A 115,343-nucleotide genomic window follows, 5' to 3' on the forward strand; every position below is an offset into this window, starting at 1 on the left:
TGGTACCTTAAGCCCATTAATTCGTTTCGCGGATCTAATTGTTTGTATAGTGTTGTTGCAGTTTCGTCTAGTAACTCAATACTTTCTTTGGAGTCATCGAGCTGCATCTCATTCATAAACGATAAAACTTGTGATTTAACGGCGCTATCAATTTTGTCATTTAATGATTCCCCTTGCTCTAACAAAAACTGTTTAAAGTCTGGTTCAACGCCCTCAAGCTTTTGAGCAGTAGTGAACTTCAAGTACTCTTCAGCAATTTCTACTAAATCTAAATTCTGAATAAATCTTGCACCGGGTAGATTCTTCTTTGGCAAGTCTGCAAATCTTCCCTGGCTATATTGATAAGCTAAAAGTACTTCTGGTCTTTTACAAAGCTCCAGAGCAGACTCTAAACCATTTTCACTAATAGCGTTTTCTAAATTTGTTGAATCAATACCTAGATTATTTAGTGCTTCGAGCATGCCGGGCCACTCTGAAAGACGCTCCATATCCACAGTGAAGTTCGATATTAATGGGTTGTTTAATTTTCCTTGGGGTGTCCAACAATCAGACTGAGTGATCGTATTTTGAAAATCTACGATTAAATCGATACCTTGATTCGATTCAATGAACTCCTGGAAGGTATTCGTTTCTACCTTAAACCCCTCTCCACTTTTGACTTTATCTAAAAGTGAACTTAGGTTTCCATTTAAACTAAAGCTCGCAATGAGAGAGTTCTCATAACCATTTTCATGAGTCACATCCCAATCTTGCTGTTTCAAATGGTGAAGGGTGTAATAGGTATTGGCCATGCCTTGAGGCACTAGTTTTAAGGTATCTACCATCTCATTTGCTAATGGATGATCAAGGCTTAACTCTTTCCCTTTAATTGAACCATTAGAAAACTCACCGTGTTCCATTAGGTTGTCTACAATACGCTCTCTATCTCGGGTAATGATATAGCTATAAACCATAATTTTAGACCTTGTTATTTATCCGCAAATGACATATTTACTATATTCCATAATCTTTATAAATTCGATTTATTTCAACTCGCGCGTGTGTTAATGTGGTATTTATACTGTGTAATTATCCTTCAGGTACAGCTCATGAAAATCTCAAATTGGCCATCACTCATTAAATGGATTATCTCTGTTGGACCAAAATCAGCCTCTACAAGTCAGCAATATATTACTTCACTGCAAAGTCGTGACCGAGACGCTTGGCGAAAACGAGTATCAAAGTTTAGCCCCAAATGTACTTTTGCTGGTGTTATTAGTGATGCAATGCACGAAAAAAGAGGCGGACTTGTAATTGGTATCGAGACTAAATGTGAAGGCAAGATAAATTTGTTGATCCCTAAAAACAAATGCAACGAAATGGATTTAGCGAAGTCGATACTATCTAATGCATCTATAGTTTCTATCACTTTCACTCCATACATTCATTTTGAGTACGGTCTAATTGGGCTAGTAGAAAGCATAAGTTCTTTATGCCACAACACAGAGAACCAAATATCAATTAAACCTAAACAATTGCCGAAAAATGCAACCTCGACCAACACTACTATCACTCAAAGTGTTCCTCGTTCCACCAATAGCTGGAACAGTTCGAGTGACGAGCAATTGATGAATTACTTGAGTCAAGATATTGGTTTGAGGCAGATAGCTTTACAGATGAACGTAACACCAAAATTCATTACAAATAGAATGCTGCAACTAAGCATAATTGACATTGACCAGTTCGCTGAAATAAAAAGGCAACTGTTAGATTTAGGGTGCTTTCAATAAATGGCTAATGCCACTTGATACCGAAGAGGATTAAACAAGTGGTAGTTTTGTAGAAATATCTATCGTAGAAGCAGCGATCAACAAGTGCTTTGCTTGGTCAAAAACCTCAGGCAAAAACACTATCAAATGAACCAAACAAAGAGGAGCACCAACTTAGTAAATGGTCTCCGAACGGAGCACGGCTTTGAATGTCATATCACGTTTGACCTTGTTTTGACTCACAGCGTTCCGGCGACGGAACGCGATTCAATTCTTGTATAGCGCCAAATGAAAAATTTATATTAGTATCCCCGATGATGATCGTTCAGGCCTTGATATATAGCACTAGCGATTAAATAACCTGTCAATCCAAATACAGACAGAGCATTAGTATGTAGTGCACCATTGAAGTAAGTAGTGATTAGAGATGAAATAAACACCACTACAAAAATTAAAAGCGCTATCTTGAAGCCCCAGTCAACAAAGAAGTCTATTGCAGGACCAAAGCTCAAAGCTAGGTTGTTATTCTCCATTACATTCTCAAGCCTTTTCACAAGCTTCTCCTAGTTTTCTTTATAGGGTTTTCGAATAGATTTTGGCGCTTTGGGTAGCCCGTTAAGCATATCTATATGAGCTTGTTTCTTACTATGCCCTAGCTCAACTTCCTCTGCAATTTGGTAGACTCTTACCTTGCTAAACCCCCACCGATTGGCTAGGTGTGCTGTAGTCCAACCTTTTCGTTTATAGCACTCAATGTATTCGTCTTTAGTCACGGTAACAAGAAACCTATCTTTGTAAAGTATGCTTAACTATATACGTTAAGCATACTTTACTCAACAACTCAAGATTTTTAGTCTTCGCGTTTCACTAATAACATACTAGAATCTGAGTATTCGTTTAGTTTGCACATAGGCCAGCTCTTAATAATTTCGTAATTTTTTCTGTTGATTTCTAAAGGTACTTCTATCATCACATCAATGAAATGTTTACTGTTATATGGAGTAGACTGCCGATGTAATACAATTTCTAACTTATCTTCGCGTGGGATTGCAGTACTTTTTACATAAACACTCGGAGACACAACAGCCTCTACCGCGGTCCGTTCTCTCAAAAATACTAGCAATTGCTCTTTAATGTCGCTCATTATTTTTTCTCTATTTATTAATAACTTAGGGTATACATTGTGTTTCTGTACACTCAGATATCTGACCATATACAGCGACAAAATCAACCTATAGATTCTGTTCGCACTGTATTTGACTTTTTTCATTAGGATTCTGTGATGAAAGCCTCAAATAAAAATGATAGCCTCAACATATCATTGATACCCATTAATTATCATTGACAGTCATCACCTGTTAATTGACAATGTGACTGTCAATTTTATGGAGAGTCACAATGTCATCAGTCACTGAATCCGTTTTGCAGAATTTGGAAAAAGCAAACGAGAGCGTAAGTCGTACCGAGTCAGAACGTCGAGCAAACATCCTTCAGCAATCGAAGGTTGTACTCGATGAACAGTTTGAAGTCAGCAAGGTCATTCTTAATCACTCAGTTCCACAAACCAAAATGAGCAAAATGTGTGGCTGGGACTCTGTCAACACGTTTAAGAAAAAGGAAGAAGATTGGGTGGAGCAAGGCTATCAACCACCTGAAATGATCCGTGGTAAGTATGCGTATTCGCCAGACTATATTCATGAAATTCTCGATTTAGCTGGTAAGCCAAAATGGTCTGATTTTAATCGTGGTACTCATATTATCAATGTACAGAACCAGAAAGGTGGTACAGGTAAGTCCATGACGACTATTAACCTGGCTCAGGCATTAGGTTTACAGCACCTTGAACGTATCCGCATTCTAATCATTGATTTAGATCCACAGGGTTCACTTAAATTGTTCGCTCAATCTAAGGAATACAAACAAAATGATCTGGACCAACTCACTGCCGTTGACATTATGACAGCGGATCTTGAGGGTAAAGATTCTCTATATCAAAATTTCGTGAATTATGGTTTAAGTCATGAGGATATTATTGATGAAGCAATCCTTAATACCTTCTTACCTAATGTTCGAATCATGCCAGCGTTTCCTGAGGATGAGCGATTTTCGTCTTTACATTGGCTCGGAGAAGAAAACCTAATTCCAAGATTAAAAGAACGAGTTATCGACCCTATTCGTAACCAATACGACTTAATCTTTATTGATACAGGACCTCAAATCAACCCGCTTACTTGGAGTGCACTGTACGCTTGTAATGGTTTGTTGGTACCAGTATCTCCAAAGGCTCTCGACTGGAGCTCCACAACTCAATTCTTGGATAATTTACCTAACCAGGTTCGAGCTTTGCCAGAAGGTTCAGAAGGTATTCGTTGGATTAAAATTGCCCGTACCAACGTCGAAGAAGAGAAAGACCGAGATACTGAGCTATCAAATCGTATCAAAGATGAGTACCGTTCCATGGTATTCAATAACTACATCATTCGCTCAAATGCTTTTGATACCGCAGCCAAAAATTATCGAACAGTACTAGATGTCGCTTCTAGCGAAGGTATTTGTATCCCTCGACAGCTACGTGACTCTAAGGACTCAGTAATTGATTTAGCAAATGAGCTTAAAGATCACTTAAAAGATATCGATTTATAAAGAGGGCACCATGTCAAGTCATAGAAGAAATGTCCAAGCTTATACACCAGGTGGTAATCGTACCTCGAAGTTATCATCAGATAGTGTTGCAATCACAACGAAAGAGGAGCAACTCCTTAACGAGGCAGCTCAAGCAGGAGTATCCGAACTAGAAATTGCGGTTGATGGCCAAGAAGTCTTGTTTCAACTGGTCGAAATTCCTTTTGATAAAATTGAAGCCGAAACATTCGTATCAGAGGATAATGTTCGAGATCAATCAATTATGTCTCGGCTGTCAGTTATAGATATTACCAACAAGATCTCTGATAAGGGTCAACTCTATCCCGGTCTTGCTATAAAACACACTGATTCACAAGGGGGTGTCACTTATGAAGTTATTGATGGCTCTCAACGCAGAAGCGGTTGTTTCTACAGTAAGCGCGGTTTTAAGATCTATGCTACAAGTCAAAATATTACACGCGAAAGTAAGCAGTCTTTATCTGAAGTAAGTAATACACATAGACCCATGTCTCTCTATGAGTTAGGTAAGCAATGGCTGAACCTCAAGAAAGAACAAGGTTTGAACAATATTCAGATTGCCACCGAGAAAGGCTATGACAAAAACTTAGTCTCAGCTGGTATAAAAGCGGCAGAGCTACCAAAATGGCTAATAGATGTCATTCCTAGTGTTCCTGATCTAGGAAGACCTTCAATAATTGAATTAGACAAGAAAATAACTAGCCTTTCTGATAAAGAAAAATCAGGCTTTGAAAATTTTTGCTCATCTTTATTAGAAGAGACAGAAAACCTAAGGCTTACAGCATTAAGCGCTAAACACGCCAACGCTCAAATCGTAAAAAAGATTCTGTCATACAGCTATGCCGAGCATGATGAGGATCAAGGGCAAGATGCATTGACAAAGCCAAAGAAACTTAAGAAGAAACTTGATAACGGCTCTGAAGTTCACGTAAAACATGACTCCTTGAAAGGTGAGTTCAGTTTCACAGTTAAAAATATAAGCGATGAGCAAAAGCAGCAGCTTGATCAGCTTTTAGGAGATTGGGGATTATCCATATAGTGTGGCGTTTATCTATCATGCTGAAAAATTGGGCATTTAACTGTTTATAGTGTCATTTTCTTTGAACTAAGCTGTAAACCTGTATATAATTCGCTTCGGAGTTAAATTGCCCCCAAGCGTTTATCTCTGTCCCCCTCTTACGCTTTTGCGTAGGAGGGGGTTCTTTTTTTCAAACCAGAAAATATACAACTCCCCCTCCCCTTATATCTTTACTTGATCAACTCCAAACTTGCGAAAATAAGCTTGTAGCCACAGAATTCTTTAGGCCAGTGTATCCTTTTACTGATATAAGTTACTCTTTTATCAACCTCAATGGCTTGTACTATTTTAAGAGAGTGATGAGAGCAAACCAATGGACTTGTATACTAATCGAACTTCAAAAAATGATTTCATTAAACATGGCATCACAGATCATATAGAAGATGGAATGGACTTATTCATTGCTTCAGCTTTTTTCACAGAGTTTGATGTTATAGATGAGGTCCTTGGAAAAGGATGTAATTTAAAAATCATTGTGCGACTTGGTTTTCCAACCTCACCATCTGCACTAGATAGATTACTAAACAATAATAAGGTTGAAGCTAGGTTCTTCACGACCAACTCATTCCATCCTAAGCTTTACATTTTTGGTGATAAGTCCATCTTGTTGGGTTCAGCGAATCTAACTCGATCCGCCATATATTCTAATCAAGAAGTTATGATTGGCATCCACCCGGAAGATCATAGATTTATAGAACTGCAAGAGTTATTCAGTGAATACTGGCGTGACGCAAAAGTGCTCAATAGAGATGCAGTCAAATGCTATCGGAGTATCTATAACAAGTACTATCATGCAAATAAACTATTAAATGACATGGAACACGATGTCATCGACACCATGGGGGATGTGAACTTCTCGAACATCAATCGCGGTAAAAAGAAAGCATCACAGAAGTCTATTTTCCAAGATACATACCAGCGTTCATATCAAGAATCAGTTAGTGCTTTTAATCGAATAGTAGAAATCTACAAAACCTTCGATAGAAAAGTTAACGGTGACTTAATACCATTAAGATTAGAAATTGACTCATTCTTCAGCTTTGTTCGCGACTTCTATGCCACTCAAGACACTTGGAAGCACCAACCTCTTGGATGGGATGAACAACAACGGTCTAAAACGGCAAAACTTATTAATGAATGGATGAATACAAAATGGGAACATTTTGAGGATCGCATTGTTCCGCATAATTATCCCCTTATAAAAAAAGTCCTCGGTTCAAAGGAAGCAATCATATCAGCTTCAATGATTGATATAGTTGAGGCACTTTGCATTCTGCACTCTTTCCATGACCGGTTTCGCTTCTACAAAGGTGGCCTCAATACATTAAAGGAGAGCTTTATGGGAAGTAATGAAGAACAGAGGGTAAAAAAGACTCTGATATACCTACTATACGGCACTGGAGACCCTGTAACACGTATGGCAAACTGCATATACGATAGTGAGTATAAGTTGAACCAATTCGGAAAATCTAATGTTCAGGAGCTAATTGGATGGATTAACAAAGAAGATTTGCCAGTCATCAACGGTAGGACAACTAAAGTACTAAGATACTTCGGCAACAAAGTTGTTCAAGTAAGTGAGTAACGAAAGTTATAGTTATTGACGCCTCACTTCTGTTGAAATGAGGCAATATGATATCCTAAAAACTACGCTACTTCTTCTACCTCTGCATCGGTCTCAATAAGTCTAATCATTTGCTCATATAAATTAGTCCGCTCAAAGTTCTCCTTTGTATATTTGCTTCGAAGATACTTCTCTACCCCTTTGACAGTTACATTTCTATCTGATGATAATGGTTGCTTAAACACTTGAGCCAGCAACTGGCAAAAGTCATGCCCATTCGCGGTCTGATATATACAATAACCAGCTTGATTTAACTCTACGTATTTATTGTATATGTCGATACAATGAGTTTGTTCTACTCTCGGACTTCTTCTGATTGCAGCTTCGATTAAGATTTGAATGTTTATTGACACATTAAAATCGTTAACCGTCACAGCTTCGCTAGTAAAGTAGTTCATACCTTTGAATCTCACATTCAAATTCAGCAACCTACAAGCGAGTTTTACAAGACCGATTTCATTACAGACGCTCATCAGATTACTCATTAATCTCTGACCAACTTCATCGATCTGCATCGGACCCAGAATATGATTTTGTGTATGTTCAGTTATAAAATCTGTGATAAATTCATCATGAAGCATCATAATTTCTGTATCATGCACGTCCGTCATAAATGTATCGTTGTAAGTCTTTTCTAGTACGTGGTCGAAGTCTGCATCGACTATACCGTAAACTTGATTAGAAATACGAGTCCTCAGCCTATCAACAGCTTCTATGACATCCGCCTTTCCACTTGCTGGAGTGCAGTAAAAGAACTCTGTATTTCTCAACACCATGTTAAACAGAGTAATATCGGAGTCGCCTTCAACAACAAATATAATCCTATTGCCTACGTGGTCAGTTTGGACCTGTAAAAGCAGAGCGCTAAATTTAGTTTCATCGCTACGTTCTCTGGTAGCATCTCTTAAACTCGACATAACTAGTTACTCTTTGCAATCACATGCTTGTCAAAGAGGTCAATTGAACTTTCCCACTCATCACCAATCACATCCGGTGAATGCGTTGTTACTATAAGCTGTGAGTAGTGATTAAACTTTGATATTTGAGAGAACTCATTAAGGAGGTCTTTCTGCCATGAAATGTGTAGAGATACCTCAGGTTCGTCTATCAAAATGATTGCACCATTTTCTGCTTTGAAAATTAGATCAAAGAAAATAGATACTTGGTTCTTCTCGCCTGAAGACAACTTTTCTAAAGGTATATTAGCACCAACATGATTGAAGAATGCGAAGCCGTATTCCGGGTTAACTGCTATAGTTTTAAATGAAAACTTTTTCTTCTCAATTAGCTTCGAGAACTCGCTCAAACGTCCTACAAAGTCTTCATGCAAAGATTCTTCATAGAATATTTCATCCAATTTATCACTCAAGTTAATGGTGTAGTCTGATACAAGGTTTAAGTCATTCAATTCGAGATACTTACTCGACTTTGGTAGCAATCCGAAACGAGTGTAAGGTGCTAACAGGTCTTGTAGGCCAACTATCCTCTCTTTCTGCATGTACGGTAATGCGTTATTTTGAACTTCGTGTGATTCTATTGAAATGCATGAAAATAAGTCATAAACCAACTGGTCAAGCTTGTGCAATTTACTTAGCGCAAACTTCATTTTATCTTCTAGAAACGCTCTTTGCTTTGTAATGATGCTATATGCTTCAGTTTCGTCATTCAGATGTACAGAATGGATAAGAATAGAAAAAGCTTTTCTGTAATCAAATACCTTTTCTTCAGACAAGTTTTGGGTTGAAGGAATGATGATCTTTTTTGTGTCATTAAGAAATGACTCGATCTGCATACCAGATTCTGAGTTGAAGTAACGGACAAGACCAAGATTGGTTTTCAGTTCGAATGTATCAAAACTTATTTTAGATAATTCTTTGTAGTTATTTGAGATAGCATTATGAATCAATTTGAGAAGCATAGTCTTACCATAGCCATTGGGGCCTGTAATAACCACATGATCGGACTCTGGAAGTTCAATGTCATAGTTTAAAAAACCAAACAGATTCTTAACTGTAATTTTTTCTATTCTTAGGAACATTTTGTAGTATTTTTATTGAAAATTATGTCGCATTGTACCATTAGAGGTAATGTCGTAAAGTGCATATTGATTCTGGGTATTTCTGTTTCTGTGGGTTATTCAGTGATTTATGGGTAATGACCAAAGACCAACGTAGCTTGAATAGTAAAGATTTATTAGTCTGAACTCGTTACTTTATCTAGACGATTTATATCCACATTCTTAACCAAAGCATCTGCATCAAATATCAATTGATTTTTTTCATTAACTTTTGGTCTGAATAAAACTAGTACTTTACCAAACTCCCCTTCTGCCTCAGCTGTTAAGGTCGTATTTCCTGAACTATCAACCAAGTAGTTTGTTGAGTCTGAATCCAACCTTCCAATTCGGCCATTCACGTGAATAATTCCAACGTCATAGTCTCTTGATGACAAACTCTCGGAAAAATACTTTTTTAACTCTTCAGGGTTATCCAATATAGATTCAGGGTCATCAACGTACGCACTTGCAACCTTAAGTTCTATATTCTGTTTATTATGAATTGATGTATAATCCGGCCCATTTGGAGTATTTGAAATGCCAGGGCTAACATATAAGCCCACAATTGCCCAAATTGCTGAACATGATGTAACTATTGCTCCTCCACCTTTTGATGAAACCTTGAGATTGTTCCATTCGATTAGTTGCTCCTCTTCCTTTAACGAGGCGCCTCTTTTGAAAATTTTATAACCAAAGTACGCAACGAAAGAACCAATAGAGAAACACAGAAGCATCCCTATACCGTTAAAGACAATAATACCCAATCCTGTCGGAGGACATTAAAGTTTGAAACTTTTCTATTTCCGAAGTGCGTTACTATCGTGGCTAAAAGAACCCAATACTGACAATAAAGATCGACACTTAGATTCAATCAATGTGGCTATCCAACGAAAGTGTGACAACAAAGTTTGAAACTCGCTTTTGGACAGAAATGAGTTAGAGCCGACCAACGGCTCTGTGCCATTTGCGGACGTTGTTAACGCCTAGGTCACATGCTGCGCAAACTAAGGCACGAAGAGTTTGCTAAACTGCCGAAGGCAGAGCAAACCGAGTGACGTGTTAGCAGTCATGTGCACCGACTTGTTAGATTTCATTTAAAGAGTTAATGCCCTGTTCATGTAGTTTATTTAAACCATCTTTCATTGCTTTAACTTGCTCTATTGAATGACCCTGCCAGCTTGATACTTCACCTACAACTTTAAATGAATGGATTGAACGATATGACATAGTTGGATTCCCTGGGAACTTTCTATCCGTTAGGTCAGGATCATTTTCAATTGGACCTGTTGGCTCAACCAAATAAATTCTTTCGCGACCATTACCTAGGGCAAGCTCTGCTCCCCAAATGGCAGCATCTAGTGTAGCTGTCAAAAATATATACTTAGCCTTATTATTTTGTCCAAAATTTGAATTAAACCCTGTTTCTATAAGATCTCCCAATTTAAGATCTGCTTTGGTTCCATGAAAAAACGTTTGAGAAAAAGGTTTTGCATTTTTTTGGGCATTCTCAGTCATATCTTTTTTCCTAGTTATGGTTTTTATACTAAATATTGCGAAATTATAGCTAACATGAAATCTAACGTTTTAGTATTTATTTACACATGAGTGTAAATAAATCATTTGTTGAACGGACGGCGACTTGTGAATCACTGTATTGGAATCATTTATGCTAATGGAATTTGCTTTTTTAAGCCTGAGGATGATTGATGACGTTATCCGATTTATCTTCATCATTGCATTCCATTGTCACTGTCGTTCAGTCGATTAATGGTCTTAATTTACGTTACTTTTCTGGTTAATTGCAAGTGTATTTTTTACACACGCAAGCGCCAGTCTATCAGGCGGCATTCAGTCTAATATTTGCGTAAATGGTTTGACGTCATCATTGTTTAACTTGAATCCAATCCTCTTATCTGTTGCGTTAAGGGGAGCACGATAGCGACGAATATCAATTGCCCTTGATGGCAGTGCGAGCAAACCCAATGCAGTTTGGTTTCCACGTTATCCATGGCGATTTTATCGGTTAAATCACGGCACTGTGCTCGAATGAGGGGGATGCGCTTGTTACGACAAGCATTGGCTAAAAAGCCATAATGGCGAATACGCATAAAGCCTTTAGGCAGGACATGTTGTAAATAGCGCCGAATGAACTCATCCATACTTAAGGTCATGAATTTGGTTTTATTGTTGTCACGATAATCCTTGTAACGAAAGCGCACACGACTGGCGTTATAGTTCACTAATCGTGATTCAGATAAGGCACCTTTGCGGGTATAACGTGCAAGATAGTGCAAGAGTTGATGTGGGTAGACACAGGCTTTGCTGTACACGCACCAAGTGGCGGGTAATGACGGTAGCGCTATGGATTGTGCCTTGAGTGCCGCTATCATTTTACCTCGAAACACAGTGGATAAAGCCTTAACAGGATAGAGATAACCTTTAGTGATAGGTTGCCACTGCGATTGTCGATTGAGGCTACCTGCGGGGATTAAACAATGCACATGAATATGTTGGCTGAGGTTTTGCCCCCAAGTATGCAACACACAAGTCATGCCGAGTTGACCCTGATGACGATGGGCAGCGAATGTCATGAGTGTTTGCCAAAGGCTCTTAAATAAACAGTGATAAAGCACGTTAGGTGCATAGTGTGCGATTAGGTTAAGTTCATGCGGTAAGGTAAACACTAAGTGAAAGTAAGGGCAAGGTAGCAGTGACATCGCTTGTTTGGCAATCCAAGCTTGCGTGGCTTGTCCTTGGCAGCGAGGACAATGCCGGTCTCTGCAACTACAACTAAATTGCTCCTCATGACCACACTGGTCACAACGCCACTGTTGATAACCGAGTTGTCCTGTTCTACACGCCAAGATATGTGCACACACTTGATATTGTTGACGGGTTAATCGGTGCTGTTGTTGGTAATGCGGTAATCCTTGGCTGAGAATATCCGCCAGATGAAGCGGTGGCATGCGTTACTGCAAGTTGGCTAGTAAATCAACGCCCCCATGCCCAAGCTCTGGCAACCAATGCAGATAGCACTCGGTCGTTTTAATGCTGCGATGCCCAAGCTGGTGCTGTAATTGATGCAACGGCATCCCTGCCTCTAATTGATGCGTGGCATAGGCATGGCGTAACTGATGCGCGTTCACTTTATCCTTAAGCCCAAGCTGTGCGGCGATTTTTTTCAGTGCCTTCGCATAGGTGGAGCTACTGAGAGGTTGGGAGGCTAACCAGCGAGAATAGAACAGCCACTCTTTGGGGTGATAGGCTTGCCAGTACACGTGGAGTTGATGCAATACCGTCTCAGGAATCACCACATAACGAGACTGGTTGCCCTTGCCGTGTTCAATAAAGGCCGTTTTACGTTGCCCATCAATCTGTGCCACTTTGAGGTGGGTTAATTCATTTAAGCGTAATCCACAGCCATAACTGAGCATTATCATGGTTTTTAAACGTAAATCTTGGCAATGGTGAATCAGTAAGTGGATATCTTGTCGGCTTAAATATTGGGGTGGCTTATGCCGTTGCTTGGGTAAAGTGATGGCTAATTGCAACGGCCGGTGGAGTATGTGTTTGAATAAGAAGAGGACACTATTAATTTGCACCAATTGGCTCGCTCGGGTTAATCGGCGCACCTCAGGCTCATTAAAATAGTGATTCAATTCCGCATCCGTGACTTGCGCTAAGGATTTACTGAAATAGTTCTCAATGCGCTGTAAGCAACCACAGTAGGTCTCGCGAGTTCGTTGTGAATAGCCCATGAGTTCAATTTCAGTGGCGACTTGTTCAATGAGAGAGTTCATTGTTACCTCCAGATTAATGGGTTAAATCTCAAGGTAAGTGTGGTCGTTGATTGGGATGTTTGCGACTCCGCGCAGCGGCTTAGTTCAACAATTTAATAGTGTGCAAATCGCGCATATTTCTACCACGTAATAGCTCACTTTTCTGGTTCATACGTTTTTATCAAATTAGCTAACCTTTTGCTAGCTATGAAAATATTTGAAAGTTAATGACGTGGTCTAAGGACAAAAATGCGCAAATTGCTCATTTACCTGAATATGGGGGAAGTTTGTTGATTTTGGATATAAAAACGGTATCAGCTGAACATTTTTCACCGTCCGCTGATCGCTCATTTGCGACGCTCGACTAGACTTGTTTTGGGGCATAAATGTGTTGACTCGTTTTTTTGTAAGAGCCTCTTGCAAAATTGGGCAGTGGGATTTGTCCAGCAGCCTGTTGGTCAATTGCGAAACAATTTGCTTCACAAATGAGCTGTCCTGAATTTAGTCAACAGCCTGTTGACCAAATTATTCTTATGAAGGTTTACTGCGTTCTAAACACGTTTAGGAGCAGAAATGAGCCGTTTAAGTAACCTCAAGCCAAAGCTTAATGTAATGAGAATAAGGAAAACGACTATGAACATAAATATTGGCTTGTAGAAATTAAACGGTTCTTCAGTACGGAAAAAGTACTGATAGATACTATCTCCAGCAGCAATGCCTAATGCGATATAGCACTTATCGGCAACTTCCTTTGTCATATATCCTCCTTCGCATATAACGCATTTTATACGGCTTTTCATAGTCCTATCATGCAGCCTTTTCAATCACAGTTCAATTAATAATCAATAGTTTAATGAGATGTTATCGGTATTAGATTGCAAAATGACGTATGATTTTTAAAAAGCTTACTTCGACACTTCCTCGAATAACTACAAGTAAGGCAAACGTACAATCACAAATTGTGAGTAGACTTTCGCGCAGAGAAGGAATGGGGCAAAATCGTCTCAGAGAAGAAGGCAAACTACGACAAATGGCACCGAAAAGTTTCGTACTTTATTGTCATAGTTCTAATCTTTATTGTTCGAGTTTCAAACTTTGTTGTCCACCGACAAATCCTTCCATGGATCTCCCTTATCTTAATTTTACTATTATTTTGTTAATTCATCTAAACAAGCTTAGATCATTCTTGTATCAACAGAGCTCAAACTTAGATTCTTTTTTCTTAGGCTCACCTTACATTCTGTTTACTTATGAACTATTAGTTATTCCGAAAGTATTTATCTGTATTCATTAATTCGTATCGGCAAGTGAGCTTTTTCTAAGGAGTATTTTGTGGCTACCATTCATTCAAACGCATTTGAATTTAATCTCGATGGCTTAACTAATATCAATTTCATAGAACAATCCCACTGTATCACCCATGGTCAACCTTATGATGGAGTCCGTTGCTACAACGCTTGTCACAAGGAGCCAGCAAAATTGGTTGTACTTGCTGGCAGGAAGGGGTCACATGAAGTTTCTAACTGGCTAGTGTCAAATGTAAATTGGCCCAAAGAAAACGGCCTAGGAGGTGCAATAGCAGATACCTATATGGATGACATTCCACGTAAACTCAATTTTGCCATTCGTGGTTGTATCATACTCACCATCTTCGGTATTGAGTACACAATCGAAGACATTGTCCTCGCACAAGGTAAGTCTGGTGCTTACAACAACTGGTGGCTTGGTTCGAGCTCAATGATAAAGATAAAGGCAGAAAACATGACAGATTCATATGCTCAGGAGCTGTCCGAAATGGCCAACAAGTTGATTATGGCAGGACTATCTAAGAGTTTCGCTAGAGCAATCAATGCTATCGGCATTGGAATATACAAATTAACAAAACCACATAAAGTGGGTCGTTGTCTAATTGGGTGCACGAATGACCAATTCGATAAAAGTAAGTCCGTGGTTTTCATAAGTATGAAAAACAGTTCGGCTGATGCAACTATGATGGGTACTTACGCGCTTGATTCTGAAAAATTGTAGTATTTAAAACACTTTAGATTAAGAATATACATTGTATATTCTAATACTTTTTTTTTGAACAACCATGTTGATTAATAGTTAATCAAGAGTTCTGGAACACTATGCCAGATGGATATCTGAGTAATATACACTGTATACTATTTTAACAAATAGCTCCCTTTAAAATATACAGTGTATATTTACAATGTGACATCAATACTGGTCCCATTAGAATATACACTGTATATCACCCCAAAAATTCACATCACTTAAGCGTATTGATTAACTTAATTAAACTATCTGGGTCAGAGGTGTAGAGCGATACCAGCTCCTTTTTACTTAGGTTAGTTAGTATCTTGGCTATCAAATCCTGGTTAGTATTGGTTACTAGGTTCTGAACCTTAAACTCTGAATACCCCATAACCATCGCAACATACAAGTGCCTGTTTTCCTTAAACCACTTCCAATAGGCAGACTTAGAGAAGCCTTCATCTACAAGTCGATCTGGAGCACTAGGCAATCCTAGTTCGGCGTTAACCTCTTTTATGGTTTCCAATTCCACCAGCCTGTTGACAAATAGCTTTAGTTCATCGTAATCATTACAGTAGTTGAATGCATTATCCAACATGAAAGCCTGTTTCGGCTTTGATTTCTGCCACAGTTTTATTGTGCTTTCACTCTGTTTAAACGCTTCAGCTAAGAGAGATAAATCGTTTTTATAGTCATAAGTAAACATAATTGTTTTATAGATTTAATAGTGATTCGAGTAAGGGTTTTGGCGTTACATTTCTTGTAGAACGTTTAGTTACTTTTGTCGTATGCATATTACTATCGACTCGATCAGGAGAAATTGTAACATTCGTATTTACTGGCATTGTACATAAATCCGTTGATAGAGATAGACGCTGTTCGAGTGAAAACTTTGATATTGTTTCACGAAGAGAAAATCTCTTTATATCTTCAATTTGAGCTTTAAACCACTCGAGGGTGATAAGAGCCTCAGATAGGTTTGACTCATATTCTCCCAACCGAGTTAAGTAGTTTTCTACGCTTGGGTTAAATGAAGCTAGAAAATCTTGTTTGTCTAAGTTAATCACATTTGAGGCTGGTGTTTCGATATTACTTAGTCGCGTGTATAGAGCTGCATTCAGATTTCTCAATTCAGTTTTTAGACAAAGATATTCCTCTGAACTTTTATACTTAAAAACATCGTCAAATTTCAAGTTAGATAGGTCTTTAGATACCTTAGCGATTTTTGAAACTGTTTCACTATCAATACTATTAATGGCATTTGAATACACTCCTTTAAGTGCCCAGTTCATCGCAATAGATTGCTCTAGTACTGAAACAACTGAGTTTAGCTGTTCGATTGTAAAGTGTGTAATTTCCTTCTTAATAGATGGCTTAGCATTCAGTTCTGTTAGTTGGTTAGTAGAGAGAGAACTTTTGTAGAACTCTTCAATCGATTTGAACGAGTCTGAGCTTAATAAAGACCAGCACTTTAATGTTCGATGAATCTGAGGCTGATTATCGGTCAAGAATAGTGTGGGATTGTTTAGCTTGACAGTTGATTCACCAAATCGAGCCAGGTATTTCTTCAATCTATCACAGTGATTCCTTAATCTACTCTCACAGCCTTCCAACGGCCTAGACAGTTGCAGCTTTATTTTGTGTCTTATTGCGTTTCTACGCTCCCGAACATGAAGTAATAGCTTAGCTTTATCGATCCTATGCTTTTGCATAGAAACCATAAAAGGCAATTGTTTTAGTTCTGATGCATTCATGTCTTGGTAGTCGAAACAACCAAGTTCTGACAGTAACTCTGTTCTCTTGGCTATGTCGAGGAATGTCGGGTAGTACTTTAACGATATCCTAACGGCCCCTGTCTCTACCATAGAACGTGCCACAGCTCCTAATTGCGTGGACCGTACTGATTGTTTTCTATTAGAGAGAGACAATCTACGTCTTCTTATGTTCTGAATGAGTGCAAGATCATGTTCAGCTTTAATTCTTTCGTAAGGTTGGGTTAAGTGCCACTGACTGAGAGTTCTTTCATTAACTACAATATTTAACTTGTCGCCTAGAGCGGCATTAGGGTCAATATAATGTGCTGGTGTAAAAACATCTTTAACTTCTTCGCCCAAGAGATCGATGTCAGGGTGAAGCACTCTATGATTATCTGCATGCGCATAGTGAAGTCTTGGATTTGTTTCAAGATTATAGAAAGAGAGTCTTGTTGTTCCCTTAGTAAGTTTACCTGATCTAATTTTTGCTACACGTTTTGTGAAATCTAATGAAGGTTTAACTTTTCGAGCCTTTTCCTGGTATTGGATATCAGTAACATGCGATAGATAGGGTATAGAAAGCTTGGTGTTTATCTTTCCACCGCCAAACATAGAACTAAAGGATGCATAAATCACTTTCGTAGCTTCTTGGATAGAACTAAATTCAATGCTACTAATTTGCTCATCAATTTCGTTATACCAATTTAGTGCTTTTTTGTTTGCATAACCCTTAAGTAGACTAGTTTTAAAGTACTCTGAAAATGCACTAGAAGCTTTACGTCCATTACACTCCAACTTGATTACCTTATCAGAGTTACTTGAAATCAAATCAAAGAGTTCAACTCTCTCAGCATTGACCATCACTGAAATCCTTCCTAAGAGATCACAATGTTTAGATCGAGAAGTGTCCTGGCTGATTGGTTCCAGCTTTAAATTATGAGCAATACTCACTTTTACAGGTAACTGTGTTTTAGGGAGGATCTTCGTGGTGCAGTTAAAATCGCTTTCATTCAAATCGCTCGCATCTATTGGACGCTCCCAGTAGCTAAGAAAGGACTTATGATTATCAATAAACCGCACTGGGTCATTGTCAACATTAAGAGTTTTCATTAATACGGCTTCAGGTAATTTCGATGAGTTAATGCTGATTTTTCCATGAATAGATTCGTACTCTGCATTACTTTTAGGATAAGGAATCCAGCCATTACCTCTCAAAAGTTCATTCCAGATAACCAAAGGTCTATAGGGAAGGGCATTTACTCCATCTAGACTCCATCTAAACGAAAGATAAGCAGCATGCTTTTCAGAAAAAATGTTTATTAAGGGTTTCTGGGCCTCTTGAATGTACATATCAAGAAATGCTCTTCTGGCTTTAGCGTTCAAGCTTCTATCATTTTTGATGTCTATAACGCCTTCATGTTGGTCGACGTACCCACTTTTATATAGTCGTTTGAACTCTTCAGCTTTTTTAGATGACTCAATTGAAATTTGAGCAAAATACCTAACCAACTTTTCTAAATACTTTACTTTTAGAACGTTCGGCTGAAATGCTACTCGTTGATATGCTGCAAAATCGATAGCTTTGGCATGCATCATTCTCGCATCCATATTGCAACTCAGCTGAAACATGAAATCTCTAATGCGCAGAACCTCTTCCTGTAAAAACACTTTCCATCGAGTATGTTTAGCTAGTGAGTTTTGGGTTTTATCGTGTTGAACCATTGTGCATAGTGTGCATCCAAATCGACTAGATCCATTGCAACCATTTGAATTCTTTTGTCCTACTGCAATCTCACAGACATCAGAAGAAGCATTCCCATAAATGGCCAAAAGCAGGGCGAAATCAGAAAGGAAGCCGGGAAGGGGAGGGAGCCCAGCTAAACTACGAGTAAGAGGCTTAGCTCCAGAAAGTTCTAAGGAAGTGAAAACCTCTTGGGTAGACCAGTCACGTATTGGAGCGTATAGAAACAGTGGGTAGCCTGTATTTAAGTCAGACTCTTTCATCTCTTTCAATAAATCACTTATAGACTTATCACTGGTTCCCTGAATAACCATATTACCTTTTCGCTTTGTACTCTCGTTGTTTCTTTGCCCTGTAGCGCAAATCACATCAAAACGGGTGTATTGCTGTAGTTCTTCGTCTGATTTAAAGCGGTCCAATAGGTTTTTTAAATATCTTTCGCTAGGAACAATTTTGAGAATAGAGCTGCAGTCACTATTACGTTGTGCATTTGGTATTAGCTTATTACTAGTCAGGTATTTGTTCGCGTACTCTTCATGAAATGACGGAGTGACAATATCGTAGTAAACGTTAATATCGTTATCTTTTGCATAGTCAATAAACTTAGATTTAACCCACCTGGTGTACATAACCATTGGAAGTGATTCCGAAAGAGTGTCAACCGTTGAAACAATTAAGGGGCGAGTTTTTTCGATCCAACCATTTTGAATACAAACTCGATAAGCTTCAGAAGCAGCATTCAAAACTGTGCTGGAGTCTTTACCCATACTGCAAGGAACAAACACTAGCGAATCACTAGATCGCAAAATCGTTATAAACTCTTCTACAACCGCATTGAACTTGAAGCTAACACTCTCGTGCAAAGCCACCAATTCGTTTTCTATTAGGTTTGTTGTTTCAAAAATATTAACCATTGGCTGAACCATTACTAAAGACCGACAACTATATAATACCATATTTAAACACACTTTATAGACTTAAATATACTTAGTGCACTTTTTTGTGCACATATATTGAAGGAGGTGTATTTATATGGTATTTTACTTCTATTCTTTTAGTCATCGGGTCAAGACATGTACACACCAATTTATTCTGAACAAGACCTTCAATTAGTACTCTTCAGAGCTAACGAGGGTATTTGCACGAATGGCATTTCTGTATTTGAGGGGGTAATAACAGGCAAAGAATTTGCTGAGAACTTCACTGAAGAAGAGAGCTCAGATAGTTTAAATGAGTATCAAAAAAGACAGAGAGACCTTGAGAAAGGTCGTGCACAAGGTTTGATTAAGTATTTCGACAATAGGGAGGATACAGTACTCCCTAGCATTACTGTCTTTGTTTCTTCATTAAAACTCCATGAGGAAATATCTATTGGTAACAAAGAAGTCGTCACAGCCACATTAGAAAGTTCATCTGACCGTCTTGTATGTGATGGTCAGAACCGTTTGAATTTGTTTAAGGACAGAGTTACGAATGCTAGTCCTACTCAGTACCATACGCTGGGAGTTAAATTCATTGTTACAAACACGGACACCTTAGAGCCAGTCACTCAAAAGATTAGACAGGTATTTTCTGACTACCACTTACACCTTCGTAAACCAACATCAGCACAAAACTTATTCTTTGACAGCTCGCAAAGCTTTTCCAGATTAATTAGGGACCAGATACTCGATAATGTATTAGTTGATGGTCATTCACTAAAGCGGTTTATAAGTACCACAGGAAAACCCAAGAAATCCCAGTTAATGGACTTGAAGCAGTTAGGCGATTTCATTTGTACCGCATTAGGTACAACTCCTGTAAAAATGAACAAATTGCTTGAAGGTTCAAGCGATACCGAAGCTGAAATAATTCGCTTAACAACTCCATTCCTCACCAAGTTTTTTTCTCTTATACCTATGAGGTTTCTTTCAGACTCAGGGCCAAATGTTATGTACACGAAAAGTATATTTTGGAAAGGGACTGCGATAGTAATTCGATCTATCTTTGAAGAGCATTTGTCTCGAATGCATAAAGCCCCCATTGATTGGTCAGTACTAGATGGGATAGTTCGATTGCCTGTGAAAGATATTACACATGACTTTTGGCTAGAGAATAATGTAGTACAGAAATCTATTTCAAGAAATGGAAGTATTAAATACAGAATGATCCGCAGCTCAGAGAGAAGCTGTGCTACTGCTATTTGTAAAGAACTAGAACTACCCTCAGTGGGAGAAGAAGTATGAAGTCACCAGAGAGTAATGACTTAGACCTGAAAGCACATCGATGCCCTAATGCGATGACAATGGCGAGAATGGGTCTATCTCGAGCAATTAAGGAAGGTGTTAATGAGTACAACATATACAGCATAGAACCACTGTTAGGAAAGCACATATCTGCTTACTTAAATGATGTCCAATGTAAATTTGAAATTCACATTGAATCGGTAAGGATACGTGACGAACATAAAAAGTTATGGTGTAACGAAAGCACAATCTTTGATGAAGATGATTTCGAGTTTGCAGAGCACTACTGTCGGTACCGTATCGCCTTCACCAACAAATCAAATTATGGTGAAAGTTGAGTACAACCCTTAAAAGAAACCGTGAACCAATTTCCTTAGTTCGAAAACTAAAGTTGATTGTAATTCGCTCAAGGCCTATATTGCTTTTTATCCATAAATGACAATGGTAGATTGCAATGAATAACATTAATCTCATTACAGTGGGGATTGCTTTAGCGGTTTCCGCCCCCTCTGTAATTGCTTCAATCAAAGCACCACACAATGCAGGGAGCTACAATAAAGTTATTAAGGTTCCTTCACACATGAACCAAACAAGTGCAGTTGGCTTGGATGATACTTTAGGCTCCAGAAACATCTCTGACGAAACAATCGTTGAGCTCCCAACCGTCCCAGATGATCCAGTAGGGGACTTTGAGATCCCCAAACCTGGAGAGGATGAAGATGAGGCAGTAGATATTACTATTAACTGTGGATGTGCTTCTGTGAATGTCGCAAGGGGAGCATGTTTTTCTCCAAAAAGAGCTAAAAGCGCAATGGACAGCAAAGCAAGTGGGTACTTTAGCTCATCTTATGGTTCATATTGGCCTAACTCGTCGAACATTGATTTCCTTGTAACATATAACCTGGAAACCAAAGGGATCACAAAAATAGCCATCACTGATCATAGTAAAATATACAATCTCACTGATGAAATCGCTAATGCTGGTTTATTTGAAATTTCCGGGCCAGTGACATCAACTGCTACACCTAGCTGTAGAGTAAGCTTAACTCGTGCTGCGTTTGCTGACATGGGATACTACACAATGGGTGCAGATGATCCATGGAGAGTAAGGTATAGAGGGTGGGCACATTACAACAAACCTTCCGGTTCCAGATACAAAACTGTAAATGGTGGTACCACAAGCACTCGACCTCCATCCGGGAAGACCTACTATTACTAGATAGCTTGAGTTTGTAAAAGCTTTTCTGGGCCTCTCAAACAAACCTTCCTTGGTGTACCAGGTCTTAATATACAAGTGGTACATCAAGGACGTTTTCTTAAAGCGTTAGTTTTCGTCCTAAATGTCACCCCAGACACTATTGGACCATAGTAAATCAATAAGATAGAAGAACACCTCTATCTAAGTGTGACATCTAGGACGAAAGTTTTCTATCTAGTGCCACCGCATATATTTAACTCATTGATATGCTTTTCTACTTTCTTATACTCAAGTAGGCTTTACGTCCTAGATGTCACAGAGAAGAGATTTTTATCTTTATTTTCAATGCTTTAAATATATTCAATGATATCTATAGTAACTAGCTTTTCTTAAATTCCCAACTGGGCTAAACCATTTTACCCCTACGAATGTTTTCGTCCTAGATGTCACCTATCACTCTTTACTGTATATCGAACGTAGAGAAAGTATGACTCCAGTGTGTAGCTTTTTATATCAGCCTAAGGCACAAATAAAATATCTTTTATTTTCAGTCAGTTATAATCATTAAGTTTGAGCTTTATTCTATAGAGTACTGGACACACATTGTTGCTTCTTAAAGTATCATTTTAAAACCGTCCTAAATGTCACCCCTCACGCTCTTGACACAGAAAAACAATTAAAATACATATACTTATAAAAAATCCGATTAAAACATCGCCATAGAACAGTGACACCTAGGACGAAAATAGAGAAAAAAACGCATTGCATATTCATTGATCCCTTACTTTCGTCCTAAGTGTCACCCCTCCAACTAGAAGCAATAGATACTATCCTTATAATTCAATACGTTAGAAGGAGTTCTGAAAAATTAGCTTAACCTTCATTTACAGGGTTTTCATTCAAAGGAAGCAAAAAAGCAGGTTATAAAGAAGGAATTGGGTCTTCATCACCCACAAAACAACTTCAATCACGGATAAAAAACAACAATTAGGGAGTTGGATCACAGTTATTGAGAGGTTTAGCCACCAGCAATATCTGGTAAAGGTGACACTTAGGACGGTATTTTGAGGCAGAACTAGCACACTTGATTGTTGAATGTGCTAGTTGGATGGAAATTTACTTCTTTGGTGTGCTAGTTGAAGCTAATCTTCATCATCTGTGACTATTTCATAGTCGGTTACATCAATGACGTCATCTGATTTCTTCATTGATGTACCTTTAGCATCTTTTGACTCTTCACCAAACTTCTTAATAGCGCTTAGGACAGCAGGGGATATATCTTCACCATTCAGCAATAGTTCTCCAATCTGCTCAGTCAATGCGACCATTTCACTCTGCTTTGGTTGAAGGTTGGCATTGATAGCTTTGATTGCTGACCTTGCAAGGGATAGTTTACTTGGGGCCTTTTTAGAAAGCTCCCAGGTAAACTTAAATGCGACAGTCTTGGTACCTTTTCGAACATCCTCGTAGGAAAGACTTTTGAAAATGTGCAACTTATTAAGTTCTTCAATTGCTGGGTTAAGCCAACGTTTCTTAAGAACCGCAGTTCTGTCATACGAAGAGGGCAGTTGCCACCTAGAGCGCATCCAATCAACATCTAGAATTAGGTTATTTCTTAAATTCTTCCACTGATTGATAGCCTCATAAAGCCTCATGGTATAAACGGAAGATAAGTTTCCTGCTTCACCTATCAGCAGCTGTGTATAGTTTGATGTGGTTTGGTTAATGATACTAATCAACTCAGCATTCAAATACAGCACTACATGTCCTCGTTTAGGACGATAGCTCTGTTTAGTGGTCCAGTGGATAGCATCATAAGCTTTTTCACCATCTTTGCTGTCTTCATCAGGAAGATAGATAACCACACTTTTCTCATGTAAAGATTGTGCTGCGCGTTGTATGTCTCTTGATAGGTTTTTCTTCGACTCATCATCTATCTCGAAGTATTCGATGAACTCTTTGTTAGAAATAGTGATCGGATACTGACCATATTCCATTGTTTTTAAATGTTCGGGAGTAGGGTTTTCCTGATTAATCCGCTTGAGGCACATGTATACAAGCCGCTTCTCATAACGAGTAAGGCTATAAGCTGCCGTTGTTAAAGCGTTCGCTTGTCTAACAGTAAGATCGTTTTTGCTGTTGTTCTCGGTCATGATACTGATACACACAATAAGAAATTGTACCAAATGTAACATTGTAGGCTTAAATGTGCCAGTAAGTAAGCAAACCAACCTTATACATACTTATACAGACTTATCCACAACCGAAAGCGTCCTAGATGGCACGGTAAGTCGTCCTAAGCGATCTTCAAATCTTCCTAAATGTAATAGTGTTTCGTCCTAGATGATCTTAAACGAATTCCTAACTACTTGAATTATAAAAACATAGATAAGTTATCAACACCCTAATAAGATCTTAAAAAAGATCTTAATAAGATCAATAAAAATATTATTATTAAATAGTGTCTAGAAATTAATCAGTTAGAAGGGTAAAGGGACGATCTTGGAGAACAAAGAAGTAGTAATAGTTCTTTTTTTGCATGTTAACTCAAAAAGCCACTCAGTAGAGCTATATGAGCTAATTTGCTCTATTTAGACACATATACCGGGTTGTGTCCAATCATAAGCATAGAGGCGCTCTCAGCTTGCATTTGCCCTAAATTTTCAATGACGATCTTTAGATCATTCATTTAATTAACCATTTGGTTTAAGGATCATACGCACGAACACAATGGGTTTAATCTTCCGAGGCTCTCCAGAACCATCATGTCATATAAACAAAGAAAGTTAAAAAATCATACACAAACAACTGTTATAATATGGTATTTACTGTTATACTAATGGGGAATTAACGGTTCTATCCCGTTGAAATATATGTAATAGCTTGGGGGCTAAAATGAAAAGAAGATCTTTTGTAAGTAGAGAAGAACTAAACTACGCTAAAAATTTACTAGTCTCTTATGGCTGTATGAATAAGGTGATTAACAGCGCAATTCAAATGGTAGATGAACTTGATATTGAGCCTGGCCTAAAGTTCCAGGCTAAGATGGGATCATTTAAGAAGGAATTGGATGTAGCTATATCAGCTATAGGAAAACCAGAATCACGTGCCAAGTTCATTCTAAACATAACGAACTTCTTGGTATCATGGTATGAAAGTGGAAATAAGTGCTTAGACAAGTTCTCGGTTGCCAGGTTTTCAATTTTGCTCTTTCATGCTACTGAACTTAAATTAATATCCGCTCGACAACAATTGGATATCATTTATGGGTGTTTGAAAGTTAGCGAGTTACCAAAATCAGACACACATCTGTTAATCCAACTGCCCATAACCCAGGATATCTTCACTTTAGAGAAAGTGCAGTCTCACCAATCTAAGGCTCATGTTATCAACCAAGACGATCATACCCTCGTTCAACTTGATATATCTGATGTTCCAAAAGAAAACCAAAGTGCGATAATTGGTGCGCTAGACGATTTAAGTCTGGATGAGGTCTCACTTTCAAAAGATGGAAAGTACCTTTCATTACTCGCTCCATTAACCTTGGAATGCGGCTTAGAAGATACACTCAAGAAGGTTGAAGCTCTAAAGGCGTGTTCAATGCTTGATGTATTTTGCCAATTTAAACCAATCTCTTTAGAAGAAATAGCTGTTAAGTATTGGGATGGTAAGCAGTACTTTGATGAGCTGGCGACAATGTATAAAGCAAGCTCTCAGTCAGAATCTACTCGACAAACTATAAGCAGTGCACTTGAACTAGTTAATACCGGTTACATTCTGAGTTCTTTAGATGGTTTATCCACTCTTTGTCATCGTTTAGCTGTAGATACGGACAAGGACTATAAATATAAAGGATCGTCAGCTCTATATGAGCTTCTGGACACTCTAAGGGGGTTTTATAGAGACTTACTATGGAAACTCGAAGATATGGGTTATGAGTTTCAATATACATCTGCATTTTCGAACGTGCTTTAGTTGATTTTCGGGGATTCCGATTAATGCTTCCACTAACTAAACACATTAACTCGGATTCCCTTTGCTCCCTGTCGCACTTACAAGGTCATAGCGCTAGATTTTAGCTGTATGTACTGGATAGAAACTAGGCATGGGTATAGAAGTTAATCAGAAACACTTCGACTTGATTTAACGTTTGACACTAATTAATAAATCAGCACTCAGAGGGAAACATTTTGTCAGATTTAGACTTCACAAAGCACTGGACATCCGAACGTACCCGCAAAAAGCAAACAGCTCTAACAAAGCTATCAAATGGACTTCTAAAAGAAGTAGTCGAAGACCCATTCTCTAGAGACTTGTTTGAACTCGAAGAAATTGAAGCGATGAAAGTCGCAGCAAAGGCTTTGAGTAAAGCAAAAGAAAAGTTTACCAAAATTAAAGAGAAGAAAGCCCGTATCGAAAAACGTAAGGCTCAAGAGTTAGCAAACATCAATAAACAAGCGAAAAAATATGCTATTGAGGTATTAGATTCGCTTAATTCCAATCCGGATACTTTTACACGAGAACAGCTGTGCCTATGGGTGACGGTCGCTCACTTTACTAGTTCTGTTTTAGATCCTGAGAGTTGGGAGATAGACATTAACGATAATATTGCTAATCACTATTTAGAGAGTGATCACGCATTAAGAAGGCGTAATGTTTGGACTATGAGAAGTAAGGCTCTAAACGCTTTCGAAAATTATTTTAAAAGAGCATGGCAATTCTCTTTTGAAACAGACTCTTGGGTAGTACGAGTGCCAATTAAAGAGTCCGTAGCACAACTTAAGGCACTAATAAATCATGATGAGTACATCAAAAATGAAAAGCTATATGCTCATTTACTTGAGCCTTTAGAGGCTTACAATCGTGAGGTTGATGCAATTAAACGACGCAAGAACATGAAGTCTATTTAACCAGGAGAAGATTCACCAATGACATACGAAGAATTGTACGCCGACTGGGAGTATTTGTTTAAAAAAGTTGGCTGTGCTGAAGACATGACGGGTGGTTATGTTGACTCTGAAGATTTAGAGGAACTACTTAAAAAGCCAACTAAATCTACAGCAAAGAACTGCTTGAATAGACAGATCGATTATTGGTTCAGAGCTGGAATTCAGTTCGACTATGACCTCAAAGGTAGGTCGGTTTTCGATCTCATAGAAGAGTATCCGAAGATAGAAGAAATCGCAGACAGACACTTTGTTGATTTAGATGATTGTCCCGACCCTTTCGTTAAGACAAATGATTAAAGGGGAAAGCATGGTAGATTTATCTATTTATAATATTCGACCTGAGCCTAAAGAAGCTGTCTGCATTGGCTGCGGGTGTAGTGATAATAATGCATGTTTTGAGAACTCCCAGGCATGTTATTGGCTAAAAGTGGATAGAGAAAAACAGCAAGGTGTTTGCTCAAACTGTCATGACCTTTTGTCTCAGTAAATTTAGGAAATGGATGAATTTTCTATAATCACAATCGCTTAATGCCTAACTATAGGAAGGAAATAATGAGTCGTCTTGAAACACTTATAGAACAGAGCAATGATGAACTTTGTAGTGTGTCAGTCCCTGTTAAAGAACAGTGTCTGAACCGATGCAATGAATGTCCAGTTGATGATGAGTTAATTGGAACGTTGACAACAGATAGTAAGAGCTCAACAGAAGAGTCACCAAATGAGTGAGAAAGTACTTCTAGGCACATTATTGGTTGCAGGTTTTTTGTTAGCAGTGAGATGGGCATTTAAGAGTGATACATCTTCATTTGATGAAGCACTTAACAGGTTTCTATCAAGTGAACAACGAAAAGAGAAGAAAGGTAACTCAAATCCTAGTAGTGCTTACGAACGACGCAGGAAGGCTATGTTTAGCGGCACAGATTCGATGGGTTGCTATCAAAAGCACAAAAAGGCCAACGAAAGGCTTCATCGTAAAAGGTGAACCTTAGATAAAAAAATAGGCCCCATATCATGCAATATGATGACCTGGTTTATTAATTGGTCTGGGATGTATTGGTGTAGGAGAGGAATAAAGTTTCATGCTGGTTGTCTTGAGCATCCACAGATTGAGCGGTCCCATTCAAATACGTTTCTGGACAATTATCATTTTCGGAAAATCAAACATTAGCAATCCATGAACAACTCTATGTCTGGGAAACTACTCCCGAACTCATTATTAAGGTTGATTTAAAACGCCCAGCCCCAATATTCTTATAATCCACCCACAACGCTACCTTGGCTATGCAAATCAAACGAGACTTTGACTACTACCACAACCTTCACAACGTCATTACCCACGCCCTGCTTCATTTGCTGTGTCAGGTTTCCGCATCTTCCCGTTTTGTTCCAGTAAAATCACGCAATGACATACTGATAAAGTACCTTAAGCCAAAGCTCAACGATAAGTCGTTATCGAATATCAAAAAAGACATCAAACTGATGATCAGCTTAGCAAGAAAAAAAGGTGGGAACCTAGAAATGAAACTGCATCAACTTAATTCACAATCGAAGCATACAAAACTCATCGGTGCTGAAAAGCTTTATAACCTACTCGTACACCTTTATGACGTAGAGGGTATCGAATCAAGACTGTTTGAGGAGGGTAGTGAAGCGGAGCCTGGGATTCTTTATATGCTAGAGGAACAAGTCGAACACGGTTTTGACCAAGAACACAATCAACTCACCCCGTTATCGATGCTTATCCAACTAGAGCGTGCACCTGAATTAATTGAATCGATTAATGCTCACGGCCTATTTCTTGCTGAAATGAAAGAGTGGAACACCGAGAAACATCAAGCCCACATCTTAGTACACCCAGCTTAAAAAAGCTGGCTAGCCATCATTTAAACGCCCGCTCATTCTATCTTCCATGAACTGGCTTCACCAGCTAGTTCTAAGTTGGACATAAACGTTTTAGAAATGGCGGCGTACTCTGATGGCTGCCATTAAGTATAAAACTTTAATACTCAGTATCAAACTTATTGCTTAGTAACGAAACTTTATTCCTCACAAACAAATGGAGTTAATGGGTTTGAAAGCTCTCCACTAACAGGGTTCCCCCTAGTCGCCACCGAGGCCCACCCGCCGGACTTACCCCTGCATTACTAAGTCTCGTTCCTCGCCAAGTATTGCCGCTCATGGCTGTTGTCCACCAGCGCTAGTACGATGCCAACAAAACCCCGTTGTCACCGTCCTAGCAGAATGCTGGTGGCCATATGATTCGCCTTCGGCGAGCTAGAAGCATTTGTATCGCTTTTCTTAACGGCTTCGCCTAAAAAGCTGACCCTCTATCGAGCCCTATTGTGTCGCCTTTGTCCGGCCCAAAGTCCAGATAATAAGTTAATTATATTTCACAAAGGTTAGTGTTTAAATGTGGTATCTATTTGTTGTTTTTTATATAATTATGACATAGTTAAGGCAAGTGAGATCAATTGCTTGGGGGCAGTATGATAAAGGTATTAGAGAAGAAAGTTTCTCTCCATAGAAATAAACTAAGAGTATTCTTCGAAGGGCAGTATTTACTAATGGCGGGTTTTAAAGGAGGGGCTAAGTTTCAGCTTAAGTCTGACCGTACAAAGAAAGAAATTAAAATAGTTATTGATCGTTTCGGCTCTCGACAAGTGACCAACTCAAGACGAAACGGTAAAGAGCGACCTGTCATTGACTTAAAGCACGCTGATTTAGATATTTTCGGAGACCATGTAAAAGCCTACATCAAAGATGGTGAAATCCGAATTGTCGAATTGCATTCAGTCCAAGAGATTCATGACAGAGAGCTGAGGTTTAAGGATATGACGAGAAATCTTAAGCCATTAAACCATGCCGTATTCAGCTTTAATTCTAATTTGGTACTCCTTTCTAACGAGTTGGAATACAACTCGCCAATAGAGCTGTTTGATCTAAAGAAGAGTAGCATCAAGGCTGAAGTGATTAGCTTACAAGGTGCGCCAGAGGCTAATTGTTACTTTTACTTAATGACTGCCTTCATCAAAACACTTCAACCATCTGCAATTTTTATAGATACACAGTGGACAGAACCTCTTGAAGCCGCATTTTCCCATACTATGAAAAATATGGGGTACGTAAAAAGTGATGAATTGAATGGTTACTTATCTAAAAATATCTCAGGGGCTGAGCTTGGTTCTGCTTCTGTTGAACTAACTCCGGCTTCACTTATCAAGAAGTTATGTCTCGATAGAGTGATAAAGACTTGGAGGAATCTAAAACAAAAAGAGCGTGTTCAGAGAGCTATGTCAAAGTACAAAGCGAATATACCTTTATCCACTTCAGATATATTTAATGGTATAGGGGTATTGTGCTCAAGTATTTCCGATGGACTTAAGCGTAGTAACCTTTCTACTTTCGTAAAGGTAATTGTCGAATCGAGTGAAAGGTACTTCAATGCATGTCTGCAAAATAATCCTGTGTGGGCTGGGGAGGCACCGGAAGAGCAATACGGATTAAATATGCGATTGGAGAGTGTTGATTTGTCCAGAGGTGGTGTTAGAACGGAAGTCAATTCAGGATCGCTGCCTTGCGAAGGGAGTTCCATAAGCGGTAGATCTAAGAACGGAAATAAATTTGCAGAAGCACACAAAAATACAGGCGGGTGTTTTATCGATTTCTTGCACTGGCAGTCGATAACGAATCCAATTATTTCTGTTTTTGAGAATGTTACTTCATTTACTAAATCAAACTCATACGCTGTTATCGTAGATACGTTTAGTAAAGTGTTTGGGTACAACTTTATAAATATGACATTAGCAGGTTCTCAGTTTGGTGCACTTGAAGATAGAAAGAGGCTTTGTGGTATTGGATACTGCAGCTCCTTCAAAGAGGGTTTAAAGGACTTTATGCCCCAAAAGGTAAGGACAACTTATAAATATAGCTGCTTAGCTGATGTACTCGATGATATACCTGAAACTCATGAAAGCTATAAGCCCTATACATATTTAGTGGAAAAGGAAAAGAGAGACATTGCTCAAAAGAAAGGCTTTCGACTCCAGTGGCTTAAGCCTACTGCTACAAAGGTAGGGTGCATAACCAAATCATACCAAAAGTGTCGATCTACCGATCCATTTCTAATCCATAGCAATGGTAAATTAGCTAGGTTATTTACAACTGTTGAACATGCCAAGTGCAAGCAAATACCAGAATCGTTCGTTCGCGATCTGACCGTAGGACTAGCCCACGAATGTTTGGGCCAGTCGGTGATTTACTCGGCCTTTTGTTGGGTTGGTGAATGGGTTGGTAAGTGGCTTAACAATGTGTTAAACACACAATACGAGCGAATGGCGGTATAGAATCTAAATAGAATATCGACCTGCAATAGAGCTCTTTTTTATTGCTGGTTATGAATTTCTCTCCACTAACAGGGGTTCCCCCTAGTCGCCACCGAGGCCCACCCGCCGGACTTACCCCTTGCATTACTAAGTCTCGTTCCTCGCCAAGTATTGCCGCTCATGGCTGTTGTCCACCAGCGCTAGTACGATGCCAACAAACCCCCGTTGTCACCGTCCTAGCAGAATGCTGGTGGCCATATGATTCGCCTTCGGCGAGCTAAAAGCATTTGTATCGCTTTTCTTAACGGCTTCGCCTAAAAAGCTTTCCCTCTGTCGAGCCCCATTGTGGTCCCTTTGTCCAGGCCAGAGTCAATCTAAATAGTTAATTATATTTAACATTTATTTGTGTTTTAATATGGTATTTATTGGGGGTTGTTAGTATAATTAACACATCAAATAAATACGTCAAATCATTTGTTAAACATAGATAGCTTGGGGGCTACAGATGCAAAATTTAGTTAATAAAAAAATCGAGGAATACATTGGAGAAGACAAGGACCTGCTTGAATATAAGAGCCAGCTTGATCCTTCATCAATTGAGCGAGCTTTTAATGGCCAATCTCAATTTCCTGAGCGTCACGCCGCTCAAGCAGTAGTTGACTACTGCAACGCATTACGGACATTCAAAATTTCACTTCATGAGCTGATCAAGTCCACTTCGGAAAGCGCACCATCGAAGGCGTTTAATTGTTCAGTGGAAGAAATTGTTGAAATTGAGTTTGAAGAATTTCAAAGAAAGTTAAAACGCTACTTCGATGAGTACATAAGTGCAGAGTCCAAATGTATCTCATGGCATGTAACAGGGCCAGCGAGATTCCCTGTGGCGAAAGCAGAAAAGGCCAATAAGAATAGTAGGGATAAGCTTAATCAATATGCAGATTATCCTCAGAGAGCCTTAAAAGCCATTGCAAAGAAACTGTTCCCCGATGGGGATGGTTCAGTTGTCAAAATGTCATCAGATAACCCGGTTGAGCAATTAAGAATTAAAATTAGTGAAGCGGAAACAATGCATGGCTACATGAAAATAGCTAATCGTTTAGTGCCAGCTGCATATAAAGCGTCTGAAAATGGAGAGCTTACAGATAATAGTGCTGCTGTACTTGAAAACAAGATGCTTGAACGTGGTATACCTCAAAACCTCCTTAAAACGTTTTTGGAGCCAAATCCAATAGTAAACACTTGGGGACGATTTAGCTTAGCAAACTCAAATGCTAATATCCGACGATTAAAACAACGTTTAGTCGAAGCAGAGCGAGTCGAAGAAAGTCGAAATTCAAACTCATTAGAAGGTGAATTAGAAAATGGAATTAAGCACGGGGTTATTGATGGGCGCATTGGTATTTGGTTAGGTGGTAGGCCACCGAAAGAGGTTACCCAAAGACTAAGAAAGTTTAGCTTCAAATTCTCACCAACCCGAAATAATGCATGGGTTCGCGCTCATACTGTGAATGCTGAGGCGGTATTTAAGAGAGACGTAGTACCATTTCTTGAACAGCTAGATCCTCAAACATTTGATTAAACGCTCCCCAAGCGAAAAGCCCTTGCTTACAAAGCAGGGGCTTTTTTTTGTCCGTATAAATTCAATAAAAGAAATAGAGACCTTGCAAGAAAATTTCTCTCCACTAATAGGGGATACCCCTAGTCGCCACCGAGGCCCACCCGCCGGACTTACCCCAGCATCACTAGGGCTCGTCCCTCACCAAGTTCTGCCGCTCAAGGCTGTTGTCCACCAGCGCTAGTACGATGCCAACAAACCCCCGTTGTCACCGTCCTAGCAGAAAGCTGGTGGCCACATGAATCGCCTTCGGCGAGCTAAAAGCATTTGTATCGCTTTTCTTAACGGCTTCGCCTAAAAAGCTGTCCCTCTGTCGAGCCCCATTGTATCGCCTTTGTCCGGGGTAAAGTCAACCAATATAGTTAAATATACTTAACTATATTTTATGTTTTAATGTGGTATTTTAGAGCGTGTTTTAGTATAATTTCCTTAGTTGCTTATGTAACTATCTATTTTAAAACAATTGCTTGGGGGCAATATGAAGATTTCATCATTCGATAAGAAAGTAGTCATTTCATTACTTAATCAGCTAACACCCGAAAAGACTGAAACATCCACGGAGAGAAACGGCGAAATAGACAAAGTAGCCCTAGCTGTTCGATTAGGGAAAATCCGATTCATTAAACAAGAAGACCAGTATGTAGATTTAAAAGCTCTATCTGGTGACCTATTTGATCCTGATGTGAACATCGATATAAGTAAAGAAGAACTTAAGCGAAGTGAAAGTGCTTTTAGAGTGCGTGTTCATCGTGAAGGTGTTTGGATTGTCGAATCGCAATATTGGACCGGGAGAGCTTGGGAAGGTATCGAAGGTATCTCAAACAATGTTATTTGTGGCTTTGTAGGTGATGACTTTGTTGGCTCTGGATACGAACTGGATTTAGGTCGCGAAGCACTTACTGCATACAATAGCCAACCCCTAGACGCGCTTGGCTTTGTAATTGATCCGTTCCGTCAAGAATAGTAATCGGTAAATCTAACGTGTATAGAGGGCTCAATGGCCCTCTTTTTTAAAAAGTTGCTTGGGGGCAGTATGGACAGAATCGTAAAGATCAACGAAGAAAAGAAGGTACAAGTAAAAAAAGCACTTACACTAGCATTCAAGTGCGTAAATGCTATTCAAGGCAAACGTCTTAGAAGCATCCGAACCCAACCTATTCAGAGCAAATATGGAAATTCCGACAAGGTGCAAGCATGCTGGTACAAACAGGTACGTGAATTCGAAACCAAACTTGGGTACTTACTGGATGATTTAAATACGGTGCTCCCTTACCTGGAGTGGGTCAATCAAGTACAAGATTTAGGAATCAAAAAATCTGAATGCAAAGGCCAACTTTTAGAGGTTGATTACATTACATGTAATCTCCTTACTAATCTGATTTACAAGTGTACCGCTTTTACAGAATCCTCAGAACACCAAGTAGGTCGATTTACATTCCACGAAATACTTCATGAGTTCATAAATTTAATGACTGTAAGGCATGCACTTGTTTACGGGCTACCACCTAAAATTGAAACAGTCTTCCTAAAGATGATCCGCAATAAACAAACAAGCTTTTTTAAGAATGGCTTTATCCCAGATCTGTTTGTTGTTGATGCTTGCAGTGAGATCAATAACACACTTAAAGCCATTAAATGTAGTAAAGATCGCGTATCTACCCACTCTGTAGAGCCTGGGTATAAGCTTACAGCTGAAGAAGCTAGCTACTACGATTTATATATACTGTAGAAAAATTTGACTGGTCATTATGGCCAGTCAAGCGCTCTCCACTAACAGGGGTCCCCCCTAGTCGCCACCGAGGCCCACCCGCCGGACTTACCCCTGCATCACTAGGGCTCGTCCCTCACCAAGTTCTGCCGCTCAAGGCTGCTGTCCACCAGCGCCAGGACATTGCCAACAAACCCCCGTTGTCACCGTCCTAGCAGAATGCTGGTGGCCATTAGAATCGCCTTCGGCGAGCAAAAAGCATTTGTATCGCTTTTCTTAACGGCTTCGCCTAAAAAGCTTTCCCTCTGTCGAGCCCCATTGTGGCCCCTTTGTCCGGGCCAAAGTCAACAAATATAGTTAATTATATTTAACAATCACTTGTGTTTTAATATGGTATTTATGTGTGAGGTTAGATATAATTATTAACAGTTAATCAATGATATACATTGCTTGGGGGCAGTATGGAAAATTTAGCATTAAAGTTAGTACCCGTTTCAGAACAATTTGAATCAGAATCCTTTTATCAAACACCTGAAGAGATCAAGAAGGAGTTCGAGGTCTCCTCAAAAACTTCAATCGCACGTAAATCTGTTAGTGCCCCATTAAAACAGTTTCTCTCACAGTTCCCTCATTTAGTGTCAGCCCCAGCTTTGAACTATGCGAAAGGGCGTGAACAAGAAAGTAAGGACACTCAAGCTATATACGATTTATCAGGTATGTGTGCAGAGTACGATTACACATTTTGTCCTGATCTAGACATTCTTAAAGCGCATTACTCATTTGTATATTGTGGATATTGCACCAATGTATTGCCCCCTTTACCCAGAAAACAGGTCTGGAAAAACCTAGCTAAGCTCTGTAGTCAAGAGGGCGGCATAGTCGTTGTTTCAGCTCGCTCTAATACGGACCGAGGAATTAAGGGAGTACCGGAGTTTGATGGGTTTCGTACACTCCGAGGTACGTATCAAAAAGGATATTTTAAAGATGAGTTGTTTTTTGAGGCGAAAGAAGTCTTTTCCCACGTAATAGAGCTCAAAACAAAGGGCGCATTTAGGATGGTCATTTGTTCACACTCGAACATCAATTTAGACCAAGGGGAAGGCTAATGTTTGATATCAACAACCAATATACAACAGTTGAGCTTAGCACTGGCCATATAAAGGAAGGAGATGTAGTTGCCCTTGATGAAATCTCTAAGGAAGAATTTTCATTAGTAGCAAAACGAAATACGGGCTATTTCATTAAATTGCATACACAACACGATTTAAATATCCGTAAAGAATATTCTGACGAGCTAAATTTTATCCTTTCGAAAGCAGCCCAATTGGGTTTTAAGTGTGTCGAGTTAGATTCAGATGCAGGAGAAGAGCGATCATTGCCGATCTTTGAGTGGTCCTAACCTATAGAATTTAGCCATCGTCTCGGTGGCTAAATTGCTCTCCACTAATAGGGGATACCCCTAGTCGCCACCGAGGCCCACCCGCCGGACTTACCCCTGCATTACTAAGTCTCGTTCCTCGCCAAGTATTGCCGCTCAAGGCTGTTGTCCACCAGCGCTAGGACATTGCCAACAAACCCCCGTTGTCACCGTCCTAGCAGAATGCTGGTGGCCATATGAATCGCCTTCGGCGAGCAAAAAGCCTTTTATCGCTTTTCTTAACGGCTTCGCCTAAAAAGCTGACCCTCTATCGAGCCCTATTGTGTCGCCTTTGTCCGGCCAAAAGTCAATCAATATAGTTAAATATATTTAACTGAAATTAGTGTTGTTATGTGGTATTTAGCAGTCTGTTTGGTATAATGGCTATTATGGATTGGGGCAGAAATGCTTTAATCGTTGATTGATATTCAAGGCTTGGGGGCTTTATGAAAATTATCGTAACTGAAGGTGCATTTAAAGGTTGCAAGGGAGCACTACTTGAAGTGCTAGAAGATGGATTCTCTTATGTAAAACTTGAGACTTCAAAGGGTAGTGAAATTAAAGTAGTTTTGCGGGGCAATGAATTTGACCAATATACGGAGTTTTTAACTTCAGTTCGATTTGGCTCTTCAGAGAGCAAAGCTTTCGTTGTCAGTGCTATCAATCCTAAGCATGCAGCCTATATTGCAGCCCAGAACATTAAAGAGTGTTGTAAGAATGAAAATGTTCATGACTTTTTTGTAGATTTGGTAGCTGACCGGGAATTCAACATCAGTCAAGGATTTCAGTTCTCATCCAAAGAGCTAGAGCAAGATTTGTTTACTGGCTTAACAGCTTAATCTCAAGGAGTAAGAGAGGAATATCCATGCTGAAATATATTGAAAATAGCTTAACTTCAATACCATTGTGCGAATCAAGGTTTTCTTCTGGAGAGGAGGTCATTGTCGTTAATGGTTATGGCTTAGTTCTGCAAGGCTACAAAGTGATAGGTTTCTCACAACCGTGTCAAGAGAGGCAAGCCTATATTCACTTAGATTGGGACTGCTATTGGTTCTCATTACCAGATAGCAGGGTATTTAAAACCTATGAGCTGAGCTCTTTTTATCGTATCTACTCACCAACCAAAGGATTTTTAGGTTTGGACGATGATAACAGCCTGATCTGGCTCAGTAACTCGCAACACAGTGAACTTTACAGTCAAACCACAAAAGACAATTTTTCAGCTACTTCAATGTGTGAAAACGGTGTTGCTGATGCTGTTTATGTTAAAGCATTAGACTCAGAACCTACCAGGGATTAACGCTCCCCAAGCGACCAGCCCCGGCAATATTGTCGGGGTTTTTTTTGTCTCTCGTGTTAATGAATTCATAGAACTAAAATAGAAACTTAAAATTGCTCTCCACTAATAGGGGGTTCCCCCTAGTCGCCACCGAGGCCCACCCGCCGGACTTACCCCTGCATTACTAAGTCTCGTTCCTCGCCAAGTATTGCCGCTCATGGCTGTTGTCCACCAGCGCTAGTACGATGCCAACAAAACCCCGTTGTCACCGTCCTAGCAGAATGCTGGTGGCCATATGATTCGCCTTCGGCGAGCTAGAAGCATTTGTATCGCTTTTCTTAACGGCTTCGCCTAAAAAGCTGACCCTCTATCGAGCCCTATTGTGACGCCTTTGTCCGGGGCAAAGTCAATGTAATTAGTTAATTATATTTTACTTTATTTAGTGTTTAAATATGGTATTTGTCTATAGGGTTAGATATAATTATTACCAGTTAATCAACTAGATATATTGCTTGGGGGCATTATGGAAATTACAACAGTTATAGACGAACAAGGTCTGTCATTCATTCTTTCACAATCATTAGGAAATGTTGAGGTGCTTTATGACTGCGGTTCTTCCGTACTTCTAGACACCCCTAGTAGTGCGGAATACAAAAAAAAATTTGGTGCTAGTCGTCCCTCAAGAGCAGTAGTTGTTCACAGTGATATAAAGCCCAATTGCTTAAAGAGTCAGTTCATTATCAACAATATGAAAATGTCGGCACCCTTAGAAGACACTTTCTATTACCAATGGCTGGAGAGAAATGAGTGCGATACTCGCCAGGTAACAGGCAATAAGATCATTGATAAAGCCAATTTTTTGAACGCTCTTGGTTTCCACCCAGACATTCACTTCCTCAGTGAGGATACTTTGACTGTAATCAAGCATGCACATGACCATTTCTTTTTCAACAAACTTAATGAGAAAGAGCAATCTGATGATCACTCCATTGAACATGAACTGTCATTGCTTCTACCAATAGACAACACACTAGTATTACCTCAAAAGCAGCTGAAGCACTACAAAGCGATAAAGAACTTATTACTTAAGGCTGGAGGCAAATACAAAAAAGGTGCATTTCATTTCGAGTATAGAAACGTAGTTGATATACAAAAGAAACTTATCGAAGGAGAAGAGCTCAATGATAAGAAAAAATACCAAATGTTTTTCTCTCCGGACACTCTAGCAGATGAAATGATGATTGACTTAGATCTCAGGCCTGAACATAGATGGATGGAACCTAGTTGCGGCGATGGTAGGTGTGCAAATCGTATGGCTCGAATTAGTGATAATGGTGTTGCTATCGAGCTGAACCCTCAGAACTTCGACATGCTTAAGCATCATAGATACGCAACTCACTGTATGGACTTTATGGAGTACCCTGAGGGTAATAAGTTCGACCGTATTTTGGCTAACCCCCCATTCAATAAGCACCAGGATATTAAGCATATAAGAAAGATGTTCAATCACTTAGACATCGGTGGCCGCTTAGTTACCATAGCAAGTGATGGAGCGGTTAACGGGACCCGTAGAATTCAAAGAGAATTCCAAGAATGGCTGAAGGAGCTGGGCGCATCGGTCACTAGTTGTAAAGAAGGGACTTTCTCCGAATCTGGTACACAAGTGAAGACTGTAAAAATAGTGATTTCAAAAGGTAAATCTAATGAGTGTTAAATGTATAGCAAGACCTAAAGAAGGCGAGAGCTGTTTAATTACTGGACTAGAGGCATCTAATCTATATTGCTATGGGGAAAATTTTATCTTGAAGGAGTTGGTACCAGCTCCAGCTGATGGTTGGACCTACGAAGATTTAGAGGAGTGCTGCTCTAAGTTTGAATACGATTATGCAGATGTCTATCTAGGCGAGCAATGGATAGGCAGCACAGAAATTTAGTGGTTAATTGAGAATGCCATGGCCTTAGATTTTTTAAGGGCCATGTCACCCCAGGAATTCACTAAAGACGAACAGAGTAATAGAAAAAATACCACAACATAGATGTTATAATGTGGTATTTTAATTCGTGTTTTGTTATACTCTTTACATGGCTTGTTAATAAATTCAATTGCTTGGGGGCAATATGAGACACAATAATATTCTCATTTCTTTTGAAGAAATGAAGCAATTTCTCAAGTTTCATTACAGACATTCACGGCTATATGGCCGTAACAAAGATAATGGCTGGGATGATGGATACGGTGACCGCATTGTAGAGGCTTATCATATCGATATCATTAACGGTAAGCGCTGCTATATCTCCCGGCATGAGCACCAGAAAGCTGATGGCTTAAGTTTCTCTTCCCAGGATGTATTCAACTATATTGGATACATTTCATCAAATGACACCCTCGAGGCTGAGCTTGAAGTGTTAAAAGAAATGCTAGGCACTGACAGTCAAACAGAACCTAAGTTAGGTAAGAGCTCACATGTTACTACTAAAGATTTGGCAAAACAGAAATATGCTATTTACACGAGAATTTTAAGCCTTCGACCTCGAGCTAAAGTTTCTTGAGGATTACCAGTATAAAGTTTTATTTCGTTCGGCAACTAGGAGCTAATCTTATGAGTAACAATATTATCGCTTTCTTATTAATAGCAGTACTTTCTCCCTCGGTCAGCGCGGTGGGTCAAATCGATGAGAACGTGAAATATACCTCAATACCAACGGTTCATCATCTGAACCAAAAGTAGTAGAGATACTTCAAAACCCCTCAAAAAAACTCAGTGTTAAGCACTGAGTTTTTTTTGTCCTGTGAACAAGATATTGAGATGAATTTTCTCTCCACTAATAGGGGTTCCCCCTAGTCGCCACCGAGGCCCACCCGCCGGACTTACCCCTGCATCCCTAAGGCTCGTTCCTCACCAAGTGCTGCCGCTCAAGGCTGTTGTCCACCAGCGCTAGGACATTGCCAACCAACCCCCGTTGTCACCGTCCTAGCAGAATGCTGGTGGCCATATGAATCGCCTTCGGCGAGCAAAAAGCATTTGTATCGCTTTTCTTAACGGCTTCGCCTAAAAAGCTGACCCTCTATCGAGCCCTATTGTGACGCCCTTGTTCGGGCCAAAGTCAATAAATAAAGTTAAGTATATTTTACTATTTATAGTGTATTAATATGGTATTTATTGAGGGTGTGAGTTATAATGTTTTTAAGTTAAGAGAACAACTTATTCTTAATCTATTTTTCCGATGCTTGGGGGCAACGATGATTAAACCAATTTCAGTTACTGTATTATTTTCTGAATCAAAAATGCTTGAAGAGAAAGATTACTCTATCGAAGATTTTGAACAACTTGCTCATGAAGTAGCTGCAAAATGCGAACTAGGGTATGAAAAGACAGATGTTAAGGTAACTTTCGATTCTGGCACGATTTTCAATATTGACCTAAGCCTGGGTCGTGGTTGCGACAAAAGTATAAAAGAGCGCCTAGGGAAGTTGAAATCGTATGTAGAAGAATTCAAGGAGCGATTGACACGAGAAGAGCTGCTTGAGTTTGGTTTTCTAACTAAGGTCGATTTAGAAGATATCGACAACAGCAAGAACAAGGCACTTTATTCCTCTATTATTGCCGAAGAAGCTAAGCGCAAGGAAGAGGAAGAAAAGAAAGCATACGAAGAAAGGCAAAAGCGCATAATGGAACATCGGAAAGCGGTAGAGGCTTTCCAGGACAACTTATCTATCCCTGAAGATGCCCAGGCGGTTATCGTTGCCAAATTTACCTCTATGAGTGATAGATCAGACCCTTATACTGATTATTATGAAACACTAACTAATAGAACCATCATCCTGGCATGGTCAAAGCACACCCGTGATCTATTTTCTGAGATGCGTAAAGCAGCGCTAAACCACCAAGACACCGCAGCCCTATCCGACAAAGAGCTTAGTACAGAGCACAGAGAAAAGTATTCTATGGGACGAGGCTTTTATCTGACAAATAAAGATTACATTCGTTGCGGTATAGAAATTAGGAAGATAGTGCTCAACACGAACGATAAAAAATCAAGTGTTCCTTATGGAGAAATAGCTATTCCAGAAAAGAAGGTTACTGGCAAGAAAACAGAAAACAGTAGTAATCAATCCGAAGTAGACCTTAAGAACTCTATTGTTGGGAAGGCCAAGCCAATTGAGGTGATGCATCACACAAAAAAAGGCCATTTAGTTTTCGTGGTGAACTTCGAAGAAAAACAAAGCCCTGATGTTTTTAAGTCGTTGCTTTCAGTGGCTAAGGAGAACAATGGGTATTACTCAAAGTTTAAATCTGATGGCGCTATCCCAGGTTTTCATTTTACTGACCGTTCGGATGTAAATGGCTTCTTCAAATGCATTGGTATGTTGGCTGATTACTCATGCCTTAACGAGCCATCTAGTAATGGTCAGCAAGACAACTCTACCAAGGAGCCTATCAAGCTTAATCAGGCCGAAGTCGTCAGCGTCGAAAGTGGAAAAGTGAAGGAAGGGCAAGGAAGTAGCTACATCAAATCTATGATTGCCAATAAGAAAAAGCAACATGAAGATGTAAAGAAATGGATTGGATTTACTAAGGTTATCACAGTACAGGTGGGTAGCTTTCCACAGGAACAGATAGATAAGCAGTCATTTCTCGATATGTCAGAGTTGTTCTTAATGTCAGAACCAATCGTTAGTAATAACACTGTGGTTTATAGCTATGAAGATACGATTTTCACACTCGAACTTGAAGCAAACATTAGCTTGAATGTACATTAGACCTGGTATTGGTTTTGGGTTGTTTTTTATGTGGAAATTATATTATTACAATTTAGGTGGGTCAGCAGTAGAGAGAAAGCCTGAACCTCTTTCGCATACTTTAGAAGACAGCCTGAACATTCTCGAGCGAAGGTTTAAAAGCCAATGCCTAACAGAAGTGGTGAAGGCTAAACATTTTTCCTTGTACTCTATCTGTGTCCCCCATAAGGGAAAGAGCAATCAAAAGTCAATTAGTGGAAGATTGCTGGTATATAGAGAACCAGCACCAGAATAACCGCTCCCCAAGCGACCAGCCCCGGCAATATTGTCGGGGCTTTTTTGTCTCTGGTGTACATAAAACCAATCAACTACAATCGAAACATAAAAATTACTCTCCACTAATAGGGGTTCCCCCTAGTCGCCACCGAGGCCCACCCGCCGGACTTACCCCTGCATCCCTAAGGCTCGTTCCTCACCAAGTGCTGCCGCTCAAGGCTGTTGTCCACCAGCGCTAGGACATTGCCAACCAACCCCCGTTGTCACCGTCCTAGCAGAATGCTGGTGGCCATATGAATCGCCTTCGGCGAGCAAAAAGCATTTGTATCGCTTTTCTTAACGGCTTCGCCTAAAAAGCTGACCCTCTATCGAGCCCTATTGTGTTGCCTTTGTCCGGTCCAAAGTCAATCAATATAGTTCAGTATATTTTACCATGTAAAATGTATTAATGTGGTATTTTAGGGCGTATTTTAGTATAATTTCCTTAGTTGCTTATGTAACTATCTATTTGAAAACAATTGCTTGGGGGCAATATGAAAACAGAGTTCTGCAATTACGATAATCTTAAAAAAGTCGCTCAAGGCCAAGCAATGCTCTTTGTTTGGCCAAATGAACTAATCAATAAATCACTCACAACAATTTCTTTTACTGATGAATCTAAAGAACTAGGTCTTCAACCACTACTGATAGACGCATTCACTGCTTCCATACTAGTAAAGGTGTTAGATGCGCTAAGAGAATCAACGCAAGATAAGGTTAAAGAGAGAATTCAAACAGACAGAGCGAACTTCTGTCTGTTCTACGAAAGAGCAATGAGTGTCATCTGACAATCAAGATCATTTGTAAATGTTAGGAGGAAAGACATGTTTAAGTACTTACCAATAGCAGCTTTTCAAGCTGAATCGTTGCCAGAGACGAATGCAATTGCTACTACCCCCGATAAAACTGAATATTATCTAGACATAGCCGCTGCCAAGGAGCTTTCAGTATATGACCAACTGGTAGATATTGAACCAGAAATTGCTACATTGGCTGAAAGCGGCACGGAAGTAATAAACCTAAGTGTTTACTAATTAATGGGTATTTGACCCCAGGTAAGCCGCAATGAGTTAACATTGCGGCTTACCTACTCTCCACTAACAGGGGTTCCCCCTAGTCGCCACCGAGGCCCACCCGCCGGACTTACCCTTGCAATGCTAGGTCTCGTGCCTCGCCAAGTATTGCCGCTCAAGGCTGTTGTCCACCAGCGCTAGTACGATGCCAACAAACCCCCGTTGTCACAGTCCTAGCAGAATGCTGGTGGCCATATGAATCGCCTTCGGCGAGCTAAAAGCATTTGTATCGCTTTTCTTAACGGCTTCGCCTAAAAAGCTTTCCCTCTATCGAGCCCTATTGTGTCGTCTTTGTCCGGGCAAAAGTCAATCTCAATAGTTAACTATATTTAACTTAAATTTGTGTTTTAATATGGTATTTAATGGCGTGTTTTAGTATAATTCCTTTAATTGCTAATGTAACAATACATTCTAAAAAACAATTGCTTGGGGGCAATATGACCAAAACAATAAGCAGCTTATCTATAAGCAAGAGAAAGAAGTACATAACTACCTGCGGAAAGACCATATCGTTGTGCCCTGAAATGCACATCTGTAACTATAATTACATGGATCAATATCGTACTCAGATTGCGAGAAGGAAAGAGCTATTCCAGAAGAATGAAAATGCATATCTCTATTTTTCATACAATCTGGAACCAGGCAGTCCAGTGTATTACTTTTCGAATGGTTACAATGGGATTCACATCGATGACGTAGACCGGGAGGACTGTCTATTCTTCGGTATTATCCTCACTACTCAGATCATAGAAACGGACCTACTCATCATTTTTTTAATGTCTAAGATGCTGGTCAAAAAGAAAATCAGAGAAGGGACATATGTCTATGGCATTCATGACAAGACACTACCAGGACAGCTAGCACACCACGAAGTCGTATGGGATAAGCGCAAACAACTTTTCAACGATCATTCTGAAGTAATTAAGAAAATAAATGAGATTCATAGCTACCTTACAAGCAAGGAGATATTAGAGCTCCATAAGGAGGCCGTTCATCATTCAATCACTGCTAGTAAGGAGAATGTATGAGATTAGTAGGATTAAAGGTATTCAATAAAGATAAAGTATTAAAAGGGAAGGTTACCCAGCAATACACATCCAGTACTGATGATAGGGAGGTGCTACTAATCAACGATGATTATGAGATCTGTATAGAGCAGGTTGATTACATACTCTTCACTCTAAAGCCGGATGAGCGTGGTGAGCATCTAAGAATAAAATAACCCTATGATAGCGGCTCAGGTCCGCTATCGAGCCTTAAGCCAGAAGAAAACATAATATCAGTCTCTTTCAATATCAAAGCTCTCAATAGACTACCAAAATTACATGTGTATAAATGTGGTATTTAACTCGGCCACTTGCTATAATATATAATAGTTGTTAGCAATTGCTTGGGGGCAATATGAAATTTAGAGAAATTGATGGAAAGCAACAGGTTTGTTTCGAACTGGAGGACATTCCAAGTTTTGGCAGTGACATATGGTTTCAGGTCGAATGCTTAGATGGTCTGTATTGTCTGCTTCTTAGTTACCTACGAAATTGCGGACCAACAAAGCAAGAAGAGACGATAAATAAAAAACGTAGACTCGCATTGCTACACATAAGAAAAGCATGGTGGATAATAAAAAGACAGAGATTACCTTTAGATGTCGTCAAAGGATTTAGTGTGTCAAACAAGTTTGCAAAACTTAAAGGCTTTACAGTTCTAGGATAGATTAAACTACAAGGTAATTGAGTGATGACTGATACAAGTGATCTAAGACATGTGTATAGGCTAACACTGCTTGGCAGTGGTACATGTAAGTTTGGCGACTGTGAAGTTTGCAACGAGCATTTTGATACCGGTTACTACCTAGTTCAAATGAGAGTGTATCTGAATAGATTTACCGGGAATGAACATTTGTCATATTCAGGGTGTTTTGCACTATTTGGTCATAAAGAGTGCTTGATTACTCAAACATGACTATATCGATGATTTTTATCATACGCTAAAAAGAGGCTCCCAAGGGAGCCTCTTTTTATTAGGTGGGTTTGTGAGATTTTAGCTCTCCACTAACAGGGCCCCCCCTAGTCGCCACCGAGGCCCACCCGCCGGACTTACCCCTGCATCCCTATGGCTCGTCCCTCACCAAGTTCTGCTGCTCAAGGCTGTTGACCTCCAGCGCTAGGTCGGTGCCAACAAAACCCCGTTGTCACCAACCTAGCAGTTTGCTGGTGGCCATAAGTTTCGCCTTTGGCGAGCTAGAAGCATTTGTATTGCTTTTCTTAACGGCTTCGCCTAAAAAGCCGACCCTCTCACGAGCCCTATTGTGTCGACTTTGTCCTTCCCAAAGTCAATAAAATATGGGAACAATAATTTATAAATATTTGGTGTTATAATGTGGTATTTATAGGGGTAAGAGTGTATAATAAATACATGAAAACAAAGACATAGTTTTCATGTTAACTGATTTTTAAATAGCTTGGGGGCTAAAATATGTCAATTGATAAAAACTTCGCATACTCACTTCCTTGTACTGTAGGTAAGCAATTCAAACCATTTCATCTAGTGAATGTTCCAGCTTCAGTATTGGTCTCACTACTAAACATCGATAACAAGGGTAGTGTACTTAAACGTAGCCAGCGAGAGGTAAATATGAAGCGAGCGAAAGATTTCGCGAAATACCTTGTGAACAACTATAAGCGTTTTTACATCATTCCAACTATCATTGGTGTGGTTGTGTCGAAGAAAGATAAAAAGCCTGAATTTGAAGAGGTTATGGAAGGAGCGCGAGTTGGTCTACTTCATATATCTATGGATAGCTCCATTAAGCTATTCGATGGCCAACATCGTTCTGTTGGAATCGACTTCGCTCTAGAAATGTTGTGTGATGAACTCGCCGAGTTAGGTTTTGATCTAGAGAACGTAGATGTTCCTATTATGCTATACACGAACTTGACACTTAAAGAGAGGCAGTTGGGCTTTTGTGACATCAACCAAAACTTGGCCAAACCTCAACAAAGTATTTCAGATGCCTTTAATACACGTGACCCTCTTCCATGTTTAGCTCGTTACATAACTGAGAACTGCGTTGCGTTTAAAGACCTGGTTGATATGGAGCACAATACTATCACCAAGAAGTCTGAAAAGTACTTTCCTTTGAAAGCTATCAAAGATATCAACCAAATCCTGCTGGGGTTGAGTAAGGAAGTAAAAGAAATCTCTGATTCAAAGTACCAGCTAGCAAACGAGTTTTGGACTACTGTTTCTAGAGCCATGGGTTGGGGAGGCTTAGCATTTAGCGATACGTCAGCAGAAGAATTCCGTAATACCTGTATTCTGACTCATGTAGCTACACTAAAGGCTATTGCAGTAGCTGGAAATATCGCAATGAATCACTATGGCTCTCTCGAAGCAGTTCAGTGGGATAAGCTTGAAGAACTTAACTACTCACGCGATCTAGGTACGTCTGACTTTACTGGCCGCATCATAGATGACAAGAGTGGCAATATGTCAGTGAATAAAACTAGCATTGACTTGGCTGCAAATAAACTCCTTACAACCCTGGGTGTACCACTTTCTGAAGCACGGCAAAAGTTAGAGGATCAGTACTTTGGTTCTCAAAGTATGAGCGATGATAGTGGTGACATTGATGGAGCAACAGAACAAGCCGCTTAACCAAGTTTTAATTAGAGAAGCCCTGACTAAGCTCAGGGCTTTTTGTTGCGAGTAAACAATATAACGCATTCACAATTTTCTCTCCACTAACAGGGGTTTCCCCTAGTCGCCACCGAGGCCCACCCGCCGGACTTACCCCTAAGCACTAAGAATCGTTCCTCTTCAAGTGCTTCATTTAATGAAACCCTAGAGCAATCTGATTGCCAAAGAAAAGAATTTGTCATTCAGATTGCTACCCTAGGGTCCAAAAGTTTATCTCGCTCAAGGCTGCTAGACCTCCAGCGCCATAGCAATGCCAACATCAACCCCGTTGTCATTGCTATGGCAGTTTGCTGGTGGTCTAAATGAATCGCCTTCGGCGAGCTAGAAGCTTTTGTATCGCTTTTCTTAACGGCTTCGCCTAAAAAGCTGACCCTCTATCGAGCCCTATTGTGTCGCCTTTGTCGGGGCTAATGTCAATCGAAAGGACAATACTTATTTTTTAATATATCGTGTTATTATATGGTATTTAACTGGGTGGTTTGATATACTAAACACAAGTAAGTTACTGTTTATATTGTTAAATTGCTTGGGGGCATTATGAAGACAGTTATTCAAAACATTGAAAAAGTGACTATTGGTCATATAGTAGGCGGGGTTAAACAGGAGTCAGAAGTACGTCTATTAATCATTGAATCTAAGGACGTTGGCACGTTCGCTACATGTGTAGTAGAGAATGATGAATTTGGTACAAGCTTGTATGAGGTATGTAGCGTCAAAAGTCTAGACAACATTGTTGATGATGTTCAACAAGGCAGAAAGGTCGCGCTTAGTACATGGGAGCCTACCTTAATCCCTAATGTCGAGTATGTAGCGGAGCAGTTTGAGATCGCAGAGCTATTAAGTAACAAACCAAATCACATTAGTTTATTGAAGTAGGGGCACCACTATGAGAACCGAGAAACAGATTGAGCTAATTAGTAAGCACTATAAAGACCAGATCAGTGTATTCAGCGGAGAACCGCATCTAATGGTATGGACAGAAAAAGGAACTGGCTTTGTTTCAGTCAAAGAAATGTCTCAGAATAAATTCGATGAATTCTTTAAGGTTGCCCTTAAGCGTGAAGAAAAAGCTAACAATGAAGTTAAGCTAAAACAGATTTGTGCAGATTTCGGGGTTCTAGAAATACTTCAGTCAACGGCTCAATGGCGGGATTCAATCGAATCATTATTGACCTTGTTTTCATTTGCGTTACTTCCGACACGCCTTGTGGAGCTAGAGAAGGAGCTTGAAAGAGCAGCGTTGTCATTCGACCATCAATAGATAAATATTGCTCAGATTTACTGGGCAATATTTGCTCTCCACTAACAGGGGTTCCCCCTAGTCGCCACCGAGGCCCACCCGCCGGACTTACCCCTACATCACTAAAGCTCGTGCCTCGCTAAGTGCTGTCATTGAAATTTCATTCAAACCTAAATCACTATGGACGCCAACAAAAATCCGTTGTCATCCATAGTGCAGTGGTAAGGTTTGATGAATTTCAATGTATCGCTCAAGGCTGTTAGACCTCCAGCGCCATAGCAATGCCAACATAAACCCCGTTGTCATTGCTATGGCAGGGTGCTGGTGGTCTAAATGAATCGCCTTCGGCGAGCTAGAAGCTTTTGTATCGCTTTTCTTAACGGCTTCGCCTAAAAAGCTGACCCTCTGTCGAGCCCTATTGTGTCGTCTTTGTCCGGTCTAAAGTCAACTAAAATAGTTAAGTATATTTTACTTTATTGTGTGTTCTAATATGGTATTTATAGTTGCGTTTATTTATAATACATACTCTGAACAAATAAATATCATAGGCTTGGGGGCAGTATGAAATTAGAAGTTATCATCAATAATTACACCATTATTTGCAGTCGTTTATTCGGTTATGTTGGGAAAAACAATGTCGGTTTAGTAGAGGGTAAGTTTATTTCGATTACCTATGAAAAGGTGATCAATGATTCAATATACATGGACTCAGACATAGCTTTTATCTTAGGTACTAACTCGGATATCGACACAAGACATAATATCGTAGAAATCCTAAGTTGCTTATCAGAGGAAGGGCATCGTGGTTCTTCTTTATCAAAAGTAATTTCAATAGGTAAGTTTCTGCTAGGGAAGAAGTTTAATGAACCTAGGTTAAAAGTGATGAAACAGTTTAGGGGAAAGACGGTTTCTACTTATGAATGGGATGTGTCAGGACAATCCTTAATAATCGAACAGACCAATGAGCCAGATTCATTATTATCTAGTTTCAAACTTATCTAGCGATATCTGTCATATATCAATTGAACATACTAGCTAATTGAAAAGGAATATATTAAGGGTAGGGGGAACATATTGAATTTAGCAGCATTGTTATTACGCATTTACGCAGTAGCTGACGCTCTAACATTTATTTTTGAGCGTTTGGGTTTCTCAAATGTGGCTGATGCTTTTACAGTATTTGTACTAATTGTTGGGTTTGCAGAGGCTTTCGGTCTAATAGATAAAATTGTAGAAACTATCAAAACGAAAACGAGTACAAAGCAAAGAGTAAAATTGGCGATACTTTTAATTTTAATACTAATAACTATCCAATTGTAACAAGTAAATTTGTTTCAATTGGACGCTCTCCACTAACAGGGGTTCCCCCTAGTCGCCACCGAGGCCCACCCGCCGGACTTACCCCTACATCACTAAAGCTCGTTCCTCGCTAAGTGTTGTCATTGAAATTTCAATCAAACCTAAATCACTATGGACGCCAACAAAAACACGTTGTCATCCATAGTGCAGTAATAAGGTTTGATGCATTTCAATGTATCGCTCAAGGCTGCTAGACCTCCAGCGCCATAGCAATGCCAACATAAACCCCGTTGTCATTGCTATGGCAGGTGCTGGTGGCCTAAATGATCTGCCTTCGGCAGCTAAAAGAAGTTTCAACGCTTTTCTTAACGGCTTCGCCTAAAAAGCTAACCCTCTATCGAGCCCTATTGTGTCGTCTTTGTCTGGATATAAGTCAATTAAAATAGTTAAGTATATTTTACCTATATTTGTGTTTTAATGTGGTATTTTAATCTGGTTTTGGTATAATGGAAACAGTTGGGAATACTACTGGCGGGACAAAAAATGAAAGTAACAGTTCATAACTTCTACATCACTAACGGCAAGATTATTGGTCAAGTTGGTGACAACGATATGGGTTTAACTCAGGGGAGATTCTTTAGCGCGGAATTTCAGAAAAAAACTCCAAACGCTGTCTACTGTGAACTGGGAATAAAATATGAATTCGGCAAAGCCTCAGAAACACCTATCGGAGACCTTGTGAAAGAAAAGTTGTTCGATCTTCAATTCGAGATTACGCAGGGGTCAATAGTTGCTAAGGCACAAGAGTTACTGAGAGAAACGTTTGGTGTGGAAACTACGCCTTCTGTAATTTCAGAAGTCCAGTACAAAACACGTTTAGTACGTAAATTAGAGTGGTCATTCTTTGGTCGCAAGATCACCATGACAGAGTCAATTGATCACTCTGGATATAGCGAATTATCCATTTAAGCACTTAGGGCTAAAGCCCTAAATGCTTAATTTCCCGCTTCTTGGGGGTCACCCCCGACAGCTCGGCCCCAGCCAACCCGTCATCCCCCGATCACAATGCAATATTAAAGAACTTGACATTGATTATTTCGATCTATATTTTGGCGAAGCCCTTTTAATTATTTTAAATTTAAAAGTATTAAAATATTTTAATTCTAAAGAAGGGTCTGCGTTTTGTTTGACAGACTTGTTTTTCTCCCATATTTGTAAATATCAAAAATTACACTGTCCTTTTGGGCTCCTTTCTATGACCTTTAAGTGTCCGATTACTCTCACTGTGACGTAATACTTTACTCACTTATTAAATGTCCATCGGGTATATTAGCTTGATTATTGCCATCCAATTGCCATTACAGTCCCACCAAATAGCCGCTAATCGGTCAGGACAAAAAAGACCCTTTGCCAGGGCATATCTACAACTGTGAGTAATTAAGGCTGTGGTGGATTTATCTTAAGTTATCAACTTAAGAGCATGTTTTAGCTTTAGACAGCTCAATGTGTGATGTTGCCAAAGCGATAGATGCGTCCATTTTTAGGATGTTAAGAGACGTATCTTTTGAAATAATGTGAATATTTTGAGTGAAGGCTAGGGGGATGTTGGGGAGAGCAACTGAGGTCTACTTAGAGCAAGGAGCTCAGAACAATTTACTTTAAAATGAGGTTGGAACCTTAATGATAACCTTCCACCTTTGTATTCAGAAATTGAAAATACTATTTATTATTTGACCTATGTGAATAACGAGGTTGGCAAGCAAATGGCTAGTGTGGCACGTGGGGCCATCGACTGTCATCAACTGACTTAGTGTATAGACAGTCAGAGCCAAGTTGTGTTGTTCCGTTAGAACCTCACAAGCGAATGTTAGCTACAAATCAAAGTATTGAGCTCCCATGATGTTCAGATGATTAGGCAAAGAAAACGTCGGTTGCTTGATTCGGCTCTTGACGTATGTGCTAACGTAGAAGCACCAAACTGGCTTAACTGACTAAATAAGCTTCCAATTGTCGAGGACTTAAATTATATATATTTGCAGCCTAAATCGTCGATTTGACGAAGGCGGTGTTCGCGAACATTTTGCATCACTGTAATACGATTAAAGTCTCGGTCAATCATGGGATTTAGCATCGGTTGAGGTACTCAAAGCTCTGCATGTTCATTAAGTATAAGATGACATATTAAAATTGCTCTTACACTCTTAGTGTATATTATCTATGTTATGTTAAATTCACGACGATTGGAATTTTGTACACGTAGTTGTTACCACCTACCAAATATCAATAAGTTAGATACCTCCTTTAGAAAGTTGACTATGTGAAATCTCTTTCCCCTGTGAATTTGAAATTTGTGAGTATTAAACATAATGGCCATTTACCATAAAATACGTTATCAGAAGATCTATTTAACTAAAGTTAAATAGATCTTCTGATAAAAAATAACTTAGTTTTCGATTACTCTTACTAAGATTCGAAGCAATATTTACTCATTTTATTCTTTGGTAGTTTTACTCTATGTCGTTTTTCAATTAACGTTGATACCTTGCTATTCTGGCAATATTCCCATGTATTTTGTCTAATCACTACATCGACTAGGTCTAAATTTAAACCTAAGTATTTTTGTACATTTGAACTGTCAGAAAATTGTACATATACCATTCGATTCTTTTTCGATATATAGAGAGATGATACTTCTATTTGGTAATTTCTCTCCAAGTTCTCCTTTAACTTCTCTCGCCAGTCTTCAATCAACACCTGCCTCCTAAAGTGAAAATATTTGAGGTTGTCACATACATGCTATATATTGCATTTATCACTAAAAAACAATAGAGATATTTTACTATGTTTAACGACTGTTCAACACTATTTATTGGGTATGATGACGGTAATGCCCAACATAAGATCTCAGCTGAATCTGTTAAAACCTCCTTTCCTACACACATCCAACGTTCGACTGAACGTTTTGCGGTACTAGATGAAACCTTTTCAGTATCAAGTAATGCTCCTGTTCAAACGAAATTTACTTCTGCTGTTACAGGTAACGCTTACACCATTGGTGAGGTAAAACAACCTATTCCCAGGAACGATGACTTCTCCAATAGTGAAGCAGCTCAGGTTTTACTGCAGCATGGCTTAAATCAATTTGGAGATGAGTTACTCAATAAAAAGTACGTTCTTTGTACTGGAATGCCATTAAGACAGTTCTTTAAAACAGATGGGTCCGTCAACGAAAACAATGTTAAGCAAAAGATGCTCTCTATGCAGAGATCTTTTGATCACTTAGGTACTGACCCGGAATCGAAGCTGCGGAAGTCAAATATTGAAGCTCTACTTGTTCAGCCCGAAGCACTAGCAGCCCTTCGTGTATTCCTATTTAAGAGAGATGATTCAGGGATGTTGGTACATAACCCTGAATACATAGGAAAAACGATCGCAATCGCTGATCCTGGTGGTAAAACAACTGATATAGCTGTGTTTGACGATGGAACTATTGATATGGATCGTTCTGTCACCCAGGACATCGGGTTCAATCAGATTGTCAAAAAAGCATCCAACTACCTTTACGATTTAGGTTTCACCACACCCACACATCAGCAGTGCCGTAAGTTAATTGATGAAGGTATTGTTACAGTTCGGGGGGTTGAGAAAGATCATTCTGAATGGGCAGAGAATGCACGGAAGGAGCTAGCTAGTAAGATTTTTGGCGCAATCACTGATACCTTATCTAAAGCTGTAGATATTGATTTAATCATATTCATTGGAGGTACTATTGCCGCATTGCGTGAAGAAATTACACCTTTAATTGAAGAGTATTACGGTAAAGATAACAACTCATTCCTCATACCAGATGAAGCAGACAAGCTAAACGCTTGGGGCCTTGAGTTGTTTGCAGAGCTTTGGTACCAAAACAACAAAAAGAATAAGTAGGCAAAGGTCATGGGGCGCTTTTCATTAAAAGTGGAAATAAGGATACCAAATGATTACTCAACAGAATGCCGAGAGTTAGCGAATTCAAAATCAATAACTCTCAAATCGTTAGTCGAAGAGTTAATTAGAATTGGGTATTTCATCGAAGAGGGTGAGTTCGATAAGCTTATGTATTATTTTGATAACATCCTCCCTCATGAGATCAGAGACTGGGATTGGTGCCGCAACTTAGGGTTACACATTGATAAAGTAAAGAGAAGAGCTAGCATACACATAACGGATTCTTCTGTGTATCACCAAGGTCTCGTTCATACTTATTTGTCTGCACATTCCGAAAACGATCCCAAGCAAGCTCTTAATGATGTCAACCAACATGCTATCAATATGATGAATTCTGCTATTCATTTCCTTCAAAACCAAAGTAATAAAGAAAGGTTTAAGTGTAATGAGTACAAGACACTCGAAAATGTTGAGCAACATTTGGCTAAAATAGCTTCAAGTATTGAAAAGCTTTCAAACCACCCTATTGGCTTTAGAGCTGTTGAGGGGCAAACTGAACAGCCAGATGCTTTTTCTACGAAAGATGATTATCTTGAAAGTAAAGATGGTGTCTCTGATAGCTTAGCTATTGATAATTTCAACATGGAGTCATTGCTGATAGCTTAAGAAAAATGGGGCTTAGCACTGTTTAGTTAAGCCCCACTTTTGAAAGGAGTTGGTACCTATTTTATTCGTCAAAGAGAGCCTCAATTTGTTCATTGTCTAAGTCCCCTTTCCGACTTTTGAACCTATTAAAACCTTGTTTAACTGTTTCTTTAACTCTTGCTTTAACAGCGTTAAAAAAGTCCTTCCAGTCGATCTTGTAATCTGAGTCCAATGTGTATGCAATAATGCTAGGAATTGAAGATCGTGCAACGCTATCCAGAACAGCCATCTCTTGTGGTGTCGGTTCCGCCTCTTCTAAATGCAATTCAAAAACCTTGATCGTTATGTACCACTTCTCACTATCGTAGTGTACTAAGTCACTATCGAATTTCGAAAGGAGAAATTTAATCTCGTTAGAACTTAGTTTATAGGTAGGGAAACCAACGACAATGTTCATGAATTTTGCAGCCATACCATTGTCTATTATTTTTCTTCCTGGAATCTGGCTAGCACTACCCTTTCTGAGCTCGTTTTTGATGTGTGAAAAACTACAACGCTCTGTGAACTTAGCCCTAAGTTCGACTAGGGTGTGTTTTGCTGCTCTATCTGCAATCGTACTTGCTTCAGTTATACTGATTTTTTTGTTCCTATTTTGTTTTAGCAAAATTGCTGTTTTAAGTCTTCTGGCGTATAAGCCAGGGAAACCTTCTAAGTCACTGTAAGGGTAATCGTATGCTGATTCTAAACATTGTTCATACAGTTCCACCCAAGGGCTTTTTAACTCTTCTAGCTCTACAGTCATTGTGAACTCCACTTTCTATTGTTTATAGTCCATTTATAGCATATATCTAATTTTATTAACACAAAGCTGACTTAACATTTGCTATAATATATAATAGAATTCTTAGCAATATGGTTATTACCGCAATATAATAAATACAAAAGTAGTAAACCTTTGATTTAAGGTGATAAGAATGCCAAAAACCAAAAAGTTACTTATCTCTAGGCTGGCAGACATTGTTCAAAAGATTGAACTACTAGAGAATCCCAAACGCAACGCCCGAATTTTAGAGTTGGCACTAGGGCTAAATGGTGAGGGTCCACATACTCAAGCTCAGATTAAAGAATTTCTTGACGTGGAGTACCCAGAAGCAACTGTTAGTACCGAAAGAATCCGTGTCATCAAGAGTGTACTTGTAGATTCGTTTGGCAAGGAACTAGTTAAATCGTGGGATGAGTTTTTCGAAAATCTGTTTGATTACCTGTACTCTCAGGTCCCAATTGAAATTGGGCTACTTGCCCAACGCTTAGCCGATCCCAAATATCAGAGTTTTAACCCCAAGCTTGGACATCAAGAAGCATTTAGTGAAAAACCATTTAATGTTTTGGGGCTGATGAAAATCCTAGAGTTCAGACCAAAAGTCGACACGAGACAACTCAAAATTAAGAGGCTCTATTTTGAGTTCAATGACACACGTATAAAGGGTCGTGAGAGAAATACTAAAGAGTCTACGCTTTTCCTTATTCCAAACAACTTTAACGTTAAGTTAGAAAACCTTCTTAACCACGCAGAACGAGCTGTAAAGTTTAATGGGATGATACAAGAGCAAATCTTACTACCTCTCATGCCTAAAAAGCTGCCTGTACATAAAAGAGAGGAATTAGCTCACTCTTTGCTTATCTGTCATAAGGATTTCATGTGGCTAGATGAGCGATTAGGCTACTTGACCCTAACTAACTCTTTAGATAATAGGATTACAAGATTTGCAGCTAAGATTTTTAAAGTTGTTGATGAGATTTCAATTGCCCTATTTTCATGCCAAATATCAAGAGCAGTACGGGCCCAAGCTCGCGCATTAAGAAGTGACTCAGATTTAGAGTTTCTACAAGAGCGCTCAAATTTATTGAATAATGTCTCTTATGGTTCTGACATACCTTTCAAAGTGCAAGACGCTTTAATGTATTTCGTTAGAGCGGGATTATGCACGATTGATGAGAGCAATACTCTTCGTCCTACTGAGCTGTTACTGGATAACGTTGATGTTTCTCTTCGTCGTTCAGAAGAAATAATGATGGACGTACTAAAGAATGCACCAAACCAAACGTTAAGTAACTCTGAATTCCGCGAGAAAAGCATAAAAGAGATATCTGAGAGGACAGCAAAGCTGTATGACGAACGTTTTGAAGATTTTATTGCTAAGGACATTATTCTTAAGAAAGACCAGCTCGTGCTTTTTAATAGGGATAGCGTTGACTCTTTAAAGAGATGCACTAGAAGCGCTATTGAATCTCAAAGAAGCATTTATAAAGGCGCTCGACAACCTCTTTATCTAAGACTAATTGAACTTGCCAGTTTATATATTGAACGAGCCAAGAAAGCTAACGCTTCAATTGCATCTAATCGTACACAGTTGAGAAAAGCTAAGGCAGATAAGAAGGTGAAGCTTGAGAAAATCGAATCTCTTGAATCAACCTCTTCTGACTTACGTTTGTTAAAAGCAGAGTGCTCTGATTTCTCGTTAAGAGTTGATAAGTTACAAGAGGAATTGCAACGATTAAACAGAAAAGTTTCTCAGTATGAAAAGGCAGGTGAATCTAGGAGATCTTTGTTGAACTCAGAACTTGAAAGGATTCATATTGCTGAAAGACACATGTCATTCTGCGAGCGATTGCTAACTACAAGAGACTCAATTTATGAAAAATCAATTCAAATCGTTGTCGATGAGCTTTGTTCTACTCTGATGTCACTCAAAAGTAGTGAGGTTGATGAAGAAATACTCAAATCCAAGTCAGACGTTGCTATTAACGATGTTCTCGGCTCAATTCTAAACAGAGTTGAAGGCATCGATTCTGAGTTTTCTAATGATCTCGAGAAGCTTAAATTTACTGATATTCTAATCTACCGTGTGATATCAGATTCGATTTCCTTACTCGATAGACTCGACTCTGAGCTACCAGAACCAAATGATAAATTTTCAGATTTGATATTGAATTTGATTTTGGAGTTACCTGAGGATTCCGATGGTAATAGGAGCACTACGTATAGCGAGTTTAAATCAGCTTTAATCGAAAGAGCTATCGCTGACGAAAGAAACCATGCTGTTGGCCACTTCAACCAACATAATAGCTATAGCCCCCTCTTTGTTCGTGTGAGAAAAGCGGAATACTCGTACGTAGGTACTGAAGCTTCTAAGCATGCTGACTTTGAGTATATATAACTAAGAGATCAGGAGTACAAATGCTAAAGATTTTTAACAAATTTATGATGTTACTTGCCCTATTTGCTACCGTAAGTTTGGTGTCATCAGTTGTTGAAGGAAATGCAGTCTTAGTCTTTATGACGTCGGCATTTGTACTTGGTTTGCTATGCATCATTCATAAGTTCAAAGGTGGAGTACTATCTCCTACCCTCTTAAAGGCCGTTGAGGTTGCAGTGGTAATTGTATCTATTGGATGTTTGCTTACAGCTCCTCCCGGCGAGGGATTTTACGTTTTAGCTTGGTTATGGACGACCGTGTTTTTCACGCTGTATAAAAAGGCCGATACTCATGTCTAATTCATTAAGCAAAAAAGTTAACATACGTGGGCCAAATAACTACCAGTTTTTAAAGTGGATTCTGGATGCTAACGATAATTTTTTGGCACTTAACCACTGCAATGACCCGGATGGTTTTCGTACAACATCTAAAGCAATTCAATCTCAGCTTAATAAAATTGATGAAACGGATGTACAGAAGATTCGGTCTACTTTCATGCAATTATTGGTTTTCTTTCCAGAGTCTAGAGTAGATAAGTTCGTCGGTTTGTTTCATGCTGCGAAATCTCGTGATAAAACTTCAACAACCACAATGGCACTGTCTAAGCTTACCAAAAAAAGGTTTGATTCCTTATGTAAGAGAGTAGCTAAGTCTTCAACGAATGATGAGTTTTTAAATCTGCTACTCGATTTAGCGGAGACAGAATATGGGTTGGATGAAAGTAACATGAGGTAGTGGTTTGGTAGGGCCCATATTACTATTCATATTAGAAAATAAAGCAGCTACGATAGCTGCTTTAATTTAAAAATTAATAGTTAAAAAACTGGGATTGTTGACTATGAATGCTATGTAAGAGCTTATCACTATATATGGCCCCAGTGGATACTGCCCTCTCGTTCCTCTTATATATGTTATGACGATGAACACAAACATAAAGAGTATTGTGAGCATTGTTATCTCTACGCCAGCCCAAGCCCCTATACCAGCCCCCAGCCTTAAATCACCATTTGCCATTCCAATATTTTTGTAAAGCACTTTATGCATAGTATTGAAAAGGTAAAGAAGCCCATACCCTAATAAAGCACCGCTAAGCGATTCTTCGGAAGATAGATAGCCATACTCTGTACAAGCCAGAACCAAACCAGACCATAAAATGAAATTTGTTAGTTTTTCTGGTAGAAATTGACTCGCTAGGTCAACCAAAAACGCCATTGCTGTTAGGCAAAAGAAAATGAGCATTAAAAGAAACTGCTCAAATGAAGTTGCTATTTGGTATAGAGTCACCGTTGAAGCGGCTACGGTAATTTCTAATACAAATACCTCTTTATAAGTTTGGTTGTTTCCCTTCAGGCCACCAGCAATGCAGGAGAAAGGTACCCAGTATCCAACACTTTTGCATAAGCTAGTGAAGTCAAACCGTCCTTCACGGTTACTTGGTTCTAAAGAGTATTCAGGATAATAGGTGATGAGATCATTTCTGATCTCATCTTCTTCAATTTGTGGCAGAAATCCAGCTATGACATAAGTGATCTTTGCAATGAGACTACCAGTAATTACCAGGAACAGATAAGAAATCATTGTTATCTTGTAATCTCCATAGTTTCTTGCTCTTTGGAGTTCATATCAGAACGCGAACCATCACCTCTTCGCAATGTTGCTCTCCATGGCTTATCTAAATCAATCTCCGTTTTTAAAGGAGTACTAATTTCAGTTAGATTCTCAAATGCTTTAGCTACGAAGTAGCTGTATGGCTCACGTTGATTCTTCTTCGCTGTTCGAGGCATTTCTTTTGCAGCTTGTATTTCACGTTCTGCTACCAAACCAGCTGCTGCAGATTTTAAACTTGAAATCTTTAAGGACTTTTGTGTCCCATCTAGTGGGTCTTCATACAGTAGATTTTGTCTACTACTAGGGTCATTCTCAATAATACCTTTCTCTTTAAGATCGTTAACTACCTTCCTTACTCCAGTTTCGTGCAGTCTGGTAGCAACTTTGTTGTAGTATTTAGATAGTTCACCTGTATTACCCACAGGGCTATTCCATATGCCGAAAAGAGCTTGCCTAAGCGTATCCTCAGGTATTTGACGTTTTTCAATAGCGTCCTTTAGACAAATTCGACTAAAGTATATAGGGTCATTAGCGCCCTTAATTGGGCTTGAAGGCGTGGTAAGATATTCATGTACCTTTGCGTGTAGCTTTTTATCAAGAGCAGAAAATTTCGTCACGTAGCCTTGCTCATTGCGTGTAGATTCGATCATCATCCCCACTCTAGCTTCAGTCGCCAACCAATTGCCTATTTCACTAGCTTTAGATGCATATTCTTGTTTAGCTAAGTTGTCTTCAGGTTTTTTTATTGATACCAATACTTCAAGTGCTTTTTGAGTTAGCTCTTTGGTATCTGATTCTGGAGATGTCTTTGATGCGTATAGGAAGGCTGCTTTCTTTTGTATAGCTGACTGTCCTTTGTCGCCTACAAGTTCATTAGCAAGTTTCACATAAGCTTTTACATCAGGATTATCATCGAAGTCGAAGTCATTAATATTGACCTTTGTTGTCTCCGAGAATGTTTTGGTTACAACCTGGATAGGCTCCTCTGATTGGTTAGTCACTTCTACTTTATGTGGTGTCTCAATTCTACTTGTAACGTCATGGACGTCTATGGCATTTTTGGCTGCACTCTCAGCTATGTTTGTAAGTAGTCCAGTAAGATGGGCCACACTCTCCTTATCTGAGGATTTGAGTGACTGAAGTACTTTTAAAAGTTCCTTTTCTATCTCACTTTGGTGTTGTCCATTTCTGGATTCATCCTTTATCTCGTTTGCAGGAGCTGTATTTTCTATGTCAGGGCTTGTTGTGTCTTTTGACGGTATCGCATCTGAGGATGTCTGTTCACTATTAGGGTTATAGGAAGAGGAAGTACCATCAAGGTCTGGTGCAACATCTAGGTTCGCATTAAAGTTTTGGTTCTCAGAAAGCGCAATTTCCTCAAACATTTCGACTTGCGCCTGGATTGAGTTTGCGGCTCGTTGTTCATTCCAAGCTTTCTGCTTAGATTTATCGAATATAGACGTTAATTGTTCTGTTGTTGGCACATTAACATCTGGAGCTTCTACGTCTACTAAAGGTAAATCGATTTCACTTCTAACATTCAAAGTAGAGGCTTCTACAGTGGTTGTTGATTTCCAATATTTCGAACTATCGGCCCAGGCACCTACCGTCGTAAAGCTTGAAATTCCAACAAAAGTATCTTTTGGTGTGAACTGGTCACTAAAGTTAATACTTGTAGCATTTAGTTCATCTAACACTAGCTGACTTAATGATTTTGCCCCAGTATTAGTTTTTATTACTTGTTCATCGCTGTTTGGTGGTCTTGTTGTAGAGTTGACAAGCACATCTGTCGTTCTATCAATCTTCTCCATAGATTGCTCAGCCAAGGAACGCTCGCCTACCCCTGTAGTTTTCTGATGCTTAAGATCCAGTCCATCGGACTTGGGGTCAACTTGACCCAATTCAATACTTACGTCATTGATTGTCGTATCTATACTGTGTCTTTCTGCTTGACTTACAGATGATGGCTGTTCGTTAGATACGGATTGGACTTCCACTTCTTGGTCAGCTAACTCAAACAAATCTATTGTGCCCTGGTTTTCAACATGTTCTGAGCCAGCAACACTAATGGTTTGCTCTTCCTCATCTATGCCGAAATCATCAAGACCCCATTCAACGTCTTCCATACCTGAAAAATCAGGCATATCGCTCTCTAATGGGTCGATTGTTGAGGGTTTAAACGATGGGGCGTCAAGTTCAGATAATTCATCCAACCAGTCATCTGCATTATCGAGTAATTCTGGGCTATCCGTTTCTGCCTCAACCTCAATGCTCTCTTCCAGGTTATGATTGCCGTGAGTGAGTTCATCGGACCAAGCGTCAGGGTTAGTCAGTTCTTGCTCGTGGTTTACAGGCTCGTTGTCTGTTTCTAGGTCAATAGCATCAACTATATTTTCTTTGAGCTGTTCTAACTGGGCTCCCTCTATTTCAGGTTCCAGTTCATTCATGTCAAGGTTAGCTAATGTGTCAATATCAAAGTTGAAATCATCGACAATGGGTTCTATTTCATGTGTGGTTTCAATAAGATCATGGTCCAAGCCTGTATATTGTTCTCTGAAATCAATATCGAAGCCACCATCGGCAGCAAGCTCTGCGAAGTTGGTACTATCTAAGGTTAATTCATTATCGTTATCTAAACCTTCTGTATGGGCGTTTTCGATGTTGTATAGCTCAATTAAGCTAAGAGTCTTTGTCGGCTCTCCAGTTGATGCATTAACCCAGCTACCCTCTTGGTTCAACATTATCGGGGTATCATTTGATATTGGGAGTTCGTACGTCCCCCAATCTGTTGAATCAATTTGTACTAAGCAGGTTTCTAGTTCTCGAGAAAGTTGACCAGGTTCCTCTTGCAGTGGTGCTTTTGGCTGCAATAGCGGTAAATCCACAGGGTCGATTGTTGTTGATATAGGCGTTTCACCATGCTTTGAAATATAGTAAACGGTTGTAGGTATGGTGAATTTAGTGCCATTCAATGCGTCAATTTTATTCTCTGCAAGAGCCAATGAATCGAACTCATAGTTACCGTTTACAGCTCCATTAGGTGCAAATGATTTAACTGTGTAAGGTTTTGACTGCCGCTCAGCGGGTTCGATATAGAAGTTTTGATCTGCACTAGAAAAAGCAGATGTATCGATATCAATAATGTTTGGTTGAGAGCTGATTCTGTCAAGCTCATAAGCAACTTCATTACTGTCAATTTCTAATTCAGTTACTGGTTCAAGTTCGTTTGTCGTCGTACAATTTATTTTGATTGTCTGATTTGAGTTTTCGAGCTTTGCTTGTATCGACCTTGGGTCCACTAATGTAGACATTACTTCCGATACGCTGAGGCCGAATTCTTCCTCAAATGTCCTTGAAGTAGTTCTGTCTGGCTTACCATCTGCATCAATATCTCGTAATACAAAGTTTTGATCAGTAAGCCACTGATAATTATTGTTACTAAAATATATTGATTCGACTACAGCGTTGATGTCTTGTGCAAGGTCTGCTCTGCTGTTGTATCTCGGTTGTTTCAGCCCTTTACTACCTCCGATAACAAGCTCACCATCTTCAGAAACTCTTATTGGTCTAGCAAATGTTCCCGTTTCATTCTCAACAAGCAAAACGACATCATGGGCCAATTGAATATCCCTAATATCGTTGTATGTATCTGCGGAAGTAAAAGGTACTTTTGATTCCTCGTCAAAGCATCTGTATGTTGAACCAACATATTCGAGAGCTTTGGTGTAAGCACTATCAAGGTTTTTTTCAGCTTGAGAAAACTTCTCATAAGCTATCTGAACTGCGTGTCCCTTTTCAATTTCTAGGTTTATTAAAATTTCTTTAGCGGTGTCTGCTTTCTCAATAGTTTGCCAATCTCCGTCGATGTGACGTTGTAGCGAATATGACACTATTCGTTCTATATTATGTTCATTAGGAGCTACGTTAGCTTCTTGAACAGGTAGCTCAGAGACTCGGTGATCTATTCGCTCTTGTTCTACGGATACTGCTTTTGGAGTTTCGAATTGCATTCCAACGGGAAAGCTAGTGGTTAGTAGGGTCCCATCGATGCCATATGCATCAAAGATATCAGTGAATTTATCTCTTTCTGCATCCAGAAATTTCCTGGGAGCGACATACTCTTTTGATGGTGTAGTATTGTTGCTTATTACCAGCTCTAACTGGTCTCCCATAACTTCTATAGCTTTATCATATTCAAAAATATCGAATAAATTATTGTAGTCTGTAGCCTTAATTGCAGTGGCTTCTGGAAGTACATCTAACTTTTCCCAATCAACGCTAAAGCTTTTTACCCCAAATTCGTCGTAAGCTTGAAGAGCGACCTTCGCGCCTGTATTCAAATTAAGAGCTCTAATCGAGTGTTCACTCGTAGGGGCTTTTAAAAAACAGTCATTATCTGAGGCGTTTAATAGGGGGTTGTTAGGGTAGTCCTGGCTGTACCGCTTTATTGCGTGAGAGATATTATTAGCAAACATCGCACAAACAACAGCAACATCTAAACCACGTTCCTTAGCGGCGATAAACAAAGACCCTCCATTAGCAAAGCCTTCACTCGTTATGATCGTTGTCTTAGGTGTAATATTGCCGAGTTGAACAAAATTGTTTTTCATGTCGTCATTCATGACTTCAAACATTTTGTTAGTGGGATTTTCTTTGTTCCAGGGAGAGCCATTATGGGCTAAGAACTGTAACCCTCTAGTCTCCTCCACATTAGGGCCCATTTGAATGCTAACCGCTGGTTGGTCGTATAAAGATGTTAGTCTCATCAGACCATGGAGTTCTGGATAGTTTAGTAAGGCCTCCAAATGTTTTTTTTGGATATAAGTGCCTTTTACGGAATCTTTAGTGAGTTCTGGTTTTTCGAAATTGGCATCAATTAAGGTTTTAACCTCGATCTCACGTTTAGCGTTAGCTTCAGCTATCTCTTGCATCTTCTGTTGATGCTTAAGCTCTGCTTCTTTTGCGGAGGCAGCTATTTTATCCGCTAGTTCTTTTTGACGAGTTTCGTGAGCAAGACGAGCTTGCTCAGCTGTTAGGTTTGCCTCGTTACCCAAAGGGGCACAAGGTAGACGTTCGCACCAGCCTTTGAAGTCAGGTTTAAAACTGATAAATGTAGAGTCTCGACCTATAAGCGAAATACCGACGGCAAGTGAGACCGTTGGCGTTATGTCACTCGGATTTTTGTCGTTGTAAAAAACCCTAATCCCAGCAGCAACCGACCATTCTGACTTTTTACCGCCTTTGTGGTGGAATTCCTTAGCGATACCTCCGACTTTTGCACCATTTTCACCAATAGTTGGAGAGTCAGCGTATGAGTTTAGGTCAATGTCAAAATCAACGCGCTTACCACTAGAGCTTGTGTACTTTTGACTATCTGCGTAACTTTGTATCTCACTTAAGTGCTCTTGAAACATATTTTTACCAAGAAGCTGCAGTGATTTAGTGTCTGCTTGATACGTTTCGCTCAACATTAGCTCATAAAGTTCAGCTTTGTGTTGATACATTTGAGCAGGATTAGCTAGTTCATTTTCATGAACCCCGTTATTTAGAGACTTTATGTTTTCTCTAACTAGCTTCTCTAATCTAAAAAGTGAAGAATGATCTATGTACCCAAGTTTAACTGCTTGGCTAGAGAACTCACTTAAAAGTGAATCTTGAGCTTTGTGAGTTTTATCTAAGATTGATGCTGAGTTGTGTTCTGGACTAAACCTACGTTGCCATGCTTCATATGCTTTGTTTTTAGCGGCCACATACTCAGGATTTTTATATACATCGTCTCCGGTAGCCCTGAGCTCACTTGCAATTTTTCCGAGCTTTTTACGCTCTTCAAAGAATTCAGAAATACCATTTTTTGAATAGACTTCAAATCCAGATGTTAGATGGATGGCCAATGCAGCGGCTTTAGCCCAATGAACTTCTGCAAATTCCCTCGAATAAGTTTCATTGAGACTTTTTGACTTTCCATTCACGTAATCGGAAAGCTTTAAACTAGCACCCATTGAGTTCTTGGAGCGTCCGAATGGATGTCCATAATCTCTCAAAATAGTTTTGTTACGGTCTTTTTTAGTGGCATAGACCGTGCCTCGGAGACTTGCTTCTAGTCTTTCTACAATGTTACTAGGTGTATTGTGATTCATAGTTCCCCCCTACTCGCTAGTTTCATGTTCAATTTGGATAGGTCTAACGAGTTGCCCAAGTGCATGAGGTTCGCTTTGTCTATAAATAGATTGTTTATACGTGAATTTTTTTAGTGCGCCTGACTCTGTGGCCGAATAAACCCATCCGAACACCATAAAGCCATTTTGTGCTGCAATCAGTGCAGTATTGGCAATGAATTCGCTAGAGATTTCTCCAATTATTAGGAACTGCATACCTGAAGAAGCGTACTGTGAGAGTAAACTATTGATATCACCTGAAAGGTTTGTGTGAACAAGATCTGTTAAGTAGATAGGAAATGAATCTTCATACGCTAGAAATGTATCTCCATTTTCTTCATTCAAATGCTCTCGTACGCTATTGATCATTCCACCAAGTGGATCTTGTTTAATACTCCCGAAGCTTAACTGAACAATTCCCTCTTGAATTTCAGGAGTGCTTGTCTGATTTGTCTCTATCTCAAACTCAGATGTGTACATCATGTCCAAAATTAGGGTATAGCCGCCAGGGATAGGGATTGAGTTTATTTTAATGCCGCATTCAAAGCTTTCATCAGTATGTTCTGATGTAAGCATTTCTATAACCGTGAAACCTGAATACGGGGTTTCATTTAAAGCTTTGGTAGGTATGCCGGATTCTTGCAAAAATAGCTTTAACCCCTGATACATACCTAGAGAAGTCCAATCAAAAGATTCAGTAACCATTTGATTTAGACAGACGACTCTATTGATAGAGTTATCTATAATATTGAAGTGGATCTTGTGTATCAGGTGCTTTTCCGCAAAAGAAAGAAATTCAATACACCCTTCGGCCTGATGTGGTAATTGGTCTTCATATAGCTTTTCATTAACTTTCGAGAATACACTGGAGTCTATCCTAGAAAGGTTACGAACAATCTCACTTTCAGGTGCTATGGCTATATAGTAGTTATTTGCCATGACTTGTTCTTGTATGGCGATCCCTGTACCGGGAGCCGATGATTCGGTGTCTGTTGTAGGTAATAAGCCAGCGCAATCAAGCCAAAAAACGATTTCGTTAGAGTGGTTTTTGCTACTAATATCGAGCTGTAGTTGATAGTAATCATTTTCGCTAGGCAAAAATATTATGGGTTTATTGTTTAGGTTTAGAACAATTGATTTACCATCAGTGCAATAGTCATAGAGGTCCTTATACTTGTAGGCTTCTTTGTTTATTTCTAGTTGATACAAGCCATTGAAGTAAGGTACTCCTGATTTCAAGATAGATAACTTTTCTTTACTCATATTTAGGTGAGGAAACTGAATGCATAGTTCTTCAAGCGTCATATTGTTAAGCAAACCTAAGTCAACGCTATCTTCAATGTATTGATCTAGTAAACCAATGTGCTTTGCGATTCCGAAGTGCGAAAGCTTGCTGGTCTCTTGATGGAATCCTAGAAGAAATTTAAAGTTTGTTGGTACGTTTTCACTTTCCATTAACTCAATAAAATTGCTCATCGTTAACCTCTTCCTAACCCAAGCATGTTGATGGTTGTGTTAATTGTATTTGTAATGTTTTCAACAGTTTTGTGCATGTTTTCCGCAGCTTTCTGGACAATCTTGCTAGTCTGCATACCTACTTCCTGAACGTTTTCTCCAGAAAGTAATTTAGTTGCAGTTTCAAGTGATTTTTTACATTGGGATAGCTTGTCTTGGCCTACGGCTTTGCCTAGTTGGTCAATCGCATTAGGACCAAGGTTGTCCAATCCCTTTTGAACTTTTGAAACACTTTTATTTAGGTCACTAGCTATCTTCTCGAAGTTTTTCTCAGCTTTTTTAAGTGTTGAAGCTGGTGCTCCTTCTGCAATCAGTCCTTTTAGGTCCAGGTAGGACTGTTGAAGATCTCTTGACCTATCAATGACACTGTTGATTTGTTTCAACCCTGGCTGTTCTCCTTTTAATTTGTTGTAGGAGTTTGTTAAGAAAGAAGGCCCACCTTGAGCTTTGGAGCCGTTATGGTTGAGGTTAAATAGGCCATAAGAGTTCCTATTTGTATTTATGTTTTGGTTGTACTGGTCGACCTTCTTGTTTTCTTTATTTTGTACACTATCCTGCTCCCTTCCGTTTTCCTTACTTGGTGGGGTAGTTTTTTTTCTATTATTTGGTTTCTCTTCATCCTGTTTAGGAACGTTTTCATTCTCAACATTACGTTCAATAGTTGCTGGTTGGTCTGGGGATGCAGTTTTTTGTTCTGGGGGTTCTTCTTTTGTTTTTATATGCTTTTCCTCAGCAGGTTCAGTATGCTTCAATACATGCTCTTCAGTTGAAGGTGATCCTTTTCCTACGGAGTGCTCAATAGCTGAATTTTTTAAGCTCGCAGCTACATTTGTAATACCACCAGCATCGATACCAGTACTTTCAATGTTAACGGTAGGTGAAAATGAATACCGTTTTATTGGTGTGTCAGGTGTTATTTCTGATATTGGAGTGAAGTTGATAGTTTCTGGTAAATTGGGAGCTACAGAAGAAGTGCTTAAGCTCTGTCCTTGGCTTGCGAATTCAAAGTCAGGTGTTTCAAGCCTAATAGACTCTAGCGGGATGCTGTTAATAAGGTCTGTTATTGAGTGTTTGTTATAGTCCATTTTCTGCTAACTCCGCTAAAATTTGAGTCTTAAGAGCAAGGTTGGCTTCTCTTGTAAGTAGTGATTCGTAGTAGGCCAAAAGGTATCTTGCTAATCGTGCTGATTGAATTGCATTCATCCGAGCAACACTTTCGCTGGTCGGCCTAGGAGACAGCCCATTAACTGTCTCTACAGGCATTCCTAAGGATTTCATATCGCTAAGCTCTTCCGTTCTGCCTTGCCATATATCTGACTGAATAGAGTTCATATCGCTCAATTGGGAGCGTTTTATATAACTCGATTTCATAGTGGCAATCGCTAAGTCACTTCGAAGGTATCTATTCAGTTTTCTAGTTAATCTGAGTTCATCGTCAGAACCTTTCATGTCTTTTGGGTGAGGGATCGTAGATTGATTTTGAGTTGTTAACAGACCAACTAACTGATCCATAGCTAAACGGTCTTCGTGCGATAACTCACTCAATACTGCTTGCCCAAAGGTGTCATTTAGAAGGATTGTGTATTCTTCGTGAAGGTTAGGTGCGCCAATAGGAGTTCTATGAGATATGCTGGACTTAAGTTTATCAAAAGTTTCTTCAGCTAGTTTTCCAGGAAGTACCTTCTCCCCCTCAATTACTAGTGAACTAGTTAGGCCATCATCATCAAAGAATAGACAGCCTTGTTCATCAAAATTAGCTACATACGCCCTCTCAACAAATTCACAAAGGCCTGGTGTAACTTCCATCTTTGATTGCATTAGCAAATTGTGTGTTTCAGAGTGACTACCTGATACAGTAGCTGTATGGAAAGCTTTGAGGTTGTCGTCGTTTTGGAATGATTTAATCGCGTTATTGATCTCGTTTGCCATTTCTTGAGACTTAGTCAGCGCTCTTTCAGCTGCTGTCATACCATCAGTGGCTGTTTGACTAGCTTTTTGACCTGTTTTGGCTGGATCTACAATCGTCCAAGCTAAGAATGCATGGCTTGTGTACGGAATGAATGCAACAATAGCCACCCCAATTGTAAAGAATTTCTTCATCTTTCCACCCCAATAGCATTGTCTAACGCTGGGTTAACCACTATTTCGTTATCTGGAATTAGATTGTGCTTGTAGGTTGTCTGGTTGATTATCTGGTTTTCAACACGATTACTTAGCATTGATTGCGTGTTAGGTACGGCCAATCCTGACGAAGGTTCGAAGAGATAGTCTGTTCTATCTAATAACAACGGAATCTGATGGGCATTCGGTGCATTGCTACTACGATGGTGTTCAACGGATCGCTTAATAACACTATGTAGTTCATTCAGCTGTGCAACTCTTAGCCATGTTTTAAAGTTTTCACTAGGTTCACTTTTATCAAGACGAATACCGTGCATCTCTATTATGGATAGAAGGGACTGTTGCTTTGGCTTGCTCCAATCAATTTCATGGGGGAGTTCGAGCGATGTTATATCCCCATCTTCATCAATAGAAACAATAGGAAGCTGGCAGTTAAACGTAGATGTTCCGTTAAGAGCATTAGCAGCCATGTAAGACGAAAGCATCAACTCATTCGTGTTCCAGTTAACTGCAAATTGAAGGTGTTGCTTTTCATTGATAGTTAGACCTAATGACCTACTAATTGAATCAAAAACATGGTCTTGTAGGCTATCTTCGAACCTCATGTTTGCCTCGTTGCGCGGGGGGTAATAGTTGTATAATATAGGACATTCATCAATTAAAAACAATGGTGTAAAATGGGTGACTATGAGGGAAATGCAGCCTGGATTGCTGCAGTTAGTGGGCGAGCAGACATAGAGCTATACTCTATCTTCAGCCTAGAAATTAAAGAAGTGTCGGAAGGTAGAATAGGACTTTCAAGGAGTATGTCTTCTATGATTGCTTATTCTATTGATTCAAAACACAACCACTATTTAGGTTGGCCACTAGGTGAAGTTTGGGATGCTGTAAAGAAAATTGAGTTTACCGGGTTCAAAGTAGAACCAACACCACTCTCTTTATCAAGTAGTCACGAATTGCAATTGCATTATGAAGTCGAAACGGAGGTGATTGTTTCTGAACGATCTCGCAGAGGGGTTCATAACATGACAAAGAGTGAGAATCGTCAACTTCATATGTGCCTACCTGTTACAGCAAGCGTTGATAACAAGTTAGAATCTGCCTCTCTAATTACTCTAGTGCCATATGACGGTAATCATGAATCTGATGATGCGGATGCAATAGTAGTAACTCCCATAGATTAGACTTTTATTATATTGAATAAAAATTTGGCCCAAGATGGGCCAAATAAAGTTTCAGGGTTTGGGATGATATCTAAAGTTATTATCTAGTTACTAACTTTCCTTTCGTTTTAGTAGATCGAAAATTGTTCTATCACTTCTCATAACTCCGCGAATATAACCCCTTTCACTTGCTGGAGTGTCTTCGTCTCCCCAAACTAGGTAGGGAGTTCCACCTGCGAACATTAAATCGCCCAAAATCTTGAATTCCCTCATTTTAGTTTCACAACTCTTCGAAATGTTACTTGGAAAGTCTCTTAAGCTCTTAGTTGAAAAGAGTTCATTGTAAGCGGCTTTATTATCATCAGAGCAGTATCCATTAAGCACTAACTCACCAAAGCTATTAAGGGGCTCTTGGTGAGTACGATATATATACTGATCGACTGTAAAGTTATTCTCGAATGGGTAATCAATAATCCGTTTTCTAGGATAAGGCATGTAACGTACCTTTACACCCTCAGCATTTAAAGAAGGAATTAGAGTATGTAGCTGTTTACATACTGGACAACTAAAATCGGTAGCAACTGTCAAAGTTCCCTTATAAGGGACATCTGCATCATTTTCATAAACAATAAAGCTATCATCATCTATTGCTGGAAGAAGCATCGGAGCGTATGTAGGTCCTAACTTTTGACGCATATGAGGCTCGATGTTCTTTAATTCATCCATGATTGTGTTAGATGTTTTTTCGGAGCTTACGCTTGGAATAGATGACTGGGTTACGGGTTGTTGTTTGCTAGAATCAGAACTTTCTTGATGCTCAAGCTGTTCTTGTTTCGCCTCCATGGCCAACTTTCTTTTGATTAACGCCTGAACTCCTGGAGATTTACGTAAAATCTCGTTAATCTTTTCTTCATGAGAGCTGTTTAAGTTGGTGTTATGTTCAGAAGGTTCAGCTGGAATTGGTTGAGGCTTGGGCTTGGTGTCGCTCAATTTGACTGAAGCTTTATGACTGCTATCGGTGAAAGCAACTATTGCCTTCTCTTTGGTGATTATTGACTGTATCTCATCCTTATGTGCGCCGAATATACGACCAAGGATGTTATCGCCATTGGACAGATCAATCATTTTCCCCTTAATTGCAAAGTTAACATCGCTATCAACAATGAATGTCCCTTTATTTGTGAAGGCGGCATAAAGGTTAGTGTCTTCCATGATTTTAATTATTTTGTATGTGGTTACACTCATTTTTTCTTCAACGAGGTGTTCAATTGGCAAAGTACTCGATCCACTAACATAAACCTCACTTGTCGGATTACTTTTTATAGGTGCTTTATCAGTTTTATACTCAGCAAAAGCGTAGAAACTGGCTAAGGCCATTAATGATAGTGCTAAACCTTTCTTTTTATGGAATTTGATCATGATTACCTACTCATCGTTAAATTATCAAACAAGGTGTTGGCCATGTTGTTAGTGATAGTTAGTTCCGTCCCATCTACTTTATGGTTTACTTGTTGGGTGATTGGATTTTGACGCATCTCTATATGTTCTAAGAGAGAAGGGAAAAGACGCTTAGTGATAGAAAACTGAAACTTTAGAGCTTCTTTGTTCAGTTGTGAGTTAATGTAAAAAGCTGAGCTAAGGGAACTACAAAGAGTTGGGCTGGTAGAAGGCTTATATAGGCCAAGTTCATTTAAGCTTTGTAAGATCTGGATATCTGGGGAGCTGCGTTTTAAACCAGGCTGAACTAGTTCTTCAGTTGACAAAATAGGTCCACCAGCATCAGCTAGATACGTCTTTTTATCGCTCAAGCCCAAAGCACTTTTTGTAAATTCAGTTACCATTTCTACTTCTGAATGTTTGCTGTACACGGAACGATGATCAACGACATAAATAGCTGAGTGGGCTTGGTTTCTTTCTGTTAATGCCGCAAATCTTTCCATGTCTATAGCTACACAAAGCTCGCTTAGGGTATCTTCTACGGAGTTCTCTGCACTTGGATACCAATAATTCTCGGTCACACGCCCGTATGAAAGCTTTCCAGATTGATATAAGTCTTGAAGATTATTTGCGATATCACAGACAGGCGTATCGTAGTGTATTGCTACGTTCTGGTAGATGTTTAAGGTTGATGGCGGTTTCGTTGGAACTTCAACTAATTCAGACTCGGCTGACTTTAGAGAAGTGTTGTAAGTTAGGGCTTTAACGGAACTTTCATCATCTAAGAATGTAGCTACATTAAGAGTAGGTGTATCCATTAAATGGCTTGCAACCATTAACTTATGAATACTCGTTGGTCCAATACCCTGATTGATACCATAATTGGCTACTTTAAGATTTAATAGTCGTTCTGTATGTGCTTGTGCTACAACGTCTAGGTTTATTGGCCTAACCTTACTCAGTGCTGTTTTTATGCCTAAAGGTGATAACTCACTCAGATCGGCTTTCACAAGTGAACGACCATATTGATTTGCTATGGTTTGCAATTGGTAGGCGATGTACTCTCCTTGTTCGTCAGCATCTGTCATAGCGATAACATTGTCTGAGCGTTGAATTTGAGTAGACATATACTGGTATACGTCAGAGTTCCTTGGGGACCACTTTAGAGAAGGGTCTCCGACCTTAAAATCGAAAACTCTCCCCATAGTAAATCCGCAAGTAAACTCTTCTTGAATACCTAGTGCACCTAGAGCCAAGTTAACTTGCTTCGATTTAAGGCTGCTTTCAACAAGTATTAAATTCACATTACCACCCTTTTTTCACATCCCATTTTGGTTTGGTAGATTGGTTGGTATCTCTTGATGAACTAGGAAGGTTTTGTTCAGATTGAGGGTAAACGGCTTGTCTGCTTGTACCGTTTCTACAAGGTATTAAGTTACCTTCAGAGTCAAAGAAACTGTCTAACTCTGAGCATATTGGCAAAGTTGGGTCTTTCTCAGGGTCATAAGGTTCTGGGTCTGGTTCAGTTACCTCTCCTTCATCATCCTTACAGTATGTAATTCCATTTTGTGTATAACATTCTCTGTCTCCATGATCAGGGTCTTCTATGTCTATAATGTCACCGCCACCATTCCCATCAGACGCACATTCGTACGAAACCAGTTTTCCCTTGTCGTCATAGACAGGGCAAAACTTACTTTGCATCTCAATTTGATCATCGAAGATGCCTTCCATCAAATTATCTAGGTCGAGGTCTACACTATCTGGAATCGCATCAAGTACAGGGCCAAGTGCGTCGTCAATGCCTTGCTGCCCAATATCCTGAATGGTATCGCATAGAGCTCCTTGTAAACCATCGAGGCTAAACGAAGGTAGACCTGGCAAACTAAAAGAGAAATCACACCCTTGTGTCGGGTCTATATAAGCAAATGGGTTTCCCATCTTAGGATTGCTAGTATCTACGTCACATATACCAGCTGAAGGTGCTGGCAATGAGACTTTTTGTCGACATACCCTTGCTGCTTCACTCTTAAAGGGAGTGACAGTTGCAATGACTGAAGCTAGAAGTGCAAAACGAATAATTTTATTATTATCCATCCTTAGTATTCTCCTGAATTAATCTTTTGTGAGTTGCCAGTGCCAATCGAGTTGCATCGTCACTCAAATATTGCTTGTCGAATTCGATTAGAAAATTGAAGAGGTTTAATCTTGTGTGAAGAATTTTGGCAAACTTATACCGGTTTCGGTTTTCTATCCTTTGACTCGATAGAGTTTGGTTCGCGTGGATAGAGACGATGTAATTCCATTTGTGATCGTTTTGACTGAAAGCCCCCAGCCAACCAAAAGCAGCTAAAGACGTTTTTAGCGGTAAGCACCCCAAGATTACGAGTAATCGATCGGCTTGCTCTTGCACATCCTGATTCAATGGGAAATTTGCTAATTGAGGTAGGTTTTCAGCAATGCGATTAAGTTCTCTTAATGATGGAGACTGATCCTCAACAACCCAGCTTTCTCTGGCCTCAAAGGATGAAATGCTGCTCATTACTTTTGGCTCAACCTCTTGCCAGTATTCATCTATCCATTTTTTATCGAACGTTAGTCTAATCATAGGTGACTTTTGGGTTTTGCTGATGTTGTTTTTTATTGTAATATGACATTAGTTTCGAGTCTATTAGAGGTTGAAATGAAATTCAATAACTCAATTATCGGCCCATTGGTCGACCCACAAATGCATATCTTAAGAAACCACCCTGCCTCGAATCGCGAGGTTGGACTAAACGATGCAAAGTTTGAACATATGTGTCTGCAAATTGGTGTTTCAGAATACGCATTGAATACGGATAGGGCGTTGAAGACTGGTCATTCTATTGAACATACACAAGTGCCTGAACTCGACTTCTCCGAACTATTCAACGAAGCAACTCCATCTAAACCATCAAATGATGGAAACTCACCGTCTCAACCAACTCAAGACCTATCATTTGATATTGGTGGGTTTGATTTATAGAGAGCACGCTAATGTTTAAGAAAACGTTATTAAGTTTATCCCTCGCGGTCTTATTGCCAGGGAAAGCAAACGCCGTAATCTGTACAGACCCAACAGGCTTAGGTCAGATAATCAGCCAAAGTGCTCAAGATGCGATGTTATGGGCTGAAGAAAAGGGGTTAAAGATTTCTGAAATGACAATGACAGAACTAATGGAGGAATGGAAAGCATCTCAAGATACGATGCGCGAACTCGCATCAACACAGGCCATTTCTAACAGTGTTTCGGAAACTTCTAACCTTGAGCTTCAAGCAAAGATGGAACCCTCACCATTGATGTGTGATGGCATAGCAGCGGTGTCTGCACTTTATGAAGCTACAGATGACTTTTATTGCGAAGCCCAGACAAATAGCCTTGATTTTGCTGTGCAGCTTTCAGATGAAATTGAATGTGAAGGAGATAGATGTGAAACAGGGCTGCAATCATTAGCAGATGAGTCTGTATCACTTTTAGAGGGCGTTACGCATGGAGATACTGTTGAACTCGATTTATTAAATATAAAAGGTGTTTTACCCGGCATGGGTGAAGGTGGCTACTCCAAATCGACTGATGAGAAAGAGCGCACTGACACTATGCTTAAAGTACTTTTTAGCTCCGGTGAAATAAATAAAATGCCCCGCGGTGAGAATAACCAAGTTATCAATGAAAGCTCGGGTGCAGATGCAAAGATGGCTTACAACCGATGGCTTAAACGTCATCTAAGAACAACAGCTGGATTTAATACAGCTCTTAGAGTTAACGGGCTCACCAACCCTCGTGATGAAAATGGGCGCCCTATTCAATCTATTCTTGAGCAAATAAAGGCTGATATTGATTTCTATAACTCTCCTGAGCAAATAAAGCTCTACGGAAATGGTGGTGACAAGTCTTGTTATTCACGTAAAGCCGCAATGGTAAATACCCAGCGTGAAATGGATGATTGGTTAAACACGCCAGCTGGTCAAGCTTGCAAGGCTAATTTTACCACTGTGGAACAAGTCCAAAGAATGAACGCTCAAATTGATGCAAGGGTCCTTGCTCTGCTGGGTCATATACTGGATTCCCAGCTATCAAGCGAATTCAATTTAGGCTTACAAACTCAACTGCTAAATGAAATAGCTGGAAATGCAAGGAAATACTAATTATGGCTGTAGAGGTCACTGACGTTCTAGAGCGGTTTCTGACGCATGAATTTGTCATTTTAGTTGATGGAATAATCTTAGTAGCTCAGGGGCTGGGTTTATATCTATTTGTCCATGGTGTCTTTTTATGGCTTTCCCTCATGAGGATAAGAACGTCGTCCCCCATGGTGAGTCAAATGTATGGAAGCCCTCCCTCACCTAAATTGATAATGGCAGTTTTTATCGCTTCAGCATTTATGTGGAAATTTGGAGAAGGAATAGCTGCTTGGGGGAGTCTATTTTGGCATGGTTCAGGATTAGACTTTAGCACTCCCTATTCAGCGGCAATGTTTGATGACATAAGTCAGCGAGCTACTAACCTAGTCAATGTTTCTACCGTAGGAACGGGGATGCAAACTCGTTCTATTGCTATACGAGCTTGTTTTGCGGTCATGTCTATTTACGGAGTTATATCTTACTTCAGAGGTGTGATGGGAATAACTCTCTTAGCCAATCCACAGATGTCAGGACAAATTAAGTTTAGTCATATTGTTGTTCATATGGGGTTCGGAATTTTCCTTGTGTACATCGATTTCTTCTATCAATCACTGAGCAACACTATCACAGCTGCAACCATGAACTGAGGTCCCCTATGGCAACTTGTGCAGATTTTACTCTTACTTGTATAGAGGCTCATGTTCAGACAGGGTCGACAACAAACTTTTTAGCAATTTTATTCGGTGGTTGGGTACATCACCTTTTTGGTAATCAGAGTGTAGAAGCGACATTGACGCCTTTAATGGTCATGTTGGGGGGGCTCAATTTCTTAGCCCTACTCTATGGATCAATAAATGTCATATATAACTCTGGTCACATCATGATGAATGCTGCTGCTACAGGTCATGTCTTTGGGAAAATGTCACCATACGTTCCATTAAGAATTGCAATAGCGTTGGGGTCATTGGCACCTATGATTCATGCTGCTGGTTCTTTTGTATCGGTAGGACAAGCTTCTGGGATGTATGTAATCGTCCATGGTGCGGGAGCAGCTGATGTATCCTGGAAAGCTGGAGTAAATGATTATGTGAATCATACTGGAGCGCAAATAGCGTCTACGAATGTAGGAGAAGTGTTCTCAGTTGGAGAAACTATGGTTTCTATGCTTTCTTGTGCTGAGTTGTTTGAAAGCTCAAATGATAGAAAATTCACTTTAAAATCGATTAATTCAAATGGGACATCTAGCATATTCCCAACCGACTCATTTCCATCATTTTCACGAATCAGCTCAATGTACCCTAATTCAAGCGGGTCTTCTTCTCTTAATTATGTCGATGAGCCTATAGGAAAGAATGGGGCTGAAAATACTGGCGCTATTTTAGAATTTCGTGGAGGAGCCTGTGGTTCAATCAGGTTTGATTTCGCCCGTAAACCTACTGCTAGCTCATCAGTGGAGCAAAAGCTTGCATATTACTCGAACTACTATGGTACAGAGGCTACGTTCACTTTCATGTCAGAATTACACACGCTTGTATCGAGTATGTTATCGCGGCTGAAGAACGCAGATTTATCAAAATATGTAACGGCAATGCGAAGAAGTGATGACTCTTATTATCGTGAATATTTACTCAATGAATTAGGCTCTAAAGAGTTAGCTGAAAACCTATTCAAAGCGCACGTTGATTTAGCAATGTGTAAGTCTAAAGTTGTAGAGCGCGGTTATATGGGGGAGTTATCTCAGTCTTGGCAGGGTCAATATGAAGCAAGTCGCTGCGGTAGTTCTAAAGCGAATATCAGCATATCAGGCTCATCCTCGCTGGTCGAAGAGTTAACAGAAGGGGGCTGGATGATGGCTCCTCTAGCGTTTAGCCGTATGAATGGAATGATGCAATTAGCTTCATCTGGAGTAGGTTTTTCATTAGACAATGTAATGAGTACAAATATACCTGAAAGAACTAGTTTCTGCCGTTCTGTATTCTCATGGATTCCAAGTATAAACCTTTTCGATTCCTCTCTTGATGATGAAATAGATGAAGCAAACGAATGTAAGACGTATTGGCTGGCAAGCAATTTTCCAAAGTTCACTTGGAACTTAACTGAACAACTTGCAATGAGTGGAGACATAAAATCAGATTGGCCTGAGGCGCAGAAGTTGAATAACTGGTCCGCACTAATGGCCGTTCACTCGACAAATGAAAACGCAAAAGCAGCGGCGACTGGCAACGAGTCTGCAATAGTATCTGTTGCTTCCGGAATATTAAGCTCAGCTCTAAGCCTTGGTAATTATAATGGTAATCTGGCATCTGCAATAGAAACGCCAGGGATGAGCGGCATTGACTATGATGGAGCTCTATTCGACGTTACAGGGTCTACAAATGCTTTGGCGTTATTATCTACGTTAGGTGAAGCGCTTAAGAACATTTGGTACATCGTTGTATTGGCAACTGAAGGCGCAGATGTAATCAAAGGTGCCCTCGAGAGTTCTGCTTTGTCAGCTCCATTCGCTATACCTTTGGCCTTCTTCGTTAAAACAGTAGCCCCATTGGTTGTATCAAGCCTTCTAGGTGCTTTTATATTAGGAAATGTATTGCCCATGGTGCCAATAATTACATTCCTATTTGTTGTTACCGCTTTTTTCATCATTTGTGCCGAAGCTCTGGCAGGCATTGCCCTGGGCAGTGCTTTATTAGCTTCTGCTGCAGGTGAAGGGCTAATGGCTGTTCATGGTCTAAGAATGGCCGCTCTCTACGGAGCAATATTCCTGAGGCCGACTCTTCATGTAATTGGACTAATGCTGGGGTTTGCAATGTGTAACCTCAGCTTAGCTTTCCTTAATAGCGTTTGGTGGAAGTCAATTGGAGTTAATCTACCTTCCTCTTGGGACCTTTTTGATTTAGTTATGCTTACAGGAGGATATCCTATCGTTCTATTTGGTTTACTTACTTATTGTCTGAAAGCTCCGAACTTATTAGCCAACAATTTAATGTCTTGGGTTGCTACGGATGCTATTGGTCAATTTGGTGATTCTGAACAGTACCTATCAGCAACCAATGGTACCTTCAACAAAATGTCTGATGCTTTTAATGGTTCACTTCAGAAACAACAACCTCAACAGGATCAGCAAGGCAATGAAAATAATGGCAGTGGTAATAACGGAAATGGCACCAAAGGAAATGGTGAAAAGTCTGAACGACCACCAAGTGCAAGCAAATAGGACTATGTAATCTATGATACTTTCAACTGTTTTTAAAAGCGCTACAAGCAAAAAACCTAATGATTGGACATGGAATATGTTTAGACTGAGGTTTTGGACTGAGTGGGTTCATATAACCCCTATAGATAGAGCACTGGAGAGTATTCATAATGAATACAGGCTCCCTGGAGGCCTACTTAATGAAATAAAGTCTGCAAGAGATTATCAGCAATCTTTTGACCCTTTAACGTCCCTGCCTTATCTAGACTCATACACCGAAGTCAATAGAGAGTATCTACTGAAACATGGTTATAGCTTGGTTGAATCGAGTGTGCTTTCAGAGGCTAATGGAGGTATTCCTGATTTGCAGAAAGACAGAAATCGTTTGTTGGTTCTAAAACACGAGGAGCGTCCCAGTGATTCCAATGAGCAGCTAGCAAACGATATGCTTGAAATTAACCCTCATCTACCTCAGTTGACTGCCTCTGAATCAGCGAACCGTTTGATTTTAAAAAAAGGGGAAGATGGACGGTATGATTTAACCATTCAGCGTACCGAAGAGAAGCCAACTACGTACATGGAACTTGTTAGAGCTGTCCCGGCCCATATGAAAATGGTTCCGTTCATGGAGACCCCCGTACACTTCAATCTTGTACCTTTTGATGAGGTTGTTAAAGCTGGTTTCGACATGAATGATGAACAGGTTGAAGGCAAAGCCAGAAACCTACAGCTGTCTATTTGGCTAACGCTATTTTTTGTATTGGCTTTTTGCTTCTTTGCTGTAAACAGTGTTGCCAAATTCATTATTGTAACGATAGTAACCTCGGAGGTTCAATTTAGTTACCTAATGACATCCATGTATTTGACCTTGCTAAGTGCATTTACTTCCTTTATCTATTTTCATTACCTGCATTTATATTGGCAATATGACACCAATCGCTTTGGTTCTGTGTATTCATTTTTAGTTGCCATCAAAAAAGATCCTATGCGGTTACTGCCACTTTCCAATAAAGCCGAGGTAAATAATGTTTAAAACCTTTGTGATTTACAAGTTACCTGAAGACTTCAACTTGGAGCCAAATCTGCACTCTGAAATGTTTGAAAGGTTGAAGGCTAAACCTTTGACTGGTGCGATTAAGACTAAATATGGCTGGGCTGAGTTACTGCAATCAAATAAACCTTACATTAAGCTGGAAAACGATTATATTTTTCGTATAGAAAAGCGCTTTAGGTCTGTTGCATCTAGTACATTGGATGAAGCTGTCAGGCAGAAAATGATTCAGCTTGCACAAGATTCCCCCAGGACATGGGGAGTAAATGCCAAGGTTTCTTCACAAGATGTCAAGAATTTACGTGAAATGTGTGAAAACCTTCTTATACCGAAATCGCTTACACGTTTCAAAGATATCATTGTTTGGTTTAATACTGAGCTAAAGTTTCTTTTTATCGGTTCAAGTGGAAAAAAAGAAGTTGAAGCGATTATTGATTTATTCAGGCTTACATTCAAAACATTTCCTGCGAGCCCGCTAACAGTTAATAATGATGTTTCGAGTGTATTTACTAGTTGGCTTAGCAGCCTGGAGTTACCGCCTACGTTGGCAATTAAAAATGGTGATATTGCATTTGAGAATAGAGCGAACGGTGCGAACAAGGTGAGATACAGTAACCAGGATATTGAGTCAGATGAAATCAATGCTAATTTACTAGCGCAAAAGCGCCCACTTCAACTATCTTGCGAATGGAACGCCACTTTAGGGTTTACTGTTAATAACGAATTAAAGTTTTCTAAGATCAAGCAACTAGGGCTGTTAAAAGAGAAAATAAAAACGGCCAATAAGGAAATGGAGATCAATAATCCCGCCCAGGAGATGGAAGCAAAAAGAGTTAAAGATATGACCTCCTACACTTTAACTCGACTGTCAATATTGAACCTTATAAAAGAAATCTTACCTTCATTAAATAGCTCAACTGGATTCGCTGGTGGTGCGCAATCGAATACATCCGAGCTAATAGAGGGATTTGTTGAAAGCATTGATTGATGTATAAGGGCCATGATCTCGTGTTTATCGTGAAGAACGCCACGTAGATGAGCTGAAAACATTAAAGGGAAATGATGAAATTGAAAAGCATATTAACATTAGCTATCGCACTGCCTCTTTTGAGTGCTTGTGACCTTGTAGATGATTATAACGAAATGGTCAGTGAGCAAATGGCTGATATTACTATCTACATCTCACCTGTAGCTGAGCTACAGATTGATGATAGTGAAATTGGTTATGTTCATGGATTCGAAGAGTGCCCCTACGAGTCCGTAAATTGGTTGTTTGGGTACTCTCAATCAGTGGGAGGCAATAATTGCATCAAAATAGGTCCTGAAACAGAAAACATCCAAGTGCGAGTTATAAACGACCAAGTTAACTTAATTGAAACATGGAATGTATCTAGGGTTGGTGATGCCGTTTCACTAACTAGACCAAACGGCTTCAAAGTCCGTGAACCATCTAACCAGTCGTAGGGGGAGAAGGATGCCTAAGCCTCGCGGTAGGTTTATCGGCCACAAGCAGTTTGCAGTCGATCCCAATTGGGTTAAAAGCCAACAAGAGATTCGAGCTCTCAAAGAGCGAAAGCGTTTTGTTGAGTGGTCGAAAAACTGGATTACGGTAACTCGACTAAAAACAGAACGATTGTGGACTGATTCAGCTATCAAGAAGTGGCTTGGCGAGCCAAAAAAACAAGCAAAATACAAAGTATTTGCTGTGGAAGATGTTAGAAAAGCTGAACGGAAAAAAGCGTTTAAAGAGTGGTTAGCACCTCGACTAGATAAAAAGCTGGCAACTAATCCACACTTTAAAATCAAGAAGATTGGAACTGTATAACAACCAAGGGGAAAATATGGTTATGTATAGCACTCAAGCTATAGAGAACATTAGAAATGCTGTTTGCAGACTAAGTTCGCATAAGCTCAATCAGAGTATCAATGGCCTACGCGAAAAATTGCAGGATAAGTCAGCATAGTTTTGCAAGATAAGTTGACAAAAAAACCATTGAAACACTAGATGTTGTACGCACTGGTAATAGAATTAGCACATATAGGTTTTATGTCGTTAATTCTGCAATTTATGCAAACTATTACTGCAAAAATTAAGAAAGTCATTACTATCGGAGGACAATAGACTTTGATCGGAAATGTGCCTTTTCAAGCGATTCTTAGACTGTAAAAAGCAAAGGTTTGATCATTTTTGAGGCGTATTGGTACCAGAAACACTGTGGAAATGACAATAAAGATTGATCAATCTCTAGCAAACTATTGGAAAGAACTGATTAAGGGCAACCTGTCAGACCTAGTCACATCGAGATAAAGAAACTCACAGATTGCATTCAGACTAATTCAGATAATGGCTCTTTTTTCATTGTCTTAATCGAGGTTCATTGTCTTCAAAAGCCTGTTTACTGCATAGTAGATGTAAAGCCCTAGTTGACTCCCTAAAAAGAACCACCACCAGACCAAGTACAAATCAATTACATCGAATTTACCAAACAATACCTGCTCGAAATCTAACATTGATTCTGTAAGTGGTCTTTGTGCACCCGGCAAGCCTAGCCTATCAAATGGTACATCACTAAACTCAAGATAACTTAGTAACCAAACGGGCATATATAGAAACACTTCTGTATCAGCAATTGAAACTGCTATAGCACGTAGATACTCATATCCTTTGTATAGTATTAGAAGGCCACCAAGGCCGATTAGATAGTGATTGGGTTTAAGGAGTTTCTCTGTTACGTATGATAAAGGGATTAGGACCGTCCTTACGAGCTTGCCCATTACGTAGTGAACGACTCCTGTAGTTACATAAAAAAGTAGAGCCGGAGTACGAAGAATTCCAAAGAAGATAGCAAGAAGTAGGTTCATAGGGCATACCTTAAGCTTAGTCTATAATATATTATAGTTTGGTATGCCCTGGAAGGGAAGATATTTAAGGGTAATAGCAATAGATAGTTGCTAGTGCTCGGTTTTCTCTAGGTGTTTCCCAAAGTTTAGTTTTGAAATTATACGAGTAAAGGCGGACAAGAAATTGTGAGCCAGATGCATTTTTTGTAACACCGATTCGGTTTAATGAATAGTCAGATACGACTACACCGTTCGCTGAGTGGTAACGCTTACTATCTTGCCAGTCTACAACAATTCTATTTGCCGCATAACCTGCACCATCACCACAATTTACACCTTTAATTGCACCAACTCCGTTTATTGTAGCGGAACCTTGGTGAACATATTTACTTGTTAGGTTTGAGAGAGCTACACCCCCTCTCGATGTCAAACGAATGTCTCTTGTTCGAGAAACGCCATTTGGGTCAAAAAACATTGAGGGGTCATTGAAATCAACAACGGCTCCAGGGACATAAAGAGAGCCATTCTCGAGAGTTGATATGTTTGAACCAGTACCGATTGCCAAGCCCCCTGCGAAATTATTCATTTGCGATGAATTGGTTTGGTTGATTCTATTCCGTACTGTAGCTTGGTCTATTGTTGCTGAGCCTATACTAGCTGTATTTATATCGCCGTTATTGATGTCAGCTCTATTAATATCAGCACGATCAATGTCAGCGTTATCGTAATCAAGGTCAGTGCCGCGAACACTAGTTAAGTTTGCCGAATTGGAGCGTAACGTGTCAATAGTTCCGGAGTTCGCGTCTATGGAATTGACGTTGATGTTGTTGAGGTTGCTGGTTCCATTCAAATCGAGTCTAAATACAGGGTTTTCTCGGTCCACAATGCTAGATACTTCAAGGCGGTCCATATTATCGACATCCTGTCCATTCCAGTCGATTGTAGCTAACGGTGAGTTTGTACCATGGATACTCAGGTCATCAGAGAAGCTTGTGCCCCAAGTGATATCCATAGTAATGATACCTGTATCAAAGTCGCAATCCACTTGCGAGATAGAGGTGCCTGAATTTAGGTTTGCCAAACCTCCACCAGCAATCCGGGCTATAGTACATGAACGTTTGACTCCGTTTTCACCAGAGAAGTCAAATCCCCGAGTTTCAGCAGTATTTGAGACAGTTAATTTGAGTTCGACCTGGGTTCCATCATTTGTAACTTCAGTTTTGTATTGCATGTTATCCCCAATTCTAGGGGAATCTTCGAAGTCACAGAATAGGAACTCAGATGTTTGGGTACCACCACAGGTGTTTGGCTTCAACCACATTGTTCCAATGTGCTCAGCACCGTTTTGGAAGGGTTGGCCCGGCTGATTCCATTGGGCTAATGCGCCACTTTGTCTTGAGGCATTCTTGATAGCATGAAGCAGCGTTGCTATACGCTGCCCTTGAAGTTGGTCTACTTGAGATTCGTATTGATCACTTTTCATCATGAGGTAAGTGGACATGATGATACTTAAAGCGACAGTAGAGGCCAATATGCCAAGTTGAAGGAAAAAGCCTCTTTGTCTTTTGATTGAGGTTCTAGGCAGCATATTGGCCACTCTTAGTAATAATGATTAACGGTTGATGAATGTGATTGCTACTTCATCGCCAGATGCACACTGTGTTTTAAGAGTGTCATTGCCATCAATTCGCGTACCTTCAACCTGGATCTCAACGAAATTTTGGAATACACGGCCAACCAGGAGGTTGCACTGATCTGTTTCTACGTTAGAGAATGTGAAAGTGTAGAACTTCCCTGTACCTGTGGACGTAATGCCATCACGGTTAGTAGCAGTATCAACGCTTCCACAGGTCAAACCGTTGTCAGAGAATGGAGTTGTAAATTCATCTTGAGTTGCACTTAACCAACTGGATGGCCAGATGTTCTTGTCGTAACAATCTGTATTGTCAACAGATGCGTAAGAACCGAAACCACCGACTGTTCGTCTAAGTTCGTCTGAAGCTTGTAGTAAAGCTTTCTCTGCATCATCGACAAGTTTTTCAGCCCCGGAGTCTCCCATGGTAGTTGCATAACCAACAACCATTACCCCCAAGAATGCCAAAACAAGCTGGAGTTCTGTAGATAGAAATACACCACGTCGCTTTGCGTGAATACGGTTAAGTTTATTTGGATTATTACGTTTAGGTTTGAATAACATAGCTATTTTTCCTTGTTAAAAGCTATTGGATTTTATACATGATTGATATATATCAATCAAGTGGAATATCAGTGTTACAACTTGTTAATAGAACTATCAAGGTTAATTAAGGTTTTGGCCAATTGTAGAAATGGAGAGACCTACTATCGCGTTTACACTTAACACAGCCATCATGCAGCCTAGCATGATCCCTGTCGTAAGCTTTTTCACGAGCGTTTCAGTGTTAGCAAATACTTCTTCGGTGATATCGTCTAGTTTATTTGTAAAGTCTGAGGTTGTAGCATATGACTCAATCTCAATTCTTGGTTCTCTACTAAAGAAATCACAAGCGAGAGCTTGCCCCTCACTCTTTCCTCCAATCATGCTTAGACGCATTTTTTGACACCAATGTTTTACATATGGCGTTGAGTGGGAACCTACCAGCTTTAGTGCCTCTGAAGAAGGCATCCCCACTTTCAAAAGGGCGTTGAATGTTTGCAGAGTTATAGCAGAGTTAATCGCGTCAACAACATTCCAAGGTGGTAATTTAGTTAATCTCCGATGTATTTGATTGGGTAAACTCCAAACTACCCATACTCCGTAAATTACAAGAAATGCAGTAACAAATGGGCTTATCTCGTATACAGTTTTTGTAAACTCTCTTGCAAAACTCATCATTGGAGTTGGTTTTATATTTAGTCCTTTGAACAACACTGCATAGATGTATAAATGAGCAAGGCTACAAATAAGCATGATTAAACCAACACCTATGATAGGACCGACTATCCCTAAAAAACCAGCCCCCCTCATCTGTTGTTTACGCTGCAGCTGACTGACACAAATACGTATTACCTTATAGGCAGCTGTTTTTTTCTCAATTGCGTAGGCAACACCAATCGTAGTTTTATCAAAGAATGGAGCGAGCATATAAGAGATAACTGGTTTGTACCTATACCGGTCAGCCAGGTATTTCACAAATTTTGTTTCTGGAGATTTTGGTTGTTGGGATTTATAGGCCTCATAGAGGGAGTCCAATACATTTAAGATGGAATCACCATCTGCTAAACGTGATGCAATTTTCTCTAGAAGTTGAGACTTTCTCTTTGAGCCCACACGATAGTTTGTAGACTTTAGCTTTAAGGTATCAATGAAGTCATCACTAAGGTATTGACTCTTTATTTTGAGCAATTTTTGGTTAATATCGTTTTCCATTAATTAAACCTCTGGGTGGTAGAGAGAAACATTTAGCTCTTCACGAACCAATCGAGAGACCGCAAGTTGATCGATTTCACGTTCTATCATCTCAGGGTCCAATATCCCTTTGCACATTTTATAAATCGCGTGCTCTAACTTAGTAAAACCACCAGTGTTTAGCCAATGAGCTTTAGCCAAATCATCTTCGTTTTTAGCCCATAGGTTTCTGATTGTTTGATCTGGCGCCAAGACTTCAGCTACAGGTGTTCGTCCAACACGGCCATCTACAGAATAATTACACTCTTTACACCCACCTTGCTTTGCGAAACGTATGTTCGGCAGGTACTCAAGTAACTCTAGGGAAGATAAGCTTTGTATTAATGAATAAACTAATGGAGAGTTATTCGGAAGCTCATCATAACTTCGACTACAGGACGGGCACACGGTTCGTACTAAAGACTGAGCAATGATGACAGTTAGGGTGTTTGATGATTGATAGACTGATCTAGCTACACCGAAACCGTCCAAGCGACCTGGTACATCACAAGAAGATGCGGCATGTATTGTTGAGAAACATACATGGCCAGTTCGGGCAGATTCAATTGCAAATTTTGCTGAATTGTAGCAACGTATTTCTCCTGTACCCATGATATCTGGGTCTAGTCGCATGAAGCTTTCGGAAATTCGTTCAAACTGCTTGGTTAATGTGTTCATTTCATTATCAGAAGCGCTAGAGTTATCTTCTAAGTTAACTTGTGAAACGCCCTCTAAGTTCATCTCGATAGGGTTTTCGGCAGTAACAAACTTCCGAGTAGATTTGTACAGGTCTTGTAAGTAATCGATAACTGAATACATGGACTGGGTCTTACCAGAACCTGTAACACCAGCAAACAGTATATTTCCTTGTTTTTTACTGGAGTGTTTTTTAATCAACAGCGTTTGAACTGGGTGATATCCAGCTTTATCTAGCTTTCTTATAGAGGATTTCTCCCCTTTACTGGTAATCCTGCATACTAGATCTCCACCGCCCTCAGTTTCTCTTGGTGCAAATTCAACACGCATTTCAATTTGAGTATCGTTATACGTGTAGATAAATTTACCAGATTGAGGTTCTTTCCAGCTTAGGTTATTACCTTGGATGCTAGAGCCGGATGCTTCATCCCCACCGATGATGTTGTAAGCAACATCAACAGTCTCGTAAAGCCTATCGTATGTATATTCTTTGAAATCAATTAAATCGCCATCTACACGTATACGTACTAACGTGTTGCCAGGTATATTAGATACTTCAAAGTGAATGTCTGACGTTGCAGGGTGTGATTCTAAAACAGACGCAGTGATCGCTTTAAAACTTCTGCCCTCATCATCTTTAGATTGGTTTTCTTCAGAGCCCATGAAGATGACATCAGCAAGTAATAGGATTAGGTCTTCTGAGCACTTAAGATTAATGACTTTTGTATGAGTATGATCGGTATATCCCAAATCATCTCTGATAGTCGCTCGAACTTGTGTGATTGACTTTGAAAAGTCTTCTGTCATTAATACGGTAAGGTAGTTGTATCCTTCTTCCACACCTTGAATATGGCCATCCGAAATAAGGAATTTTTTACCATAAGCTGGATGTAACACTTTGTGCTTGTCAATGATACCACCTAAGGCCCAAGGAAGTTGTTCTCTAGTGTCGTATGTTAAGTCGTTAAAGAAGTGTGAACTAGAGCTACTACGACTACCAAAGTACTTTATTAAATCACCAGAAATTGAATCTGACAAAATGTCGTATTCGTTTGCGCTGGATTCTACAATGCTGGTTGCAGGTCTATACTCTGCTAAGTTAGTACTAGTCATGAAATTCTCACTTGAACATTAAACCTTGAGAGGGAGAGTCATTAATTAATGTAGGCGCCGGGGCTCCAAACATACTTGATTCTGAAAGCTCCCCAATCTTCTGCTCGATAATACGGTCTCGGAATGTTTGCGCTTTCTTAAAGCGGTCAATTGCTTCGTCAGAGGTTTTAACCGTGATATGTCGTGCTCTTGATTTGTCCATTTTGTGAGTTGAATAATCGAAAGGCATGACTACAGCGCCTTGAAATGACAGTGAATCTACATACCAGTCCCCAAAGCTCTCCCCTTCTTTTAAAGTTTGGATAGCCCCCTTATGCCAAAACTCACCTTTCAACTGACCAGCTATCTCATAAATATCTGTAACGAAGATTTGTTTTTCCATTTCGTTTAGCAGAGCATTAACTTCAGCTTCTCGTTGAGCTCTACGTTTTGTCCTAGTCTCCTCCTGGAATTTTGCTAAACGCTCTTCATCCGATGCCTTCTCTTTTTTCGGTTCAGACCCACCGTTTAGTAATTTGTTATTTTCTATCAAAAGCTGCTGATACTGATTGTCAAGCATTAACATCTTATTAGCATGCTCTTTTTGGGCTCGTATCAACTCATTTTGCGAGAGTGATTTGTTTTCCTCTATAGAGAGGCTTCGTTGTTTTTGGATGTCTTGGTAAGTCTGCCCGGATTGATCATTTGCAAAAGTTGTAAAGCTCAACAATTGGGTCGCGATGCATAGGGTAATAGTATTAATTTTCACGTAATGAAACCTCTTTGTCTTGTTGATTAAGAATGCTACTTTCGTGTATGTACTGCATCTTAAGAACGATCTCTTCTGTTTCCAGATTTATCGAAATGCTCTGTATAATCATGCTTTTAAATTTGTCGATATCGTTAGCTAGTTGGTCCAAATAGTTAAATGCCCAACCAAACCCACTTAACGAAAGTTGTACATTCACAACGGTGTAATCTATTTGTGGGTTTCTTACTTCAGTGGAATATGTTTCGTTTTTAAAAGGGATCTCCCTTTCTGTTTTGCGGTTTGCTGAAATCGCTCCGTACAGTCTTCCATGTGTCTTCTCTGCTTGTTGCTGAATGAAGGTTAGTAAGTCTAGGTAGTGGCCGTGAGTTTCCTTTATGAAGATAAAAGCGTCACTTTCATCAAAATAATGGTCTGGTTTAGGAAGCGGTACTATTTGAGACGTAGTAATCTCTTCTCCAGAGAGTGAATAAGTGATAGTTCCATCGAATTCGATGTTGTCTCTAAAATTGGCAACCGTTGTCCCTCCGTTTTTCCACAAAACGGTCGTCTCATGAAAAAACTCTTGGTCTGCTGGTTTGTCTACTGTTGATGAGTCTCTAGTAATGATTCCTTTGGTAACGAGATCGACAGTCATTGGGAACCATCCACCAACATCAACAGGAAGAGAGTTAATATAGGCTTTAAGGTTCAAAATGACCTTTTTAGGATCTGATGCGGTTAAACGTTGAGTAAGCCATTTTGCTTCCTCTTTAGTTGCATTTGCCTTGTCTATTCTCTCGATTTTTTTATGATTCAAATCGTTTTCAGCTTGCTTAGCTAGAGTACTGCTTGATGCTTTCTTCACCATTGAATCTATGTCAGGAATTACATACTCTTGCTTGGAGTTAGATTTAAATATCTGCACACCTATCAAAAATATAATTCCAAGAGCCACAAATACGATGTGGGATGGTTTTATCTTTGATAGAGGGTTTGTGTTGAGTAGCTGCTCAATTGTTTGAATTTGAGCGAACTTTTCATTAGGTACAGCTTCACATATGACGTCATATGAGTGCTGTTGGTACTCTGAACGTGACTCTTCAAATAGTTCTGAGATATTTTCTGTTATCTCATTAGGGACTACATAGCGTAATTTTACGTGATGAAGATCGTACATTTGATAATGGTCGAAGATCTGTTGGATAACTTCTTCCACCGTTTCAAATACCAAATCATTCTCACCACCAGCTGGGCACTTATCAATTACCAAAAGATACCAATATTTACCGGATGGTAGCTTTTGTATGAAGAAAGCATTCGGGTGATCGACACAAATAGCGCGAGCGACGATTGCCGCCGCGCTGTAGTATTTTGTCGTTATGCTTTGAGCGAAACCGATTGTTGATTTTGGTGCATCATCAATTGTTGACCCTTCAACAATTACTGCATTTGTAGCGTCGTATTTGTTAACCAGATTTTTGATATGGATGGTCTTATCGGATTCTGAAACCTCGTACCAATCTAAACCGATGTAGTGCCTATCAAATCCAAGTTCTTCTAGTGACTGCATAAAAGGACCTAATTGGGTTAAACTTTTTCGATATGAGGCGTGATAATTACTAGCATCACTGAGCGTGTTTTAGCATTAGAGTCATTGCCACCAAACATCCATAGCAAATCGCCTAGAACTGACTGGTTTTGGCCATTGTCAATCACTTGCTCGAACCCAGTCATAACCATTGTTTCGCCTGAACGGATATTTCTAGCGCTAACCATGGCAGTAACAGTTCTGTCTGTTAGTTGAAGTTGTGTATTACCAACTTCTAGTGGGTCAATTGCATTTAAGGTACTTACATCAGTTACGATACGGACAGCAATTGTTCCATCTGAGTTAACACGTGGTGAAGCTAAGAAAACAATACCGTTTGTTGTTGTATCTGTGCTTGCAGATTGTGTTACAACATCACCAGATACACTTTGGTCGATTTTATCCGCATATTTCTTTTCATTTACGAACTGGACTGGAATAACATCATTGTTTGGTACAGTTGTCGTAATTGACTTTTTAAGCGAAAGAGATTTAGTCCCCTGAAGAGCCTTCAATGCCATTTCAGTGCCTTTGAAGCTACCATCACCGATACTCAGCCCTAAACCACCTAACTTAGCTGCATCACCAACTGGAACTCCATCGATTTTAAGTTCGAAGTCATTCTTAGCGTATTTAATAGATTGCTCAATGCCGTAATTTGATTCGTCTGTAGTGATCAGTTCCCATAGCTCTATATCGAGCCTGATCATCTTTCCAGCAGTAGAATTTGACTCATCAATAAAGTTCTCAACAATTCGCAGCTTTCGAGGTGTGTCAGTTACAGCAACCATACTTAGTGCAGGTAACACTTCTACTTTTGCATCTTCAGAAGCAATGGATTTAATCCCCTTGAGGAGTTGGTCCATTGGTTTCCCTAGGTCACGGTCAAATGAATATGAGTGAGAACTCGAAGTTTGAGAGCTTGTCCCCTCGCCTTGCTGACCACCGCTAGTAGACGAATTGATACTTGATTTTAAAGTTGTACTACCAGCATATTGGTCGATCCGAAAGTGTCTAGTTTCTTGTCGGTAAAAGGATACACGACCATCAGATTGGTATTTCCACCATAGGTTGGTTTTTGCTGCGATAGCATCCAACACTTGCTTTAAAGCAACGTGCTTTTCAAAGTTCAGGGAAATAGACACTTTTGCGCCATCTAATAGTGACCCTTTGTTCGTATCTGTATAAAGTGCCGAAACGTCTAAATCATCACCAGTAGAATCACTTGTACCACCGCTTGCTTTGGAACTTCCAGAGTCTTGGTTAAGATACTTGATAGCGTCGCTAGTAAAGCTAATGTAAACCCCATACGAGGCATACTTATTGTTCAAATAGTCAATCGTGTCGCTAAGGGGTTTAGAGCGATATGACATGAATTTACTCGGGGTAAGAAAAATCTCTGGAAGGTCTTGCCTTTCTTTTAACTTGAAAGGTTCCCCAAGAATAACGTAATTATTGTCTTCGCTGTAGACGCTCTGATCTATACCGGGTTTAAGTCTGTGTTTTTGAATCGTCTCAGTGGCAGCGTCTGCCTGTGCTGTCGCAACTCTATTGGCATCTTTACCAGGAGTACTACAACCACTGACAAGCGCGATAATGGTTAGTGTGAGAGCTTTAAGTTTCAATGTGTTGTTCATTACTGGTAAGTCCCTTTTTCAGTAGAACCGCCTTTTAGGATATGAGCAGCACCAATTTCAGGGCTGTAACTAATCCACAATGGTTCTTTTGTTTTTAACGTCTCCTTAAGCACTCTATCTAAGACTCCGTCTCTTCCTGTTAGGTCACCAATCAATACCGAACGTGATTTAACAGGGAAGTCGTATTTAGAGCCCCAAATAATGTCGATATTGGACTTTGTATTCCAAACCTCAAAGTTCTCTTTAAGTGACAGTTTAGGGTCTAATGTCCAGAGTTTTGGTGTTCGTGTCTGAAGGTACGTAAGGTGTTCACGATTTTTGGATGCAGCCAACACTCGTTCTTGTTCATTTAGAACAATATAAATACCGGAATTTAGTTCCTGTATCTTAGCAACAGCACTGCGCCAATTAGGTGAAGGTACCCAGGCTAATTGGTGGGAAGAGATGCCTGGTCCAATATTTACCCGCCAACCAGCTGGTGCTAAAGCATTCAGTATTTCGTGAGCAGGTAATTTATTTTGGTAACCGACTTTAGATTGGATGTCGTTTAAACCATAAGCTGTATCTGACTCGTATTCAGTAAATACAACCCCCGCTTGCGCGCTACTCATCACGAGTAAAGGTAAAATTAATCTTAATTTCATCATAGTAACCCCTATTATTTTGATAAATATACGTCATTTTCGGATAACAAACAATAAACGAAGCTGTAAGGTAACCTACGAATAAGAACAATTTCTTATCGGTTATCTGGCTTCCAAATTTCGTTTTTTCGATATGGCAAGTTGTTGCCTTGGTTGTATTTTGACAGGAGGTGTATAAAAAACTCTAATGGTGTCCTTTTGGTAAGAGAGATTAAAGACATTAATACATAGAAAACACACATGGCTTTAAGGTAGTTCCAGCTGAACATTATTGGCAATGTCAAAACCGGGACGATTGTAGACCCGTCCATAAGTAGGAAAAGTGGTCTTTTCATCGCATTTTGTACCGCTTTTCTATCCAGCTTCGGTTTATATTCCATTATTCTGATTCCATAAGGAGATATTCTGGCCCAATTTCACTGTTGTGATATAGGTTTGCGATTTGTTGAGAAAAGGTAAGCTCTTGTTCCTTTAGGTGCCTTCTTACTACTACAGATATCTCTGTGTCAGATTTACACTTCAGCATTTCTTCTCTGATTTCTTCAGTTAGATATAGGGTTTCTCTAACAGCAATCCTTTCACCGTCGAGAGTTCTAACTAGTATCTGAGCGACAATGCCAGAGAGTTGACTAATAAAACCAGCTAATACAGCCAGCTTATTTTCTCCATCTATCATATTGTAGATGCGGCTCATCGCTGTCTCGCAAGAGTTTGCATGTATTGTAGCCATCAAGAAGTTGCCAGTGTTAGAAGCGTTAAATGCGTTTTCGATTGATTCTTTACTTCGTATTTCGCCCTGAACGATGATATCTGGACGAAGACGAAGAGCAGCTTCAAGGCCTTGATTAAAACTTTGAACATCGGAGTCTGTTTCAACTGAACCTACTTCATGAACTGAAATACTGTTACCAGGAGCAATCTTTACTCCCTCATAATTAATTTCAGGTGGGTCCTCAAAAACTAAGATATGCTTACCAAGGCTGGGAGTTTTTAGCACTGAAGTTACAATTCCGGCCATAGTAGTTGTTTTGCCTGTGCCTACCCCTCCCACAAACATAAGAATACCTTTACGGTTATGCTTTACAAGATTGACTAGCTCCGGCTCTATACCCAAAGATTCTGCGTCCTTTGGTGTTTTAGGGTTCAACCTACCAACCATCTTATAGGTCTTTCCATATTCAAGTGACCTTGAGGTAATAGCTGCAATGCGGAAACTCCTAATCTGAGATTGATCATTGGGGTTTTTGGTAACGAATGCAAAAAACGTAGGAGTAGCTGCATTAACATTGTTAATCAGCGATTTTTTGGTGCCGAGCATATATTCAAGAATATTACGGCATGCGTTAGGTTGCATTTGTTTATCAGTGATTTCCCTGATTTGCCCGTTTACATCGATTCTGATTCGATAGTTACAGTCTATTAAAATGTCTGAAGCACCGTACTCAATTGCTTTCCATATGACAGTTTCGATATCTACTTGTGTCATTTCGCTTGAAACAGGTATTAATGGAATATCATTCATGGTAGGTGTCACTCTTCAACGAGAATGGATTTAATTTGGTCGTGAGTAAGGCCTTCAGTTTCTACTTTAGAAACAGCATCCCTACGTACAGAGCCCCTAGGGTCTTTTATTACTGGTGAAGAATAGAGATCAGAGTTTGTCTGCCAAACTGCCTCACCACTCAAAGATATGAACTGAGTGCCTAAACCTAATTGGTCTCCTTGTACCGTAATTCCTACATTTTCAATAATCATATCTGGCTTTTCTATATATCCGGACTCAACTAAATTCACGTAACGGATCATGGCTGTTGCGTCAATAAAAGCATTAATTACACGAGTTCTCATCTCAGCAATTGCTTGTTCTGAGCCCATGGCCCATCCCTCATCAAGAGCTGAGTTGAAGATCTCCAATTCTTCTGAATTTCTAGGTAAAAGTTCGTCAATTAATGTGGTCGGCGTAAGTGAATTTTTGTCGTAGAGATAGTCAGACCAATGCGGTTTCCTCAACACAGGCTTAGGTTGTTCTCTCAATCGATAGACAAGATTATCGGTCCTGATAATCGTAGCTTTTGTGTCTCGCGTTATCGCGGCATGAGCTTCTACTTTGTCTACCATACCTGGACGAAGGTACTTGGCTTCACCTGAACTTAGATTTGCAGAAGCGTTAATGAGATGCTCGAAAGGTAGCAAGCGGTCAAAGAGGTGAGACTTGCTATCCACTACATCTGTTAAGCGCTCCATCGTAGCTATATAACCATTCGCACTGCCAACTTCTTCAGCTCTTTCGCGGATCGACTCAATTCTGAGTGCCTCTTCACCATCGCTTACTAGTTGTTGTCTAACCTTTACATCTTTTAGTTCACTTAAGCTGTAATAGGTGCGCTTAGATTCATCTGCCAAAGTGGTAACACTGAAAAATAGACTAGCAATTAAACAAATAGCAGTATTGGTTCTCACGCTTTTGTCTCCAAGTATTTAACGACAATCGTCTTAAGTCGGTTATCGACCATGATGTCTACCTGGGCACCCTTTTCAGAGTCAATAATCTTTATTGCGTCGTTTATTGGTTGATCCTTCAGTTTAATACTTACAAACACGCCACCAGGTGGTTTTTGGCCATAAGTAAATACTCGATCAGAACCATAACCTACTGTCTCAGCAATACCTTTTACGGCAGTTTCGACTTCACAATCACAATTCCAGTCAACAACCTTTTCAAAACCAGGTAACACCATTGTAGAGAGCATGCGCTCCTGCCTTCTCTGCTCAGGGCCTTTAAGTGCTTGTGCATGTGCACTTCTCGTTTTTGCTAACAATCGGAGCTCGTCAAGCATTTCAACTGCATATGGCTCAAGATCGCCAAAAGCCCTTTCTTCAGGGCTCTTTTCTAAGTGCCTTAAATCTTTGACTTCATTAGTTGCGCACCCAAGAAGTAGAGTAGAAGCGAATGCTATGCTAGAAAGCTTAAAGACGTTCATTTTGTTTCCTCTTCGTTGCATTGATGCAAAGTGTTTTAGCTGTATTCAGATTTGAAACAGTGATGATTGATTCATCCGTACTGATGTTTTGGTTAATGTCTGGGTGGTAATACCTAACTTTTTGATGGAAGGCTTTCTTGATTTCAGAAATATTGAGGGACGTAATAGGTAGCCCTAATAATTTGAAAGCCTGAACTTCTTCTTCAGAGAAGTTAAATGGGTTTTGTTCATTCAGAGTCGGAGAACTGTGAGATCTACTGGCATTAGAGGGTCTTTCTATCTGAGAGGAAATTGAGTTTGTATAACCAAACCCACGTATCTTCGCTTGTGCTTCCTTTCTTCTAACCGATTGTTGTTGTTGCCGTTGCATAAAGTACAAATATGCGATGCCAAATAAGGCACTCGTGAAAACACCGAATGTATAACTCGCGGACAAATAATATGTAGCAGCGAAAGAAGTGATGAGTATGGAAGCCAAACCCAATATTTTTTCTTTAATTAGTTCGAACACAATAAGATGTCTAATAGCAAATAATAGCATAAATCTATGCCATTTTTGTCTAAAATACAATAGCGAAAGCTGCTAGCATAGGCTTATTATTGAGTCAAATGTTAGTTTAAATTTGCTAGTCTCAGAAGTGATATCGGTTCAATAGACTAATTACTCAACAAATTGTAGAAATATTTGCGTAATGCGACCTACAAATAGGGATATAGCTCACACATATGCAACAAATGATGAAAATTTATTTAAGTTTCACTCTTCATGGGTGAAAATTAGACATAACGGCAGTTAATGTTTAGATACAAGTCACATGATTATTTGCGTCTATTCTCAAAAATAAGAAAGTATTAATGGATAAGAATCATTACAGCGAACTGTTCTCCGACATATTCGCTACAAAACAGAATGAAGGTGGTGCGGCATATTTAATCAATCGTGAGGCTAATCTTGAATTAGTTTCACGGTTAGGTATTAATCATCGTGACGTTAGGCTTAATTCAAAAGAAAGCTATGTTTCAGACCCTAGCGCTAGGCTTTTAGAGAAAAAGTTAAAGGTAGCTCGAGGTTGGCTAGACGCAGAACATGAAATTATTAGCCAAACTCAACTTCTAACAATTAGAGCCAACAATGTTTCGGCGCTTATTGTTTCTCCTGGCTTTACTAAACAGTCAAAGCACTTTCTCTCTAAGATAGTTTCATCTACACCTATGAGCGGATATCAATTTTTGTTTGATGAAATCACTTTCGAAGAGCAGTCCTATTACTTACGTAAAATGGAAGAGTTCTTGGAAATTGAAAGAGCATGTCTTGATGATGAGGCATTTATGGAAGGGCTCTACTAGCGAGAAAAGTCGAAGTCATTATCAGGACGCTGTTGTTTGATACCAATGGCGTCCTTTTCATTTACTGGTCCAGTTATACAAGATTCTAGCCTCTGATTTATTGTTTGTTGACTAGGTTCAAGTACATTAGCTTTCTCAACACTCTTCAAGCTAATATGGTCAAATCTCCTGCCAAACTTTGTCTCAAATTCATTCAGAAAGAAATTGATATCTTGTACAGCATTTGGATTAACTTGCCATTTTGTTAGCAAACTTGGCAAATTTGTAAAACTGGTATTATCGAATTCACTTCTTCGAGCTGGTGGTATTGCACTTAGTCTGATTTGTAGAATGGTGCCGATCATTCTATTTTGTAGTTGGAGAATATCTTGTTGTTTTTGAAAGTTCTGACTTGAGAACTTTTCAACTGACACTTTGAGTTTTTCTAAATCCATTTTTTAGCCTAACTCAAGCTGTGCAAAGGCAAGTGGTCTAACAGATGACTGAAGAATAGCCTTCTTGAACCAGGTCATTGTCATATGATAGTCATAGTTACAAGACACGATTTTTTCAGCGTAGTGGTCATGAGGATAATTCATAGCGATTGACTTAAGGATTTCATAGTCAAATATTTCTAACTTTAGATCTTCAAATCGTTGATCTAAAGAGTTTTTAATTTCAGGTAGAGGTAGCTCATCACCGCTTTGAATTTTCTTTATGATTTTCTTGTCATTTTCAAGAACATTTAAGAGCAAGTACTCTGAAATAGAAAGCACATAGCTTGTAAAATTTGGTAATGTCTTTAGAGAGATTGGGTTCATATATTTTTTGTTTTAAGCTTGTGCCCATCGGTTCTATTGATGGCAAAGGTAACTCCTCTTTGCTTCACCAGGAACCAATCCAGTCTTTATAAATCTTGCTTATGTATCAATATAAGATATACATAAACAAGGGTATTTGCCATTTTTTTGACAACTAACGTACTACTTTGGGGGCGATATGAGTGTAAATTCATGGGAATTTCAACCAGACAACGAGTTTTCTGACATAACAGATGATCTGAATCATCAGGATGTAGTATCAGAAAAAACCTCAGATCGAATTGTTAATGTACACGATAAACACCTAAGCCCACAAAGTACAACTTTGCAAAGCAATGATGTCTGTTTGAACGCCTTTAATCAACAAAAGCAGGACGTTCGTCTATCTGAAGTTGGCGGCAAGTCACAATCAGTGCAACCTTCTGCCACAAAATCAAACGCTTACTTCCACCCAAATAGTCAAATTAATCTCTATAACAAGTCATTAAATTGTGCAGCGGTGATTCGATTAGGAAACATAGCTAACAACCTAATTTCAATTGTTGTAGACATTTGCCCAGAACATAACGGTCGCTCAAGTGATTGGAACAACAAAATCTCAGTTGCCTTTTCTCACACTGAACTTATTCAAGCTTATTCCCTATTTCTTCAAAACCTTAAATGCCTTGATTTCAAGTTAAAGTTTCACCAACAACAAACTGGGCCATTGTCTATAGGATTTAAAGAGAGCTCGATTTATGTAAGCACAATCATCTCCGGTAAAACAATAAGCCTTACAGGAAACATCGCCCAAAAGATAAAGTTTATGGCCCAATTAGAAGTGGCTACAAAACACTACTTCGCTACTGCGTTTCCAGATTTGGACCAAGAACGAATTCTGCGTCAGGTAGCTTTGATTTAGTGTTTTTGTAGTTCGATATTAGAAGCTTCTAGGTGACCAGTAGCTCTCAGATATCTTTTAACAGTACCCATATTTGTCCAATCACCAATAGACATAAGGTCGACTGCATTCATCTTATGAACGACATGCCCATCAACTACCGCTCCACAACGTGCCGAATGCCCTGACCAACAACGACCATTAAATACACTTTGTCGTTCATATGCTTTTCGGAACAATCTAAGTACGGATACACCATTCATAGGTTTTAATGGGTCCTTAAGCTGTCCATTCTTCAGAATCCAACCAAAAATATAATATTCCTGATCTTCGACTGGTCTTGAAGGGGTTACATGGTTGTAAAGCTCTACTCCATTTTCTACAAGTTCAATATATTTCTTTACGATCCCTGCATACCTGCCAATGATAGACTTTTTGGGTGGCGCTGCAGATGTCTTAGATTTTGTCCTCACTATAGTGACAGTGTCACTAGAAATGATGACGTTTTTACGTTTTAAAGTAAAGATCTCTTCTTCACGAAGAGCAGTAGAGTATGCAATGGTCATGTATGCTAGGTCTTTGAAAAGCTTTGGCCCAGCTTGTTCAAGTGTCCCAACTATTTCGATCTGCCTGTTCAAATCGCTTGCTCTGAATGGTGAAGCAACTTTTTGCTCTACCTTTGATAAATCAGATTCTGCCATATCCTTTTTTACACCCCTGAAAAAGTCTTTTATAAGCTTGTCTTCAGTAACGTTGGCGAATCCTAGTTGATTCAAAAATATGGCTATGAGGTTCTTTCGGCTCATTAGTGTCGCATAAGACACTTTCTGTTCATTTTTAAGGTGTAGTATCCAGTAGTAAAACATTCTTGGATGTATAGGAAATGCGTAGGCTAATTCAATATACTCAGTAAATCTTATCCAAGAGCGAACAGCGGAAAACATGTTTTTTTGTGTTGCCTTCGAAAAACCACCACGTGTAGCCTCGAATATGGCCATGTTATCTAGAATTGTCTTTAGGTTTGGGTGATCAGGGTCAATTGCACCGTCAAGTTCAGGCAAAGGGATTTTAAATCGTGAAAGATTTTCTTTTTCTTTGTTATTGCCTAGTTCTAATGCCTTAATCTTTTCTAATCCGGATGCAGGAATTGGTAAATTTTGCTTAGTAATCTCCACGTTCACCTCCAAAAATAAAGTGTTACGCTGTCACCTGTAACGCTAACCTTAACGGCCAAAAAGTGTAATATAACTCAAATTATACTACACTTTATAATCATGTCTATTTATACAGTGCTATTTGTTTGTTGAGTTTATATGAATTATTCGAAGATTAGCTTAACGAAAACAAAGCGAGGTACTAAAGTAAAACCCACATAATAACCCATGGTTCTACATAGTCTGCTAGACTGCGTAAGGGAATATTACTTGAATATAGATAAAAAAAAGGCAACATTTAAAGTTGCCTTGTGCTGTTAGGTTTGAAATCAGTTGCTTACTGAAGTCAATTGACCATTGGATAAGTCTTCCAGTGGTGGATAATCAGGAAGTCCATAGTCAGATCGTAACCAAGTTAATTTCTGGTAGGTTTGTTCAATCCACTCTGGCTTTAGCTGTTGAACTTCTATGATCTTCTTCTTGTAACTCGGATCTGTTTTAGCTGGTAGGTATTCTAAATAGAAACTGTCGCATTTTTCCATTAAGCTAGAACGCTCTAAATCTACCACCGTCAGGCAGTCAACAAAGTCTTTGTACGCTTCGTTGTCGGAAATGCCTTGAACAACTGCTGGCCCGGTAGTTTTGAGATATTCTTTGTATAGTTTTGCACCGACGACTCCAGAGCCAGATACAGCAACGATAGCTATAATAGACCAGGGAAAGGTGCTTTTAAGTGAGTCGAACATATTATATCCGTTTTATTGTTAGTATTAGTATTAAGGTGGGGATTGTTTTGGAATATTCAATGCATGAAATACAATAATTGTATTTCATGACTAGTTATATCTAGTTTTAAATATTTATTGTTCATCAAAAAGGCTGGTTATAAAACACCCACCAGCCCTTTCAATTTGATATTTAACCTGGGTATGCTAGAACAATGTCTATGTTAAACTTAATATCTGAAAGATTTAAACGGGTCAAAATATACTCAGTCATACTCGCAAAGTCGGCTTAAAATATTTGATTTACCAAATATACAAGGCTCTTTACGGAGGTGGTAAAATTTGGGTCTCCCAGATATTTCATCATATATTTCTTCTACATTTAAAGTCTCAATTATATCAATAGAGTCTGGATTTAACACTAAATGAGAACGGCCATGATACCCACCGTCTACAAATTGGCCACTCTCAAAATCCTTTAAGATATCGATACCGTTTTCACGCAAAATATGACAACGTTTCCGTTCATTCAAATCAATTAGGTCATTGTGTATTCGATTTTCAGGTGGTTTTGCAAGTTCTGAGTACCATTCTTTACCCCTCTTAGTTGATATCCACACTGGTAATTTATCCCAATGTTGCTGTAGATATTTGGGGTGCATAGAAATGGATTTACCAATAGTTACTACTTTAGCTTGTTCCTTTATTGCGCACACATATACGGTAGGTTTACCTACCTGCCTCGCTTTATAGTCAGCGTGATAGCATGCTCCTTTCAGATTAGAAACGAAGTAAAATCCATTAGCATCATTACAGCCTTCGCCTGTACCTAGCATGCCTAACTCAAATTTATCAAACTCCTTAGCTCGTGTACCATGAAAGATGAGCTCTCTTTCCATTGTTCTTTCTAACATGCCGCTTCTCATCAGGTTATAAGTCTTAAATTGTATTATCTAAAAACTAAACAAAATTGAGCTATTACTTTTGTTGACCTCTAAACAGATCAACTAGTCCTCTCAACACAACGCCACTAATGATCAATCCTAATAGTAAACTAATTACTATTCCGTAGGGGTTTGTTGCGAAAAATGAAAAAAACTCAGGTAGTTGAGGGAAAGGTAATGCTGCAACAGTGGCCATAAATTAATCCTTCTTTAAACAGTTAGGTTATGATTTAAGGAAGCTCGAGATCTTCTTCGGTAACCCAATCCAAGTGAGTATCTTTAGATATCAATAGTGTGCCTTCAAGCCAATTTACACCTAATATCTTTTCATCATGTGAAGCGTAAAACTCCGAAAGTTTATCGACTATGTTTGTAACATTCGATATTTCTACATTTTGTAAAGGTAGCCAAAACCAGCGATTTTTTGACTCAAGTAGTGCTCTTTTCGAGTTCCAATCCAGCCCCCATAATAAATGCTCTTGATTACCATTCACGAGCCGACAGTGCATCGCTGCCTTGATCCCCAATTTTTCAAGAAAGAACAACATACTTCCTACTTTGCGTAAAAAAAAACCATATTGACACATACTAAGATGTTACCAAGTATGTATCAATTATCTTTTGTTTTTATATGGTTATGATCAAGCTTGTATCTATATGTGGCTGGCCAGCCAGGTCTTGGTAGGCACAAATTGGTCTGACACCACATTGCCATTATTTATACAGATGGGCAATACGAAGTCAGTACCACTTCCTTTTGCAAACTCCCGTACTTCTCTTAAGGTATCTTTGCTATTGCTAACTGGTACTAGTAAAGAGTGGCTAAGTTCCCTTGTTCCACGCAACTTAATATTGGGTATTGAAAAACCTCGATGTAACAGCTCCTTTGTTTTAATGATTTGCACAGAACTGAATGACTTTACGTATTGGAGTTGTGCGGTTACTAGTTCGTTATATACTGTTTTTAACTTAAACTTTGCTAGCAAATAGTCGTCTGTCAAGTTACTGAGCTGATACAAAGCCTTTTTAATAATTAATGTAATTTCTGGGTTATTCAACGATGGCATCGCCAACTCTCGGTCATAGGCGTTTATTACAGCGATTTTTGGATAATGGTCCATTTCACCGACATCTGTTTCAAACTTATCCCTATCGCTTAAAATCATGTTTGTGAGTTTATCGTGTCGCTCTGTCATACCTTTAGAGCATAAAATTAAGAATCTGTTTGATGGCTTAGTTTCGCAGCTAACTAATATTGGGAGTTCATTTTTGTGGTTTGGCACAGGGATATACACCTTTCTAATATCAGAATCCTCTAATATTTCATGTGTACCACTGCCTTCCAGAAAGCTGGCTATCTTCTTCAACATCTGGCTCACGATATCATTCCTTTGTTCAATTATTATTCTACGTTTTGACATTCGTTCATCATACTCTTCTTGTTTAGACTCGATATGCCTAGTCAATTGGTCCCTGTTTAAATATGGTAGAAAATCATTGAAAGTACATTTCACGCTCATGGTGCCAGGGCGTAGCCCTAGTTTAGTTTCAATTCTGGTTGCTAACTTTTTTCCTAGCATACGGGATTTATTGGGCCCTAAATGATTGTTCAAATGACAACCTAGCTCTGAGTTCAATTTGCTAATATTGCCATTCCCTATAAGGGTCAATAGGATCTCTAAATTCCTAGATCTGGCAAGCTTGTCAATTGGGAGGTTATCATCAATTGTTGGGTCTACATTTATGGTAGAAATGGCCTCATCAAGTTGTCCAATAGGCATACCGAGCTTTGTTTCTATGTTTCTAGCTAGTCTGTGACTGATGTTCTTCTGAGGCTTGGATCTGTGGCTGAGATAACTGGCCAAGTGAGGCATATCTAAATGTCTACATAAGTTCTGAATCTTACGGTTGTAGTCTTGGTTGACTATACGCATAAGGTTTTGGTGTCGATTCTCGTGATAGATTTCAGTAGTGTCGAATTTGATATCCATTCAATCACCAATCAATAACGTATTGTGGAAATGGTGTCTTCTATCAAATCTCGTTCTATATCGCTTTCAGCTTGATTTAAATACTTCTCGAGAATATCAATATTAAGTGTACTCAAGTGTCTTCTGTAAAGCTTGCGTCTCAATTCTTTGCGTTCAGCATAAATTGGGTATAGCCCCTGGATAAGGATACCAAGAAGAAGAATTACTATATAAAGCAGATTAAAAGACTCTAATTGAGAGAATCGCCATGCAGCTAAACCTACAATTGTTAGAGAAAATGCCAATATAACTATTCTTCTGGTGAACTGCCCCCATTCTGGTGAAAATACAGAGTCTTTGTAATGCATCATATTATTACCTCCTAGATGTATAAGAAATTGTCCATTGTCCATGTGTCTGGATGTGTTGAAGGGAGTGATTGAGATTCGAATATTGCATCAATGGTTGACCAACCTAGCTCAACTCCGTCCTCAAAATGGGTAGAAAATGCAATGTACATCCAACTTGCGACAGTAAATCGTGCTGCTGCTGTAAATTCAATCTTCAACAAATCGAGTTCGCTTGAGGTACTTACCATGTAAGTATTGGTACTTCTAACGCGATAACACCCTGATAACCTGTCAAGTAGTGGTGTTAGGTTAGGTTCTTTCTTGGCGAGCTTAATCATATCTTTCAAAGACAAAATACAATTGAGCTCTTTTAAACCAACCCTAGTCCATTCTTTAACTTTGCAAATTTGTTCAATTCTGTTTCTTTCGAAAGAGATCCAGAGAGGATCATACCTTCCCATACTTTCAATTAATTTATAGGTTGAAAGTAATTCTTCTAAACTAGCAGAGCATGCCCTTTCGATGTTCGTTGATGTATTGCGCTTAGCAGTACATCTTGTTTTAGTTACTGCGCTTTCCAATCTTGAGTCTCCTAGTTCAAATATTCTCAGTTACAACACTTTTATCGCGAGGATTTGTCTTACGCCGTTATCTGATCGCGATGTCAGTTCAATATTTTCGAATGTCGGTACTGGAAGTCTGTGTATAGCCGCCTCTATTAGTTTCAAGCCGAAAAGGTACTTACCACTAGTAATTGAGTTAATATGATGGTTTGTCATTTTTTCTAAATGACTGACTATCAAATGTTCTAGTTGATATAGAGTATCAAGCACCTGCAGATCTAGGTTTATCAGGTCGTCATAGTTCTGGAGTGTCATCAACGTGTGTCGATATGGATCTAGAGCACACCTGTACGCATGCTTTTTAAGTAGATATGGATGTATAGGTTTTGGCCACATGACGACTATCTGTTATATCTGCTTTGTACGTTCTAGCCAGCTAGCTAGTGATAGTAGACCACATACCTTGGCCACCACCTCGAAATTGTCTTTGTATGCTCCGCTATTAAAGAAAATCAGGCAAATCAAAGCAGTACAAGATAGTGCTATCAGTAAATACTTTGTTCTAAACATTAGCTTTTCCTCAACCATTCTTAGGCAGTCTAGACTAAACATTGAATAATAGATGTCATTCGCGTATAAAAAACAATACTAATGTTACCATATATTTTTATACGTATGTTAGGAAAACCTCATGCTGAGCTAGTTGATAATTTGATCAACTTAGTTTCCATATGAGCTTTGGTACAAATATTAACGAAGAGTATGATTGATATGATAAAAATTGATAAAGATGAAGTTTTGACAGTCTCCATTGTCTCGCAAAGGCTTAAAGGCATCATTCCTGAGGATTATAAATGGCCAAATGTACCGGAGGGATATCAATTGGAGTTTATTGTCCATCCCGATGGCACTTTAATCATGGATCTTTTAAATCCTGATAGAGGAATGTTTATTTCAGAAGCCGAAAATGTTCACTTTGAAACACCCCGTACAGTGAAGAACGCCCCCCTTACATGGCAAGACCTAGAAAAGGCTGGTGTTCCTTTTATGTCATGACCTAACTACAACTTGATAGAGCTTTCACAAACAACCTCGTTAAGCACCAAATCAGAATAAATCCCCCTCTATAATAGGAATACTGCATGAAATCTGCGATCCGTCTTAGTCTAAAAGTAATATTGTTTTCGATTACTGTCATAGTGTCGATAATTGGAGGACAAATTAGTCAGCACCTCGCTCATATCAAAGATTCCAGAATGCATACGATCGATACCTGGAACAGGCAACATCCTGAGAACTTACATGTCTCTAGAACATTTATTAATGAATGCCTTAATCGAAAAATGGTAAAGGATACTAGTTCGGACGAACCTTTCTTTGTAAAAGAGGTTTATGGACTGTATGAATGTGGTATTGAAGTCGGAGCGGATGACCTTGTGGAGAAAATCAAAGAGTCAGACAACTCCTTGAGTACATTTGCTTGGCCATTATCAGCTTTGACTTAATACTTCGTTTTCAAATATTGAGGTCTAAATCGGACCTCATTTGAACCACTATCGAACAAAAATTAGTCAACTATACACGGTATCCACCACACTTTAAGGTACTCATTGGTGCCTCTCCCCCACCGCTTCGCTCCATCCGCACGTGCTGTAACTATAAGGTCGGCTTCGCCGCCTCTTGAGCATTCTCCCCCCTGGGAGAACCAGCGGCTTCGCCGCTTCTTAGATTGGTAAATACTATTCATATCGATTTATTTCTATCTTTATCTATCCATATCTATGTTTGGCTACGCCAAACTTTTTTCCAGGGGGTCTTAGCAGTGGCGAAGCCACCAAGGAGTAGAAATATTTAGGGCGAAGCCCTTATTCGTTAGCGTCGAAGACGCGAAAGGGAGCTTGATTCTTTGCGAGCGAAGCTCGCTTCATTCGAGTTAAAGCGAGTGAGGTAGTTAAGGTTATTGGTGTCGTAACAGCGGCTTGTGGTGTAGTTTAGGTGGTGGATACCGTGTATATTTATGGTTTGAAGTCCCCGTAGATTTGGGAGAGAAATAAAGTTTCATACTAAATGTTCAAGTAAGCCTGTCAGTACCGTTCTAAATGTCACGCTGACATAAATAAAGATTCATACCAATTGGTACTACCATGTTTCAATCTCACAACAATTGACTATAAAAGTATCATACTGGTTGTCTGACCATCCGCTGGAACACGTATCTGGACAAAAATGTTTTAGAGCTGTGTATTAAAACGTTTTTGTCAGATTAGAAAAAGCATCTTGAAACCTTAAACGCTTGCTATTATTGCATGTGTTCGCAAGATGGTTGTGATATGCTAAGAGATGCATCATGTAGGATTAGAACATAGCTAAAAATTAGTTATTGACGCCATAGTCGTTTGTTAAAGGTCGGTTTTCGCATCTTCCAGAGCCTGTTTTTGAATATTTGCAATAACTTCCTCGGTTAACCCATACTTTGCTGCGACAGTCATTGTGATTGGGTTTAGGATGTCCTCAACCTCATTGAACAACTCTATTGATTTTTCCAACCCTGTAATCATCTTATTACGCCCAGACGCGTTCATAAAATCCATAGCTTTAGCTTGGAAATAACTATGAGCCAAGAAGTTACGTTCCTTGAGTGCCTTAGCTAGCAACGATTCTGTAGTCGCTTGAAGTACGTTTAAAGATTTTAGATGTCCTATTAGTCTACCCATCGTCTTATCACTAACTTCCTGATCAAAGCTATCAAACTTAGCCTCCCACTCCTCTTGGGTGTGCTTAGACTTTGCCTCTCTTTCGTATAAATCACAAAAGATGAGCAACTGAATAATCGATTGCTCCACACATTGAGCACGATACATCGCTAAACCGTAATATGCGTAAACTTCTTTACAATGTTCTGATTTGTCCATAATAATTTTTTTTCGTTTGGGTCATATTTTCTCCACCTAACAAGGGGTTTTGCGCCCATCCCCCCGAAAATGACCTTAGCCTTTAACTTTGGTTGATGGGGTTCTAGGGATTTTCCGTCCAAAAACGACAAAGTGCTCTGGAGGCCCCGCCGTCTGTGGCCTCCAGAGGGGTATTACTTTTTTCGAGATCCCTATTTGGGCTCTGTTTGAGTAAGATTTAGTCTTTTTGGGCTAAATCCATGGCATTCGAAGAACGTGTCCAAATCTTGTCCGAGGCAGAACAAGATGAGTTATATGGACCCCCCGCTTTCACCTCCGCCGACCAACGCTTCTTTTTCTCGCTGAACGATAAGGAACTGGCGATCGCTAAAAGCCTCCGTCATCGGGGCCAGCGTTACATGCTGGTGGTACTGCTGGGCTATTTCAAAGCCAAGCCGGTGGTGCTGAATCCCGGCTTTCATCAGATCAAGCAGGACCTCAAATACGTTTATCAAACCGTTCTACCAGGCCCAGGCTGTAGACCCTTTAATCTCACGCCAAAAGAGAAAGAACGGATTTACCAACGTGTTTTCCAGCTCTGCAACTACCAGCGCTGGAATGTCAAAGACCATGGAGCGGCGTTGAGAGATTACTTATCCCAGCAAGCCAGAGCCTGGACAGCGCCTAGGCACCTCTTCGATGCGGCCATTGAATATTGTTCGGGGCAGAAGATCGCAATCCCTGCCTACAGCACGCTGCAAAAGATCATCAGTCAGGTGGTGGGAGACGAACAGGAACACATGGCCGCGCACCTTGAGCGTGCAATGTCACGCGGTCTTAAGCAAGCACTGGCGGAGCTCGTGAACGGCACAGGTCCACTGCCGTTCCGACAGTTGCGACAATCGGCTCGTAACTTCACCGGAACCGAGTTGGAGAAAGAACTGATTGTCTATCGCCATATCCAGCATTGGATGCCGGAAGTGGATCTGCTGTTGAGCACGCTATCACTGTCGCAGAAAAATCTGCAACACCTGGCAGAGAAAGTCGACTACTACGGTGCCAAACTGAAACGTCAAACCGTAGGCAGCCAATGGCTGTATTTATTGTGCTATCTTCAAACGCGATGGCAGCAAGCGCTGGAACGTATTGCCGATGGCTTTGTGCATCATGTCAGACAGACCAAACAGAAGGCAAAGGATTATGCGCAGGAAGCGGTGTTTAAGGATTGGCAAAAAGCAGCTAAAAATGTCAGCAAGGCAGCTGAAGTACTGCACCTGTTCATTGATGACAGCATTGATCTGCAACTACCGTTTGCAACAGTAAGACAGCAAGCACTGAGCCTGCTGACCAAAAGGGATCTGGAATCTGTATGTCTCTTCCTGAACGAGCAGCGACGATCGGTCGATGAAGCCATGTGGCAGTACTGCGACGAGAAAGAAAGTCTGCGGAAAGGTTTGCTGCGAGAGTTGTTCCTATGTCTGCGCTTCGAAGGCTGCGACGGCACCCAGCACTTAGCGGCCGCCTTGGCGAAAACACAAAACGAACTCAACGGCCAGGACGCTCAGTTGCAAACTGCCGACACCAGACTCCTTTCCAAAAAATCACGTGAATTCCTGCTGGATGGTGAAGGGAATATCCTGATCGATCGTTATGAGTGGTTCCTCTATCAACAGATTCCTGATCGCCTGAATGGCCAGCTGACGCTGCCTGATATCACTAAATACCGGGCACTCGACGCCGACCTGATCGACGGGGAACATTGGCGAAAAAACAAATATACGCTGCTTCAACAGAGCCATTTTACAAAATTAGCGGAGGAGCCTGAAAAGCTGATCAAACAGATGGCCATGGAATTGGATACCCGTTTGTACGAAGTCGGCGAATATCTTGAACAGGAAGACAACCGGAATATCATCTTGCGTAATCCGCAGGGTAAACGCTTCTGGCGCCTGCCTTCGGCCAGCAAACATCATCTGGTCAACAATCCCTTCTTCCAGCAAATTCCCACAACGGGGATTGCGGATGTACTGCGCATGGTTGATCGTGACACCGGTTTCATTGACTGCTTCGCTCATGTGCTGGGTTCCCAATCCAGAAGCCGTTCCCATGAATATGACCTGTTGGCAATTCTGGTCGGCAATGCAACCAATCAAGGCATTTACGGCATGGCACAGATCTCTGATCGTACCTATGATCAGCTCAGCACTATCCAGGCGAACTATCTTCGCCTGGAAACATTGAATGCTGCTAACGACAACATCAATAACGCGACAGCCAAGCTACCCATCTTCCGGTACTACAACATCCAGGAAGATGTGATCCACGCCAGTGCCGATGGTCAAAAGTTCGAAGCCCGGCGCGAGACCTTCAAAACCCGTTATTCGTCGAAGTACTTTGGCACTCAAAAAGGTGTTTCTGCCATGACCTTGATCGCCAATCACGCTGCGATCAACGCCAGAGTGATCGGCGCCAACGAACATGAATCGCACTACATCTTTGATTTGTTGATGAGCAATACGTCAGACATCATTCCGGATGTGCTCTCAACCGATACCCATGGGGTGAACCATGTGAACTTCGCGTTACTGGATCTGTTCGGATACCAGTTTGCCCCACGCTATGCCCAGGTTGGCAAAGTGATCAATGACATGTTTGATGTCAAGGAAGACAAAGAACACCGAATTCAGCTGTGCTTAAAAAAGCCAATCAATACCCATCGTATTGCGCAGCACTGGGATACCATCCAACGGATTGCAGTATCACTTAAGCAGCGGAAAACAACGCAAGCCACCTTGGTGAGAAAGCTCTCGGAGTACAAGCGCAATCACCCGCTGCTGGAAGCCCTGACGGAATACAATCGCCTGGTGAAAGCGAATTATCTACTGTGCTACATCGATGATGCCAGTTTAAGAAACTATGTTCAGCGCGCGCTGAACCGGGGAGAGGCCTATCACCAACTGCGTCGGGCCGTGAGCAGCGTCAATGGGGATCAGTTCCGGGGCAGTTCAGACGAAGAAATCCAGCTATGGAATGAGTGCGCTCGCCTGGTCACCAATGCCATCGTTTACTTCAACTCCAGGATACTCAGCCAGCTGTTGACCAGCTTCGAATACCAAGGAGATACCAAGAGAATAGATATCGTCAAACAGGCATCCCCTGTGGCCTGGCACAACATTAACCTCAAGGGGACTTACCACTTCGAATTGAGCGAAAAATTGCCAGATCTGGAGGAGCTTATGCGCTCAATCGAGGGATATTTACCCGTCAGCGAAAAGTAATACCCCTCTGGAGGCCACGGACGGCGCGGCCTCCAGAGCACTTTGTCGTTTTTGGACGGAAAATCCCTAGAACCCCGGTATGGCTGGCCAGCTCCTTTTGGGTGATTTGGTTCGGCTGCATGAACTGCGTTTCCAGGACTTCGCCTGGCGCCTTCGGCTTGCGCTTCATGTTCATGGTTCACCTCCTGGCTGTCGCCTATCAATGCGTGTAAGTGTAACCGACTTGGTTAACCTGTCAAGATGGGGTGTTTTGATTCGCGCCGCCTTCCGGGTGCGAACTAGCGAAGTCTGTTCGTTTCTGGAAGGTGGTGTCATTTTCAGAAGACGACTGCACCAGTTGATTGGGCGTAATGGCTGTTGTGCAGCCAGCTCCTGACAGTTCAATATCAGAAGTGATCTGCACCAATCTCGACTATGCTCAATACTCGTGTGCACCAAAGCGAGGTGAGCATGGCGACGGACACCCCACGGATTCCAGAACAAGGCGTGGCCACTCTGCCTGATGAGGCTTGGGAGCGTGCGCGCCGTCGTGCGGAGATCATCAGTCCGTTGGCGCAGTCGGAGACGGTCGGGCACGAAGCGGCCGATATGGCGGCTCAGGCGCTGGGCTTGTCTCGGCGCCAGGTATACGTTCTGATCCGGCGTGCCCGGCAAGGCAGCGGCCTCGTGACGGATCTGGTGCCCGGCCAGTCCGGTGGAGGTAAAGGTAAGGGGCGCTTGCCGGAACCGGTCGAGCGCGTCATCCACGAGCTACTGCAAAAGCGGTTCCTGACCAAGCAGAAGCGCAGCCTAGCGGCCTTTCACCGCGAAGTCACTCAGGTGTGCAAGGCTCAAAAACTGCGAGTGCCGGCGCGCAATACCGTGGCCTTACGGATCGCTAGCCTTGACCCGCGCTATATCCATAGTTGGATATAGTAAATGACAAACCTCATGAGCCAACTGAAAAATCAGCTGAATATCGTCATTCTTTACTCGTTCACTTAATGAAATAGCAACTTCGTTAGTATCTGGGTAGTACGCCAAATGTGGAGAGTGGTCATTAATTTCTATACCACAATAACTCCATTGATTAACCATCTCTCCAAATAACTCTTCAGCGAGACTTATTAGCTCTTTAGCTACAGAATCTAGTTCTAGAATAATTTAACCCTCACCATAATAGATTAATTGTAATACTCTTTACTGCTAACGCCCGCTTAAGTGGTGAGCAACGCTACCACAACACTCAATTATTACACCGTAAATACAAAAGCCAATTCAAACTAAAACCGCCAAACGTTGCGAATCCGTCTTAAAGCGTTTGTTATGTGCGTAGCCGAATCTTGCGCTTAGTCAGGAACAATGATTACCCCTAATTGCTCCAGTAACTGTTCCTGTTGCCACGAGCATATTTTTACACCCGTAAGATCAATCTTTCGAGGATCTAAACCATAAAGCTCTGAATGGCTTAAATCACAGCCTTGTACTCTAAACTGTTCCCAGCAGTCTTCCGAAAAAACACCACGGCTTAAATCTGATTCTTTAAATGAAGCGCCTCGAAGATTTGCACCAATCCATCTATTTTCGAACAGGTCACATTTTTCAATAAGCTGCTGCTCAAAATTGGCATAGGATAAGTTACAACCTGTTATGTATGCAGAACAAAAGTACATTTTATTCGAAACCTGATTTACAAAACTAACTTGACTAAAATTTGCTCCTTTAAGATCACAATCTCTCAGTTCAATACCAAAGCAATTTGCCCCCTTAAAATGGGACATTGAAAGCTGACAGTTTTTAAATGAAGCATCTCGAAGATCAGCATAAGAAAAATCGCACCCTTCCAATGCCCCCTGCTCTATGAAAGTACAGTTAATGAACTGTGTATCTCGGAGGTTTGAGCGCTTAAAATTACAATGTATAAAAGTACAATTGCTAAAGATATGTTCTTGCAAGTCCTGATGTGAGAAGTTCACTTGATTATATAATTGCTTTGATTTTTCCATGCTGTGGCTCCAAAAAACATTTGATTTGAAGACTATCATTTACCTGAAAGTTCTCAACAAAAACAAAACCAATAAAAACAGAAACTTAAAACACCCCGTTTTAGCCAAAATAAGGCATCAAAACGGCATTTTAAAGGGGGCTAATTCGAAACGACCGATGCGGCCAGCCAGAAGAAAGTTTTAGTGAATCTGGCTTGCTTTAGAGAAAGCACATAACAGCGTATTAGTAGGCATGCTCGTTTTGTCGCTTTGGCTTGCTTACTAAAAATTAATGTATGACTCTGAATACTAAAGATTTAATCAAAAAAAACAAGCTAACCTTTAGGTCATCCGCCGGCGGGAAGGCCAGGATGCCGCTCGTGACCTACAAGGTGTGGGCGGCGAGCCTCCTGCCGTGACCGCGCCGCTGGAGCAGGTGCAGATAGACCATACGGTCATCGACCTGATCGTGGTCGATGACCGCGACCGGCAACCTATTGGCCGCCCGTACCTGACCCTCGCCATCGACGTGTTCACCCGCTGCGTGCTCGGCATGGTCGTCACGCTGGAAGCGCCGTCTGCCGTTTCGGTTGGCCTGTGCCTCGTGCATGTCGCCTGCGACAAGCGCCCTTGGCTGGAAGGACTGAACGTGGAAATGGATTGGCAGATGAGCGGCAAGCCCTTGCTGCTCTACCTAGACAACGCGGCCGAGTTCAAGAGCGAGGCCCTGCGCCGGGGTTGCGAGCAGCATGGCATCCGGCTGGACTATCGCCCGCTGGGACAGCCGCACTATGGCGGCATCGTGGAACGGATCATCGGCACGGCGATGCAGATGATTCACGACGAACTGCCGGGAACGACCTTCTCCAACCCTGACCAGCGCGGCGACTACGATTCCGAAAACAAGGCCGCCCTGACGCTGCGCGAGCTAGAGCGCTGGCTCACATTGGCGGTCGGCACCTACCACGGTTCGGTGCACAACGGCCTGCTCCAACCGCCGGCCGCGCGCTGGGCCGAGGCCGTGGCGCGTGTCGGCGTACCGGCCGTCGTCACACGCGCTACTTCGTTCCTGGTCGATTTTCTGCCGATCCTCCGGCGCACGCTGACCCGCACCGGCTTTGTCATCGACCACATCCACTACTACGCCGATGCGCTCAAGCCGTGGATTGCGCGGCGTGAACGCTGGCCGTCCTTTCTGATCCGGCGCGATCCGCGCGACATCAGCCGTATCTGGGTCCTGGAACCGGAGGGACAGCATTACCTGGAAATTCCCTACCGTACCTTGTCGCATCCGGCTGTCACCCTCTGGGAACAACGGCAGGCGCTGGCGAAACTGCGGCAGCAAGGGCGCGAACAGGTGGATGAGTCGGCGCTGTTCCGCATGATCGGCCAGATGCGTGAGATTGTGACCAGCGCGCAGAAGGCCACACGCAAGGCGCGGCGTGACGCGGATCGCCGCCAGCACCTCAAGACATCAGCTCGGCCGGACAAGCCCGTTCCGCCGGATACGGATATTGCCGACCCGCAGGCAGACAACTTGCCACCCGCCAAACCGTTCGACCAGATTGAGGAGTGGTAGCCGTGGACGAATATCCCATCATCGACCTGTCCCACCTGCTGCCGGCGGCCCAGGGCTTGGCCCGTCTTCCGGCGGACGAGCGCATCCAGCGCCTTCGCGCCGACCGCTGGATCGGCTATCCGCGCGCAGTCGAGGCGCTGAACCGGCTGGAAGCCCTTTATGCGTGGCCAAACAAGCAACGCATGCCCAACCTGCTGCTGGTTGGCCCGACCAACAATGGCAAGTCGATGATCGTCGAGAAGTTCCGCCGCACCCACCCGGCCAGCTCCGACGCCGACCAGGAGCACATCCCGGTGTTGGTCGTGCAGATGCCGTCCGAGCCGTCCGTGATCCGCTTCTACGTCGCGCTGCTCGCCGCGATGGGCGCGCCGCTGCGCCCACGCCCACGGTTGCCGGAAATGGAGCAACTGGCTCTGGCACTGCTGCGCAAGGTCGGCGTGCGCATGCTGGTGATCGACGAGCTGCACAACGTGCTGGCCGGCAACAGCGTCAACCGCCGGGAATTCCTCAACCTGCTGCGCTTCCTCGGCAACGAACTGCGCATCCCGTTGGTTGGGGTAGGCACGCGCGACGCCTACCTAGCCATCCGCTCCGATGACCAGTTGGAAAATCGCTTCGAGCCGATGATGCTGCCGGTATGGGAGGCCAACGACGATTGCTGCTCACTGCTGGCCAGCTTCGCCGCTTCGCTCCCGCTGCGCCGGCCTTCCCCAATTGCCACGCTGGACATGGCTCGCTACCTGCTCACACGCAGCGAGGGCACCATAGGGGAACTGGCGCACTTGCTGATGGCGGCGGCCATCGTCGCCGTGGAGAGCGGCGAGGAAGCGATCAACCATCGCACACTCAGCATGGCCTGTCGACAACCTCTCGCGCAACCAAGACATCGCGGTCGGACTGCAAGTGATCTTGAAGCCACGGGCCCGTCCCACCCCGACATGGACCTCGATGCCCGAACGGACGTTAGATTTCGAGTTCTAGGCGTTCTGCGATGAAGGTTGGATCCCAGCCGGGATTGAAAGTGTCGACGTGGGTGAATCCGAGCCGCTCGTATAGGCCACGCAGGTTCGGGTGGCAGTCGAGCCGCAGCTTGGCGCACCCCTGCGTTCGCGCGGCATGGCGGCAAGCCTCGATCAGCGCGGAGCTGACACCCCGGCCCGCATGTGTCCGTCGCACCGCGAGCTTGTGCAGATATGCGGCCTCCCCCTTGAGGGCGTCGGGCCAGAACTCGGGATCCTCGGCCGACAAGGTGCAACAGCCGACGATGCCGTCGCTGCAACTCGCGACTAGGAGCTCGGATCTCAGGACGAAGGTCTCCGCGAATGTCCGGTCGATCCGCGCGACGTCCCAGGCGGGCGTTCCCTTGGCGGACATCCACGCCGCAGCGTCGTGCATCAGCCGCACAACCTCGTCGATATCACCCGAGCAGGCGACCCGAACGTTCGGAGGCTCCTCGCTGTCCATTCGCTCCCCTGGCGCGGTATGAACC

The 115,343-nt window shown here is 40.5% G+C and carries 105 protein-coding genes and 2 pseudogenes (1 of these 107 only partly in view); 58 read left to right on the forward strand and 49 right to left on the reverse strand.

Going from position 1 to position 115,343, the window contains the following annotated elements; genetic code table 11:
* On the reverse strand, positions 1 to 953 hold the beginning of the coding sequence (locus R7P36_RS15505) for a hypothetical protein (protein WP_077284323.1). 1,963 nt of this gene lie to the left of the window's left edge; only the first 953 of its 2,916 coding nucleotides appear in the window; it begins with the start codon at positions 951 to 953; the stop codon falls past the left edge of the window.
* A gap of 135 nt (positions 954 to 1,088) precedes the next feature.
* Here R7P36_RS15505 and R7P36_RS15510 point away from each other — a divergent pair, with 135 nt between their 5' ends.
* Complete coding sequence (locus R7P36_RS15510; protein ID WP_025633958.1) at positions 1,089 to 1,769, forward strand: hypothetical protein; 681 nt, start codon at positions 1,089 to 1,091, stop codon at positions 1,767 to 1,769.
* A gap of 281 nt (positions 1,770 to 2,050) precedes the next feature.
* On the opposite strand, the gene R7P36_RS15515 is transcribed toward R7P36_RS15510, so the two are convergent.
* Entirely contained in the window at positions 2,051 to 2,302 is a 252-nt protein-coding gene (locus R7P36_RS15515) for a hypothetical protein (protein ID WP_025633956.1), read from the reverse strand.
* Positions 2,303 to 2,598: 296 nt separating this feature from the next.
* Positions 2,599 to 2,892: a hypothetical protein gene (locus R7P36_RS15520; RefSeq protein ID WP_025633953.1), complete on the reverse strand. Its 294-nt coding sequence runs from the start codon at positions 2,890 to 2,892 to the stop codon at positions 2,599 to 2,601.
* A gap of 254 nt (positions 2,893 to 3,146) precedes the next feature.
* On the opposite strand from R7P36_RS15520, the gene R7P36_RS15525 reads away from it, so the two are divergent.
* The 3 genes from R7P36_RS15525 to R7P36_RS15535 all read left to right on the forward strand — a co-directional run bounded on the left by R7P36_RS15525 (position 3,147) and on the right by R7P36_RS15535 (position 7,072).
* A complete protein-coding gene (locus tag R7P36_RS15525) occupies positions 3,147 to 4,391 on the forward strand; it encodes a ParA family protein (protein WP_025633952.1) in 1,245 nt (414 codons plus the stop codon).
* Positions 4,392 to 4,401: 10 nt separating this feature from the next.
* Positions 4,402 to 5,448 carry a ParB N-terminal domain-containing protein gene (locus R7P36_RS15530; RefSeq protein ID WP_025633951.1) on the forward strand — a complete coding sequence of 349 codons (1,047 nt, stop codon included), beginning with the start codon at positions 4,402 to 4,404 and terminating at the stop codon, positions 5,446 to 5,448.
* Between the two features lie 352 nt (positions 5,449 to 5,800).
* Complete coding sequence (locus tag R7P36_RS15535) at positions 5,801 to 7,072, forward strand: phospholipase D family protein (RefSeq protein ID WP_077284325.1); 1,272 nt, start codon at positions 5,801 to 5,803, stop codon at positions 7,070 to 7,072.
* 62 nt (positions 7,073 to 7,134) lie between these two features.
* Here R7P36_RS15535 and R7P36_RS15540 read toward each other — a convergent pair whose 3' ends face one another.
* The 7 genes from R7P36_RS15540 to R7P36_RS15570 all read right to left on the reverse strand — a co-directional run bounded on the left by R7P36_RS15540 (position 7,135) and on the right by R7P36_RS15570 (position 13,704).
* Positions 7,135 to 8,028: a DUF4435 domain-containing protein gene (locus tag R7P36_RS15540; RefSeq protein WP_077284327.1), complete on the reverse strand. Its 894-nt coding sequence runs from the start codon at positions 8,026 to 8,028 to the stop codon at positions 7,135 to 7,137.
* A gap of 2 nt (positions 8,029 to 8,030) precedes the next feature.
* A complete protein-coding gene (locus tag R7P36_RS15545) occupies positions 8,031 to 9,149 on the reverse strand; it encodes an AAA family ATPase (protein ID WP_042776222.1) in 1,119 nt (372 codons plus the stop codon).
* A gap of 155 nt (positions 9,150 to 9,304) precedes the next feature.
* Complete coding sequence (locus R7P36_RS15550; protein WP_213899635.1) at positions 9,305 to 9,931, reverse strand: hypothetical protein; 627 nt, start codon at positions 9,929 to 9,931, stop codon at positions 9,305 to 9,307.
* Positions 9,932 to 10,250: 319 nt separating this feature from the next.
* A complete protein-coding gene (gene arr / locus R7P36_RS15555; RefSeq protein WP_077202317.1) occupies positions 10,251 to 10,682 on the reverse strand; it encodes an NAD(+)--rifampin ADP-ribosyltransferase in 432 nt (143 codons plus the stop codon).
* Positions 10,683 to 11,056: 374 nt separating this feature from the next.
* Positions 11,057 to 12,133, reverse strand: coding sequence for an IS91 family transposase (locus tag R7P36_RS15560; protein ID WP_077202318.1), 1,077 nt, complete (start codon positions 12,131 to 12,133; stop codon positions 11,057 to 11,059).
* A gap of 3 nt (positions 12,134 to 12,136) precedes the next feature.
* On the reverse strand, positions 12,137 to 12,967 hold the full coding sequence (locus tag R7P36_RS15565) for a tyrosine-type recombinase/integrase (RefSeq protein ID WP_318122227.1): 831 nt from the start codon (positions 12,965 to 12,967) through the stop codon (positions 12,137 to 12,139).
* Positions 12,968 to 13,497: 530 nt separating this feature from the next.
* Positions 13,498 to 13,704 carry a hypothetical protein gene (locus tag R7P36_RS15570; RefSeq protein ID WP_077202320.1) on the reverse strand — a complete coding sequence of 69 codons (207 nt, stop codon included), beginning with the start codon at positions 13,702 to 13,704 and terminating at the stop codon, positions 13,498 to 13,500.
* A 574-nt stretch (positions 13,705 to 14,278) separates the two neighbouring features.
* Here R7P36_RS15570 and R7P36_RS15575 point away from each other — a divergent pair.
* Positions 14,279 to 14,974, forward strand: a complete 696-nt coding sequence (locus R7P36_RS15575) for a hypothetical protein (RefSeq protein ID WP_025633943.1) — start codon at positions 14,279 to 14,281, stop codon at positions 14,972 to 14,974.
* 244 nt (positions 14,975 to 15,218) lie between these two features.
* Here R7P36_RS15575 and R7P36_RS15580 read toward each other — a convergent pair whose 3' ends face one another.
* Together R7P36_RS15580 and R7P36_RS15585 are read right to left on the reverse strand one after the other, a co-directional pair.
* The gene (locus R7P36_RS15580) at positions 15,219 to 15,689 is read right to left on the reverse strand and encodes a hypothetical protein (RefSeq protein ID WP_025633942.1); all 471 of its coding nucleotides are present in this window, start codon (positions 15,687 to 15,689) and stop codon (positions 15,219 to 15,221) included.
* A 7-nt stretch (positions 15,690 to 15,696) separates the two neighbouring features.
* Positions 15,697 to 19,404, reverse strand: a complete 3,708-nt coding sequence (locus tag R7P36_RS15585) for a hypothetical protein (protein WP_139351517.1) — start codon at positions 19,402 to 19,404, stop codon at positions 15,697 to 15,699.
* Positions 19,405 to 19,551: 147 nt separating this feature from the next.
* Here R7P36_RS15585 and R7P36_RS15590 point away from each other — a divergent pair, with 147 nt between their 5' ends.
* From R7P36_RS15590 to R7P36_RS15600, 3 genes are all read left to right on the forward strand, one after another.
* A complete protein-coding gene (locus R7P36_RS15590; RefSeq protein ID WP_077202323.1) occupies positions 19,552 to 20,703 on the forward strand; it encodes a DGQHR domain-containing protein in 1,152 nt (383 codons plus the stop codon).
* Positions 20,700 to 21,041, forward strand: a complete 342-nt coding sequence (locus R7P36_RS15595; RefSeq protein WP_042776211.1) for a hypothetical protein — start codon at positions 20,700 to 20,702, stop codon at positions 21,039 to 21,041. Before R7P36_RS15590 ends, R7P36_RS15595 begins: the two co-directional genes overlap by 4 nt.
* Positions 21,042 to 21,157: 116 nt before the next feature.
* On the forward strand, positions 21,158 to 21,922 hold the full coding sequence (locus tag R7P36_RS15600) for a hypothetical protein (protein ID WP_025633937.1): 765 nt from the start codon (positions 21,158 to 21,160) through the stop codon (positions 21,920 to 21,922).
* Positions 21,923 to 23,043: 1,121 nt separating this feature from the next.
* Here R7P36_RS15600 and R7P36_RS15605 read toward each other — a convergent pair.
* The gene (locus R7P36_RS15605) at positions 23,044 to 24,054 is read right to left on the reverse strand and encodes a RepB family plasmid replication initiator protein (RefSeq protein ID WP_158083951.1); all 1,011 of its coding nucleotides are present in this window, start codon (positions 24,052 to 24,054) and stop codon (positions 23,044 to 23,046) included.
* A gap of 742 nt (positions 24,055 to 24,796) precedes the next feature.
* Here R7P36_RS15605 and R7P36_RS15610 point away from each other — a divergent pair.
* From R7P36_RS15610 to R7P36_RS15755, 30 genes are all read left to right on the forward strand, one after another.
* Complete coding sequence (locus R7P36_RS15610) at positions 24,797 to 25,876, forward strand: hypothetical protein (protein ID WP_025633934.1); 1,080 nt, start codon at positions 24,797 to 24,799, stop codon at positions 25,874 to 25,876.
* Positions 25,877 to 26,091: 215 nt separating this feature from the next.
* On the forward strand, positions 26,092 to 26,811 hold the full coding sequence (locus R7P36_RS15615) for a hypothetical protein (RefSeq protein WP_025633933.1): 720 nt from the start codon (positions 26,092 to 26,094) through the stop codon (positions 26,809 to 26,811).
* A gap of 18 nt (positions 26,812 to 26,829) precedes the next feature.
* On the forward strand, positions 26,830 to 27,147 hold the full coding sequence (locus R7P36_RS15620; protein WP_025633931.1) for a hypothetical protein: 318 nt from the start codon (positions 26,830 to 26,832) through the stop codon (positions 27,145 to 27,147).
* A gap of 255 nt (positions 27,148 to 27,402) precedes the next feature.
* Positions 27,403 to 27,576, forward strand: a complete 174-nt coding sequence (locus R7P36_RS15625) for a hypothetical protein (protein ID WP_155486753.1) — start codon at positions 27,403 to 27,405, stop codon at positions 27,574 to 27,576.
* Positions 27,569 to 27,832, forward strand: coding sequence for a hypothetical protein (locus tag R7P36_RS15630; protein WP_025633930.1), 264 nt, complete (start codon positions 27,569 to 27,571; stop codon positions 27,830 to 27,832). The genes R7P36_RS15625 and R7P36_RS15630 overlap by 8 nt, the downstream gene beginning before the upstream one ends.
* Before the next feature lie 299 nt (positions 27,833 to 28,131).
* Entirely contained in the window at positions 28,132 to 28,713 is a 582-nt protein-coding gene (locus R7P36_RS15635) for a DUF2913 family protein (protein ID WP_054574998.1), read from the forward strand.
* A 623-nt stretch (positions 28,714 to 29,336) separates the two neighbouring features.
* Entirely contained in the window at positions 29,337 to 31,193 is a 1,857-nt protein-coding gene (locus R7P36_RS15640) for a DNA cytosine methyltransferase (RefSeq protein ID WP_054574999.1), read from the forward strand.
* Positions 31,194 to 31,677: 484 nt separating this feature from the next.
* Positions 31,678 to 32,751 carry a hypothetical protein gene (locus tag R7P36_RS15645; protein WP_025636739.1) on the forward strand — a complete coding sequence of 358 codons (1,074 nt, stop codon included), beginning with the start codon at positions 31,678 to 31,680 and terminating at the stop codon, positions 32,749 to 32,751.
* Between the two features lie 514 nt (positions 32,752 to 33,265).
* The gene (locus tag R7P36_RS15650) at positions 33,266 to 33,751 is read left to right on the forward strand and encodes a hypothetical protein (RefSeq protein ID WP_042776734.1); all 486 of its coding nucleotides are present in this window, start codon (positions 33,266 to 33,268) and stop codon (positions 33,749 to 33,751) included.
* A gap of 69 nt (positions 33,752 to 33,820) precedes the next feature.
* On the forward strand, positions 33,821 to 34,516 hold the full coding sequence (locus tag R7P36_RS15655) for a hypothetical protein (RefSeq protein WP_213899636.1): 696 nt from the start codon (positions 33,821 to 33,823) through the stop codon (positions 34,514 to 34,516).
* A 440-nt stretch (positions 34,517 to 34,956) separates the two neighbouring features.
* Positions 34,957 to 35,601 carry a hypothetical protein gene (locus tag R7P36_RS15660; protein ID WP_025636769.1) on the forward strand — a complete coding sequence of 215 codons (645 nt, stop codon included), beginning with the start codon at positions 34,957 to 34,959 and terminating at the stop codon, positions 35,599 to 35,601.
* Positions 35,601 to 35,894, forward strand: a complete 294-nt coding sequence (locus tag R7P36_RS15665) for a hypothetical protein (RefSeq protein ID WP_025636768.1) — start codon at positions 35,601 to 35,603, stop codon at positions 35,892 to 35,894. The genes R7P36_RS15660 and R7P36_RS15665 overlap by 1 nt, the downstream gene beginning before the upstream one ends.
* Before the next feature lie 464 nt (positions 35,895 to 36,358).
* Entirely contained in the window at positions 36,359 to 36,751 is a 393-nt protein-coding gene (locus R7P36_RS15670) for a hypothetical protein (RefSeq protein ID WP_042776621.1), read from the forward strand.
* Positions 36,752 to 36,777: 26 nt separating this feature from the next.
* Entirely contained in the window at positions 36,778 to 37,212 is a 435-nt protein-coding gene (locus R7P36_RS15675) for a hypothetical protein (protein ID WP_078535620.1), read from the forward strand.
* Positions 37,213 to 37,714: 502 nt separating this feature from the next.
* Positions 37,715 to 38,905, forward strand: coding sequence for a class I SAM-dependent methyltransferase (locus tag R7P36_RS15680; protein ID WP_054575002.1), 1,191 nt, complete (start codon positions 37,715 to 37,717; stop codon positions 38,903 to 38,905).
* A gap of 88 nt (positions 38,906 to 38,993) precedes the next feature.
* Positions 38,994 to 39,125: a hypothetical protein gene (locus R7P36_RS15685; protein ID WP_254919935.1), complete on the forward strand. Its 132-nt coding sequence runs from the start codon at positions 38,994 to 38,996 to the stop codon at positions 39,123 to 39,125.
* Between the two features lie 184 nt (positions 39,126 to 39,309).
* Positions 39,310 to 39,741, forward strand: a complete 432-nt coding sequence (locus R7P36_RS15690) for a hypothetical protein (RefSeq protein WP_025636572.1) — start codon at positions 39,310 to 39,312, stop codon at positions 39,739 to 39,741.
* A 691-nt stretch (positions 39,742 to 40,432) separates the two neighbouring features.
* The gene (locus tag R7P36_RS15695) at positions 40,433 to 41,953 is read left to right on the forward strand and encodes an LPD25 domain-containing protein (protein ID WP_139364687.1); all 1,521 of its coding nucleotides are present in this window, start codon (positions 40,433 to 40,435) and stop codon (positions 41,951 to 41,953) included.
* A 788-nt stretch (positions 41,954 to 42,741) separates the two neighbouring features.
* Positions 42,742 to 43,035 carry a hypothetical protein gene (locus R7P36_RS15700; protein ID WP_025636822.1) on the forward strand — a complete coding sequence of 98 codons (294 nt, stop codon included), beginning with the start codon at positions 42,742 to 42,744 and terminating at the stop codon, positions 43,033 to 43,035.
* 36 nt (positions 43,036 to 43,071) lie between these two features.
* Positions 43,072 to 43,281 (forward strand): hypothetical protein, encoded by a 210-nt coding sequence (locus tag R7P36_RS15705; protein WP_025636820.1) that lies wholly within the window; start codon positions 43,072 to 43,074, stop codon positions 43,279 to 43,281.
* Between the two features lie 476 nt (positions 43,282 to 43,757).
* Positions 43,758 to 44,348, forward strand: coding sequence for a hypothetical protein (locus R7P36_RS15710; RefSeq protein WP_139364688.1), 591 nt, complete (start codon positions 43,758 to 43,760; stop codon positions 44,346 to 44,348).
* Complete coding sequence (locus R7P36_RS15715) at positions 44,345 to 44,542, forward strand: hypothetical protein (RefSeq protein ID WP_025636691.1); 198 nt, start codon at positions 44,345 to 44,347, stop codon at positions 44,540 to 44,542. The genes R7P36_RS15710 and R7P36_RS15715 overlap by 4 nt, the downstream gene beginning before the upstream one ends.
* 1,253 nt (positions 44,543 to 45,795) lie before the next feature.
* Complete coding sequence (locus R7P36_RS15720) at positions 45,796 to 46,977, forward strand: DGQHR domain-containing protein (RefSeq protein WP_025767162.1); 1,182 nt, start codon at positions 45,796 to 45,798, stop codon at positions 46,975 to 46,977.
* A gap of 579 nt (positions 46,978 to 47,556) precedes the next feature.
* Positions 47,557 to 47,895 (forward strand): hypothetical protein, encoded by a 339-nt coding sequence (locus tag R7P36_RS15725; protein ID WP_025636798.1) that lies wholly within the window; start codon positions 47,557 to 47,559, stop codon positions 47,893 to 47,895.
* 10 nt (positions 47,896 to 47,905) lie between these two features.
* Positions 47,906 to 48,280 carry a hypothetical protein gene (locus R7P36_RS15730; RefSeq protein ID WP_025767163.1) on the forward strand — a complete coding sequence of 125 codons (375 nt, stop codon included), beginning with the start codon at positions 47,906 to 47,908 and terminating at the stop codon, positions 48,278 to 48,280.
* Between the two features lie 540 nt (positions 48,281 to 48,820).
* Positions 48,821 to 49,261, forward strand: a complete 441-nt coding sequence (locus tag R7P36_RS15735; RefSeq protein WP_025767164.1) for a hypothetical protein — start codon at positions 48,821 to 48,823, stop codon at positions 49,259 to 49,261.
* 72 nt (positions 49,262 to 49,333) lie between these two features.
* The gene (locus R7P36_RS15740; RefSeq protein ID WP_025636793.1) at positions 49,334 to 49,579 is read left to right on the forward strand and encodes a hypothetical protein; all 246 of its coding nucleotides are present in this window, start codon (positions 49,334 to 49,336) and stop codon (positions 49,577 to 49,579) included.
* 522 nt (positions 49,580 to 50,101) lie between these two features.
* Positions 50,102 to 50,527 (forward strand): hypothetical protein, encoded by a 426-nt coding sequence (locus tag R7P36_RS15745; protein ID WP_025767165.1) that lies wholly within the window; start codon positions 50,102 to 50,104, stop codon positions 50,525 to 50,527.
* Positions 50,528 to 52,399: 1,872 nt separating this feature from the next.
* Complete coding sequence (locus R7P36_RS15750; protein WP_025634167.1) at positions 52,400 to 53,485, forward strand: ParM/StbA family protein; 1,086 nt, start codon at positions 52,400 to 52,402, stop codon at positions 53,483 to 53,485.
* A gap of 9 nt (positions 53,486 to 53,494) precedes the next feature.
* Positions 53,495 to 54,151 carry a hypothetical protein gene (locus R7P36_RS15755; protein ID WP_025634166.1) on the forward strand — a complete coding sequence of 219 codons (657 nt, stop codon included), beginning with the start codon at positions 53,495 to 53,497 and terminating at the stop codon, positions 54,149 to 54,151.
* Between the two features lie 61 nt (positions 54,152 to 54,212).
* Here the strand turns inward: R7P36_RS15755 and R7P36_RS15760 are convergent, their stop codons facing one another.
* Positions 54,213 to 54,932 carry a hypothetical protein gene (locus tag R7P36_RS15760; protein WP_025634165.1) on the reverse strand — a complete coding sequence of 240 codons (720 nt, stop codon included), beginning with the start codon at positions 54,930 to 54,932 and terminating at the stop codon, positions 54,213 to 54,215.
* Positions 54,933 to 55,104: 172 nt separating this feature from the next.
* Between R7P36_RS15760 and R7P36_RS15765 the strand changes: the two genes are divergently transcribed.
* Genes R7P36_RS15765 through R7P36_RS15775 form a run of 3 tightly spaced genes read left to right on the forward strand, consistent with a single transcriptional unit; the run spans position 55,105 to position 58,122 of the window.
* Complete coding sequence (locus R7P36_RS15765) at positions 55,105 to 57,348, forward strand: hypothetical protein (RefSeq protein ID WP_025634164.1); 2,244 nt, start codon at positions 55,105 to 55,107, stop codon at positions 57,346 to 57,348.
* A gap of 20 nt (positions 57,349 to 57,368) precedes the next feature.
* Positions 57,369 to 57,686 (forward strand): hypothetical protein, encoded by a 318-nt coding sequence (locus R7P36_RS15770; protein ID WP_025634163.1) that lies wholly within the window; start codon positions 57,369 to 57,371, stop codon positions 57,684 to 57,686.
* On the forward strand, positions 57,679 to 58,122 hold the full coding sequence (locus R7P36_RS15775) for a hypothetical protein (RefSeq protein ID WP_025634162.1): 444 nt from the start codon (positions 57,679 to 57,681) through the stop codon (positions 58,120 to 58,122). The genes R7P36_RS15770 and R7P36_RS15775 overlap by 8 nt, the downstream gene beginning before the upstream one ends.
* A 66-nt stretch (positions 58,123 to 58,188) precedes the next feature.
* Here the strand turns inward: R7P36_RS15775 and R7P36_RS15780 are convergent, their stop codons facing one another.
* From R7P36_RS15780 to R7P36_RS15805, 6 genes are read right to left on the reverse strand one after another with little or no spacing between them, the layout of a single operon-like run.
* Positions 58,189 to 58,965, reverse strand: coding sequence for a prepilin peptidase (locus R7P36_RS15780; RefSeq protein ID WP_213899637.1), 777 nt, complete (start codon positions 58,963 to 58,965; stop codon positions 58,189 to 58,191).
* A gap of 2 nt (positions 58,966 to 58,967) precedes the next feature.
* On the reverse strand, positions 58,968 to 65,132 hold the full coding sequence (locus tag R7P36_RS15785; protein WP_025634159.1) for a hypothetical protein: 6,165 nt from the start codon (positions 65,130 to 65,132) through the stop codon (positions 58,968 to 58,970).
* 9 nt (positions 65,133 to 65,141) lie between these two features.
* Positions 65,142 to 66,626: a hypothetical protein gene (locus R7P36_RS15790; protein ID WP_025767006.1), complete on the reverse strand. Its 1,485-nt coding sequence runs from the start codon at positions 66,624 to 66,626 to the stop codon at positions 65,142 to 65,144.
* A gap of 2 nt (positions 66,627 to 66,628) precedes the next feature.
* Positions 66,629 to 67,750, reverse strand: a complete 1,122-nt coding sequence (locus tag R7P36_RS15795) for a hypothetical protein (protein ID WP_025634156.1) — start codon at positions 67,748 to 67,750, stop codon at positions 66,629 to 66,631.
* Positions 67,740 to 68,765, reverse strand: a complete 1,026-nt coding sequence (locus tag R7P36_RS15800; protein WP_025767007.1) for a hypothetical protein — start codon at positions 68,763 to 68,765, stop codon at positions 67,740 to 67,742. Before R7P36_RS15800 ends, R7P36_RS15795 begins: the two co-directional genes overlap by 11 nt.
* Positions 68,762 to 69,391, reverse strand: coding sequence for a hypothetical protein (locus R7P36_RS15805; protein WP_025767008.1), 630 nt, complete (start codon positions 69,389 to 69,391; stop codon positions 68,762 to 68,764). Before R7P36_RS15805 ends, R7P36_RS15800 begins: the two co-directional genes overlap by 4 nt.
* Before the next feature lie 72 nt (positions 69,392 to 69,463).
* Here R7P36_RS15805 and R7P36_RS15810 point away from each other — a divergent pair, with 72 nt between their 5' ends.
* Positions 69,464 to 69,970, forward strand: coding sequence for a hypothetical protein (locus tag R7P36_RS15810; protein WP_318122228.1), 507 nt, complete (start codon positions 69,464 to 69,466; stop codon positions 69,968 to 69,970).
* Between the two features lie 90 nt (positions 69,971 to 70,060).
* Here R7P36_RS15810 and R7P36_RS15815 read toward each other — a convergent pair whose 3' ends face one another.
* From R7P36_RS15815 to R7P36_RS15830, 4 genes are read right to left on the reverse strand one after another with little or no spacing between them, the layout of a single operon-like run.
* Entirely contained in the window at positions 70,061 to 71,368 is a 1,308-nt protein-coding gene (locus tag R7P36_RS15815; RefSeq protein WP_025767009.1) for a hypothetical protein, read from the reverse strand.
* A gap of 2 nt (positions 71,369 to 71,370) precedes the next feature.
* On the reverse strand, positions 71,371 to 72,690 hold the full coding sequence (locus R7P36_RS15820; protein ID WP_213899638.1) for a toprim domain-containing protein: 1,320 nt from the start codon (positions 72,688 to 72,690) through the stop codon (positions 71,371 to 71,373).
* A gap of 1 nt (position 72,691) precedes the next feature.
* On the reverse strand, positions 72,692 to 73,483 hold the full coding sequence (locus tag R7P36_RS15825; RefSeq protein WP_025634147.1) for a hypothetical protein: 792 nt from the start codon (positions 73,481 to 73,483) through the stop codon (positions 72,692 to 72,694).
* Complete coding sequence (locus tag R7P36_RS15830; RefSeq protein ID WP_025767011.1) at positions 73,476 to 73,994, reverse strand: hypothetical protein; 519 nt, start codon at positions 73,992 to 73,994, stop codon at positions 73,476 to 73,478. Before R7P36_RS15830 ends, R7P36_RS15825 begins: the two co-directional genes overlap by 8 nt.
* Positions 73,995 to 74,069: 75 nt before the next feature.
* On the opposite strand from R7P36_RS15830, the gene R7P36_RS15835 reads away from it, so the two are divergent.
* From R7P36_RS15835 to R7P36_RS15870, 8 genes are all read left to right on the forward strand, one after another.
* Positions 74,070 to 74,393 carry a hypothetical protein gene (locus R7P36_RS15835; protein WP_025634145.1) on the forward strand — a complete coding sequence of 108 codons (324 nt, stop codon included), beginning with the start codon at positions 74,070 to 74,072 and terminating at the stop codon, positions 74,391 to 74,393.
* An 11-nt stretch (positions 74,394 to 74,404) separates the two neighbouring features.
* On the forward strand, positions 74,405 to 75,553 hold the full coding sequence (locus R7P36_RS15840; protein ID WP_025767012.1) for a hypothetical protein: 1,149 nt from the start codon (positions 74,405 to 74,407) through the stop codon (positions 75,551 to 75,553).
* Positions 75,554 to 75,555: 2 nt separating this feature from the next.
* The gene (locus R7P36_RS15845; RefSeq protein WP_025767013.1) at positions 75,556 to 76,176 is read left to right on the forward strand and encodes a hypothetical protein; all 621 of its coding nucleotides are present in this window, start codon (positions 75,556 to 75,558) and stop codon (positions 76,174 to 76,176) included.
* 8 nt (positions 76,177 to 76,184) lie between these two features.
* Positions 76,185 to 78,743: a DotA/TraY family protein gene (locus R7P36_RS15850; protein WP_086484014.1), complete on the forward strand. Its 2,559-nt coding sequence runs from the start codon at positions 76,185 to 76,187 to the stop codon at positions 78,741 to 78,743.
* A 13-nt stretch (positions 78,744 to 78,756) separates the two neighbouring features.
* The gene (locus R7P36_RS15855) at positions 78,757 to 79,755 is read left to right on the forward strand and encodes a hypothetical protein (RefSeq protein WP_083123145.1); all 999 of its coding nucleotides are present in this window, start codon (positions 78,757 to 78,759) and stop codon (positions 79,753 to 79,755) included.
* Complete coding sequence (rdgC, locus tag R7P36_RS15860) at positions 79,748 to 80,761, forward strand: recombination-associated protein RdgC (protein ID WP_025767016.1); 1,014 nt, start codon at positions 79,748 to 79,750, stop codon at positions 80,759 to 80,761. The genes R7P36_RS15855 and rdgC overlap by 8 nt, the downstream gene beginning before the upstream one ends.
* Positions 80,762 to 80,841: 80 nt before the next feature.
* Positions 80,842 to 81,237, forward strand: coding sequence for a hypothetical protein (locus tag R7P36_RS15865; protein ID WP_213899640.1), 396 nt, complete (start codon positions 80,842 to 80,844; stop codon positions 81,235 to 81,237).
* Between the two features lie 10 nt (positions 81,238 to 81,247).
* Positions 81,248 to 81,598, forward strand: coding sequence for a hypothetical protein (locus tag R7P36_RS15870; RefSeq protein ID WP_042776347.1), 351 nt, complete (start codon positions 81,248 to 81,250; stop codon positions 81,596 to 81,598).
* Between the two features lie 539 nt (positions 81,599 to 82,137).
* Here R7P36_RS15870 and R7P36_RS15875 read toward each other — a convergent pair.
* From R7P36_RS15875 to R7P36_RS15935, 13 genes are all read right to left on the reverse strand, one after another.
* On the reverse strand, positions 82,138 to 82,635 hold the full coding sequence (locus tag R7P36_RS15875) for a hypothetical protein (RefSeq protein WP_025634132.1): 498 nt from the start codon (positions 82,633 to 82,635) through the stop codon (positions 82,138 to 82,140).
* 64 nt (positions 82,636 to 82,699) lie between these two features.
* Complete coding sequence (locus R7P36_RS15880) at positions 82,700 to 84,115, reverse strand: hypothetical protein (protein ID WP_148299813.1); 1,416 nt, start codon at positions 84,113 to 84,115, stop codon at positions 82,700 to 82,702.
* 111 nt (positions 84,116 to 84,226) lie between these two features.
* On the reverse strand, positions 84,227 to 84,811 hold the full coding sequence (locus R7P36_RS15885) for a hypothetical protein (RefSeq protein WP_025767018.1): 585 nt from the start codon (positions 84,809 to 84,811) through the stop codon (positions 84,227 to 84,229).
* A gap of 102 nt (positions 84,812 to 84,913) precedes the next feature.
* Positions 84,914 to 86,002, reverse strand: coding sequence for a hypothetical protein (locus tag R7P36_RS15890; protein WP_025767019.1), 1,089 nt, complete (start codon positions 86,000 to 86,002; stop codon positions 84,914 to 84,916).
* A 3-nt stretch (positions 86,003 to 86,005) separates the two neighbouring features.
* Positions 86,006 to 87,829 (reverse strand): GspE/PulE family protein, encoded by a 1,824-nt coding sequence (locus R7P36_RS15895; RefSeq protein ID WP_025767020.1) that lies wholly within the window; start codon positions 87,827 to 87,829, stop codon positions 86,006 to 86,008.
* A gap of 7 nt (positions 87,830 to 87,836) precedes the next feature.
* Positions 87,837 to 88,577 carry a hypothetical protein gene (locus R7P36_RS15900; RefSeq protein WP_069489435.1) on the reverse strand — a complete coding sequence of 247 codons (741 nt, stop codon included), beginning with the start codon at positions 88,575 to 88,577 and terminating at the stop codon, positions 87,837 to 87,839.
* Positions 88,567 to 90,129, reverse strand: coding sequence for a hypothetical protein (locus tag R7P36_RS15905; RefSeq protein WP_025767022.1), 1,563 nt, complete (start codon positions 90,127 to 90,129; stop codon positions 88,567 to 88,569). The genes R7P36_RS15900 and R7P36_RS15905 overlap by 11 nt, the downstream gene beginning before the upstream one ends.
* 17 nt (positions 90,130 to 90,146) lie before the next feature.
* A complete protein-coding gene (locus tag R7P36_RS15910; protein ID WP_025634122.1) occupies positions 90,147 to 91,784 on the reverse strand; it encodes a hypothetical protein in 1,638 nt (545 codons plus the stop codon).
* On the reverse strand, positions 91,784 to 92,431 hold the full coding sequence (locus R7P36_RS15915) for a hypothetical protein (protein WP_025634121.1): 648 nt from the start codon (positions 92,429 to 92,431) through the stop codon (positions 91,784 to 91,786). Before R7P36_RS15915 ends, R7P36_RS15910 begins: the two co-directional genes overlap by 1 nt.
* Positions 92,432 to 92,807: 376 nt before the next feature.
* Positions 92,808 to 93,950 (reverse strand): ATPase, T2SS/T4P/T4SS family, encoded by a 1,143-nt coding sequence (locus R7P36_RS15920; RefSeq protein ID WP_025634117.1) that lies wholly within the window; start codon positions 93,948 to 93,950, stop codon positions 92,808 to 92,810.
* An 8-nt stretch (positions 93,951 to 93,958) separates the two neighbouring features.
* Positions 93,959 to 94,888, reverse strand: a complete 930-nt coding sequence (locus R7P36_RS15925) for a type IV secretory system conjugative DNA transfer family protein (protein ID WP_025634116.1) — start codon at positions 94,886 to 94,888, stop codon at positions 93,959 to 93,961.
* Positions 94,885 to 95,409: a DotD/TraH family lipoprotein gene (locus R7P36_RS15930; protein WP_025634114.1), complete on the reverse strand. Its 525-nt coding sequence runs from the start codon at positions 95,407 to 95,409 to the stop codon at positions 94,885 to 94,887. The genes R7P36_RS15925 and R7P36_RS15930 overlap by 4 nt, the downstream gene beginning before the upstream one ends.
* Entirely contained in the window at positions 95,396 to 95,920 is a 525-nt protein-coding gene (locus R7P36_RS15935; protein ID WP_213899641.1) for a J domain-containing protein, read from the reverse strand. Before R7P36_RS15935 ends, R7P36_RS15930 begins: the two co-directional genes overlap by 14 nt.
* 344 nt (positions 95,921 to 96,264) lie before the next feature.
* Between R7P36_RS15935 and R7P36_RS15940 the strand changes: the two genes are divergently transcribed.
* A complete protein-coding gene (locus tag R7P36_RS15940) occupies positions 96,265 to 96,756 on the forward strand; it encodes a hypothetical protein (protein WP_213899642.1) in 492 nt (163 codons plus the stop codon).
* Here the strand turns inward: R7P36_RS15940 and R7P36_RS15945 are convergent.
* Together R7P36_RS15945 and R7P36_RS15950 are read right to left on the reverse strand one after the other, a co-directional pair.
* Entirely contained in the window at positions 96,753 to 97,190 is a 438-nt protein-coding gene (locus tag R7P36_RS15945) for a hypothetical protein (protein WP_025634110.1), read from the reverse strand. The two genes, R7P36_RS15940 and R7P36_RS15945, sit on opposite strands and share 4 nt — an antisense overlap.
* Before the next feature lie 3 nt (positions 97,191 to 97,193).
* Positions 97,194 to 97,556, reverse strand: a complete 363-nt coding sequence (locus tag R7P36_RS15950) for a hypothetical protein (RefSeq protein ID WP_025634109.1) — start codon at positions 97,554 to 97,556, stop codon at positions 97,194 to 97,196.
* Between the two features lie 178 nt (positions 97,557 to 97,734).
* On the opposite strand from R7P36_RS15950, the gene R7P36_RS15955 reads away from it, so the two are divergent.
* Positions 97,735 to 98,457 carry a hypothetical protein gene (locus R7P36_RS15955; RefSeq protein WP_213899643.1) on the forward strand — a complete coding sequence of 241 codons (723 nt, stop codon included), beginning with the start codon at positions 97,735 to 97,737 and terminating at the stop codon, positions 98,455 to 98,457.
* Here R7P36_RS15955 and R7P36_RS15960 read toward each other — a convergent pair.
* The 7 genes from R7P36_RS15960 to R7P36_RS15990 all read right to left on the reverse strand — a co-directional run bounded on the left by R7P36_RS15960 (position 98,454) and on the right by R7P36_RS15990 (position 104,160).
* Positions 98,454 to 99,611: a tyrosine-type recombinase/integrase gene (locus R7P36_RS15960; protein WP_213899644.1), complete on the reverse strand. Its 1,158-nt coding sequence runs from the start codon at positions 99,609 to 99,611 to the stop codon at positions 98,454 to 98,456. The genes R7P36_RS15955 and R7P36_RS15960 overlap by 4 nt on opposite strands.
* Before the next feature lie 308 nt (positions 99,612 to 99,919).
* Positions 99,920 to 100,336 carry a hypothetical protein gene (locus R7P36_RS15965; RefSeq protein ID WP_025634104.1) on the reverse strand — a complete coding sequence of 139 codons (417 nt, stop codon included), beginning with the start codon at positions 100,334 to 100,336 and terminating at the stop codon, positions 99,920 to 99,922.
* A 245-nt stretch (positions 100,337 to 100,581) separates the two neighbouring features.
* The gene (locus R7P36_RS15970; protein WP_042776360.1) at positions 100,582 to 101,229 is read right to left on the reverse strand and encodes a hypothetical protein; all 648 of its coding nucleotides are present in this window, start codon (positions 101,227 to 101,229) and stop codon (positions 100,582 to 100,584) included.
* 260 nt (positions 101,230 to 101,489) lie between these two features.
* A complete protein-coding gene (locus R7P36_RS15975; RefSeq protein ID WP_025634101.1) occupies positions 101,490 to 101,807 on the reverse strand; it encodes a hypothetical protein in 318 nt (105 codons plus the stop codon).
* A gap of 105 nt (positions 101,808 to 101,912) precedes the next feature.
* Positions 101,913 to 103,250, reverse strand: a complete 1,338-nt coding sequence (locus R7P36_RS15980; protein ID WP_025634099.1) for a hypothetical protein — start codon at positions 103,248 to 103,250, stop codon at positions 101,913 to 101,915.
* An 11-nt stretch (positions 103,251 to 103,261) separates the two neighbouring features.
* The gene (locus R7P36_RS15985; protein ID WP_025634098.1) at positions 103,262 to 103,600 is read right to left on the reverse strand and encodes a hypothetical protein; all 339 of its coding nucleotides are present in this window, start codon (positions 103,598 to 103,600) and stop codon (positions 103,262 to 103,264) included.
* A gap of 11 nt (positions 103,601 to 103,611) precedes the next feature.
* Positions 103,612 to 104,160 carry a hypothetical protein gene (locus R7P36_RS15990; RefSeq protein ID WP_025634097.1) on the reverse strand — a complete coding sequence of 183 codons (549 nt, stop codon included), beginning with the start codon at positions 104,158 to 104,160 and terminating at the stop codon, positions 103,612 to 103,614.
* A 753-nt stretch (positions 104,161 to 104,913) separates the two neighbouring features.
* On the opposite strand from R7P36_RS15990, the gene R7P36_RS15995 reads away from it, so the two are divergent.
* Both R7P36_RS15995 and R7P36_RS16000 read left to right on the forward strand, forming a co-directional pair.
* Positions 104,914 to 105,198: a hypothetical protein gene (locus R7P36_RS15995; RefSeq protein ID WP_138058896.1), complete on the forward strand. Its 285-nt coding sequence runs from the start codon at positions 104,914 to 104,916 to the stop codon at positions 105,196 to 105,198.
* Positions 105,199 to 105,284: 86 nt separating this feature from the next.
* Entirely contained in the window at positions 105,285 to 105,647 is a 363-nt protein-coding gene (locus R7P36_RS16000; protein ID WP_025634091.1) for a hypothetical protein, read from the forward strand.
* A gap of 894 nt (positions 105,648 to 106,541) precedes the next feature.
* Here the strand turns inward: R7P36_RS16000 and R7P36_RS16005 are convergent.
* Complete coding sequence (locus R7P36_RS16005) at positions 106,542 to 107,054, reverse strand: hypothetical protein (RefSeq protein WP_025634090.1); 513 nt, start codon at positions 107,052 to 107,054, stop codon at positions 106,542 to 106,544.
* Between the two features lie 239 nt (positions 107,055 to 107,293).
* Here R7P36_RS16005 and R7P36_RS16010 point away from each other — a divergent pair, with 239 nt between their 5' ends.
* Both R7P36_RS16010 and R7P36_RS16020 read left to right on the forward strand, forming a co-directional pair.
* On the forward strand, positions 107,294 to 110,311 hold the full coding sequence (locus tag R7P36_RS16010; RefSeq protein WP_213899645.1) for a Tn3-like element IS3000 family transposase: 3,018 nt from the start codon (positions 107,294 to 107,296) through the stop codon (positions 110,309 to 110,311).
* Positions 110,312 to 110,761: 450 nt separating this feature from the next.
* Positions 110,762 to 111,211: pseudogene (locus tag R7P36_RS16020) on the forward strand (helix-turn-helix domain-containing protein); the annotation flags it as partial.
* Between the two features lie 428 nt (positions 111,212 to 111,639).
* Here the strand turns inward: R7P36_RS16020 and R7P36_RS16025 are convergent.
* The gene (locus R7P36_RS16025) at positions 111,640 to 112,296 is read right to left on the reverse strand and encodes a quinolone resistance pentapeptide repeat protein QnrVC1 (RefSeq protein WP_000415714.1); all 657 of its coding nucleotides are present in this window, start codon (positions 112,294 to 112,296) and stop codon (positions 111,640 to 111,642) included.
* 325 nt (positions 112,297 to 112,621) lie between these two features.
* Between R7P36_RS16025 and R7P36_RS16030 the strand changes: the two are divergent.
* Positions 112,622 to 113,854, forward strand: a pseudogene (locus R7P36_RS16030) (transposase); the annotation flags it as partial.
* A gap of 2 nt (positions 113,855 to 113,856) precedes the next feature.
* Positions 113,857 to 114,849: a TniB family NTP-binding protein gene (locus R7P36_RS16035; RefSeq protein WP_001381192.1), complete on the forward strand. Its 993-nt coding sequence runs from the start codon at positions 113,857 to 113,859 to the stop codon at positions 114,847 to 114,849.
* Here R7P36_RS16035 and R7P36_RS16040 read toward each other — a convergent pair.
* Entirely contained in the window at positions 114,818 to 115,318 is a 501-nt protein-coding gene (locus R7P36_RS16040; RefSeq protein ID WP_000376623.1) for a GNAT family N-acetyltransferase, read from the reverse strand. The two genes, R7P36_RS16035 and R7P36_RS16040, sit on opposite strands and share 32 nt — an antisense overlap.
* Between the last annotated feature and the right edge of the window lie 25 nt (positions 115,319 to 115,343).

It is taken from the genome of Vibrio sp. 397 (assembly GCF_033339395.1).
Taxonomy (GTDB): Bacteria; Pseudomonadota; Gammaproteobacteria; order Enterobacterales; family Vibrionaceae; genus Vibrio; species Vibrio alginolyticus.

Excerpts from the sequence above, each read along its gene's own strand:
- R7P36_RS15755 (WP_025634166.1), top strand. The coding sequence starts at position 53,495 with ATGGGGCGCTTTTCATTAAAAGTGGAAATAAGGATACCAAATGATTAC.
- R7P36_RS15800 (WP_025767007.1), bottom strand. The coding sequence starts at position 68,765 with ATGAAGAAATTCTTTACAATTGGGGTGGCTATTGTTGCATTCATTCCG.
- R7P36_RS15590 (WP_077202323.1), top strand. The coding sequence starts at position 19,552 with ATGTACACACCAATTTATTCTGAACAAGACCTTCAATTAGTACTCTTC.
- R7P36_RS15920 (WP_025634117.1), bottom strand. The coding sequence starts at position 93,950 with ATGAATGATATTCCATTAATACCTGTTTCAAGCGAAATGACACAAGTA.
- R7P36_RS15965 (WP_025634104.1), bottom strand. The coding sequence starts at position 100,336 with ATGTTCGACTCACTTAAAAGCACCTTTCCCTGGTCTATTATAGCTATC.
- R7P36_RS15850 (WP_086484014.1), top strand. The coding sequence starts at position 76,185 with ATGGCAACTTGTGCAGATTTTACTCTTACTTGTATAGAGGCTCATGTT.
- R7P36_RS15930 (WP_025634114.1), bottom strand. The coding sequence starts at position 95,409 with ATGAACGTCTTTAAGCTTTCTAGCATAGCATTCGCTTCTACTCTACTT.
- R7P36_RS15650 (WP_042776734.1), top strand. The coding sequence starts at position 33,266 with ATGAAGATTTCATCATTCGATAAGAAAGTAGTCATTTCATTACTTAAT.
- R7P36_RS15670 (WP_042776621.1), top strand. The coding sequence starts at position 36,359 with ATGAAAATTATCGTAACTGAAGGTGCATTTAAAGGTTGCAAGGGAGCA.
- R7P36_RS15735 (WP_025767164.1), top strand. The coding sequence starts at position 48,821 with ATGAAATTAGAAGTTATCATCAATAATTACACCATTATTTGCAGTCGT.
- R7P36_RS15625 (WP_155486753.1), top strand. The coding sequence starts at position 27,403 with ATGAGTCGTCTTGAAACACTTATAGAACAGAGCAATGATGAACTTTGT.
- R7P36_RS15560 (WP_077202318.1), bottom strand. The coding sequence starts at position 12,133 with ATGCCACCGCTTCATCTGGCGGATATTCTCAGCCAAGGATTACCGCAT.
- R7P36_RS15795 (WP_025634156.1), bottom strand. The coding sequence starts at position 67,750 with ATGGACTATAACAAACACTCAATAACAGACCTTATTAACAGCATCCCG.
- R7P36_RS15880 (WP_148299813.1), bottom strand. The coding sequence starts at position 84,115 with ATGTCCACTTACCTCATGATGAAAAGTGATCAATACGAATCTCAAGTA.
- R7P36_RS15985 (WP_025634098.1), bottom strand. The coding sequence starts at position 103,600 with ATGATGCATTACAAAGACTCTGTATTTTCACCAGAATGGGGGCAGTTC.
- R7P36_RS15705 (WP_025636820.1), top strand. The coding sequence starts at position 43,072 with ATGTTTAAGTACTTACCAATAGCAGCTTTTCAAGCTGAATCGTTGCCA.
- R7P36_RS15745 (WP_025767165.1), top strand. The coding sequence starts at position 50,102 with ATGAAAGTAACAGTTCATAACTTCTACATCACTAACGGCAAGATTATT.
- R7P36_RS15640 (WP_054574999.1), top strand. The coding sequence starts at position 29,337 with ATGATAAAGGTATTAGAGAAGAAAGTTTCTCTCCATAGAAATAAACTA.
- R7P36_RS15690 (WP_025636572.1), top strand. The coding sequence starts at position 39,310 with ATGAGACACAATAATATTCTCATTTCTTTTGAAGAAATGAAGCAATTT.
- R7P36_RS15970 (WP_042776360.1), bottom strand. The coding sequence starts at position 101,229 with ATGTTAGAAAGAACAATGGAAAGAGAGCTCATCTTTCATGGTACACGA.
- R7P36_RS15975 (WP_025634101.1), bottom strand. The coding sequence starts at position 101,807 with ATGTTGTTCTTTCTTGAAAAATTGGGGATCAAGGCAGCGATGCACTGT.
- R7P36_RS15875 (WP_025634132.1), bottom strand. The coding sequence starts at position 82,635 with ATGAACCTACTTCTTGCTATCTTCTTTGGAATTCTTCGTACTCCGGCT.
- R7P36_RS15885 (WP_025767018.1), bottom strand. The coding sequence starts at position 84,811 with ATGTTATTCAAACCTAAACGTAATAATCCAAATAAACTTAACCGTATT.
- arr (WP_077202317.1), bottom strand. The coding sequence starts at position 10,682 with ATGACTGAGAATGCCCAAAAAAATGCAAAACCTTTTTCTCAAACGTTT.
- R7P36_RS15725 (WP_025636798.1), top strand. The coding sequence starts at position 47,557 with ATGAAGACAGTTATTCAAAACATTGAAAAAGTGACTATTGGTCATATA.
- R7P36_RS15825 (WP_025634147.1), bottom strand. The coding sequence starts at position 73,483 with ATGGATAATAATAAAATTATTCGTTTTGCACTTCTAGCTTCAGTCATT.
- R7P36_RS15785 (WP_025634159.1), bottom strand. The coding sequence starts at position 65,132 with ATGAATCACAATACACCTAGTAACATTGTAGAAAGACTAGAAGCAAGT.
- R7P36_RS15840 (WP_025767012.1), top strand. The coding sequence starts at position 74,405 with ATGTTTAAGAAAACGTTATTAAGTTTATCCCTCGCGGTCTTATTGCCA.
- R7P36_RS15770 (WP_025634163.1), top strand. The coding sequence starts at position 57,369 with ATGCTAAAGATTTTTAACAAATTTATGATGTTACTTGCCCTATTTGCT.
- R7P36_RS15605 (WP_158083951.1), bottom strand. The coding sequence starts at position 24,054 with ATGACCGAGAACAACAGCAAAAACGATCTTACTGTTAGACAAGCGAAC.
- R7P36_RS16000 (WP_025634091.1), top strand. The coding sequence starts at position 105,285 with ATGAAATCTGCGATCCGTCTTAGTCTAAAAGTAATATTGTTTTCGATT.
- R7P36_RS15995 (WP_138058896.1), top strand. The coding sequence starts at position 104,914 with ATGATAAAAATTGATAAAGATGAAGTTTTGACAGTCTCCATTGTCTCG.
- R7P36_RS15525 (WP_025633952.1), top strand. The coding sequence starts at position 3,147 with ATGTCATCAGTCACTGAATCCGTTTTGCAGAATTTGGAAAAAGCAAAC.
- R7P36_RS15655 (WP_213899636.1), top strand. The coding sequence starts at position 33,821 with ATGGACAGAATCGTAAAGATCAACGAAGAAAAGAAGGTACAAGTAAAA.
- R7P36_RS15980 (WP_025634099.1), bottom strand. The coding sequence starts at position 103,250 with ATGGATATCAAATTCGACACTACTGAAATCTATCACGAGAATCGACAC.
- R7P36_RS15870 (WP_042776347.1), top strand. The coding sequence starts at position 81,248 with ATGCCTAAGCCTCGCGGTAGGTTTATCGGCCACAAGCAGTTTGCAGTC.
- R7P36_RS15780 (WP_213899637.1), bottom strand. The coding sequence starts at position 58,965 with ATGATTTCTTATCTGTTCCTGGTAATTACTGGTAGTCTCATTGCAAAG.
- R7P36_RS15610 (WP_025633934.1), top strand. The coding sequence starts at position 24,797 with ATGAAAAGAAGATCTTTTGTAAGTAGAGAAGAACTAAACTACGCTAAA.
- R7P36_RS15835 (WP_025634145.1), top strand. The coding sequence starts at position 74,070 with ATGAAATTCAATAACTCAATTATCGGCCCATTGGTCGACCCACAAATG.
- R7P36_RS15530 (WP_025633951.1), top strand. The coding sequence starts at position 4,402 with ATGTCAAGTCATAGAAGAAATGTCCAAGCTTATACACCAGGTGGTAAT.
- R7P36_RS15950 (WP_025634109.1), bottom strand. The coding sequence starts at position 97,556 with ATGAACCCAATCTCTCTAAAGACATTACCAAATTTTACAAGCTATGTG.
- R7P36_RS15585 (WP_139351517.1), bottom strand. The coding sequence starts at position 19,404 with ATGGTTCAGCCAATGGTTAATATTTTTGAAACAACAAACCTAATAGAA.
- R7P36_RS15805 (WP_025767008.1), bottom strand. The coding sequence starts at position 69,391 with ATGAGGTTCGAAGATAGCCTACAAGACCATGTTTTTGATTCAATTAGT.
- R7P36_RS15695 (WP_139364687.1), top strand. The coding sequence starts at position 40,433 with ATGATTAAACCAATTTCAGTTACTGTATTATTTTCTGAATCAAAAATG.
- R7P36_RS15945 (WP_025634110.1), bottom strand. The coding sequence starts at position 97,190 with ATGGATTTAGAAAAACTCAAAGTGTCAGTTGAAAAGTTCTCAAGTCAG.
- R7P36_RS16040 (WP_000376623.1), bottom strand. The coding sequence starts at position 115,318 with ATGGACAGCGAGGAGCCTCCGAACGTTCGGGTCGCCTGCTCGGGTGAT.
- R7P36_RS15895 (WP_025767020.1), bottom strand. The coding sequence starts at position 87,829 with ATGACTAGTACTAACTTAGCAGAGTATAGACCTGCAACCAGCATTGTA.
- rdgC (WP_025767016.1), top strand. The coding sequence starts at position 79,748 with ATGTTTAAAACCTTTGTGATTTACAAGTTACCTGAAGACTTCAACTTG.
- R7P36_RS15750 (WP_025634167.1), top strand. The coding sequence starts at position 52,400 with ATGTTTAACGACTGTTCAACACTATTTATTGGGTATGATGACGGTAAT.
- R7P36_RS15570 (WP_077202320.1), bottom strand. The coding sequence starts at position 13,704 with ATGACAAAGGAAGTTGCCGATAAGTGCTATATCGCATTAGGCATTGCT.
- R7P36_RS15600 (WP_025633937.1), top strand. The coding sequence starts at position 21,158 with ATGAATAACATTAATCTCATTACAGTGGGGATTGCTTTAGCGGTTTCC.
- R7P36_RS16005 (WP_025634090.1), bottom strand. The coding sequence starts at position 107,054 with ATGGACAAATCAGAACATTGTAAAGAAGTTTACGCATATTACGGTTTA.
- R7P36_RS15630 (WP_025633930.1), top strand. The coding sequence starts at position 27,569 with ATGAGTGAGAAAGTACTTCTAGGCACATTATTGGTTGCAGGTTTTTTG.
- R7P36_RS15580 (WP_025633942.1), bottom strand. The coding sequence starts at position 15,689 with ATGTTTACTTATGACTATAAAAACGATTTATCTCTCTTAGCTGAAGCG.
- R7P36_RS15540 (WP_077284327.1), bottom strand. The coding sequence starts at position 8,028 with ATGTCGAGTTTAAGAGATGCTACCAGAGAACGTAGCGATGAAACTAAA.
- R7P36_RS15910 (WP_025634122.1), bottom strand. The coding sequence starts at position 91,784 with ATGAACAACACATTGAAACTTAAAGCTCTCACACTAACCATTATCGCG.
- R7P36_RS15545 (WP_042776222.1), bottom strand. The coding sequence starts at position 9,149 with ATGTTCCTAAGAATAGAAAAAATTACAGTTAAGAATCTGTTTGGTTTT.
- R7P36_RS15680 (WP_054575002.1), top strand. The coding sequence starts at position 37,715 with ATGGAAATTACAACAGTTATAGACGAACAAGGTCTGTCATTCATTCTT.
- R7P36_RS15810 (WP_318122228.1), top strand. The coding sequence starts at position 69,464 with ATGGGTGACTATGAGGGAAATGCAGCCTGGATTGCTGCAGTTAGTGGG.
- R7P36_RS15645 (WP_025636739.1), top strand. The coding sequence starts at position 31,678 with ATGCAAAATTTAGTTAATAAAAAAATCGAGGAATACATTGGAGAAGAC.
- R7P36_RS16025 (WP_000415714.1), bottom strand. The coding sequence starts at position 112,296 with ATGGAAAAATCAAAGCAATTATATAATCAAGTGAACTTCTCACATCAG.
- R7P36_RS15715 (WP_025636691.1), top strand. The coding sequence starts at position 44,345 with ATGAGATTAGTAGGATTAAAGGTATTCAATAAAGATAAAGTATTAAAA.
- R7P36_RS15815 (WP_025767009.1), bottom strand. The coding sequence starts at position 71,368 with ATGATCAAATTCCATAAAAAGAAAGGTTTAGCACTATCATTAATGGCC.
- R7P36_RS15890 (WP_025767019.1), bottom strand. The coding sequence starts at position 86,002 with ATGGAAAACGATATTAACCAAAAATTGCTCAAAATAAAGAGTCAATAC.
- R7P36_RS15520 (WP_025633953.1), bottom strand. The coding sequence starts at position 2,892 with ATGAGCGACATTAAAGAGCAATTGCTAGTATTTTTGAGAGAACGGACC.
- R7P36_RS15940 (WP_213899642.1), top strand. The coding sequence starts at position 96,265 with ATGGATAAGAATCATTACAGCGAACTGTTCTCCGACATATTCGCTACA.
- R7P36_RS15710 (WP_139364688.1), top strand. The coding sequence starts at position 43,758 with ATGACCAAAACAATAAGCAGCTTATCTATAAGCAAGAGAAAGAAGTAC.
- R7P36_RS15775 (WP_025634162.1), top strand. The coding sequence starts at position 57,679 with ATGTCTAATTCATTAAGCAAAAAAGTTAACATACGTGGGCCAAATAAC.
- R7P36_RS15665 (WP_025636768.1), top strand. The coding sequence starts at position 35,601 with ATGTTTGATATCAACAACCAATATACAACAGTTGAGCTTAGCACTGGC.
- R7P36_RS15845 (WP_025767013.1), top strand. The coding sequence starts at position 75,556 with ATGGCTGTAGAGGTCACTGACGTTCTAGAGCGGTTTCTGACGCATGAA.
- R7P36_RS15510 (WP_025633958.1), top strand. The coding sequence starts at position 1,089 with ATGAAAATCTCAAATTGGCCATCACTCATTAAATGGATTATCTCTGTT.
- R7P36_RS15565 (WP_318122227.1), bottom strand. The coding sequence starts at position 12,967 with ATGAACTCTCTCATTGAACAAGTCGCCACTGAAATTGAACTCATGGGC.
- R7P36_RS15790 (WP_025767006.1), bottom strand. The coding sequence starts at position 66,626 with ATGAGCAATTTTATTGAGTTAATGGAAAGTGAAAACGTACCAACAAAC.
- R7P36_RS15620 (WP_025633931.1), top strand. The coding sequence starts at position 26,830 with ATGACATACGAAGAATTGTACGCCGACTGGGAGTATTTGTTTAAAAAA.
- R7P36_RS15765 (WP_025634164.1), top strand. The coding sequence starts at position 55,105 with ATGCCAAAAACCAAAAAGTTACTTATCTCTAGGCTGGCAGACATTGTT.
- R7P36_RS15730 (WP_025767163.1), top strand. The coding sequence starts at position 47,906 with ATGAGAACCGAGAAACAGATTGAGCTAATTAGTAAGCACTATAAAGAC.
- R7P36_RS15535 (WP_077284325.1), top strand. The coding sequence starts at position 5,801 with ATGGACTTGTATACTAATCGAACTTCAAAAAATGATTTCATTAAACAT.
- R7P36_RS16010 (WP_213899645.1), top strand. The coding sequence starts at position 107,294 with ATGGCATTCGAAGAACGTGTCCAAATCTTGTCCGAGGCAGAACAAGAT.
- R7P36_RS15700 (WP_025636822.1), top strand. The coding sequence starts at position 42,742 with ATGAAAACAGAGTTCTGCAATTACGATAATCTTAAAAAAGTCGCTCAA.
- R7P36_RS15955 (WP_213899643.1), top strand. The coding sequence starts at position 97,735 with ATGAGTGTAAATTCATGGGAATTTCAACCAGACAACGAGTTTTCTGAC.
- R7P36_RS15830 (WP_025767011.1), bottom strand. The coding sequence starts at position 73,994 with ATGATTAGACTAACGTTCGATAAAAAATGGATAGATGAATACTGGCAA.
- R7P36_RS15915 (WP_025634121.1), bottom strand. The coding sequence starts at position 92,431 with ATGATGAAATTAAGATTAATTTTACCTTTACTCGTGATGAGTAGCGCG.
- R7P36_RS15635 (WP_054574998.1), top strand. The coding sequence starts at position 28,132 with ATGCAAATCAAACGAGACTTTGACTACTACCACAACCTTCACAACGTC.
- R7P36_RS15855 (WP_083123145.1), top strand. The coding sequence starts at position 78,757 with ATGATACTTTCAACTGTTTTTAAAAGCGCTACAAGCAAAAAACCTAAT.
- R7P36_RS15905 (WP_025767022.1), bottom strand. The coding sequence starts at position 90,129 with ATGCAGTCACTAGAAGAACTTGGATTTGATAGGCACTACATCGGTTTA.
- R7P36_RS15720 (WP_025767162.1), top strand. The coding sequence starts at position 45,796 with ATGTCAATTGATAAAAACTTCGCATACTCACTTCCTTGTACTGTAGGT.
- R7P36_RS15660 (WP_025636769.1), top strand. The coding sequence starts at position 34,957 with ATGGAAAATTTAGCATTAAAGTTAGTACCCGTTTCAGAACAATTTGAA.
- R7P36_RS15595 (WP_042776211.1), top strand. The coding sequence starts at position 20,700 with ATGAAGTCACCAGAGAGTAATGACTTAGACCTGAAAGCACATCGATGC.
- R7P36_RS15760 (WP_025634165.1), bottom strand. The coding sequence starts at position 54,932 with ATGACTGTAGAGCTAGAAGAGTTAAAAAGCCCTTGGGTGGAACTGTAT.
- R7P36_RS15675 (WP_078535620.1), top strand. The coding sequence starts at position 36,778 with ATGCTGAAATATATTGAAAATAGCTTAACTTCAATACCATTGTGCGAA.